We start from the raw sequence: 112,547 nt of genomic DNA on the forward strand, positions 1-112,547 counted from the left end.
TCGTAAGTAACGACTACACAAATCACTTTACGCGTTTTCTTCGGCGCGTAAAGTGAGTACCTCATAACCATTAGCAGTTACAGCGATTGTATGCTCCCATTGTGCCGATAGTTTTTTGTCGCGCGTTACTACCGTCCAGCCATCAGGCTTGGTTTTTATCTTTGCCGCACCTTGATTGACCATAGGCTCAATAGTAAAAGTCATACCCTCTTTGAGTTCTACACCCGTATTACGCTTACCATAATGTAGTACTTGTGGTTCTTCATGCATTTGCTCGCCAATACCATGTCCGCAATACTCTTTTACCACACTGTAGCCATTGCTGTGAGCAAAGTTTGCAATGGCGTTGCCTATGTCACCTAAGCGTACTCCAGGCTTGACCATTTTGATGCCTTGCCACATAGCTTGGTAGGTTTTATCAACCAAGCGTTTCGCCAGTGGTGATACATCACCAATCATGTACATTTTGCTGGAGTCAGCAATATAGCCATTTTTCTCCAATGTGATATCAATATTAACTATATCACCAGATTTTAAAATACGTTTAGTATCAGGGAAACCGTGGCAAACAACTTCGTTAACCGAGCTATTTAATACGTAAGGGTAATCGTATTGTCCTTTACTTGCAGGACGTGATGCGAGCTGTTCAATATACCCAAACCACCTCAAGATACGAGTTTCAGTTGGAATTAAAAGCGATTTAGGCAAGGCATTGATTGCAAGTAATAGTGGTTCTATTGTTAAAATCAATAACGCAGTATAAATCGCTTTTAAACCAACCTTTGGGCGTTTCACAGGAACTTACTCTCATCGTTGTTACTTCTTAAAAGGGATGGCCATTCTTGCAAAGTAACGCCTTGATATTAAGTCCCTGTGAAACGCTGAATTCTGCATCTTGAGGTGGTTTGGGTATTTAGCGCTCAACTAAATCATTAATTTGCATTGTGGTAACACCGACTTTCACATGTTCATCTAAATAGGCAAACACTTGTGCAAGTAGATGGCCAGATTCACGCATTAAAGCAATTTGCTCAGGTGTTTTGATTACTATGTCACTCATGGTCAGGTTGTCCTGCATTGACATCAGCTTGCGCCAGTTGCTGCTTTAAAATTTCAGCGTAAGTCATCGTAGGGTTAAGCTCAGCAAGCATACCTATCTTTATCCAGTACTCAGATTGCGAATTGATTGAGCGCACCATAGTGCCACTGGCCTTACGAATTTCTTCGTGCAATTCGTCGCTAATTTTTACAATACCCATGAATCTACCAATATACGAAATGTATACGTATCGTATATTATTTGAAATGTGTTTCAAGCATAATTTTTTTACAGGTATTAAAAAAGCAGCGAATGCTGCCTTTTATAGTGAGTTGATGCGCTAATTATGCATCATCTTTATTTGCTAATTGCTGTTCTAACAGCGCAACCTTCTCTTCAAGTTCAGTCAGCTTTTCACGCGTACGAATGAGTACTTTGCTCTGAATATCAAATTCTTCACGGCTAACAAAGTCCATTTCAGATAGCTTACTTTGAATAGCTTGCTTGGTTTTTGCTTCAAATGTATCCGCGAGGTTTTTAACACCCTGTGGCATGTTGCTAGAGATTTGCTTGGCGATTTCTTCAATTTTTGCTGGGTTGATCATATCTATCCCTCGGTGTCGCGTAAAATGATAATAGCTATAATATTACCTTATTGGCTAGGCGTATTGTAGTGATTACGTTAAAATTGCCCGTCTTTAATGCAATCTCTTTGGTCGTTATGAAACTCAATCCTAAACAAGATGAAGCGGTAAAATATATTAGTGGTCCGTGTTTGGTGCTAGCAGGAGCAGGCTCAGGTAAAACACGAGTTATTACTAATAAAATCGCTTACTTAGTGCAAAAGTGTGAGTATCAAGCACGCAATATTGCCGCAGTTACCTTTACTAATAAAGCAGCCAAAGAGATGCGTGAACGAGTCATGCAAACGCTCGGTAAGCAAGAGTCAAAAGGGTTATGGGTATCTACGTTTCATACACTCGGCCTTGAAATCATTAAAAAAGAATTAAAAACATTAGGTTTTAAACCTGGTTTTTCACTGTTTGACGATCAAGATACGAATCAGCTATTAGGTGATTTGACAGAAGATGAGCTGAAAAAAGATAAAGACTTACTTAATTTATTGAAAATGCAAATTGGCAGCTGGAAGAATGAGCTCATCCTACCTGAGCAAGCAATTCGCGAGGCCAAAGAGCCACAAAAGGCCTTATTCGCTCAATTGTATGCTCGTTACCAAACACAGTTACGCGCTTATAATGCACTGGATTTTGATGATCTGATCATGATCCCAACTTTGTTATTAACCACTAATGCCACGTCTCGTGAACGGTGGCAGCAACGTTTTCGTTATTTGCTGGTGGATGAATACCAAGATACCAACACCAGCCAATACCAGTTAGTAAAGCTATTAGTGGGTGAACGCGCGCGCTTTACGGTGGTAGGAGATGACGACCAATCGATATATTCATGGCGTGGTGCTCGTCCACAAAACCTTGTACTACTGAGTAAAGACTTTCCAGGCCTGAGGCTTATTAAGCTTGAACAAAACTATCGCAGCGCGGGGCGAATCCTTAAAGCCGCTAATATTTTAATAGCCAATAACCCTCATGAGTTTGATAAAAAACTATTCAGTGAGCTTGGCTATGGTGAGCCACTTAAAGTGATTGGTTGTCGTGATGAAGAACATGAGTCTGAGCGGGTTGTGGCGGAAATTATTTCTCATAAGTTTATGAAACGCACTAGCTATAAAGATTATGCGATTTTGTATCGGGGTAATCATCAGGCTCGTGGGTTTGAAAAATCATTAATGAGTAACCGTATTCCGTATAAAATTAGCGGTGGTATGTCGTTTTTCTCACGCTCTGAAATTAAAGACATCATGGCGTACCTGCGTTTATTAGTGAACCAAGATGACGATAATGCATTTTTACGTATTGTTAATACACCGCGCCGAGAAATAGGCACGGTTACTCTTGAAAAGCTTGGCACATTAGCGAATGAAAAGCATGCGAGTTTATTTGCCACCTGTTTTGATAACGATCTTAGCTATCGCTTAAAAGGGCGCGGCTTAAACTCGTTAGCAGGGTTTGCGCGTTGGGTGGTTGAGTTGTCTGATAATGCTGTACGGGGTGATACACTCGAAGCGGTAAAAGATTTGATCAGGCAAATTAATTACGAAGCCTATTTATACGAGTCATCGCCAAGTGCCAAAGCAGCTGAAATGCGGATGAAAAATGTCTCTGAGTTATACCGCTGGATCACTGACATGTTGACAGGGGATGCTGATAACCCGCCTATGACACTCGCTGAGGTTGTCAGTAAATTAACATTACGCGACATGCTTGAGCGCAACGAAGAGGAAGATGAAAGTGATGCAGTGCAACTGTTGACACTGCATGCCTCAAAAGGCCTCGAATACCCGTACGTATTTATGGTAGGGATGGAAGAAGGCCTGCTGCCGCATCAAGTGAGTATTGATGAAGAAAATGTTGATGAAGAACGACGTTTAGCTTACGTAGGTATCACGCGTGCACAACAAGAGCTCACCATGACCTATGCGAAAATACGCCGGCAATTTGGCGAAACATCACAAACTGAGTTAAGTCGTTTTGTTCAAGAGTTGCCACAAGATGATTTGGCGTTTGAAAACAAAAAGGCACCCAATACCCAAGCCGAGCGAATGGAAAAAGGCCAAGCCCGAGTTGCTAACTTACGGGCAATGCTAAAAAAACCAAACTAATCAGTTTAACTGTTGTTCCGCGTCATCATCTGGCGTTAAAGTATTTTCAGCTGGTATTGTCATTGCGTGCTGTTTACCAACAAAAAGCGAAAGGCCGTGGGTGTCTAACAGAGCCCTAAAGTTTAAAATAGAGGGGCCTTTTGCGATGACTTTTATCTGTTTAATTTTAGTAATCGCTAATACGCCTTGTAACTGCAAATCATAGCTTTGTTGTTGCAGTACACGTTTGCTAAATGTTGAGCTGAGTAGCACATAGTTAAAATCAATCTCGGTGAGTAAGTTTAATTCACAGCGATCTTTAGCGAAGTCATTTAAACCAATCGCAAAGCCAAGTTTACTTAATTGTTTGAGGTTATTGATTTGCACTGCAGATGCATACCGAATCTCTTGTTCATTAAATAACAAGCACAATTGCTTTTTGTTTGTTTGGTTATTGAGTGTTAAACACAGTGACTGAAATTCGACTTTTTCTAGTAATAAGGCCGAGCAAGGCACTAATACAAGATTTAGTTTAGCTGCGCTTGCTTGTTGGCAAACTTGGTTTAAAAGCTGTAATTCAACCTCTAGTTGCTGTGCTTTATCCGCTGTAAACTTTTTCAATATATCAAAGCTTGTACTGCCAAGAACTGGGTGTTCACCAAATGCTTCAATCAGCACTTCGGGCTGGAATTTCTCATCCAATGTGATTATCTCTGAGCTGCGAAAATGCATAGGTAGAGTATCTAAATGATGATTAGCCTCAAATTCATGTGGATTGGAGCCCGCATTAAGTAGTGGATGAAAAAACTCAAACCGACTTCTGCCTGCATTTTTGGCATAGTACATTGCGGCATCCGCATCTCTGATAATTTCATCAGTGTGCTTATAGCCAACTTTAGAGTATGTAATGCCTACGCTGGCACCACTTTGTACACATATTCCCTTCATGCAAAACGGCTTTTTCATTAATTTAATAATGCGTTTTGCAACATCTTCAGCTTGTTGACGTTCAGTTAAGTGGGTCAACAAAATAACAAACTCATCGCCACCTAAGCGCGCCAATAAATCATGCTCACGAATACATTGCGAGAAAGACTCAGCGACACCAATTAAAAATTGATCGCCAGCTTGGTGACCTAATTGATCATTGATATCTTTGAATTTGTCTAAATCAATAAATAGCACTGCAAATTGTTGTTCGGGGAAACGTTGATTGTGCTGTAATGTTTTTTCTAACTGGGTTAAAAACAAGCTTCTATTAGGTAAACCCGTTAATGAGTCATGATGAGCGTCATGATATAGCTGTTGCTCTATTTTCTTTCGCTCTTCAATTTGCATTTGTAAATGCATATTGGTTTGGCGAATTTCTTTTGTTTTTTCTGCTACACGATGCTCAAGATTTTGATTACTTTGCTTAAGCGCTTGATGTGCTAAATGTGCTTGTAATACCGTGGCTATTTGGTGAGAAACAAACGTAATTAGCTCAAAATCATCTTGATTAAAAATATGCTTATTTTGGTAAGCTTGACAAACAATCAAGCCAATTACGCCCTGGGATGTTTTTAGTGGAGCACCCAACCAACTTGTTGCGGTTTTCTTAGCGGGTACTTTTTCAGGTCGCTCAATAACACCTTGCGCAATGAGTTTTTCAGAGCGTTTAGTATCTAGAAGTTGAGTTTGCTCAGTGCTTAGCACTAATTCACTGTAGCCTTTAGCAAAGGGACGTGGCTTGGTATTACTACTAAACTCATCTATGCAATACGGAAATGTTAGCCAAGCAGACTCTTTGTCATACAGTGCAATGTATAAGTTATCAGCGTATGTTATTGATTTTATTATCTCGTGGACTTGCTGATAGACTTCTTCAATTTGTTTACTTTGCGTTGCCAGTTCAGATATTTTAAATAAAATATGCTGACGCTCGAGGGTCTTTTTGTGCTGCTCTACTTCTAAATTAAGTGCTTCATTACTTTGTGTTAATGCGCGAGTTCTTATCTTAACTTCTGATTCTAGTAGTTCACGTTTCTTAACACGTTCGATAGCAGTCGAGAGGTACATCGACATAACCTCAAGCAACTCAATCTGCTGATCTGAATAATTTTGTTTTTTATCATAGCTTTGCGCAACTAATACGCCAATGATTTGCTTGTTACGATAAACAGGTACGCCCACCCAATGCTCAGCGGGTGTGCCTAGCACTTTAAACGCGCCCTCGTCAGCAGCCGCTTGCATTTCCTCACCGCGGAAATAGGTTGTTTTCCCCTGTTTGAATACGTAGCCTGTAACACCTTGACTAAAATTGTGATCTTGATTGAGGGGAATGGCAATGCCGTCTTTTTCGTCAGCGAAGTAAGAAAGCTCTAATGTGTTTGTGAATGGATTTAATAAAACAACGTAGAAACTTTTACTTGGAACATAATCTTGAAGAATATCGTGAATAGCAGGATAAAGTAGCGTCAATTCTGCAACATTGCTCGCCTGCTCTGATAATTGTATCAGTGCATGTTGTAAATGGTGGGACTGCTTATACTTTTTTACTAAGGCGGATAAACGTGCGTTTTTGTGCTCTAGCTTTTTGAGTAAAGCTACTTTATCTTCCACTGATGTTGAACCATCTATTATTGTATAATTATTGTCCTTATATTTTCATTTTTTATGCTTACCGTCAAGTAGATAATAGTATTAGAGAAAAATAATAATTAGCAATCATAAAGTATGTATTTATATTTCATTGCACATAAAAAAAGCTGAATAAATTCAGCTTTTTTTATTTTATTTGGTAATTAAGTATTACTTTTTAGTCATGAATGTGATGGCTGCTTGAATTTCATCATCAGAACAATCCATACATGTGCCTTTTGGTGGCATCGCATTAAAGCCATTTATTGCATGGTCTAATAATGTCTCTGCACCTTTAGCTAGGCGAGGAGCCCAGTCATCAGCAGATTTAGGCGCGCCTAGTGCACCTGTTCCGTGACATGCAAAACACGAGGCTTGATACACCTGTTCGCCAGAGCGAGGGCCTGCTGGTACTTCAGCAGCAGCGGCTTTATCGCCTTCAAAGTATACTGCACCGATTGGTGCGATACGTTTTTTGATCGCATCTTCAGTCATAGAGTTATCATATGCTTGTGCGTTTACGGTGGTTGCTAGCAATAATAATGCTGCTGATAGTTTTTTCATTTTGCCTTGCTCACTTCGATTTGAACGTGATCAATCACGATAGATGACGGAATTTAGAACGATTATAACGCTTAGCTACAATTTATAAAACGCTGTGAGTCGTTTTTATTTTGAAAAATCGACATTTTTTGCTTTAACGCAAAAAATATCGATTTACTGATCATTAATTTGATCGCGGTTTTAGCTGCTTTATTTGGATTAACACATATTTATTACGGCTGTAACGAGCTTTTCGATCCCGGCATCCGCTTCTAAAATAGATTCTGCAAGCATGTATGCGGGTGTGCTTACTAATTTATGCTGCTTATCGACAACAATATCATTAACTGCGCAATTAATATGTTCTGCGCCAAGAGTATTGATTGCGGCGGCTGTATCAGCATCATTACCTATTGTTGCTTTAGCGCCTGCACCGTAAATTAGTGGGATCATAACGGGAGCAATACAGATATAACCAGCAGGTTTTTTAAGTGATGCGAACTGCTGACAAGCAACTTTGATATCAGATTGAAGCTGTGCTTCAGCTCCTTTTACTGCAAAGTCACAGAGGTTTTTTGCAGCGCCAAATCCGCCAGGTAAGATCACTGCATCAAAGTGTTCTGCATTAAGCTCAGTAAGTGGCTTGATATCGCCTCTTGCAATACGCGCAGCTTCAATCAATACGTTTCGATTTTGATCCATTGGCTCGCCGTTTAAATGATTAATAGTATGCATTTGGTCTATATCTGGTGCAAAACACTGATACGCCGCACCGGCTTTTGCGATATGCAGTAGGGTTAGTACTGCTTCATTTATTTCTGCGCCGTCGTACACACCATTGCCTGATAAAATGACTGCTATTTTTTTCATTATAGAGGTTCTCCTTTTGCGAATATTGCTTAGGGTCTGTTGACCTTTGCAAATTTAATCTTGAAAGGTCAACAGACCCGAGTTTAGCATGCAACTAAAATTAATTTTTGTGAAAGTAGCGCCTTCAATCTTATTTAAGCATTGTAAAATCAGGGCATATACTTTTATTGATCTCTTATAAGAGGAAAAAATTATAAAGGATCACTATGATCTTTGATCCATTGTGGTAGAATGCTCGTCCGGTTATTTAGAAGGGTAAAAAATAACCGTGTAAAAGGCTAGATGTAAAAGAGTTAAAATTGCTTTTCCACATTTGCCAAAAAATAATAAAAAAGAACGTCGTATTATCTTTTTATATAAAAACAAACACTTATATCATTTCTAGGTCGTATTAACTACTTTGGAAGAATTTCTTGTGCTTGTTATCTACAAAGTTATCCACAACTTACTCTATCATTAAAAAATTAGTTCACTAATTCACAGTCGTTTTATGTTTTGCCTTATGGCATGCTTATCATAATTCTGTTTATCTTTTATTTAGGATCCAATTACACCATGGCTCAGATCCCAGAAAACCCACTCATTTTAGTTGATGGCTCTTCTTACTTATTTCGTGCTTATCATTCTCCTCCGCACTTAACTAACTCTAAAGGAGAAGCAACAGGTGCAATTTATGGCGTGATCAATATGCTTAAAAGCTTGATCAAACAATATGATCCGTCGCATATGGTGGTTGTTTTTGATGCCAAAGGTAAAACCTTTAGAAATGATATGTACAGTGAATATAAAGCGAATCGACCGCCTATGCCTGACGATTTGCGTACGCAAATTGCACCATTACATAGCATCATTAAAGCAATGGGGTTTCCGCTAATTAGTATCGAAGGTGTTGAAGCGGATGATGTGATTGGTACATTTGCCCGTATCGCAACTGAGCAGAAGCGACATGTGCTTGTCTCTACTGGTGACAAAGATATGGCTCAGCTGGTAAATGAGCACGTTACCTTGATCAACACCATGACAGATAGCATTTCAGACCCTGTTACGGTTGTTGAAAAGTTTGGTGTTGGCCCTGAGTTGATTATCGATTATTTAGCTTTAATGGGAGATAAGGTTGATAATATTCCAGGTGTTGATGGCTGTGGTCCAAAAACAGCGGTTAAATGGTTACAAAAATACGGTTCATTACAGGGCGTATTAGATAATGCGGGTGAGATAAAAGGCAAGATTGGTGAAAAACTGGCAGCGGCAGTTGATCACTTACCGCTAAGTTATGAGCTTGCAACTATAAAATGCGATGTTGAGGTTGAATCAGACTTAAATACATTTAAGCTGCAAGAGCCTAATCGTGATGAACTTATTGCATTATATGGTGAATGTGAATTCCGCCGTTGGTTAGCAGAGCTACTTGATAATCCAAAAGATACCGATACAAACCTAGCAGTACCAAGTGAAGCCAATGAACTGCCTAAAGTGGCAGAAGCTCATTACGAAACGGTTTTAACAGCCGAGCAGTTAGATACATTAGTTAAGCAATTAAATGATGCAGAGCTGTTTGCTTTTGATACTGAAACAACAAGCTTAGACTATATGCAGGCGCAGTTAGTGGGGATGAGCTTTGCAGTTAAAGCAGGTGAAGCGTTCTATTTACCTGTGGCACATGACTATCCTGATGCGCCAGAGCAGCTATCGGTTGAAACCGTAATGGCTAAAATTGGTCCTATTTTAGCCGATGCGAATAAAGCCAAAGTCGGTCAAAACCTCAAATATGATAAGAGTGTGTTAGCGAATGCAGGCTTTGAATTAAACGGGATCAAGTTCGATACGATGCTAGAGTCTTATGTATTTAATAGCGTCGGTACACGCCACGATATGGATTCATTGGCGCTTAAGTATTTAGGGCATAAGAATATCAGTTTTGAAGATATCGCAGGTAAAGGCAAAAAGCAGTTAACGTTCAATCAAATAGAACTTGAAAAAGCAGCGCCTTATGCTGCTGAAGATGCAGATATTACCTTGCGTTTACACCAAGTACTTTGGCCTAAAATTGAAGCAGATGAAAAACTAAAATCAGTTTTTGAAGAAATTGAATTACCCTTAGTAAGCGTTATTTCAGATATTGAACGTACAGGTGTGGCCATTGACAGTAAAATGCTGGCAGCACACAGTCAACGCTTAGGTGAGCGATTAATAGAGCTTGAAAAAGAAGCGTTTGAAATTGCCGGCGAACCATTTAACTTAAGTTCACCGAAACAGCTCCAAGTGTTATTGTTTGAAAAGCTTGAACTGCCTGTAATTAAAAAGACCCCAAAAGGTGCACCGTCAACTGCTGAAGAGGTATTGCAAGAGCTGGCGCATGATTATCCATTACCAAAAGTTATTATTGAGCATCGTGGATTATCTAAACTTAAATCGACTTATACCGATAAATTGCCACTGATGGTTAATGAACAAACCAACCGTGTTCATACTTCTTACCATCAAGCTGTTACAGCAACAGGGCGATTAAGCTCTACCGATCCTAACTTGCAAAATATTCCAATTCGTTCAGAAGAAGGGCGTCGTATCCGTGAAGCCTTTATTGCTGCTGATGGGTATAAAATAGTTGCGGCCGATTACAGCCAAATTGAGCTGCGTATAATGGCGCATTTATCGCAAGATAAGGGGCTTCTAAACGCCTTTGCTAATGGCCTCGATGTACACAGTGCAACTGCTGCAGAAGTATTTGGTGTTGAGCTTGAAGACGTTACCACAGATATGCGTCGTAAAGCTAAAGCGGTCAATTTTGGTTTAATTTATGGCATGTCAGCATTTGGTTTAGCGCGTCAACTTGATGTGCCACGTCATGAAGCGCAGCATTATATTGATAAGTATTTTGAGCGTTTCCCTGGTGTACTTGATTATATGGAATCAACACGCGAGAAAGCTGCTGAGAATGGCTACGTCGAGACTATTTTTGGACGTCGGTTACATTTACCAGAAATCAATGCCCGTAATGGCGCTCGTCGAAAAGGAGCAGAACGCGCAGCTATTAATGCACCAATGCAAGGTACTGCTGCTGACATCATTAAAAAGGCGATGCTCACTGTACACAAGTGGGTCAATGAGCAAGCACCCAATACGGTAAAACTATTGATGCAAGTACACGATGAATTAGTGTTTGAAATTAAAGCGGAGTGTGCAGAGCAATACACCGCTCAAATTTGTCAGTTGATGTCTGATGCCGCTAAATTAGATGTTCCATTGATTGTTGAAGCCGACACCGGCGATAACTGGGAACAAGCGCACTAGTAATTGCGATTAGTGAATGAGCTTATAAAAAGCGCGGCCAATTTGGCCGCGCTTTTTTATGTTTGAGAATACGGCGCTAAAAAGCGTGGTTTTATTGTGTTTTTAGGTGTTGTTAGTGAGTCACCAATAACAGTTGAGTATATGTTCTATCCAGATAAGTAGAACAAATTTCACTCATTTTCAGTGTTATTTAAATGTTAAAATAAAATATATTTTGTAGGTTACGTTATATGTTTATCAATTATGCGATTTGGTCAGTGTATTTAGTTTATTTATGCTAATTGATTTGCTAAAGTCCGCGCCGTCCTCATCCTGTAGGACATCCTGTTGATGATGCACTCGAAAGGGTGCAACTTATTGATAGCTTCTCCCCAGTTTGCTATACCGGCTCTGTATGTATTTACAGAGCCGTTTTTTCTTGTCTTCAACGTGTGTTTCCGCCGCACTATTTATTGCACTAAAGTGTTTAAGTGATACCATTTGACCTCATTTTCATTTTTGAAAGGATAGTGTCGTGGTTAAATCTTTTGCTGTATTAGGCTTTTCATTGGCAAGTATATTTGTGAGCAACACCGCACATGCTGATTGGCAGTTAAACAACGATAAAAGCAAAGTGAGTTTTGTTTCAATCAAGAATAGTAGTATCGCTGAAGTACATTATTTTAATGCTGTATCTGGTTCACTATCTGAGCAAGGCAACTTTAAAGTGAATATCGATCTAGCATCAGTGGAGACAATGATCCCAATTCGCAACCAGCGTATGACTGAATTTGTATTTGAAACCGCCAAATTCCCAAAAGCAATTTTACGTGCGGATTTAAGTAAGCAACTGCCCCAGCTTAAGACTGGCCAGCATACACTGAAAGCAGTTTCAGCTGAGCTTAACTTTCATGGACAACAAAAACAGATCAGCACAGACGTGTTAGTAAATGTCTCTCAAGATGGTGATATAACAGTCTCGTCTTTATCGCCTTTGATTATTAATGCGGCTGATTTTTCTGTTACAGAGGGAATTGCAACACTACAAAAACTAGCAGGGCTGTCTGCGATAGCCAGCGCTGTGCCTATAAGTTATTCACTCACCCTAGAAAAAGCGCAATAATATGTAGTATACCCAAGCCCCTGTAAAACGCTGAATTCGGCCTATTGAGCTGGTTTGGGTATATATGCATTTGTTCAATACAAATGCATATGGTAAAAAATCAATTTTTATTATTGTTAAGGTAATTTATGCAGTCAGTTTCAGATTTAGCAGCATTGTTATCTCAGCCCAGTAAGCCATTTGAACAATGGCATCCCTCATTGTGTGGTTCATTGCCGATTGAAATAGATTGCCATGCAAAGTGGTACTATCAAGGCAGCGAGATAACGCGATTGAACTTGGTAAAGTTGTTTGCGTCTGTCTTATGTAAAGAGCAGGGAGCATTTTATTTAAAAACACCTGCAGAAAAGATTGCGATAACTGTTGCTGATGCACCGTTTATGGTTGTGAGTTGGCGTTATGAACAAACAGAGCAGGGTGACGTATTATGTTGTACTGATAATCTTGAGCGAGTGTGGTTAGTAACCCCTGAGCAGCCTTTAATAATGCAAGACTATCAAGGTAATGAAGTACCGTATTTACAATTGCCGAATGGGTGTAGTGCACGAGTAACGCGAAGTGTTTTTTATCAATGGGCAGAAGAAATAGCACAAGCGGATGAGCAAGGCTATTTCATTCAATCCGCATCGCAGCGCTTTTACTTGGCTAATTAAGCCTCTGAGTCGGGTGTATCATTACTCGGTGGAACTGCAACAACAGGTCCTAGGTACCATTCATCTAGCTTTTTAGCCAACTCAGGTAAGCCCGTACCTTTCAAAGATGAAAATGCATGGACTGTAATATCACCTTCAAGATTGCTTAATTCACGGCGTACTTGAAGAACTTGTGCTTTACGAGCACCTTGCTTGAGCTTATCTGCTTTGGTTAGAAGCGCTAATACCGGAATATCACTACCAATAGCCCAGTTAATTAAATCTAAATCGAGATCTTTTAGTGGGTGGCGGATATCCATGAGTACCACAATACCTTTTAAACTTTGGCGTTTTTGTAAATACTCACCTAATGACTTTTGCCATTTTTTTTTCATTTCAATGGGTACTTTGGCAAATCCATAGCCAGGTAAATCAATGAGCCGCATGTCATCAACATCTGCTAATTCAAAGGTATTAATTAGTTGCGTGCGACCAGGTGTTTTACTAGTACGTGCTAGCTTTTGATCGGTTAGTGCGTTTAATGCACTTGATTTACCAGCATTGGAACGACCCGCGAAAGCAACTTCAATTCCCGTATCAGCAGGTAATTTAGTGATATCTGGAGCGCTGGTAACGAACGACGCAGTGTTGTATTTGATACGAGATTTAAGCACAGGCTTTCCTAAGTACAGTGAAAAAGAATAAAAAGTAAACTAAGTTTACTCAGGGCGCGTATTTTATACTATTACCAACACATTAAAAAGCGGATTTAAGGCAACAAAAGTGTCTCAAATAAAGCAAAAGCATGTGAATAAAGCTTAATCTAGGTCAAAACCCTATAATTTATAAGTTTAATATGAGTAGAAAACGTGCCAGAGAATTTATTATCGTGTAGAATATATAAATCGCAACATCCATATTGTAGATGATACAGGGTCGGAAACAGAGAATTCACCATGAAAAAAATAGCACTATCTTTAACTATATTGCTTGGTGCGTTGTCAGCAAGCAACGCAACAGCATTTGATGGCGATGTAAACGCAGGTAAAGAAAAATCAGCAACGTGTGCGGCTTGTCACGGCCCAGACGGTAATGCGCCGGTTAATATCTACCCTAAGATTGCAGGTCAACACGCAGATTACATTTATAAACAATTAGTCGAGTTCAAATCAGGTATGACGTCTGGCGGTAAAGAGGGTCGTATGGATCCTGTTATGAGCGCTATGGCAATGCCTCTTAGTGATCAAGACATGAAAGATATAGCGGTTTACTTTTCTTCACTGAATATGTCTGAAGGGTCAACACCTAAAGATGTAGTTGAAGTAGGCGCAATGCTATATAAAGCAGGTGATGCTGAGCGTGGCATTCCGTCATGTGCTTCATGTCATGGCCCACGAGGTAATGGCTCTTCACTGGCTAAGTTTCCTAAGATCTCGTTTCAGCACCCAGGTTACATAAAATCGCAGCTTGAAAAGTTTCGTGATGGCAGTCGTAACAATGACCTAAACGGTATGATGCAAGATATAGCTAAAAAGCTAACTGACAAAGATATTGAAGTACTTTCTCAGTACCTAGGTGGACTACACTAAAGTAGTATAGACTGGTTTTTTAACTAGTACTAAACTACATATTAGCGAAAAAGCAGCTCACGCTGCTTTTTTTGTATCTAAAATTCATCGTTTTTCCCCCGTCACTTTGTAAGACATTGACCATAGTCATGTGTGAGTAAAGTCTTATTTTTATTTTCAAATTTTTCGTAAGTTATTGTAAATTATTACCTTGGTAATGTTTCAACTTGTTTCTTGTAAGAAAAAATATATAAATTAGTTGTAACAAAATTATTAATGCGTAAATTATCCCCTGTCGCAACGAACAATAAAAACAAAATGGATTTAGCTATAAGGAAAGTAGTTAGCGTCAATATTGAGGATTTACATCGATTGATGTACTCAAAGGAAATACTAAAAAAGTGTCATTGAAGACCGAGAATAATAAAAAATCATGGAAGTTTGATAATAACAATAAAATGGAATGCTACAGGGAAGGTAATAACAATAACAAAATGGAACAGCAATAATAAAAATAATAAAGACTAAAAAGTCGAAGGGAGAAGTGTCCAGAATTATGGCGCTCAGATTAGTAGGCGGTAGAGATGTTTTCTCTACCGCCTTTTTATTTGTCCTGTTACAATAGCGAGCGAAAAAGTGCGCTAGTAGTCGAGTAACCCAACCTCATTCAGCACTGACCGAATTCTTCTGGCAAGGCCAGCACTGCAACGCCATAGTGTGTGTTGTTCAAAACCTCTTAAGTGAGACGATCAAGATATGAGTAGAAAGAAAAAATCACGTAAAATTCCATCAAACGGACCGGTTCGTTTGAGTCAAGACAAGCTAAAGGAAATACGTGCTTTGAAAGAGCAGCGCGTTAAAAAGCACAAAGGTGCAAAACCGGGCTCTCGTAACGCCGTAGATGCGCTCGATCAGGAAACAAAAAGTAGCAATCCTCAGAATAAAGACAAGCGTGTGGGCAGTAAAAAGCCTGTACCTTTAGTTGCTAAAGCGCCTGAGCCAGTAGTTGAATTGAAACGCAACCTAAAGCCTCAGGTTGAGCTTGTCAAAGTCACTGAGCCAGAGTTATCACCAGCGCAAGAGCTTGAAGCATTAGAGAATGATGAGCGCTTGTTAAAGCTTGTTGAGCGCCATGAGCAAGGTGAAATGCTAACAGGTAAAGATGCTAAATACTTTAATAGCCGAATAGATCGTCATCAAGTGTTATGCGAAATTCTGGGCATTGAAGATGAGCCAGAAGACGACTTTGAAGATGAAGAATATGAAGATCAAGGCAATAGTGATTTTGATCAATACTTGTCAAACGATCTAGCTAATGAGTGGCTAGATGATGAGGATGATAAATAATGAATATGATGGTCTTAGCTCTGTGTGTGGGCGCTGTGATCATCGCAGGGCTAGCGTTTTACGCAGGGCAACTACTCTATAAGCTCAAAGCGCAAAACGAGCAAATAGCGAAGGAGCAAGCTAAGCAACAACAACAGCTTGCTAAATCGCGTATGGAGCGTAATGCAAAGCTTGCTGATAGTATTCACCTAATTGCCCGTGCTATGGAGCAAGAGCAATGTGAGTTCTCTGAGGGCAGTTTACGCATATGGGTGTTAATGTCGCAGTACAGTTTTGCACAAGAGAGTGATTTAACACTTCGCTATCCGGGTATTTTTGCAATGTATGAAGTGGTGAAAGAAATGCCAACTCACGATGCACGTAAAAAGTATTCAAAAAAAGAAATTTTCAAACAAGATACGGCCCGTTGGCGTGCAGAAGAAACGCATGCAGCTCAAATTAAAGCGGACTGTAAAAAGATCATCGAGGAGTTTAAAGCGGCTCCTGGTAGTGAGAACGTGGTTTTTAACTAAGCGACTCTATCAATGAATGCATTAAAAAAGCAGACCTAGGTCTGCTTTTTTATTATTCTCTAAATGACCCGAGAAAACCGGGTGGCACTTATTTGTTGTTGTAAGTGCGCATCAAAACACATACAAATAATACGAATAAATAAGTTGCCCCGTGCGGTAACGGTAATGCGATGATTCTCTATAGTAACCAAGCCATCCTCTTGTAATGGCTTTAATGCTTGTAACGAATCCTCAAAGTAAGTATCAAATGCTAATTGATATTTTGCAGCGATATGTTGCATATCAAGTTCAAAATGACAGATCAGTTGCTTGATAACATCTGCGCGGATCACGTCATCACTGCTCAATTTCATTCCTTTTATGACAGCACAACCCGCTTGGTTTTCTAAGGCACTATAGTAATGCTTTAATTCTTTTTGGTTTTGTAAAATAGAGGTACCAATTTGTGAAATTGATGACACACCTAAACCTAATAAGTCACAATTTCCATGGGTTGTATAACCTTGAAAATTACGATGCAAATGTTGATTATTTTGTGCAACAGCAAGCTCATTGTCAGCTTTTGCGAAGTGATCCATACCGATAAATTGATAACCAGCCTCTGTCATTTGCTCAAGCGTATTTTTAAACATGGTAAGTTTGCCATGAGCGCTTGGTAAATCTGCGTCTTTTATTTTTCGTTGTGCAGCAAAACGATCAGGCAAGTGAGCATAATTGAACACGGACACTCTATCAGGGCTCAGTTCAATGAGCTGCTCTATTGTCTCTTTAAAACTTGCAGGTGTTTGCAGTGGCAAGCCATAAATCATATCAGCATTAATCGATGAAAAACCTAATTCACGCGCTTGGCTTATAAGACCTTTCACGTCTTCAGCGCTTTGCGGGCGATTAACCGCCAGCTGTACTGCATCATTAAAGTCTTGTATGCCAAATGATACGCGGTTAAAGCCTAGACTGCGCAAGTGAATAAGCATGCCGTCAGCAAGCGAGCGGGGGTCTATTTCAATCCCTCGTTCAGCATCGTCAGTAAAATTGAAATGCTGGTTTAATAAGGTCGTTAAACGAGTCATTTGCTCGGCGGTTAAAAATGTAGGGGTGCCGCCGCCTAAATGAAGTTGCTCAACGTGATAATGATTAAAAAGTGGTGCTTGCGCGATGATTTCTTTTTCTAAGTAATCTAGGTAAAGGTCGGCTTTCGATTGATGGCGTGTAATCACCTTGTTGCAGCCACAGTAATAACAAAGCTGACTGCAAAACGGAATATGTATATATAAAGACAAGCTATTGCTAGATGAAGACGCTATAGCATCAATAAGGTCATTTTGCTGATAACCTTCATTAAAGGATAAAGCTGTCGGGTAAGAGGTATACCTTGGCCCTGATACATTGTATTTATTTATTAAGCTTTGGTCCCACTTGGGTAAATTTATCATCACGCGCACCTTTATATTCAGTTTGCGTCATTATAAAAAATTGCAGTGAAGCGTTATTGATCTACAACAAAAAAGAGTGCACCAGGCACTCTTTTTTGTATGTCTAAATCAGTTTTAAAGTTTAAACTGATTGACCGTATTATTGAGAGAGCTGGCAAGGTCATTGAGATCACGTGCTTCGTCGGCAAGCTCCAAAGCGTGATCTGCGGTACTGTTCACTAAATTATTAATAGCCGATAAGCTACTATTAATATCTTCAGCGACTACTGTTTGCTGCTCAGTAGAAGTTGCTATTTGATGACTTTGATCTTGTACTTTGGTCACAGAGTCTGCAATGTTTTTCAGAGCATCAAGTACTTCTTGCGTTTGCTCAACAGAGCCTTGAGCGCGCTCTTGGCCTTGTTGCATCATGGTGGATGCTTGCTGAGCAATTTGTTGCAGGCGCGTGATCATATTGCGAATATCATCTGTTGACTCTTGAGTACGGCTGGCGAGCGAGCGAACCTCATCTGCAACAACCGCAAAGCCACGACCTTGTTCACCAGCACGCGCGGCCTCTATTGCGGCGTTCAGTGCCAGCAAGTTGGTTTGTTCTGCAATCGAGTTAATAACGTCTACAACGGCACCTATATTGCCACTTTCTTGCTCTAATCCTGCAACCACTTTTGATGCCTCACCAATGTGATCAGCTAATGCAGTCATCACACTTTGGGCGTTTTGCGAGCGAGAGGCGCCGTCAGCGGTAATATGTTGTACTTCTTCTGCGGCACTATTGGTGTGCTGAGCATTACGCGAAATTTCCATCACGGTGGTAGCCATTTCTGTAACCGCAGCACTGACACTATCAACTTGTTGCTTTTCTTGCTGGATTTCGTCGTTAGTTTTTGTAGAAACTGACTTTAACTGAGCAGCCGCATTCGTCAATTGTTCAGCCTGTGCGGCAGTATCTAACATCATGGCGCGAAGCTTATCGATGAAAGTATTCATGTGAAGAGCTAATTGGCCCACTTCATCTTTACTATCAATAGTGATTTTTTGGGTTAAATCACCATCTCCTGAGGCGATATCACGCATGATGTTAGTGAGTGTTTTAATTGGTTTTGAGATCATATGGGTGGCCCAAACGATCATGGCGATAATAATTATAAGAATAATTATCACAGAGGTGGTTGTGGTGGTGACGGCTTGATTAACGGGTTCATCAATCATTGAGCGCGGCACTAAAATACCAACGTACCAGTTTAGGTAAGGTTCTTCTAATTGTAGGCGGTCGTAAACAACAAAGTATTCTTGTCCTTGCAGGGTAACGCTCGCATCTCCACGTGTGTTGTTTTTCATTGCAAGGTTAAGCTCGCTAAAGCCGCTGGTATTACTGAATTGCTTTTCTAATTGTTCTAAGCCTTCTTTACCATTAGGGCCTTCGTCGGTCACAGATAATTTATGGTTAGTGCGGTTTGAAAGGTGCACTACTTTTTGATCGCCATCGAGTAAAAAGCCATAGCCTTGCCCATTAAAGCGAATATCTTCAACCATTTTATTGATTTTATTAAGCTGCAAATCAACACCACCAAAACCAACTAATTCGTTTTGCTGGTTATATACAGGTTGTTGAACCACCGCAGACGCATTACCTGTAGTTAAATCAACAGATATTGGGCCAACATAAAGTCGATTGAGTTTGAGTGCATCTTGCCACCATCCACGCTTATATGCATAGTATGGTTGACCATTGTAGTGCGTAGTGCGTTCGTGTTCTTTGAAGTATTCACCGGTTTTCGCAGAAGCAAAAAATGCTGACAAAACGTTCTCGTCACTGCTGCTGATCCGCACAAAATCTTGGTCAACTTCATCATAACCAGGCGCGTTATCAAGAGGTTGATCGCGTTTATCCCACGCATCAAACCAATTAACGAGATGTGGATTATTAATAAACGTACTGACTAGTTTACCGTACTTAGCAAAGTAGCCTTGCATGGATAGTTGTTCACTTTGCAAGTAGCTATGAGCTTCACGTTCAATGCCTTGTCGAGAGAGTGAGGCGATATGATTAACAAAATAGGCTGAAGCAATAAGCAGTAATACACTAATTGTGCCCCCAATTAGGAATAATATTTTCTTTTGCAGTGATAGGTTTTTAAGCATGATGCACACATTCTTATTATTTAGTAAAGTAAGCAGTAAGTATGTATCTAATCATATCTTTGTCTTATTCGCCATATTCTGAGGTAAGACAAATATGTCGAATATTACAAAAATGTAAGGATTTAGTTATTTTATGGGTGAAAATAAACAGCGATTAGTTGTATTAGGCGCCGGTTGGTTAGGTCAAGCTTTATGTTTCGATAGGCTTGAGCATGATTGGTTAGTGCAAGGAACACATAGAAGTACTGACCATGATCATGATTTTTTACGTCAGTTGGAATTTAAAGAGAATCACCTTCATCATCAACTCGATTTAGAAAATGCGTGGTGGGTTTGTGCCATTCCCCCACGTAGTCGAAAAAAAGACAGCGACTATCAAGCAACACTTACACAGTGCTTATCGCTTGCAAAAAACATGAATATGCGAGGATTTGTCTTGTGTTCATCCACAGGTATTTATAATCAAGAAGCCCGAGTATACGATGAGAGTAGTGCTATTACTGGCTCAAGTGAGCGCCAGCAAAAGCTAATCGATGCTGAGCAAAGTGTGTTAAATACCGGTGGTAAAGTTTTACGTTTAGCTGGCCTAGTTGGCCCAAACCGTGACCCCGGCCAGTTCGTAGCAGGCAAGGAGCTGAATAGTTCTAGTCAGCAAGTGGTAAACATGGTGCACCAGCAGGATGTGATTAACGCGATTGTTTCAGTGTTTGAACATTGGCAGGAGGCCGACCCAATTTATAATGTGGTTAACCCATCGCATCCAAGCAAGGTTGATTACTACCAACAAAAATGTACGCAAAATGGGACACAACCTCCTACGTTTTCAAGTCATGAAAAAGCCGAGCGAATTATTGATGGCTCGGCTATAGAGTCACTTGGGTTTACGTATCAATACGATATTTAAACCCTGTGTTTATTATTTAGAATGATGTCAGTACATTTTTAGGCAATAAGCTACAAAGCTCGCCTTGCGCTAGCAAAGTGTTTGCCGCTTCGATATCTGGACCAAAGTAACGGTCCTTATCGTAGTAGCTCACTTTTTCGCGTAAGGTTGCTTTTACTTGCTCTACTTTAGCAGATGCTTTAAGTGGCGCTCTAAAATCCAAGCCCTGCGCAGAAGCCAACCACTCAACAGCGAGTACGCCTTGTGTATTGTCTGCCATTTCACCCAACCGGCGAGCAGCAAACGTCGCCATTGATACATGATCTTCTTGGTTTGCAGAGGTCGGTAAGCTATCTACCGATGCCGGGTGCGCGAGTGATTTGTTTTCTGACGCGAGTGCAGCTGCCGTAACTTGGGCAATCATAAAGCCTGAGTTAACGCCGCCATTTTCAACTAAAAACGGGGGCAGTTTCGATAGGTTTGAATCGATCAATAAGGCAATACGACGTTCAGCGAGTGCGCCAATTTCAGCAATAGCTAAGGCTAAGTTATCTGCTGCCATTGCAACGGGCTCTGCATGGAAGTTACCACCAGAAATAATATCGCCTACATCAGCAAATACGAGCGGGTTATCAGTCACACCATTTGATTCACACAATAATACTTCAGCGGCTTGGCGAATTTGTGTTAAACAAGCGCCTAAAACTTGAGGTTGGCAGCGTAAGCAGTAAGGGTCTTGTACTTTTTCACAATCAATGTGCGCTTCACTAATTTCAGAATGTTCGTCCAACATGTTACGAAAAATAGCCGCAGAATCAATTTGTCCACGTTGACCGCGCACTTCATGAATACGTGCATCAAAAGGAGAGCGACTACCCATAGCGGCTTCGATACTCATAGAACCAATGGCGCAACTTTGTGCATACAGATTCTCAGTACGGAATAAACCTTGTAAAGCAAAAGCGGTAGATGCTTGTGTGCCGTTTAATAATGCTAGGCCTTCTTTTGCTGCTAGAGTAAGTGGTGCTAACCCTGCAATTTCAAGTCCTTCAGTGGCTTTTATAAGTTTGCCTTGGTGGCGCATTTCGCCTTCACCTAATAAAGGTAAGCACATATGTGATAATGGAGCTAAATCACCCGATGCACCCACAGAGCCTTTTTTAGGCACGCAAGGGTAGACTTCTGCAGCAAGTAATTGCATAAAAAACTCAATCACTTTTAAGCGAATACCTGAAAAGCCACGTGATAACGAATTGATTTTTAAAACCATCATTAAACGTACCGTGCTGTCATCCATATACTCACCAATACCAGCGGCATGAGACAGTACAATTGAGCGCTGTAATAACTCAAGCTCATGTTCAGCTATTTTGGTGTTAGCTAATAAACCAAACCCGGTGTTAATACCGTATACAGTTCGGTTTTCATCAATCACATCTTGTACTGTTTGCGCGCTGGCAGCAATTTTTATCTCGCTGTCAGCAGCCAATGTTAGTGCAACGGGCGATTGGTTTATTTTACGCAATGTCGCTAAATCAAGCTGGCCGGGTGTGAGAGTGTATTCAAACATGATTATTCCTTATTAAGCATTGGCAAGTCTAAACCTTGCTCGTTGGCACAATTAATTGCAATGTCGTAACCTGCATCCGCATGGCGCATCACGCCTGTGGCAGGGTCGTTCCATAAAACGCGGCCTACACGTGCGGCGGCTTCGTCTGTGCCGTCTGCAACAATAACAACGCCTGAGTGTTGGCTAAAGCCCATACCTACGCCACCACCATGATGCAGTGATACCCAAGTAGCACCACCAGCTGTGTTCAGAAGTGCGTTTAGTAATGGCCAATCGGATACAGCATCAGAGCCATCTTTCATCGCTTCCGTTTCACGGTTAGGGCTAGCAACTGAACCTGAATCTAAATGATCACGACCAATAACCACTGGCGCTTTAAGCTCACCATTTTTCACCATTTCATTAAACGCAAGCGCTAAGCGAGCGCGGTCTTTTAAGCCAACCCAGCAAATTCGTGCTGGTAACCCTTGAAATTGAATACGCTCACGGGCCATATCAAGCCAGTTATGTAAGTGTTTGTCATCAGGGATAAGCTCTTTAACTTTAGCATCTGTTTTATATATGTCTTCTGGATCACCAGAAAGTGCAACCCAACGGAACGGGCCAATACCTTCACAGAATAATGGGCGAATGTAAGCAGGTACAAAACCTGGGAAGTCAAAGGCATTCGCTACCCCTTCTTCTAATGCCATTTGACGAATGTTATTACCATAGTCAGTTGTTGCAGCGCCGGCTTTTTGTAATGCCAGCATCGCTTTAACTTGCACAGCCATTGACTGCTTCGCAGCTTTTACAACAGCTTGTGGGTTTTGTTCGCGCATTGCTGCGGCGTGTTCCATGCTCCAATCTTGCGGTAAATAACCATTAAGAGGATCGTGAGCTGACGTTTGATCTGTAACAACATCCGGGGTGATATTGCGTTTAACAAGTTCACTAAATACATCTGCAGCATTGCCAAGTAAGCCCACAGATAAGGCTTCGCCTTTTGCACAGGCTTCATTAATAAGGGTTAATGCGTGATCTAGGTCAGTGGCTTTTACATCAACATAGCGGGTGTTAATTCTAAAGTCGATGCGGCTTTCATCACATTCAACCACTAGCGCACTAAAGCCCGCCATAGTTGCAGCAAGAGGTTGTGCGCCACCCATTCCGCCTAAACCGCCAGTTAATACCCATTTGCCTTTTGCTTCACCGTTAAAGTGTTGTTTAGCCATCGCGACAAAGGTCTCATACGTGCCTTGCACTATGCCTTGCGAACCGATGTAAATCCAAGAGCCCGCTGTCATTTGTCCGTACATCATCAGGCCAAGTTTATCGAGCTCATTAAAGTGATCCCAATTTGCCCAGTGGGGCACAAGGTTAGAGTTGGCAATTAATACACGAGGTGCGTTGCTGTGTGTTTTAAACACGCCAACAGGTTTACCTGATTGCACTAACAGGGTTTCGTCGTCCTCAAGTCGGTCTAATGTTTCGATGATCTTATCAAAGCATGGCCAATCGCGCGCAGCACGGCCAATACCACCATATACAACAAGTGCATGAGGGTGTTCAGCAACCTCAGGATCGAGGTTGTTCATTAGCATACGTTTAGCCGCTTCGGTGAGCCAGCTTTTAGCACTGATTTTATCACCATGCGGGGCGCGGATAATACGCGATTCGTCAAGTCTATTATTCATAATATGCTCCTGTTGTATATACAAGCTATTTGATTTCAAAAAATACGCAGTTAAGCGCATTTCATTGATATTTAGATTATTTTTTAAATGTTAAGTGCCCACCAAGACGGTATTTACTGCCTGGAGATACGAGACGAGCAAAGCTAACTATGCCATGCGATGACCAAGTACGGCGTATAACCTGTAAGCAAGGCTCTTCATGATATAAATTTAACCACTGACACATTTCACTGGTAGGCATAATGGCCTCAACGGTATGACGTGCCTCAGTCAGTGGTGCAACACTTGATAGGTATTCGTGTGGCGTCAAGTGAGTAAAATCTTGTTGTAAATAGCTGCTTGCCAGTGAAGGGTTTACAAAACGTTCTTCAACTTGTAACGGTTGATCGTTCTCGTTGTGCACTAATACACTGCGATAAACAACGCTATCGGCTTCAACACCCAGTGCAATTGCAATAGGTGCTAGCGCGTTGATAGACTCAAGTACCAACACGGTACAGCTATAATTACCATTACGTGCCTTCACTTCGTCAGCAATATTTTTAATTTCAAGCAATGACGATTGCGACTTAAAGCTGGCAACAAAGGTTCCAAGCCCTTGGCTTCGGGTGAGAATACCTGCCTCAGTCAATTCACTTAAAGCACGTCGTGCAGTCATTCTGCTAACACTGAACTGCTCTGCTAACTCATTTTCAGACGGCACGCGTTGGTTTTCAAGCCATGCGCCAGAGCGAATATTATCAACAATGAATTGCTTTATTTGTGCGAATTTTGGCGTCGTCATTAGTTTAAAAACACTACTTGTGAATTGCTTGTTAAATATAAGATGACACAATTACCTTGTATATACAAGATGGCTTGTTAAACTATAAAAAACATTATTAAGGGTGCTCACATGAATTCAATTGCAGATACGTCATCTCATGAATGGGATTTATTAATCACAGACGCCAATGTTGCTACGATGGATGGCGACATTGATGATACTTATGGTGCAATTGAAAATGCCGCCTTAGCGATTAAAGATGGTCATATCGCTTGGCTTGGAAAGCAAACTGACTTACCCACGTTTGATGCTTTTGCAACACCGACGATATCGGCCAAAGGCCAATGGCTTACACCAGGATTAATAGATTGTCATACACACTTGGTATTTGCAGGCTCGCGGGCAGAAGAATTCGAGCAACGATTACAAGGTGTGAGCTACGAGCAAATCGCAGCTCAAGGTGGCGGGATTGCGAGTACCGTAAAAGCGACTCGTGAGGCTGACCACGAAGCGTTATTCGTGCTGGCAAAAGACAGATTAAATGCACTTTACGCAGAGGGTGTGACAACCGTTGAAATTAAATCTGGTTACGGACTTGATTGCGAGAATGAAGTAAAAATCCTTGAAGTTGCTCGGTTACTTGGCGAAAACCACCCAGTTGATATCAAAACAACATTTCTTGGCGCGCATGCATTACCGCTCGAATATAAAGGTAAAAGTGATGAATACATAGAGCTTGTTTGCAACGAGATGTTGGAACAAGTTGTTGCAGCAAATTTAGCTGATGCAGTCGATGTATTTTGTGAAAACGTGGGCTTTAGCAATGATCAGACTCGTCGTGTATTTGAAGCCGCGAGCAAACACAACCTACCTGTAAAATGTCATGCGGAACAACTATCAAACCAACAAGGTGCTGAGCTGGTGGCAGAATTTAAAGGCTTATCAGCGGATCATATCGAATATTTAGACGAAGCGGGAGTAAAAGCAATGGCAGCAGCTGGCACTGTGGCTGTACTTTTACCTGGAGCGTTCTATTTTTTACGTGAAACAAAACAACCCCCCATTGCTTTATTGCAACAGCACAATGTGCCAATTGCATTATCAACAGACTTTAACCCGGGAACATCGCCATTGTGTTCTTTGCAATTAATGATGAATATGGGGTGTACATTGTTTCGCTTAACACCGGCGCAAACCTTGGCGGGAGTCACTCGCAATGCGGCTACAGCACTGGGTTTAAAAGACCGTGGAATACTTAAAGTGGGTATGCGAGCCGACATTGCTCATTGGCAAATATCTCACCCAGCACAATTAAGTTATCAATTGGGCGTAAATAAACTGTTAAATCTGTGGATATTAGGTAGACTTAATTAGACCTACCCTATGTTGTATTTACTTAATGTCTTTACTCGTACTATTTACAAATACTGGATTTGAATCGGTAGCAGGGAGTGCTTTATTTACAAATACACAAGTACCCGTTTTTTTAAGCGGGGCTGTTCTTATGTCGATGGTGTGTGCTTTATGCGTTGCTAAACAAGCCACTCTGCGACTAAGTTATATTATTAATGCTTTTATTGCGCTAGCATTATTAAGCTTCCATCCTCCCTACATAGAATTACTCTTAGTGTTAGCGACCGTTACCCATGTATGGCTCGTATCAAAGCAAAATAACTGGACTATGCTCAGTATTAGTTTTGCCGCCGCACTTTGTTTTTTGATCTTGTACGCTGCTAATGGGTTAGTTGCCTTGCCAATACATTGGCTCGTTGTTGCAACATTAATCCTTGCCAGCTCAGGGTATTTTATTGATGAAGAGCCTGCGGATGACATTGAGCCAAATGCCGTAGTAAATGAACATGCGCTAACACTATCACCCCTCGCTAGCTTTCCTAATCGTGCGCAATTACAAGCTTACTTTTATCATTGGCGAGAAGAGGCCCCTCACATGGGCGCACTTGTCATTATTCGATTAGAAGGATTTGCAGAGGTTAATCAGCATATTGGGCGGGATTTTGGTGATTTACTGCTGGCGCAATCGGCAAATAGAATTAAAGAGCTTTTAATGCTCGATGAAGTTGTCAGTCTAGGTAGCTCTGAAAAGCTAGCGCACCTAGGCGGTTTAAACTTTGCATTTATTTGCAGCTTAGATAACCAAAATCATCTGCATGAGCAATTAATCGACCGAATACTCGGCGCAACACTCAAGCCTTTTAATGTGGCTAACTGTACGATTGAAGTTAAGGCGCGGGCCAGTTTTGTAAAGTGCGACACGGATGAAGTCAGCTTTGATAGTTTAATATCGCATGCTTACTTAGCACTCGATAGCCAGCCAAATAAGCAAATAGTCGCGTATCAACAGCACATGATGGTAGAGCGATTAGAGCAACAAGCGCGACTTAAAGAACTGGCTAGTATTGATTTTTCAAGTGAATTGGAGCTTTATTTTCAACCTATTATACGTAGCGCAGATGAGAATATTGAATTTTTAGAATTACTACTACGTTGGCAGCATCCCAAGCAAGGTATTTTGTCAGCCAATCGGTTTATTGATGATATTCGCATTGCGGGATTAGCTTACCCGTTAGCTGAGTTTGTTATTGAAAGGGCGGCTGAGCTCATAATGGCGCTGCGCATGGAAGGGATAAAAATGCCATTGAGCATTAATGTATTTGGCTCTGAAATGCTAAATGAAGAGTTTATATCCTTTATTGATCAGGTCTTTAATGAACATAAACTATTGCCTGGAGACTTAATTATAGAATGCCCACTAGAGGTGTTTTTAAACTTAGATGCACAAGGTAAGGCAATGGTTGCACGGTTAAGTAGTCAAGGTGTAAAAATGTGCGTAGATGGCCTTGGCGATAGCCCTGTATGGCTAGCTAAACTGCCAAATTTGGCTGTAGAATATGTAAAAGTGGCGCCTTCGTTAACGGCAGACTTTAGTCAACAAGGGCACATACGAAGCTTAGTAAGCGGTATGGTTGAAATGCACAATCAACAAAATAGTAAAGTTATCTGTGAGGGCGTTGAAACACAAGAGCAATTAAACTTTGCCAATAGTCTTAACGTATTTGCGGCTCAGGGTTATTATTTCAGCCACCCATTAAGCAGTGTCGGTATGATCACGTGGTTGAAACAATGGCAAATAGAGCATTCATAAAAAGTGCTCAAGCAAAAGAGATTAACTCTCTTTTGCTTGTAAGTAGGCGTTAACCAGCGCCGTTATTATTTGAGCTGCGTCATTTAAACCTGCTTTTAAACCGCTAGGGTGCTGGTTTGGGGCTGCTTCACATAAATGCAAGTAACAGCTATTAGGCCTACTTGCCCCTAGATGTACAAAATGTTCAGCATCACTCACACTAAAACCGCAGTTGGTATAAGCACTAACTGGCATAAGTGAAATACTGTCCAAATCCACTTCAATGCCAAGCGGGTGATCGCAAAGCGTATCAAGTGCCTGTTGGCAGGCTTCTGCTAACGACTTTTCGCGTCTAACTTGTAAGGATTGATAACTATCATAATGAAAGTTTGCCTCGGCTAGTGCATCCAGAATCGCTTGGTTATTCTTTAGTTCATGCAAGCCGATAACATGGTAATTGTGCAGGTGTTTTTCATTATACGCATAGCGAAATCCATTACCTGAATGGCGCCCTTCACAGTCACGAAAGTCGGCGTGGGGGTCAAAATTAATTGCGTTAATAGGCTTATTTTTATGCTTACTTAAAGCGCGAATAATTCCTAAACAGTTATTATGGCCGCCACCAATAATAATAGGCTCAAGGCCTGCATTAAATATTAAGCTTAAAACATGCTCTACACGACTGTCTATTTGTTCGCAGTAGTCGCGCAATTGACCTAGTTGCTCAGGTATTTTGTTGTCTAAATGCGCAGCAGCTTTGCAAAGGTCTTCAACTGCTACTTCGCCAAGTAATAAGACTTTTTCGTTGGCTAAAAATTGATTGTCAGGCTGATTTAGAAAACGTTTTATGAATGCATGCCAGGCATCAGTTGCTCCCTCATTACCTAAATTTGCACGTGGGCCTATATCTTCGCAAACACCCACAAGTACATATTTAATACCAAATTGGGCGGCATCTTGCAGTGCTTGTAAAGGATTAACTTGGGTGTCTAAAAGAGCAATAGATTGCCAGGCTTTTTTTTCATTCAAGCGACTGCTACACCAAGGTTTAACAGTCGCTTCGTCGTAGATATGTAAATAGTCAGTCATTTATTATTCTACGACTTCCAGCTCAAGCTCTTCTGCAGATAATACAATACCTGTGCTATCGGCATAGACAAAATCATCATCAAAGAATGAAACGCCAGCAAAATTAACACCAATGCCGTCTTCTCCAGCTCCCTGGCTATCAGCTGCTACAGGAATTGACGCAATGGCTTGAATACCTAAATCAATTTCTTCAAGTTCGTCAACATGGCGAACTGCGCCATAAACAATAATACCTTGCCAGTTGTTCTGAACAGCCAATTCCGCTAATTCAATATCAATTAGTGCGCGGCGTGTTGAGCCACCGCCATCAATAAGTAAAACGCAATCATCACCGTCTTCGCTCAGGATTTCCCTGATCAATTCATTATTTTCAAAACATTTAACGGTTTTGATTCGGCCGCAAAAACTGTGACGTCCACCAAAATTGATAAACATAGGTTCGAGCACATCAACCACATCGGCGAAGTGGTCACATAAATCAGAGGTGCTGTAATCCATTTTTCTATCCTTCTAAAAGATATAAGAGCGAGTTCTCAGTATACCTCTCTTAAATGCAATAACAACGACTTAATGGTAGTTAATTGGCCTATTTTTAAGCAGCAATTGTGCTAAATCAGGAAAAGCAATATTAGTGTCTTAAAAGCGTCACCCAATTGTTATTTTGAGCGCCTATGCTAAAAATATTGTATAAAAAAGGGTCACACCATGAGTCAGTACAACATATTTAAAAAAATGGCACAGTTGGATGAACACTTATTTCTAAAGCTATTTAATGGTAACTCACCAACATGGCTAAAAAACTCTGCTTTGGGGTTATCAAAAAGTGGCGATGGAGGCTTATATGTAGTGTTAGCTCTGGCATGTGGTTGGTTTGGGCAGGCGCAGCAGCTACAAATGTTGTCGATTACTTTGTTGCTGGGCTTTGTGATTGAAAGGCCTATTTACTTTGTAGCGAAAAAAAGTTTTGCGCGAATTCGCCCTTGTGATTGTTTAGTCAAAGGTGCTTATATAATTCCAAGTGATAAATTTAGTTTGCCCTCTGGTCATAGCGCAGGTGCATTTTTAGTTGCCATTATACTTACGCATTATTTTCCTGACTTAATTGGTTTATGGTTCGCTTGGGCAAGTGGTGTTGCTGCTTCTCGCGTTGTTTTGGGTGTCCATTTTCCTGCTGATGTTGTGCTTGGGGCCTTAATGGGAGCAAGTTGTGGTTTAACGGCTATTTTGTTGGTGGGTTACCTATGAGAATACTGTATGGCATTCAAGGGACTGGTAATGGGCATATCACCCGCGCGCGCGTGATGGCGAATGCATTTTCTGAAATGGGAATTGACGTTGATTATGTTTTTTCAGGTCGCGCAGAACAAGACTATTTTGACATGGAAGAGTTTTCAGATTACCGGCGCTTTCATGGTTTATCTTTTTCGACACAAAACGGCAAAATTAAAAGCTATGACACAGTAAAAAATGCCAAATTATGTAAGCTGGTGCATGACATAAAGCAGCTCGATGTATCTGGTTATGATTTTGTTTTTAATGACTTTGAACCTGTTTCAGCTTGGGCTGCCAAGCGACAAGGCGTGCCTGTTATTGGCATGAGCCACCAAGCAGCTTTTTTATCACCTAAGGTACCTATGACTGGTAATGCTTTGCTGCATCGGTCTTTAATTCGTTATTATGCACCTGCAAATATATATTTAGGCGTCCATTGGCAGCCGTTTGCAGATAATATTATACCTCCTTTTATTGCCAGTCATTGGCATAATAACCCAGTGAGTATAGATAATAAGGTGTTGGTCTATTTACCCTTTGAAGAGCTTGCAAGCGTTATAGACTACTTAAAAGACTTTCCTGATAAAGAATTTTATTGCTACCACCCCAGCGCACAAAATAGTTCTCAAGGGCATATACATTTGCGTAAGCCATCACGCAGTGGCTTTTTAAATGATTTAGCTAACACCAGCGGAGTTATTGCAAATGCTGGGTTTGAGCTATCAAGTGAAGCCCTTAAATTGGGTAAAAAATTGTTGCTAAAACCGTTAGCTGGGCAATTTGAGCAAGATGCAAATGCACATACATTATTAGCAATGAATGCTGCGCATGTTATGCGTTACTTAAACCCCTGTGCGTTAGATGAGTGGATTGTGAGCAAAGCGCATAAGCGGATTAACTTTCCCAGTGACCCTAAGCCATTAGTTAATTGGTTGGTAGATAAACAATGGGAAAATACAGAAAAACTACATCAAAGCTTATGGAAATCAGTGTGCTAAATTGTAATCGGACACATTTTTTTGTAGTGAATAGTGATAAATTCGTGGGATAATCTACACTATAGGTTAAACACTTTACTAGAAAATCTAGTGACCCTAACTAAAAGGCTGCAGTAGATGACAATTCTCCAAAACTTGACGATAAAGCGTCGGCTACAAATTAATGCGCTCGTTGTTGGTTTAGCAATGATAGTTATGTTATTTATCATCATTTATGAAGCAAGAGTCATGCTGAAATTAAATGAAACTATTCAGTATGCGGAGGAGCTAGATATTCATGAATTATCAATGCGCAAATACGAAAAAGACTTCTTATTTTATAAAGATGAATCTAAATTAGCGTTGTTTGATAAAGAGTATCAGCAGCTTCAAGTTAAGCTAGACAAACTAAAGGTATTATCAAACGAGTTAGGGATAGCGACTGCGGATGTGAATCAATTTGGAGTGCTAGCTCAAAAATACTACGATGATTTTCAGGTCGTAGTTGAATTTCAAAGAGCAATTGGTTTGCACCCAAAAGATGCGCTGTATGGTGAGCTACGAAGTGCAGTACACCAGATAGAAACTCTGTTAAATGAGCAAGATAACTATCAATTACTTACCTTAATGTTACAACTTCGCCGCGCTGAAAAAGACTTTATGCTGCGTTTGGATATAAAGTATTTATCGCGCTTTGAAGGTATAGCGAATGACCTTGAGCAGCAAATTAAAAGCTCAAGTATTAATAGTAGTACTCGTAATGAATTAGTATCGTTGTTAAGTAGTTATGAAAGCAAATTTACAGCATTGGTGGATGCACAAAAGTCACTCGGTCTAGATCTTGACTCTGGCGCGCTCGGTAAAATGAGAGTAAGTGTAAAGAAAAGCGACGAAGTTGTATCTAGAATAACCAGTGCAACAAAGCAACAAGTTACTGATACCGCCGATAGAGTGCAAATGTTGGCAATTGCTATTTTTAGTATTGCAGGGCTAATTGTTATGCTATTGGTGTACTTTACTAGCCGTTCAATTATCCAGCCTATTGAGCGCGTGTATCACACAATAAATGATATCAGGCGTAACAACGACCTAAGCTTATTTATTGAAGAAACAGGTAAAGACGAAATAACTACAATGACCGTAGACTTTAATAGCTTAATTGGTGATTTTAAAAAGCTAATTTATGAAGTAAATACGGCGTTGACCACACTGAATATTGCCACAGGCAACTTATCAGAAACAACCGCTGCAACTAGTTCTGGTATGCAAGAGCAACTGCATGAAGCTGATATGGTAGCAACGGCTGCAACAGAGATGCAGGCAACGATTCAAGATATTTCACACAACACAGAAGCCGCAGCTAAAAAAGCTGAATCAACCAATCTGAATGCGCAGAAAGGTCGTTCAGAAGTAGAATCAACAGTTAATCATATTAACCAGTTATCTAATTCATTAGGTGATGCGTCTGCAGTTGTATCTCAGCTAGAAAAAGACGGTGAAACCATTGGGTCGGTTCTTGACGTAATACGTGGTATTGCCGAGCAGACAAACTTACTTGCCCTTAACGCAGCCATAGAGGCAGCTCGCGCAGGCGAACAAGGTCGAGGCTTTGCGGTGGTTGCAGATGAAGTGCGTTCACTTGCCCAACGTACGCAAGAATCCACGAAAGAAATTGAAAGTATTATTTCAACGCTACAAGGTCGTACGCAAGAAGTGGTAAGCATAATGCAACGCTGCCGTACACAAGGTGGTGAGAGCGCTGAACAAGCCACTAGAGCGGGTGAATTACTGGGCTCAATTACCGAAGATGTACAAACAATTATGGATATGAGTACCCATATTGCAGCAGCCATTGACGAGCAAAGCCAAGTGGCGTCAGAAGTGAATAAAAATGTAGTACGTATTCGTGATATTGCAGAAGATGCGTCGACTCATGCCACAACGAACGCACAAACCAGTGAAGAAGTATCAGAGCAAGCGAAAGTACTGCATCAAGCGATAGATAAGTTTAAGGTTTAGCCGTCAGCCGTCAGCCGTCAGCTTTAAAGTTATAAGCCATAAGTTTTAAGCAGCCCTGAGTTGCTTGAAACTTATGGCTTTTTTGTTTGTACTCTTTTCTATTTTTAAGTTAAAGGTTACTCTCAGTTTTATTCCTCGACGATAAACCAGTTAATTGGAGCCTCATTGCTAAAGTGTAATCAGTGTGCGGTTAAAAAAGACTTCAAAGTACATTTTTGGATGTCAAAAATAGACATGATTGGGTTTATCTTTCTTAGCATTTGTTTAGCTATACCCATTGGAATTGTGGCTTTCTTAGCCGAGGAATCGCAAAGTTTTGCTCGTTTTATTGCTTTTACAGTTCTCATGTTTGCAGCGATTAAAAAACACGAAAAAGTAGTTGTACTTTTAATCGTTGAGCTTGTCATTGATTGGGCTCTTGAACAGGCTGGAATGTATGAGCTTAGCTTAATGATTGCGACGGCATTTTTGCTTACCTTTATAAAACTTGGTAGCAAAATATATGGTTTCTTTTTTCAATGTGTAAATTATAAATTTGATTTAGACCTCTTTTGCCCAAAGTGTAATAAAACGTATAAAAAAGTTAGGCTGCCAGTTATCAGTTAGTCATCAAGCAAATACTGTCACTAACGGCAGGAGTCAAAAATATGGTTAAAGTTAAAAAAATATTTCTTATAATGCTTTTGGCATGTTTAGTAATGAATGCATATGCGCAAAATGAGCAATTTGAGGTTCAAGCCATAACTTGGATTAAGCTATTTGAAAATAAAGATAGTTTGCTAACGAATAAAATAAGCCTAACGGCATTTTATGTAGGTGATGGATTTTACCAAGACCAAATTACAGCAAACATTGTTGCATCCGAATATTTAGTATTCCCATTCTTGGGTGAGTATTCTGAGGGCTTTATAAAACATTGTTTGTATAAGGACTTAAAGGTGGTAGGTTTTATTTCCGCTGATAAAAATAGTCGTGCGCCGAGAATAAGAAAAGTCAGTAAGTTAAGTACAATATCAAATCCTGAGTATAATTGTTTAGAGCAGATATCAAACTTTGTAAATTGAAATACACCACCTTTTAATTAAATTAAACGTGCTCGTTTTTACCAATCTATGAATAACACACTTACAAATTTTTGCAAAAAGTAGGGTGTAAGAAGTTAATAGCAAAACAGGTGTTTTCGAATCGGCCTAAAATGACAGGGAGTAATTATTAATTGCTCTGGGGGTAAGTTTTCTTTGTTACTTAGCTCGCACCTTCTCGACTAGTTTCGCTGGCTAGTATGAATTATGTCGTTCGGCCTAAGGCATAACTAATTAAAGCTCGCAGCTAAATCAAGGCACAAACTTTATTGGTACGCTATCTTTACTCGCTTGATGCTCTGTGACACGTTGTTGATAGGTTTGCCATAACTCATCATGGTTAGCTTGTAGGTGCGAGAAGTAGCTCCAACTGAATAAGCCGCTGTTGTGGTTGTCGTCGAAAATGAGCTTAATAGCATAGTGGCCAACAGGCTCTATTTTACTAATGCCAACCTGTGATTTACCCAGTACTAGCTTCATTGGCTCATTGCCATGGCCTTGTACTTCGGCAGAAGGGGAGTGAACACGTAAAAACTCACTGCTGAAAGTGCATGTTGAGTCGTCATCAAAATAAACATCAAGGGTTTTGCTAACGGTATGATGGTGTACCTTGATCACTTGTTTCATTGTTATACCTTTGTGATTAACCTAGAACCTAGAACCTAGAACCTAGAACCTAGAACCTAGAACCTAGAACCTAGAATCTAGAACCTAGAACCTAGGCCCTAGATCCTAGTTTGAAAATTAAAGAATAAAGCGGCTTAGGTCTTCATCTTCAACTAATGCGCCTAAATGTTTTTCAACATAAGCGGCGTCAATCACAAGATTTGAACCTGCTTGCTCAGAAGCATCAAATGAAATTTCTTCCATTAGTTTTTCCATCACAGTATGTAAGCGACGAGCACCGATATTTTCGGTCTTTTCGTTTACCTGCCACGCTGCTTTTGCAATACGTTCAATAGCATCATCGGCAAACTCTATATTCACTTTCTCAGTTTTAAGAAGTTCGCGTTGCTGCTCGGTAAGCGATGCATGAGGCTCGGTAAGAATGCGTTTGAAGTCATCAGCTGTGAGTGCTTCTAACTCAACACGAATTGGTAAGCGACCTTGAAGCTCTGGGATCATGTCAGATGGTTTTGACATTTGGAATGCACCAGAGGCAATAAATAGCATGTGATCGGTTTTAACCATGCCATGTTTAGTGTTAACAGTTGAACCTTCAATCAATGGTAGTAAGTCGCGTTGTACGCCTTCACGGCTTACGTCTGGACCTGATGATTCACCACGCTTACAGATTTTGTCTATCTCATCGATAAACACAATACCGTTTTGCTCAACCGCAAAGATAGCTTGTTCTTTAAGCTCTTCAGGGTTTACTAATTTAGCAGCTTCTTCTTCGGCTAATAGTTTAAACGCTTCTTTGATTTTCAGCTTACGTTTCGCTTTTTTATCAGATGACATGTTTTGGAACATGCTTTGCAGCTGGTTGGTCATTTCTTCCATGCCCGGTGGCGACATGATCTCAACATTAGGTTGCGCTTGAGCAACATCAATATCAATTTCTTTGTCGTCTAGCTGACCTTCGCGAAGCTTTTTACGAAACGTTTGGCGTGTAGATGAGTTGTCATCACGCTGAGCTTCACCGTATGAGTCTTTCGCTGGTGGCAATAGGGCGTCTAAAATGCGCTCTTCTGCGGCTTCTTCAGCGCGGTGCTTAAACTTTTTAGTTTGCTGTTCACGCGTCATTTTAATCGACACATCGACTAAGTCACGAATGATGGTTTCAACTTCTTTACCGACATAACCTACTTCGGTGAATTTAGTGGCTTCAACTTTGATAAATGGCGCGTTAGCAAGTTTTGCTAAACGGCGCGCAATTTCAGTTTTACCCACACCGGTAGGCCCAATCATTAAGATATTTTTCGGGGTGACTTCAGCACGTAAGTCGTCGTTTAATTGCATACGGCGCCAGCGATTACGAAGCGCAATAGAGACGGCTTTTTTGGCTTTAGCTTGACCAATAATATGTTGGTCAAGTTCATGAACGATTTCTCTTGGAGTCATAGCAGACATAGCGATTCCTATTACAATTCTTCGATAGTTTGGAAGTTATTAGTGAATACGCAAATGTCGCCTGCAATAGTGAGGCTTTTTTCTACGATATCACGGGCGCTTAGGTCGGTGTTTTCAAGTAATGCAGTTGCGGCTGATTGCGCAAAGTTACCACCGCTGCCAATAGCGATTAGGTCATTTTCAGGCTGTACGACATCGCCATTACCTGTAATGATTAAAGAAGCTGTTTCGTCTGCAACTGCAAGCAAGGCTTCGAGTTTACGAAGGGCACGATCGCTACGCCAGTCTTTTGCCATTTCAACGGCAGCCTTGGTGAGGTTACCTTGGTGCATTTCTAGTTTGCTTTCAAAACGTTCGAATAGGGTAAAGGCATCAGCAGTACCGCCGGCAAAACCAGCGATTACTTTGCCATTATAAAGGCGTCGAACTTTGCGGGCATTGCCCTTCATTACGGTGTTACCAAGTGAAACTTGGCCATCGCCACCAATGACGACTTTATCGTCGCGACGTACACTTACAATAGTAGTCATGTTATTCCTCATCATCGAGTCACAGGGGCGACTCGTAAAAAACGATTGATGAGGAGTTAATATGGGTTAATGGATTAAAATCAAGTCCAAAGCCAAATTCCACAGCCCATTATTTTGCTGCGCTTAAGTTTGTTTTTGTCGCTTTCGGCTAAACGCTTTGTTTTATAAGGACCTAAGCGTACTTTATACCAAATGCCATTGGTGCCTGTGGTTTCACGTACTTCGGCAATGAGTCCTGCAAAGGCTATTTTTGCTTTGAGTGTTTCGGCTTGAGCACGGGTTCTAAATGATCCGCACTGCATAACGTAGGGGCCTTTTTGTTCAAGCTCTTTTACTTCAACTTGTACTTCATGCTCTTTTATTTCTTTAATAAATTCAGGCGGTCGCGGTTTGGCAGGTTCAACCTTTTCAATCTTTTTAGTGGGGTTTGCTTGTTGTTCAACAAGTTTAGGATCGGCATTGGTTTTTACATACCAAAGTCCAAAACAAAACCCGCCTACTAAAACCAGAGTCACAAGGACTAATAAAATCGGAAAAGGCTTTTTCGGTGTTGGTTGTTTTTTACTGTTGCGGTTACCCGGCTTTTTATTAATAAAATCGTGTTGTGCCATGTGTGTTTAAAGCTCTAACCTTAAATCATATCGATTGGGTCGACATCTAAACTCCAGCGCACTTTCTGTGCTAATTTACTGGTGCTTAAATAATCTATCATTTGCGCGAGATATTGATGTAATTGTTGACGATCAAGCGCTTGAATATGTAATTGAAAACGGTATTTTCCTGCTATCTTTTCAAGTGGTGCAGGAATTGGACCCAGCAATTGTATACCACTTACACCTTGCACTGGAACTAAATCAGTTAAAAAATCCACCACCTGTTTTACGTTATGCCCTTGCGCCCTTACAATCGCCATATTAGTGATTGGGGGAAGCTCTGCATCTTCACGCTCTTGCAAAGCAAAGCGGGCAAAGTCTTGGTAACCGTTGTTGACCAAGTCTTGCAATAGTGGATGCTCAGGAAAGTGCGTTTGTAATAAAACATGGCCGGGCTCTCCGCTTCGTCCAGCGCGCCCCGCCACTTGTGTAACCAGTTGAGCTAAATGCTCAGTAGCACGAAAATCACAGGAATAAAGGCCGCTGTCTACATCCAAAATAAGCACTAAGCTAACATCGGGAAAGTGGTGACCTTTAGCCAGCATTTGAGTGCCTACTAAAATCCGGGCGCCACCTTGATTGATATCATCTAAGGCTTTTTCCAAGCTGCCTTTACGGCGCGTCGAATCTCTGTCAATACGGCTAATGGGGGTATCGGCAAATTCGCTCGTTAAAAATTCTTCTATTTGCTCAGTGCCTTTACCATTTGGAAATATTTGTGTGCTGCCGCAGTCAGGGCATTGATGTGGTACACGCTCTTGCTCACCGCAGTGATGGCAAATCATTTGCCCTATGGCTTTATGAAACGTCGCGCTGGTACTGCAACGCGAGCATTCACTAAGCCAGCCACATTCATGGCAAATTAGCGTAGGTGAAAAACCACGGCGGTTTAAAAACACCATTACTTGCTTACCACGATTTAAATGCTGGCGCATTGTAGCAAGGCTTGCATGGGCAATACCGGCTTGATCAGGCTGGCCTTTCATATCTAACAGCTGAAATTTATTATCTGTACTGGTTTGCGCGCGCTGCGTTAGGCTTAACAGTTGGTACTTACCATTAATCGCTTTGTGCAGGGTTTCTAGTGCGGGTGTAGCCGAGCCTAATACCAAAGGGATTTTATGTTGAAAAGCACGATATGCTGCTAGGTCTCTGGCATGATAGCGCAAGGTATCTTGTTGTTTGAATGAACTATCATGCTCTTCATCAACAATGATCATACCGAGTTTCAAAAAGGGTAAAAATATACTTGAACGAGTTCCTATAACAATAGCGCAGCTGGCTTTTTCGCAAAAGCGCCACGTTTGTAAGCGTTCGTTATCAGTTAGGGCTGAATGCCAAAGCATGATTGGGGTATCAACAAAGCGGCGACGAAAGCGGTTTACGGTTTGTGGTGTTAAGCCAATTTCAGGTACTAATACCAGTGCTTGCTCGCCCCGTTTTAATACTTCTTCTAGGCATTGTAAGTACACCTCGGTTTTACCACTGCCGGTGACACCTTCAAGTAAAAAGCTATTAAAACCTGTGCTTTGGTTTATTGAAGTGCAGGCAACAGCTTGCTCTTTGTTTAATACAGGTTTGGTACCGATTTTTGGTGCTTGTTGCTGCCATTGGTTATCGTGTTCAATACTTTGGTTAATCAGCTCTTTGCTGAGCAGACTATCAATGGTTTTTTTATTAAACCCCAAGGCTTTTAATTCGGTGAGTGAGGACTTTCCTGATTCGGCTAATTGTTTTAAAAGTCCTAGTTGGCTTTTTGCCTTTAAAGAGGGAAGTTTGGCACCTTTTTCAGTCAAGGCGACCATGTTGATACTACTCTTATCAGGACATTCGCCTTGGCGTAATGCGCCAGGTAGCGCGATGTGTATTGTTTCGCCTAATGGGTAGCAATAATAGCGAGCAGTAAAGCGCAATAAATCAAGATGTTGAGCAGACAAAATAGGCTCATCATCAATTACCTCTAAGAGTGCTTTAATTTTTTCGGCTGGTACGTCTGTATTATTTTTAAGTGCTAGGACGACAGCGACTTTTTTTTGATTACCAAATGGCACAATAACCCGCGAACCGACCTTCGGTGTGCCCGATAAACCATTAAGTTGTTCCGGTAGGCTGTAATCAAAAGTTCGCTGTAGCGGGACTTTTATAGCAACTTCAACAAAACTCATAGCAACTCAACAACAATCAACAAGATTGCTAATGTACTAAAGTTACGATAAAAAACCTATCAGCAAATAAGCCGATTAAAGTTTTTGCTCATTTTATTAGCAAAAAACGTATTTAAAGCTTGTAGCGAGCGGGGTTGTTGCTTAGAATACGCGTCCAATTATTTTGATTTAAACGACGTATGGTGCCAGACTTCGGGTTTGGAGAGCGATGCGGCCTTAACTAGAGGTTTCTATGAAAGAAGGTATTCACCCTAAGTACGAAGTAATTTCAGCAACGTGTTCATGCGGAAATAAATTCGAAACAAGTTCTACTTTGTGTAAAGACATCCACTTAGACGTATGTTCTGCGTGTCACCCGTTTTACACTGGTAAGCAAAAGATTCTAGACACAGGTGGCCGTGTTGATCGCTTTAACAAGCGTTTCGGTTCACTTAGCAGCAAGTAATTTCTGCTTTTGTGTTGAGAAAAGCACCTTAGGGTGCTTTTTTTGTGCCTGTAAAACAGAGCATTGTATTACGTAAGCTTTATTAAGAATCGCAGCTTAAATTGGGCAAATATTCCATTCTGTACGGCTTTGTTGCCACCCTCAACTGCACCTCGTATTTATTTTAGTTCTTTAAGTATTTCTATTTTTTATAATGATTATAGTTTTAGACCAACAGACAAACTGTTTTTTATTCACTATATTGATTAAATAATACAACGTTTAATAATACCTTTTGTAACTAAAAGAAGCTAAATCATGGTGATTTGTTGTTATCGTCGGGAAATGTTCGTGATAAGCGTCTTCTCATAACCTAGTTAGTGAATGTTGGATATTTATTCAATTTAAGTTAGGTTTTTTGATGCTTTAATGATGTTTTAAAGATGAGTTTTTAGAATTATTTACTAAAAATGCTGACAAAACGCATAAAATCAACTGATATAGCTTATAACAGGATAGACCTGATATTGCTTGAATTTAATTATAATATCGGTATTGTTCTCAATTAAAGATATAGAACTGCTCTCTCACACTTAATTTAACTTACTTGCAGGATAAAATCGCGTTATGTCAGACTTTCGTGAACAAGCACTACATTACCATGCCCATCCCGTTCCAGGAAAAATCAGCATTGAACTTACTAAGCCGGCTGAAACCGCTAAAGATCTCGCTTTAGCATACAGCCCTGGTGTTGCTGAACCTGTTCGTGAAATTGCAGCGGATCCCGCTAATGCTTATAAGTATACAGGTAAAGGCAACATGGTTGCGGTTATCACAAATGGCACAGCCATTTTAGGACTTGGCAACCTGGGCCCTTTGGCTTCAAAACCGGTTATGGAAGGAAAAGCGTTGTTGTTTAAACGCTTTGCTGGCTTGGATTCAATTGATATTGAAGTTAAGCATCGCACGACTGAAGACTTTATTAACACCGTAGCGAATATTGCTGATACGTTTGGTGGCATCAATCTCGAAGATATTAAAGCACCTGAGTGTTTTGAGATTGAAAAAGCGTTGATTGAGCGTTGCAGCATCCCAGTATTTCATGACGACCAGCACGGTACTGCGATTGTAACTGCTGCAGGGATGATCAATGCTTTAGAAGTTCAAGGAAAAAACATTGAAGATGCGATTATTGTTTGTTTAGGTGCAGGCGCGGCTGCCGTTGCATGTATGGAATTGCTAATTAAATGTGGTGCGCTTCGTGAGCACATTTATATGCTTGATCGCAAGGGCGTAATTCACACGCGTCGTGATGATCTTAATGAATATAAACAATTGTTTGCGAACAATACTGATAAGCGTACTTTGCAAGACGTTATTGCTGACGCTGACGTATTTGTGGGTGTGTCAGGGCCGAACTTGTTAGCGCCTGAAGACTTAAAGTTAATGGCTGACAAGCCCGTTATTTTTGCTTGCTCTAACCCAGATCCTGAAATTAATCCTGCATTAGCTCACGGTGCACGAAGCGATCTTATTATGGCGACAGGTCGTTCTGATTACCCTAACCAAGTTAATAATGTTTTATGTTTCCCATTTATTTTCCGCGGTGCGCTTGATGTTCGTGCAAGCCAAATCAATGATGAAATGAAAATTGCTGCGGTAGATGCTATTCGCAGCATTGCAAAAGAGCCAGTTCCTGCAGAGGTGTTAACTGCTGCCGGTGTTGATAAGTTAGAATTTGGCCCTGAGTATATTATTCCAAAACCAATGGATCCGCGTTTATTACCGCGTATTGCTAAAGCGGTAGCGCAAGCGGCGATTGATTCAGGTGTGGCGCAAATCGATATGCCTGAAAACTACATGGCTTAGGTTAAAACGATCTGACAATAAAAAACCTCAGTAACGCAAGTTGCTGAGGTTTTTTTGTATCCAATTCCTGAAGGCAGGAATGTAGCTTAATCTTCGTTAAGAACAGGTACTTCAAGCCCCATCTCAAGCATGATTTTCTTCACTTCTTCAGGTACTTTTTCAGGGTTGTCTTTACGCAAGTCATCGTCATTAGGTAACGGCTGACCAGTGAACGCATGTAAAAATGCTTCACAAAGTAATTCACTGTTAGTTGCGTGTCTTAAATTATTAATTTGACGACGCGTGCGCTCATCGGTTAAAACTTTAAGCACATTGAGTGGAATAGATACGGTGATCTTTTTCACTTGTTCTGATTTTTTACCGTGTTCTGCATATGGGTGAATATATTCACCATTCCATTTAGCCATAAGAAGTATCGTTGCCTCAGGTTATTAATTGTTTGCATCGCCGAGTTGCTTTGCAAAGATGCGGGAAATTCTATCGTTTTAAAAAAGATAGTCAAACACTTGTTATTTAGCCATCTAGCTCGCTAAATTTCTTTACTTCTATAAATGTAAGGTCTGTACCATAAATTCTTTGACTTATGGGAGTTGATCATCTAACCTTTTAGACGTCTAAACATCCATTTAATTGTAGGTGACGTTATGAGTCAAAAAAATAAAGCAACTATCGCGGTACGAAAAGGCATCGACGCTGATAAACATCATGGTGCAGTTGTGCCTCCTCTACATCTATCAACGACCTATTCATTTGCTGATTTTGATACAAAACGTCAATACGATTATGGCCGCAGCGGCAATCCAAACCGCGATATTTTAGCGGAAACGCTGGCTGAGCTTGAAGGTGGTGCTAAGGGAATTATTACAGCTACGGGTATGTCGGCAGTACATTTAGCGACTCAGTTACTTAATAGTGATGATACTTTGGTTATTCCTCATGACTGTTATGGCGGCAGCTACCGTTTATTTACTTCGCTTGAGAAGCGTGGCTTATTAAAATTGGTGGTATTAGATTTAACCAAAGCTGAGAACCATCAGAAGATACTTGAAATTAAACCTAAATTAATTTGGATAGAAACACCCAGCAATCCAATTTTACGCCTAACCGATATTAAAGCGATTACGGCGATTGCTAAACAGTGCGGTGCACTTGTTGGTGCCGATAACACCTTTTTATCACCTGCTTTGCAAAACCCGATTGAGTTTGGTGTCGATATTGTGGTGCATTCGACGACTAAATACATAAATGGTCATTCAGATGTTGTGGGCGGTGCTGTCATTGCAGCTAATCAAGAGTTAGGTGATGAATTGGCATGGTGGGCGAATAATATTGGTATCACCGGCGCGCCGTTTGATAGCTATTTAACCTTACGTGGTTTACGTACGTTAAATGTACGTTTGCGTCAGCACCAAGAAAATGCATTTGTTATAGCGCAGTATTTAGAAGACTCACCCTATGTAAGCCAAGTTTATTATCCTGGCCTTGAATCGCACCCGCAACATGAATTAGCAAAACAGCAACAACGCGGTTTTGGTGGTATGGTAAGTTTTGATATTAAGGGTGATGTAAATGACGCTGCAGCATTTTTAACAAGCCTAGAAGAATTTAGCTTAGCAGAGTCATTAGGTGGCGTTGAAAGTTTAATTTGCCACCCAGCGACGATGACTCATGCAGGTATGGATGCTACAGCCCGTCTTGAAGCTGGAGTCGGCGATACCTTGATTCGTATTTCGGTAGGGATTGAAGATGTTAAAGATTTAGTGGCTGATTTAGAGCGTGTGTTTAATAAAGTAAAGCCGGGTCAGGGTGAGCAAGTTGTAGCTCAACAAGCTGCGCAAAAACAACAGCAAGATGAACAATCAAGCTCATTTAAATTAACGCCTGCACATACGGCATTGTGGTAAGAATAATGGTTAATATCGTACATAAATTTGGTGGCTCGAGCTTAAGTTCGCCCGAGCGTTATCAAGCAGTCGCTAATATTATTTTAGCTAATAGTGAAGTGGGTGATTGCGTTGTTGTTTCTGCTGCAGGCAAAACGACTAATACTTTGGTTAAATTGTGGCAAAGTTACCAGCAGGGCGATCTTCAAGCTGTTAGCGACATTTTATTATTGTTAGATAATCACCAGCGAACCTTGATTGAGCAGCTACTAACGGCGCAACTAAAACAGCAGGCACTTAGTTCATTACAGCAAGAGTTGGCAATATTGGCTGAACAAGCAAAGCAGCAAACTTTAGCGGAGTCAGCTTTACTTGCTCATGGTGAAGTGTGGTCGGCGAGATTACTTGCAAGTTACTTACACCAATTAGGCTTAGCCGCAAAGGATATTGATGCGCGTCAACTATTTACTTTAAACGATGGACAGCTACTGCATCAAAAGAACCAACAAGCCTGTATCGATTTGATAAGCAAGCAGCATGTTAATGTGGTAACTGGCTTTATTGCCAGTGACTGCCAAGGTGAAACCATTACTTTAGGGCGTAATGGCAGTGATTACAGTGCCACACTATTAGGTAGCTATTGTCATGCGCAGCAAGTGTCTATTTGGACCGATACGCAAGGCGTATTTAGCACGGATCCCCGTAAAGTAAATAAAGCACTTAAGTATTCGAAAGTGTGCCGTGGTCAAGCAAATTTATTAGCACGTTTAGGCAACCCAGTTTTACATGCCAAAACATTATCACCGTTAAAAAATACAGATATAAAGCTGGTTGTACGCAGCAGTTTTGATACTGAAGCCAGTGCCACAGAAATAGTGAAAGAAGGCTATAGTAAAGCTAAGCGTTTTATTACCACACTAGAGAACATTGATTTACTGCGAGTAGATCAACTTAATGCTGGTGAGGTTGGGCAGCTGAGTCAGTTAATTCAACACAGTCTGCATCACTTTGTTAAGCAAGGGGATACTTATTTATTAGTGCCAGGTGATGCGACTCACCAAGTTGTAAGTCAATTACAGGGTCGTGCTAATATTATTGAGTCAAACTTACATGGTTGCGCCATTGTCGCGCCAAGTAACGATATAGCTCATTTATCTCTACAGGCTTCCTCTTTGCTTAGTGAGCAAAGTCTAGCGCCACGCTTTAGTCACCAAGATACTGATTATGCTTTGTTATTGACCGATCAAGCAATTGATAGTGATGTATTAACCTTGTTACACGACAAGTTAATCAATAAAGGCCAAGAGCTTGCGGTGATCATTGCTGGCTTAGGTAATGTTGGCGAAGTGTTTATCGAGCAGCTATCGCAACAGTTAAATCGATTAGAGCAGCATTTCAGTGTGAAGTTAGTGGGTCTATTACGCTCTCAACAAATGCTATTTAGCCCAAGTGGCATTAGCTTGGAGCAGTGGCAAACACAATGGGATAACGAAGCAATTGATTATCAGCAAGGCGATTTATTAACCCATATCGGTGAACTTGATTACGAACATAAAGTGGTGATTGATATTACCGCCAGTGAGTCGTTTAGTTTACTTTATCCTGATTTCGTCAACTTAGATTGTCATTTGATCAGTGCTAATAAATACGCAGGGACTGCTAATAATGATTGGTATCAAGCACTACGCCATAATTTAGCCGAACGTAATTTATTATGGCGCTATAACACCTCTGTTGGTGCGGGTTTACCGGTTAACTTTGCTTTAGCCGATTTACAAAATAGCGGCGACAAAATCACGCGTATTGAAGGGGTGTTCTCTGGTACGTTATCGTGGTTGTGTAGTAGCTATGATGGCAGCGTGCCATTTTCAGATTTAGTATTGCAAGCGCAACAAATGGGCTTTACAGAGCCTGATCCGCGTGAAGATTTATCTGGCCGTGATATGCAGCGCAAGTTACTTATTTTAGCGCGTGAGTTAGGTTTAACGTTAGAGCTTGACGATATTGACTTAACAGCACTGATGCCAGAGCAATTAGCACAAGGTGATTGGCAGTCGTTTTTAGATAACAAACAACAGCTAGATAACTTTATTGCTGATAAAGCCAAGCAAGCGAGCGAGCAGGGTAAAGTGTTGCGCTACACGGGTGCTTTGTCACTTGCAGATAGTAAAGTGACAGCGCAAGTCGGACTGGCATTTGCCACTCAAGGTGATGCGTTAGCTAATTTAACACCGGGCGATAATATCTTTGTCATAAACAGTCAATGGTATAGTGATAATGCATTGGTAATACAAGGCCCTGGTGCAGGTAAAGAAGTTACCGCAGCAGGTGTGCATTCTGATTTATATTGGCTAATACAAAATTTAAAATAAAAAGCATGCAATAAAAAAGCGCCAATTGTGGCGCTTCTTTTACGTAGCAGCGATTTTATATCGCGTTTTTTTTAACCAGAGATTTTATATCGCGATTTAAAACAGCTCTTCTTCTGTTTTAGTTTCTTCTTCAAATACATTTTCAACGTGCTGCATAACATACTTTGTTGGTGCAGAGCCCTTTTCGAAATACTCAAATCGACTAGTGTAGTCATTTTTTTGGCTCAGTAAGCCTGTTGCCAAATCTATTCGAATCGAGACCAATCCCTCAGGCGGTTCAATCGGCGCTTCAGGCTGGTCTTTAAGTGCTACACGCATAAAGTCGACCCAAGCAGGTTGAGCTGTTTTAGCACCTGACTCAGCCCCTGATATCTGCGATTTATCGAGGTTACTATTGTAGGTAGAGCGACCTAATGGATTGCCAGGGTTATCAAAACCGACCCACACAGTGGTCATAACATTACTATTAAAACCGCTAAACCAAGTATCAACAGAGTCATTAGTTGTGCCTGTTTTACCTGATAAGTCACGGCGCTTTAATGCTTGAGCGCGCCAACCTGTGCCGCTCCACCCCGTTTTATGTGTCCAGCTTCCACCGCCCCAAATTGCGCTGTGCATTGCGTCTGAAATTAAGAATGCGTTTTGCTTTGAAATGATACGAGGAGCACATGGGGTTGCAGTATTTACGTCTGATGATGTTTCATCGACCATACTATTGAGTGCTAACGAATCTGTTTGATTAGGCAAATCAATCGGATCACATGCAAGCTGTGGTTGCGCTTTGAAAAGTACGTTACCGGCTGAATCTTGAATCTCACTGATAAAATACGGTGTGACTAGGTGGCCGCCGTTGGCAAATGTACTCATCCCTCGTGCTAATTCAAGCGGCGTGATTGCTGCACTTCCTAAGGCGAGCGATTCACTACGATTGATATCATCATCTTGGAAGCCAAATTTCAGTAGGTGATCAGCCGTGCGATGCAGTCCTACCCCACGCAATAAACGAACAGAAATAACGTTCTTTGATTGTGCAAGAGCACGCCGTATACGAATAGGGCCATTATATACTGCGGGACTATTTTTAGGTCGCCAAGCTACCCCTAAGCTTTTGTCCCATTGATTTATTGGTGCATCGTTGAGGATCGAGGCTAATGTATAGCCATTTTCCAAAGCCGCAGAATAGATAAATGGCTTAATGTTTGAACCAACTTGGCGCTTAGCTTGCACTGCTCGGTTATACTGGCTTTGCTCAAAACTATAACCACCTACAATCGCTTTAATGCGACCGTCATTTGGGTCAAGAGATACAAGCGCACTGGCGGCTTCAGGAAGTTGACTTAGAATATAGCTGGCATCATCGTTTTTACGTAACCAAATTTGATCGCCAGGAGTTAAGATATCTGAGGCGGTTTTAGGTGCATAACTTTGACGATAACGAGTTATAAATTTACGTGCCCACTTTAAATTATCCCATGTAAGTGTGGCATGCTCGCCATTTTTGAGTAATACCTCTGCGGTTTTCTCATTGACTGCCAATACGGCAGCAGCTAGCAGAGGCCCTATCTCATTAAGTGGCTTTAATTTTTCAAGGATTTCATTACGACTTAGAGGGGATTGAGTTTCATTATCCCAAAGCTGCATGTCAGCACCGCGATAGCCGTGACGCATGTCATACGCATGTAAATTATCAACAAGCGCTTTTTGTGCCGCTGCCTGTACGTCAGACTCTACACTAGTAAATACTTTAAAGCCGGTGTTGTAAGCACGTTCGTAGCCATAACGAGCGACCATTTCTGCACGCACCATCTCAGAAATGTAAGGGGCGTATAAATCTATTTCAGCACCATGAAAGCGAGCTGTAATTGGTTGGCTAGTTGTTTCGTTAAATGTTTCTTGCGTGATAAAACCTTCATCAAGCATACGGCCTAATACAACATTTCGACGGGCTTTTGCACGCTCAGGATTGCGAATAGGGTTTAATGCAGATGGGGCCTTAGGCAAACCTGCAATCATTGCCATTTGGGCTAAGTTTAATTCATTAAGTGATTTACCATAATAAACTTGTGCGGCTGCACCAATGCCAAAAGCGCGATTACCCAGTTCAATTTTATTTAAATAAAGCGCGAGTATTTCATCTTTGGTGAGTAAGTTTTCTATGTGCAACGCAATAAAGATTTCTTTTACTTTGCGAATATACGCTTTTTCCCGTGTTAAAAAAAAGTTTCTCGCTAGCTGCATGGTAATAGTGCTGGCACCTTGTTTCTTTTCTCCAGTAGAAATTAAAACAATTGCAGAGCGAACAATACCAATAGGGTCTATCCCTATATGCTCATAGAATCGGGAATCTTCAGTTGCTAAAAGAGCATCTATGAGCGGTTGAGGAATTTCATCTATACTTGCTGGTATACGGCGCTTTTCGCCAAATTGATTGATAAGTAATCCGTCGCGGGAAAAGACCTGCATAGGAGTTTGTAACTGCACGTCTTTTAAAACTTGCACGCTAGGGATATCAGATTTAACATAGTAATAAAGGCTTACTAAAGTAATTAGCCCCAAAAAGATGCAAATGATAATAAATTGTAAAGTTCGCTTGAATAAAATCACTTATATTTTCCCTAAATGGACTCCCAATTAGAATCGTAGGCTGATAGTATATATTGATTAAAAAATGAATAATATTTTTTCATATAAAAATTATAACTTGTTTATTCTTAAAACAAAGGCCAAGTTGCTCACATGTTAAGCCAATTACTCAATAAATCATCATCGATGATGATAGGGATAGATATCGGTTCGCATGCTATTAAAGCTGTGTTACTGAATGAAACGGAAACTGGCTATCGCCTTGAGGCCTTAGCAATTGAGCCTATGCCTAAAGGGACAATGTCAGAGCGAAATATTCAAGACATTGAAGCTATTGGCAATATTATCACTAAATTGAAACGTAAATTACCTAAATCAGCAAAATCTGCTGCGGTTGCTGTCTCTGGCCAAACAGTAATAACCAAAGTGATATTTATGGATGTGACGCTTTCAGATGCAGAGCTTGAGTCACAAATTGAAATTGAAGCTGATAGCCTTATTCCTTACCCACTTGATGAAGTAAGTCTAGACTTTGAAAAGCTAGGTACGAATGAAGCTGATCCGACAAAAATGAATGTACTGCTTTCAGCAGCGCGCACAGAAAGTGTTGAAGCGCGAGTCGGGGCGCTAGAAAGCGCGGGCTTAACGGCGAAAGTAGTTGATGTAGAAAGCTATGCCCTTAGCCGTGCTATGGATGTGTACTATCAGCAACTTCCTAGTGATGCATTTAATAAGTGTGTTGCCATGATAGACATTGGTGCAGTGCTCATGCTGGTTAGTGTTGTCCTTGGTGGTGAAACCATTTATACCCGAGATCAGGTGTTCGGTGGGGATCAATACACAAATAGCATTGTGTCATACTATAATAAAGGTTTTGATGAAGCTGAGATTGGCAAAACAACAGGAGATTTACCGCCAAATTATACCTTTGAAGTATTAGCGCCTTTCCAAACGTCTTTATTACAGCAGGTTCGTCGCGCGGTACAAATGTTTTTAACCACAAGCGGTAAAGAGCACATCGACTATATAGTACTTACTGGCGGGACGGCAATGATTGATGGTTTAGACAGGCTGCTAGTTGAAGAGCTTGGTATTCATACTATAGTTGCTCAGCCATTTGAAAATATGGATGTTTCACCAAGGGTTGATCGAAATGTGATGCAGCGTCATCGTACTCAATTTGCGATCGCAACCGGATTGGCATTAAGGAGCTTTTCATCATGCCACATATAAATCTCCTTCCATGGCGTGAACAACAACGTAAACAATCACAAAATAAGTTTGCGACTATTTTATTTTTAGTGGTGCTAGTTAGTTTTTTGAGCATGTACATGCTAAGCGCTTATTATGGCGGTTTACGTGACGGTCAGAATATAAAAAATAATTTTTTAAACGCTGAAATTGCCCAACTGGATATGAAAATTCGAGAAATACGTGAGCTTGATAGAAAAAAAGAGAGCTTGCAGCAGCGCATGAGGCTAATTGAAGATTTACAAAGTAGCCGTAACTTAGGCACGCAGATAATGGACGAAGTTGCTAAAATTGTGCCCGGTGGTGTTTATTTAACGAAGTTAGAACGTCGTGGAAGTGTGATTCAGGTTATTGGACGAAGTGAGTCAAATAACCGACTATCGAGCATGCTTAGACAAGTTCAAAACTCATACCTATTAGAAAAACCAAGCATGCAAGGTATTGTCGCAGGAGAAAGTTCATCACGTTTACTTAGCGACTTTAACATGGAGTTCTATGTTAAACCCTTTGATAAAATAGGCGAAAACAAATAATGAACCTAGATATTAAAGCGTTAACAGAGATCGATTGGAACGAGATAGAACTTGAGAATATAGGTGATTGGCCTGTTGCCGTTAAGGTTATATGTGGCGCCTTTGTTGCTGCACTCGTATTGTTTTTTAGTTACAGCCTTTTAGTCTCAGATGAAATTGATAGCTATCATAATGCAGTCGCGAAAGAGGTTGAATTACGTAATACATATCGTACTAAATATGCGATTGCCAGTAACCTAGATATCTATCGCAACCAAATGACTGATATGGAAGATAAGTTTTCTCAACTTTTACGTCGCTTACCGACTTCTAATGAAACACCAGGCTTATTAGATGATTTAACGTATGTGGGAACCACGAGTGGCTTAACATTTTTAAAAATTGGTTGGCTGCCAGAGATCGAAAAAGAATTTTATACTGAGTTACCGATAAAGATCGAAGTAGTGGGCAGCTATCACGAATTTGGAGACTTTGTAGGCAAGGTGGCTCAGTTACCGCGAATTGTGAGTTTGCATGATTTTTCGATAACAAGTACCAATGCAGGCAAACTAACATTTAGTGTGGTTGCAAAGACATACAGATATGAAGGTGATACTAAGAAAGGGGCTAAAAAATGAAAAAAATAGCCCTAACTCTACTATTTACGGTTGCCTTAACTGGGTGCAACGATGATACTGCAGAGCAGCAAGAGTTTATCGATCAGGTAAAAGCCAGCACAACACCAAAAGTTGAAGAAATACCGCAATTAACGCAATTTGAGCACTTTGAGTACAATGCTGGTCAATTACGTAGTCCGTTTGTTGCACCACAGCCTGAAATTATTCAAAATAACTTAGTGCAAATTAAAAATTGTCTCCATCCTGATCCTGACAGGACACGTGAACCTTTAGAGAAATACCCGCTTGATAATTTAGCGATGAAAGGTACTTTAGGGTCTCAGGGCGACATGTGGGCGCTCATTAAAGCGGCGGATGAGACTTTACACCGTGTCACCGTTGGCTATCATCTAGGCTTATATCATGGTGAAGTAAAAGATGTTCAAAACGATTATATTGAATTGTTAGAGTTAATACCCGATGGGTCTGGTTGTTGGAAAGAGCGCCTAACTAAGCTTGAAATGTTAGAGGCGACTACTGATGACGCAAGTTAAAAATAATAAAGGTAAAATTAAAATGCGTAAGGGAGTATCTTGGCGTAATAGGGTTCATCAAGCGTTGCTTGTCGCTGTTACACTGCTAGTCACACACTCTGCTTTTGCAGAACCATTGCTTTATGATATTCGTTATAACCCGCTGCTCGAAGGAGAAACGGAGTTACAACTAGTATTTGATGAGGAAATAACACAACAACCTAATATTCAAGTTTTTAATAGTCCTGCACGTATAGAAATGCGATTTACTGACACTAGTGTAGAAAAAGAGCTAGAAGAAGTGGTCATTAACCAAGCGGGTATTGAAAAGGTTTCAAGCCAAGCTAAGGATGGCATGTTAACTGTTACCGTGCATATGGATAGCTTGAAAATTTACCAAACGAAAGTTAAAAATAACCTCGTGTCTTTGCATGTGTCAGATAACATGCTTAAAAGTGATAGCAGTGAGGATGAAAATGGTTCAACGCAGAATGTTAGTAATTATATTAACACTATTCAATCACTAGACTTTAGACGAGGTGAAAAAGGTGAAGCGCGCGTATTAGTTTTTTTACAAGATACGCAGGCTGCAGTTGATGTTCACGAGAGTGGCGGTAAGATCATTGCAGAATTTCATCACACGGATATTCTAGATGAGTTACTTTATGAACTTGATGTGCTTGATTTTGGCACCGTTGTAAGTTCAATCGAAACGTTCAAAGAAGATAATAAAAGTCGTGTTGTTATCGAACCAAATACAGCGTTTAAATATACGTTTCAGCAAATCGAGAATGTATTTTCATTGACTGTGGAAAAAGATGCGTCACAGCGCTCATTTTTAGATGGTGGTAAAGAGTATCTTGGCCGACCAATGACACTTAACTTCCAAGATATTTCTGTTAGAGCCGTGTTACAAATTATCGCAGGCTATAATGATTTTAATCTGGTGACGAGTGACTCAGTTACGGGCAATATTACCTTACGCCTAAATGGTGTGCCATGGGATCAAGCACTTGATGTTGTGCTGCGTGTTAAAGGGCTTGATAAGCGAATGGATGGCTCAATCTTAATGGTTGCACCGTCAGAAGAGTTGGCAGCAAGAGAAGCTAAAGATTTAAAAGCCAAGCAGCAAGTTGAAGACTTAGAGCCATTATATAGCGAGTATATTCGTTTGAATTATGCCAAGGCTGAAAACTTTGCTGACTTACTAAAAACAGATACCAATAGTATTATTACGCCAAGAGGCAGTGTTTCAGTTGATCAACGTACAAACACTTTGCTTATCAAAGACACGGTCAAAAGTATTGAGAGTGTTCGCCGAATGGTCGAAACACTTGATATACCAGTTAGACAAGTGGTTATAGAGTCGCGTATGGTTACAGTGCGTGATAACGTAAAAGAAGATTTGGGTGTACGTTGGGGATTCAGTGACCAACAAGGAACTGATGGTGTTTCAGGTACGCTGCAAGGTGCAAACACGATCTCTAATGGTACTATTCCGAGTATTTCTGATCGATTAAACGTTAACTTACCTGTAACAGGTGCGGCTGGTAGTATCGGTATGCATGTGGCTAAGTTGGCAAATGGTACACTGCTTGATTTAGAATTGACTGCATTAGAAGAGGAAAATCGTGGTGAAATCATCGCAAGTCCACGTATTACCACAGCTAATCAGCAAAAAGCACGTATCGAACAAGGTACAGAAATTCCTTACGTAGAATCGGCGTCTAGTGGTGCAACAACGGTTACATTCAAGAAGGCAGTACTAAGTCTTGAGGTAACGCCACATATAACGCCTGACAATAAAGTAATCTTGGATTTAGTTATTACGCAAGATACGCGAGGTGATACCGTGCAAACGCCAACTGGTTCAGCTGTTTCAATTGATACACAAGAGATTCAAACTCAAGTGTTGGTTGAGAATGGTCAAACAGTGGTACTTGGTGGTATATTCCAGCAGCAAATTATAAACTCGGTGAAAAAAGTACCTTTACTTGGTGATATTCCATACTTAGGAACGCTATTTAAAAGTACGAGTGAGTTTAATGAAAAGAAAGAATTGTTAATTTTCGTTACCCCAAAAATTCAAATAGACTAAAACAAGTCGAGTTTCTTTAACATAACGAGCAATTTTTGACTTTAATTGCTCGTTAATTGTCTTTTTGTTCTATTTGACTTGAAATACCCAATCAATTACTGAGATAATCCCCTCCTTAATTTTGGGGCCAGGTCGTTAGGCGGGGTTTTATTTCAAATTTTAGAGTTCGTTTGTACTAAAAGATATGGCTGAAAAACGTAATATATTTCTAGTTGGCCCTATGGGGGCTGGCAAAAGCACAATTGGTCGCCACATTGCTGATCAATTACATCTTGAATTTGTCGATTCTGATCAAGAAATCGAACGCCGTACTGGTGCTGATATAGCATGGGTGTTTGATCTTGAGGGTGAAGAAGGCTTTCGACTTCGTGAAGAAGGCGTCATTGGCGACCTAACTGAAATGCAAGGTATTGTACTTGCAACCGGTGGTGGTTCAGTGATGAGCAAAGAAGTTCGAAACAAGCTTTCAGCTCGAGGTATCGTTGTATACCTAGAGACACCAATCGAAAAGCAAGTTGCACGTACGCAGCGCGACAAGCGTCGCCCATTACTGCAAACAGAAGAGGCACCTCGTGACGTATTAGAGCGTCTAGCTGAAGAACGCGAGCCGCTATATAAAGAAGTTGCTGATTTTACTGTACGCACTGATGAGCAAAGCGCTAAGGTTGTTGCTAATCAAATCATTGAGAAATTAGATTTTTAAAAACCAATAATAAAGGATACTGGCGATGCTTGAATTAACTGTTAATTTAGACGAGCGTAGTTATCCTATATATATTGGCAAATCTGCACTTCATAACACAGACAGGTTACGTCATCACTTAGGTGATTGTTGTCCTATCTTCATCACTAATGACACCATTGCACCTTTGTATTTAAATGATGCAATGGCGTTATTAGCTGATTTAAATCCACTTCACTTTGTCATCCCTGACGGCGAACAGTTTAAATCACTAGCGTGGTTTGAAAAAATATCAGCGTTTTTGCTGGAAAATAATTGTGGTCGAGATACCTGCTTAATTGCCCTTGGCGGTGGTGTGGTCGGTGATCTAACAGGTTTTGTTGCAGCTTGTTATCAACGGGGTATTCCTTTTATCCAAGTACCAACAACTTTGTTATCGCAAGTTGACTCGTCAGTTGGTGGCAAAACGGCTGTTAACCATCCTTTAGGAAAAAATATGATTGGGGCATTTTATCAGCCTCAAGCTGTATTTATTGATACGCAGTCGCTTCATACGTTACCTGAGCGAGAGTTCGCTGCTGGTATGGCTGAAGTGATTAAGTATGGTCTTATCTACGATACAGAGCTATTTAGCTTCTTAGAAGATAACATTCCCCAATTACAGGCTCTTGACGAAGAAACACTTCAACATGTTATTTCACGCTGCTGTGAAATCAAGGCATTGATTGTTGCACAAGATGAAAAAGAAGTTGGGTTACGCGCGTTACTAAATTTAGGGCATACCTTCGCCCATGCTATAGAAGCACAAATGGGGTATGGAAAATGGCTACATGGTGAAGCTGTTGCAGCAGGCATGGTATTAGCGGCTAAGTTAGCGCACACTCGTGGTGACTTGACTGTGACAGAGGTTGCAAGAGTAACGTCTTTAATTACAGCGTATAATTTACCAAGTGAAATACCTGCTGATATGACTAGCGAGCATTTTTTGCATCACATGCGCAAAGATAAAAAGAATAAAAAAGGGACTATTCGTTTTATTCTGCCCACCGAGTTTGGCCAATGTGCACTCGTTGATAATGTCTCAGATCAACAGGTTCGTGATTTAATAGGGCGCTAATGCAGTCACAAATCTTACCAAGCCGATCGGCCTTGGTTGATCGTATTGCCATGCAATTTGAGTATGGACAAAACTTAATTACACTCCTTGGGCCTTCAGGGCTCGGCAAAAGTTACCTATTAGAAACATTTATTACTGATAAATACAGCGACTTTAATAAAGCGTTTGTACAAGTCAGTGCACGTATGACTGACGCTCAGTTTATGAGTGAATTATTAGAACAAAGCTTTCGTTCCCCGTTGATAGATCACACTTTATCGTTGAGTGATAATTTCTATCAGCTAGCAAAAAGTCAAAACTGCGGACCTTGTTTATGGGTGCTAGATGGTGGCCGTCATATATCTGATGAAATGGCAGCAGATTTAGCGGTATTAGCTGAAAAAAGCCCAACTACGTTATACATTTTGATCGCGTCCCAATCTGTCGGGCAGTTTAGGAATGCCGTTGAAATCCACCTAGAAGCATTGTCGATTGCTGAAAGCAAGCAATTAATGGGTTGGTACTTTAAAGATTTACCTTTAGATGAAGATCCTATTTTTCAGACGTTTTTAAAAGAGTCTCATGGCAATCCAAGTATTTTATTAGCATGGCAGCCAGAAGAGCACAGTGCTGAGGTCAAAGTCGCCGATAAAGTGTCATGGCGATTACACTTAATCACTTTAATGCTGATTATTATGTTACTTATCATAGGTTTTCTGTATAAATCAGACATGACTAAATGGTGGCAAGATGTGTATCAGCAAGAAACTGTTGAGTCGGTTCCAACAGCCATAGCGATTGATGACTTCAAACAGCAAACAGTCACCGAGGAGCCCCTCGAGACTCCTCCTCAGCAGCAAATAGTGCAAGAAAACACTGATGAGCTTGCGGTGCCCCGAGCACTCAAGCAGGCTAATAAGCAAGAGAATCAAAATAATGTGGCCGCTATTCTCGGTAGTCTTGCTACAGAGCCTAAAGCGCTCGAAGATGGTGACACAGTACAAAAGCAGTTAGATGATGAACCCAAGCAAAAGGCGACAACAGAGAGTGTAACAGCAGAGGCTGAACAGTCATTACCTGTTGATAATGCATGGTTCATTGAGCAAAGTGATAATAATGTGGTTATCCAATTGTTGGCAGTAACTAAACAAGCAATTGCTGAGCAATTTGTTACAGAGCAGCAGTTGGGGGATTTTGCGAAAGTATATCAAACACGCAGAAATAATAAGTTATGGTGGGTCGTTACTTATGGTAATTACAAAAGCTTAAATGCAGCACGGGAAGTAACACCAACCTTACCTAAGGCGGTGCTTAACAATCAGCCATTTTATAAAAAAATCAGTAAAATAAAACAAGAAATCGCGTTACTAGATCAGTAAAAGCACACTGATTAGTGTAAAATCGCGGCCATATCAGTTTGAAGTAAAGAGCCAATGCAAACAAAGACCAGAGCTTTCCTGAAATGGGCCGGCGGAAAATACAGCTTAGTTGAAGATATTAGCGCACGTTTAGATGTTGCGAGTAAGCATGCTGACACCTTAGTTGAACCGTTTGTGGGCGCTGGCTCAGTATTTTTAAATACGCATTTTAAACATTATATTCTAAATGATATCAATGCTGATCTTATAAACCTTTACAATGAGCTTAAAAATTCACCTGATGAATTTATCAGTGATGCCAAAAAACTGTTTGTAGATATAAATAACCATCCCGATGCTTATTACGATTACCGCGTACAGTTTAATCAAAGTAATGATATTTATGAGCGTGCGATATTGTTTCTATACATGAATCGGCATGGTTATAATGGTCTATGTCGATATAATTTGAAGGGCATTTTTAATGTGCCGTTTGGTAAGTATAAGCGCCCCTATTTCCCTGAAAAAGAGATGCACTTTTTTGCTAATAAAGCACAGCAAGCAACGTTTACCTGCTTAGGCTATGATGATGTATTTAAACTTGTCCCAGATAATGCGGTAATATACTGCGATCCGCCGTACGTACCCTTAAGTAAAACAGCTTCATTTACCTCCTATGCAAAAGGGGGATTTAACTTAGATGACCAAGCTAATTTAGCAAACCTTGCAGAACAAGCCGCTTTTGAAAACAATACGCCAGTGCTTATTTCTAACCACGATACAGTGTGGACGCGTAAAATATACAGTCAAGCTTCACTGGACAAGATTCAGGTTAAACGGACTATCAGTCCAAAGGGTGGGTCGCGTAATAAAGTAGATGAGTTGATGGCTATGTATTTAAAACCCAAGCGACAACAGCGTAGATAGTTGCAATAAAAATCAAAAAAAGTGTAATAGCGATAACAATAATCGACGAAATTGAGTGTTGCTTGAAATCTGATTGGCGTTTACCTTCAGACTGAACACCAAAAAAAGCAGCAACTACACTCTGTAGTGCGCTTAACAGCCGAAGCATGTGTTTAATGCCTAAAATCGCGGGCTAAGTGAGCGAGCTTTTTGTGGTTCATCAGCGCGGGTGAGCAGCTCTAGAAGATCCAAGTAGTGAAACTGTGCACTGCGGCTATCACCTGTAATCCAAGATACCCAACTTGATTCTTGTTCTGCATTCATACAATGAACTGCATTTTTTACAAGGTGCTCTGAGCTGCATTGACAGTCATTGGCTGCAATAACGGTTTCATCACTGTTAGATAAAAAGCTTAAGGTACTGATAGTTAAAACAGTCGCAGTTAAGATCCCGATTTTAAAAGCTTGCATTTTACTAATCCATTATGGTGTTACTAACCCAAGCATACATAATAATTGTTTAAATAACAAACTTAATTTACCCTTAATAAAAATAAAAACTAGCATTATTATAAGGTTAAAGTAAAAAACCTGTTTATAAAAAGTTGCTTATAAAGCGACCTTTGCACAAATGGGGATAGAGTAAATGCTTTATTCTCCTTAAGCCTAGATAAATAGTTAAGTATTAATGGGATATTATTTTGCCGTACTAGGGTTATTTGTTACATTAACCGCCACTTATGCGCATTCTGAAACACATTAAGGATTACCAATGTTAGAAACAATGCAAAAATACCTTATTGCACCTTCTATTTTATCTGCTGACTTTGCACGTTTAGGTGACGATGTTGATAACGTTATTAATGCGGGCGCAGATATAGTCCACTTTGATGTGATGGATAATCATTATGTGCCAAACCTAACAATTGGGCCCATGGTGTGTAAAGCGCTAAGAGATTACGGCGTAACAGCGCCGATTGACGTGCATTTAATGGTCAAGCCAGTTGATAGTTTAATTCCTCAGTTTGCAGAGGCTGGCGCATCAATTATTACTTTTCACCCAGAGGCCAGTGAGCACATAGATCGTACCTTACAATTGATCAAAGATCATGGTTGCCAAGCAGGGCTGGTATTCAACCCAGCTACAAGCTTGAGTTACTTAGAGCACGTTATTGATAAGCTCGACGTGATTTTACTTATGTCAGTGAATCCAGGCTTTGGTGGACAGAGCTTTATTCCTCATACTTTAGAGAAACTGCGTCAGGCTCGTAAGATTATCGATGATTCTGGACGTTCAATTCGACTAGAAGTAGATGGCGGTATAAAAATTGATAATATAGCGGCGGCTGCTCAAGCAGGCGCAGATATGTTTGTTGCAGGGTCTGCCATTTTTAATCAGCCTGACTATAAAACTGTGATTGACCAAATGCGAGAGCAATTACAAGGTGTTAAATAATGAAGTACGAGGCGGCTTTATTTGATTTAGACGGCACTTTAGTCGACAGCGTATATGATTTATACATAGCCATGAATTTGACGTTATCGGAGCTTGCTTACCCCATTGTTAGCCAGCGTTTAGTCGAAAGCTGGGTTGGTAATGGCATTGAAATGCTGGTTAAACGCGGTTTAAGTGGTGATATGCAAGTGAGTGAGCTGTTAGATGAACAATTCGTGAGCAAAGCTATCGAGCTTTTTTATGGGCATTATGCGCAGCAAGTTGGTGAGTACAGTGTACTATATCAACATGTTGAAACAGGTCTTGCAGCTTTACGTAATACGCCAAAGGCATTAGTGACTAATAAGGCGCGTCGATTTACTCAAAAACTGCTTGATAAACTCGCCTTATCTGAACACTTTGATGTGATTGTATGTGGCGATGATATGGCTAAAAAGCCATCTGCGGAGCCGCTTTTGTTTGCGTGTAAGCAATTAAATGTGCCAGTAAGCCAAGCTATAATGATTGGTGATTCAAAAAGCGATATTTTAGCGGCGCAAGCTGCAAACATTGATGTAATTGCACTGAGTTATGGCTATAACCAAGGTGAAAACCTGAGTGATTACAATCCACAGTACCTCTGTGATACATTCTTAGATATAATACCTGTTCTTACCCAGCGGTAAGTTCGTTTTTAATTTACGTGTTTTTAACCCAGTATTTTTTATTTTAGTAATATAAAGGAACATCATGAGTAAACCAGTAGTGTTAAGTGGCATTCAGCCAACCGGTGGTATGACAATAGGCAACTATGTTGGCGCTATCAACCAGTGGCTTAAGCTACAGGAAGACCACGAAAGTTACTTTATGTTGGTTGATTTACACGCTATTACAATTCGCCAAGAACCTGAAGTATTACGTTCACGAGTATTAGACGGCGTAGCTTTGTATGCTGCTTGCGGTATCGACCCAGAAAAAGCAGCTTTATTTGTTCAATCTCAAGTACCTGAGCACGCTCAACTAGCATGGGTTTTAAATTGCTACGCCCAAATGGGTGAGTTAAACCGCATGACACAATTTAAAGACAAGTCTTCTAAGCATGCCAATAATGTAAACGTGGGTCTATTTTCGTATCCAGTATTACAAGCGGCTGATATTTTATTGTATCAAGCAGATCAAGTACCCGTTGGTGAAGATCAAAAACAGCATCTTGAGCTAACTAGAGACATCGCTAATCGTTTTAATAATTTATATGGCGATGTATTTAAAGTACCTCAACCGTATATCCCAGAGCTGGGGGCACGCGTGATGAGCTTGCAAGATCCGCTGAAGAAAATGTCTAAGTCTGATGACAATCCAAATGGTTATATCATGTTACTCGATGAACCAAAAAAGATTGAGAAAAAGCTGAAGAAAGCAGTAACAGATTCAGATGAGCAAGCGCGTATCTATTTTGATCGTACTGAAAAACCAGGTGTATCAAATTTATTAACGCTAATGTCAGTTGCTACTAAGCGTTCAGTTGAAGAGCTGGTGCCAGAGTACGAAGATAAAATGTATGGTCATCTGAAAAAAGATACGGCAGATGCGGTTGTAAGTATGATTGAGCCAATTCAAGCGCGCTTTAAAGAGATTCGCGAAGATCAAACTTTGCTTAACAACATCATGAAAACCGGCGCAGAAAAAGCCAGTGTTCGTGCTGAGAAGACGCTTAAATCTGTTTACGATGCACTTGGATTTATTCCGCGCGGATAAATTTGTGTAAATAAAAAATGCCGCTTTTTAGCGGCATTTTTTATAGAGCACATATTAGCATCATTGAACCGAACATAAGCAGTAACGATACAGCAAGCTTGTCGGTTTTATCCATCACTCAGCCCCTTTTACAGTTGTATCGATTGCGTTATCAACATTAACTAAAGAAACGCGGTAACCTTTGCTCTCAAGCAGTGTCAATAAGCTATCTTTACCTGCAAGGTGTGCGACTCCAACAAGTACAAGTTCACTCTTATCGTTGTTGAACATGGCTTCTACTTTTGGTAACCAGTCATTGTTTCTATCAGCAATAAGCTGTTTGTAGCTATTAGGATCATTTTGCTGCATATCTTCAAGCGCCACTTTGTTTAGCATATCGGTATCACCTTGTCGCCATGCTGTTAAAAGCTCCTCAAACATATCACCATAGTTATGAAGTTCTGATAAGTGACGTTTAATAAAGTCATTCTCGTTGCCTTGACCCATTGTTTTAAACAACTCTAACTGAAATTCCATAGTCTCTAAGTAATTTTTTGTTTTATTATCCTCTGTGGCTTTTTTTGTAAAGTAAGCATCAACTCCTTCTCCCATTAAGTTTTGTTTTTGTAGTTCCATCGACATCAAAACGATACTCACCATCGCAGGGCGAAAACCATCTAACTTGGCGAGGTTAGCGCCAAATTCGTTAAGCTTATTTTCAAGTGAGACTTTAACTTGGGGTTTTAGTTTCTGGCTTAATGTTTCGTTATTTGTATATGATAGTGCGCCTAGCATTTGCATTTGTGCATTAGCATCTGCCGGGTCTGGTAATGGCGCTTCTAAAATGATCGTATCTGCTTTTTCATAAGCATGATTAAACTCAGCAGGAAGTGGCATTTCTGCTTTAGGTAAAATATGTACAGTCCCACCAATGAATAATGAGTCATTCCCTTTACTTACTTGCCATACAGAACTTTGAGCATGAGCTGTATTTGCTACCAAGCTACAACTAAGTAAAACGCTGGCAGATACTAATTTTTTTGTAAAATTTTTCATGATGATTCCTTAATCTAATTTTAAAATTTATTGTTTTTAGTTAGATAAAACATTGCTGAAATAAGCAGTAATTGACGATGTTACTTTTGAAAGTTTTTTATCTATCTGCGAGTTTATTTTGTTCAAAGAAGAGTCAAGCTCAGCTGATATTTTTCTATCTATTGAGGAAAGTAATGTTTGCGTATCAGCATTACTTTTTAACAAATCAGCCGTATCTGCTTTATTAGTTTTATTTAGCTTTTTAATAATTGGTTTTGTCGTTTCTATATGCTCACCAACCATGCACTGCTCAAAGTTCACTTCTGCAGTGTTGTTTTTTGTATCAGCTGCGATAACTGAAGTCGTCGTAAAAGCAGTTGCTAGTAGTAGAACTGGTAGTGCTTTTTTCATTGTGCTTTTCATAATTAAACCTTTTATATTTTTAATTGCAGCTAATTTAGAATCACAAATGATTGTTACTAAGCTGCTCGTTGATGACGGTTTAAAGAATATCGCTGAATTTATTAAGAGTCGCTTATCTAGTTATGAGCAATTAATAGATAAGGTTTTGTGATTAGTAATTTGTTTAAATTTAATGGGTTATCTTTAAACCTTATATTGCCAATATAAGGTTTAAAATGCTTTTTATACAAAATAATCTGTAGATGTGGTACGGTTTACAAAAATAAAAATACGTAAAGACTATGAATTATCAAATCGGACCTTGGCAATTTATTAGTAATCGCTGTGTGATTACTTCAAATGACTTAGAAAGGGAATTAGATCCACTTTTAGTTAAGTTATTACTGCATTTTATAGGTAAGCCTCAGCAAATCGTTTCCCGTCAAACGCTAGTTGAGAGTGTGTGGCAGCAAAGCTTTGTTGATGATAATGCGATTAACCGAGCCATTTCAGAGTTAAGAAAGCAGCTTGCCCACCCAACTGAAAAAGCACCTCTTTTAAAAACACATTACCGAAAAGGTTATAGTTTAACGGTAATGCCAAAGAACTTAGCGCAAACTAGTGAGATAGAGCAACTAGCAAGTTCGCTTCCTGATACAACGATTATGAATACCGTAAATGAAAATTTTGCTAATACAATTATTTCAAAACCGGTTAAAAATAAGACTATTAAAAAGTTCTGGGTTTATTCAATATTAGTTATCGTATGCCTTTGCTTGTTAGTGTGGTTTGGGTTGTTTTTTATTAACACTCCTTCTGCAGGAAATATTAAACAGATCACGGTTAATAAGGTCGCAAGTACCTGGAATATAGGCAGTGAAGTTCACCCTGAGATATCCTCAGATAAACAATATTTAGCTTATACCAATGTTGAGGCGGAAGGGGATTTTAATCGTGCATTCGTTAAGCGTCTTTCAGATCAACGAGAAGTTGAGCTTACGTACCCAGGGTTTCAAGTATCTGTTTTATCATGGCAGTTAAACCAGCATGCAGTGCTATTACAAGCGACAAACTTAAAACAGCAACAGTGCGAAATGGTACTAGTTGATTTAAGCCAGTTTCCCATTATTGGAGACGTTCAACGTATAAAAAAATGTGACTTAAGGTACACAGGATATGCGCAAGTAGACCAAAGGCGCGAGCATATTTATTATACTGAGTATAAAAATGAACAAGATGGCTCAGGTTTATATAAATTTGATTTAGAGTTACAGAAGGAGTCCATTGTTATTCCGCCACCAGGTGTAATGTATGGTGTAATGATGCCTCGTTTGTCTCATTCTGGTAATAAAATAGCGTATATATTAAGTCAAAAAGGTCAGCCTTTTTCTGTATTTAGTTACGACTTCACTACACGTGAGACTAAACGATTATTTAAAGCGAAGAAAAGAGCCGTTAGTTTTGCTTTTGACTGGCTGTCAAACGACCAAGGTGTAATCGTGTTTGAAGATTCTGATCTTTCAAGCATAGTGTTTGATAAAAATAATATTGTTAAACGGACATTAACGATTACTCCTGCAATTTCACCTTATTACATTGCGGTTCAATCTGCTAATAGTCTGTTTTATTCAGCCAATAAAACACAAGCATACTCATTAATTAAAGCGACCAATCTTTTTAGCGATAACCCTGAATATGAGCCACTTTATAAAAGTGATGAAGATGACTACTACATTGTTGAGGTCATCAATACAGCGGGGCCAGCCCATGTGTTTGTATCTGAGCGCTCTGGTAGTAGCCAATTATGGATTGCTCAAAATGGACTGACCAAACAACTGAGTTTATTTAAATATGATGGCCCATCAACTGACTATAAATTAGGAGGATTAAAAGTATCCCCTAATAAACAGCGTATATTATTAGTAATAAATAAACGCTACGCTTTTTTTGACGTAAATACGCAAAAACTCTATCCGTTAGATGAATTTAACGGGCGTAAAATAGTCAGTTATATTTGGTCAAAAAATAATGAAAGCATTCTTTATGTTGAGCAGATTGACTCAAAAAATACTCTCGCTGAGCTTAATTTACTAACTCGTGACACTCGTGTAATTCAGGATGTGAAGGCTAATAAACTTATTTCAAACAGTGAAGGCAGCGCTTATGCGGTCAGCCACAATCAGTTAATTCGCCTGGCAGATAAGCAAAGCTGGGAGTTACCCACAAATGCTCGAAAAGCGAATGTGTATGGAATTAGTAAAGATTATTTCTATTATTCTGACTCTATTTCTCGAATCGCTAGACTAAATTTACATGATAAAACTGTGCAAAATACACATGTGGATTTTCGACATATTGCTTTTGAAGTGAATGAAAAGAACGAAATTTTATTTACGGGTGCTAAATACAAGGATATGCAAATTATGCAAATCAGTTGGGATGAGTAGGCTATCCCAACTGATTTAGCGCGCTATTTTGTAAAATACGTTGCAAAGAGAGCTGCATTTATTAAAGCTATTGATTAGCTCAATTTGCGTTGCGCTTATTCAACATAGGTTTAAATGCGGGTGATTCACAGGCCTTAACTATAAATTTGTAGCTGTAAGGCATCGTATTGTCAGGTGTTATTTCAACAATCTCATAGTCATTGAGCTCTACCACTTTACTACCTTCGGCTTTTTTACACCTGGAATGAGTATTACCTTCAAAGTTGAAGGCAAACTCAGCGATTAGCCATTTGCTCAATTTAAAATAACCCTTAGCTTCAATTGATGTATTTGCTTCTTTTGTTGGTTTTGAGTCACTCTCTTCTCTGTCTAATTGAGCGATGAATTTAGCATTGATTCCTGAGTTTGTTTTGGGGAGAAGTTTTTGGTTTTTAGTTAATGTCGAAGCTGTTTCAGTGGAACGGTCAGAACCAAGGTTATGAATCTTCTCTATGAGTGCATCAGTACTGATACCTTCAGCTAAAGCAGCTAAATTGATAAATACGAGGATTGTTAAACAAAATCGAACTACTGCGGTTAGCAATGGGGAATAGCTTTGACTGATGAACTTAACTTGCTTAGAACCAAATGGTTTGATTAATAGCAATGCAATGATATAAAAAGGTAAAAGTAATTGTAATAGTAGTAAGGTTATTATCGTAATTAATAGCGCCGAAGGAGGTAAATAAAGTAAAGTGGCAAAGTTGTGAGTATAATTAAAATCTGTAGCGGAAACTAATGTCACTTCATTTACAATACCACTCGCGCTAGCCAGTACGAAGTTAGCGATCGTCGCATAAAAAATAAGAATTAAAGCTTTACCAGCCAAAGAGTGCCAAAGCTTATTAAACTTTGGCCAAAACTCAATGACTAAGGCGGTCATTGTTAACAGCGCACATAGAGACCCAGATTGAAATAAAATTAAGGCTATAAGTGCAGTTAAATAAAGTTTTTGTGCGGTATTAAGCTTAAACCATACTGATTTTATGTGTTTATTTATAGACACATTGTGTGTCTGCACTTGCGCTAAAAGCTTATTTAACCTTTTATTAGTACGCCATTTAGCAATTTTGTAATACCTTAACACCGACTTTCCTTATCATAGTGGTGGGGGCACCCCCCATTTAATTTAGTAGCTGTTTTAAATAATACCCAGTATGTGAACGCTCACACTCAGCGACTTCTTCCGGTGTGCCGGCAATGAGAATCTCACCACCACCCGCGCCGCCTTCAGGGCCTAAATCGACAATCCAGTCAGCGGTCTTAATCACATCAAGATTATGCTCAATCACTACTATGGTATTGCCATGATCACGCAAGCGATGCAGTACAACTAATAACTGTTCTATATCAGCAAAGTGCAAGCCGGTCGTTGGCTCATCAAGAATGTATAAGGTTTTACCGGTATCACGTTTAGAAAGCTCACGGGCAAGTTTAACGCGCTGTGCTTCACCACCAGAGAGCGTTGTAGCGGCTTGACCTAAACGAATATAAGACAGCCCAACATCCATTAATGTTTTTAGTTTACGCGCAATGGCCGGTATTTTGTCAAAGTAGTCGTGCGCATCTTCAACGGTCATCTCAAGTACTTGGTGAATGTTTTTACCTTTATATTGTACTTCTAAGGTTTCACGGTTGTAGCGTTGGCCTTTACATACATCACACGGTACATACACATCTGGTAAAAAGTGCATTTCTACTTTGATAACGCCATCGCCTTGGCAGGCCTCACAGCGACCACCTTTCACGTTAAAGCTGAAACGACCCACTTTGTAACCACGCGAACGCGATTCTTGTGTGCCTGCAAACAATTCACGAATACCCGTAAATATACCGGTATAGGTTGCAGGGTTAGAGCGGGGTGTACGACCGATTGGGCTCTGATCAATATCGATTACTTTATCGAAGTGCTCAAGTCCTTTTATTTCTTTATAAGGCGCGGCTTCTGCCGTTGTTGCACCATTTAACTCGGTATGTGCGAGCTTAAATAATGTGTCGTTGATGAGGGTTGATTTACCAGAACCAGAAACACCAGTGATACACGTCATTAAGCCAAACGGAATGTGTAAATCAACATTTTTAAGGTTGTTACCCGTGGCGCCAAATAGCTCAAGCCATTTATCGTTGGTTGGATGACGTTGAGCAGGAACTTCGATTTTGCGTTTACCCGATAAGAATTGGCCAGTAACCGATTTCTCACTGGCTAAAATATCATCGCGGGTTCCTTCAGCAATAACGTAACCACCATGCACACCGGCACCAGGGCCAATATCGATGATATGATCGGCTGCACGGATCGCATCTTCATCGTGTTCTACTACAATCACTGTATTACCTAAATCGCGTAAATGAATAAGTGTTTGTAAAAGGCGATCATTATCCCGTTGGTGTAAGCCAATAGATGGCTCATCGAGTACATACATAACGCCCACTAAACCAGCGCCAATTTGACTAGCAAGGCGAATACGCTGTGCTTCACCACCGGAGAGTGTATCTGCGCTGCGCTCGAGCGACAGGTAGTTTAATCCAACATTAATTAAAAAAGATAAACGATCACGGATCTCTTTTAAGATTTTCTCTGCTATTTGACCACGCTGACCTGTTAAAGAAAGGTTTTGGAAAAAATCCATGGCTTCACCGATACTCATCGTGGTGATATCAGGTAAATTGGTTTGCCCTATAAAAACGCTGCGCGCTTCTTGACGCAGCCTTGAACCTTTACAGCTTGGACACGCTTGGCTAGTTTGATATTTTGCTAGTTCTTCGCGCACCGAATTTGATTCTGTTTCGCGGTAGCGGCGGTTCATATTATTTAACACGCCTTCAAATTCATGATTACGTGTTATTAAATCCCCTCGGTCATTGCGGTAATTAAACGCAATTTTGGTGCTGCCAGAGCCTTCTAAAATAACTTTTTGATGTTCTTTATTGATATTTTGAAAAGGCACTTCTAAATCAAACTTATAATGCTCAGCAACCGCTTGTAGCATTTGGAAATAGTAGAAACTGCGTTTGTCCCAGCCTTTAATAGCACCACCGGATAAACTTAATTCAGGGTTTTGAATTACTCGATTTGGGTCAAAATACTGTCTTACCCCTAAACCATCACAACTCTGACATGCACCTGCTGGGTTATTAAACGAGAATAATCGAGGTTCAAGTTCGGTCATGGCATAACCACACGTTGGGCATGCAAAATTTGCAGAGAGCAACAATTCTTCGCTATTTGCGTCATCCATTGAAGCGATGATCGCAACACCTGATGAAAGCTCTAATGCAGTTTCGAATGATTCTGCTAAGCGTTGTTGTAAGCCATCTTTCACTTTAAAACGGTCAACAACGACTTCAATGGTGTGTTTTTTGTGTAGTTCTAGAGTAGGAGGATCGGATAAATCACACACTTCACCATCGATACGTGCGCGAATGTAACCCTGGCTAGCTAATTGTTCTAATAATTTAACATGTTCGCCTTTGCGCTCTTTAACTACAGGCGCTAGCAACATGAGTTTGCTGCCTTCTTCAAAGGCTAAAACAGTATCTACCATTTGACTCACTGTTTGTGCAGCAAGCGGTAAATCATGAGTTGGGCAGCGTGGCTCACCTACACGGGCAAACATTAAACGAAGGTAATCGTAGATTTCGGTAATAGTACCTACTGTTGAGCGTGGATTATGTGATGTTGATTTTTGCTCAATCGAGATTGCAGGAGAAAGGCCTTCAATGTGATCAACATCAGGCTTTTCCATTAATGATAAAAATTGTCTAGCGTAAGCAGATAAAGATTCTACATACCGACGTTGCCCTTCTGCATATAACGTATCAAATGCTAAAGACGATTTACCAGAACCGGATAGACCAGTGATAACAATTAACTTATCACGGGGAATGGTTAGGCTGATGTCTTTTAAATTGTGCGTGCGGGCGCCTCGGACTTCAATGTTTTCCATGCTATCTCGTTTCATTACCAAATTTATTTGTTGAGTATCTCATAATACGCGGGAAGATTAATCCTTGATCAATGAAAAATCATCGCTTTGAGGCGATTATTTATTCTTAAGCTTGTGATAGAATCCCCCCTCGAATTCTAATAGACAGCAAGAACACGCGAATCATGACAGCTTCTTCACTCAATTCACGAGAAAAACGTGCCGCAGTTTCCCTAGCGAGCGTGTTTGCTTTTCGTATGCTTGGCCTTTTTATGCTTATGCCAGTATTGGCTATTTATGGCCAGCAGCTTTCAGATTTTTCACCACTATGGATAGGTATAGCTATTGGTGCATACGGACTAACGCAAGCTGTATTACAAATACCTATGGGCTGGTTATCAGACAAAATAGGCCGTAAAAAAGTGATCGTGGGTGGTTTGAGTGTGTTTGCCTTGGGCTCTGTGATCGCAGCAACGGCTGATTCAATGCAAATGGTTACTCTTGGACGTGCCTTACAAGGTATGGGGGCTATTGCCAGTTCTTTATTAGCATTTGCATCTGATTTAAGCCGAGATGAACAACGGCCAAAAGTAATGGCTGTAATTGGCATGAGCATAGGTATGAGCTTTGCGTTTGCTATGTTGTTAGGCCCAATGGTGGCGGCTTCTTGGGGAATTGCAGGCGTATTTTGGCTAACGGCAATATTAGCGGTATTAGGCATATTTATTGTGCTTTTTCTTGTTCCTAAAGCCGTAAGTAAAGCACCCAAAGGAGATACGTTAGCCAGTTTTTCTGACATAAAAAAACTGGTTAAGCATTCACAGCTTGCTCGTTTAGACTTTGGCGTGATGCTCCTGCACTTAACGTTAACAGCTATTTTTGTTGCGCTACCTGGGCAATTAATTGTAAAAGGTTTGGCGGCTGAAGCACATTGGCAAGTCTATATTCCAGTGTTGATTTTAGCATTTTTGCTAATGGCGCCTGTAATGATTATTGCTATTCGTAAAGAAAAAGAAAAACAGGCATTTTTAGGATCTATCATTGTATTGGTATTGAGCATGGTAGCTTTAGCTGCGGGTGTTGATTCAGTTATTGGTATGGCACTATGTATGCTTGCTTACTTCATCGCTTTTAATTTTTTAGAAGCGACAATGCCAGCGCTTGTTTCGCGATTAGCCCCAGCCAATCAAAAAGGTTCTGCCATGGGCGTGTTTTCCTCAGGGCAATTTTTTGGTGCATTTTTAGGTGGTATTTTAGGGGGTTACGTAGCGCAATCAGCAAGCCCGCAAGCAGTGTTTGCCGCAGCCGCACTTGTTGGGTTAATATGGCTTATCCTTGCTTGGCAAATGCAAGTCCCGCCTAGAAGTAAAATGATTAGCTTAATGACAGAATTAAGTTCAGAGCAGCAAGCACAAGCGCTTGCCTCTAAATTGGTTGCTTTACCAGGGGTAATTGAAGCAACGGTTGTATGCGAAGAAAATCGCAGCTACTTAAAGATTAATGATAAAGAATTTGACCTAGACCAAGCCCGTAAAGTGGCTGGTTTGAGCTAACGTAAATAGGAGAAAGGTCCATGGCACGCGGTGTTAATAAAGTAATCTTGGTTGGTAATTTAGGCCAAGATCCAGAAGTACGTTATATGCCTAATGGTAATGGCGTAGCAAACATTACTTTAGCTACTTCAGATAGCTACAAAGATAAAAACACCGGCCAAATGGTCGATAAAACTGAATGGCATCGCGTGGTGTTTTTTGGCAAATTAGCTGAAATCGTGGGTGAATATTGCCGCAAAGGTTCACAAATTTACGTTGAAGGTAAACTTCAAACACGTAAGTGGACCGATCAACAAGGTCAAGAAAAATACACCACAGAGATCGTTGTAGATGGCTTTACTGGTCAAATGCAAATGTTAGGTGCACGTGGTGGTGATCAGCAAGGTGGTGGTTACCAAGGTGGCCAGTCTCAAGGTGGTCAATCACAAGGTGGTTACAACCAGCAGCAAAGCGCACCTCAACAAGGTGGCGGTTATGGTCAGCAACAAAGTGCACCACAACAAGGTGGTGGTTACGGGCAGCAACAAAGTGCGCCACAGCAACAAGCACCAGCAGCGCGCCAGCAACCAGCAGCTGCACCGCAGCAGAATAACCAATATCAATCAGGTGGTGGTTATAACCAGCAACAAAGCAGCAATGCCAATGCACCGCAGCAAGGTGGTTTTGCACCTAAGCCGCAAAACGCACCACAAGGCGGCGCATCAAACCCAATGGAACCACCGATTGACTTTGATGACGATATTCCGTTTTAACCAAAGACAAAAGTAAAAATATAGAAAAGCCCTGTTATTACAGGGTTTTTTTGTCTTTATAGCTATAAAAATGGTTTGATCTAGTAAGAGTTGAAGCTAACTTATCAGTACGTAGGAGTAGCGCAGTTACAATACCTATTTTCGTTTGCTTTATGATAAGCGCCTATTTATGGGGAATAACCACACCACATGGCACTGCCTTGCCTAAATACCAAACAGACTGCTGTAAATTTAACCTTTAAAGGTAAACAGACCCTAATACTGTCGTCATTATCAGTTAGGTAATTATAAATACGTAGGTTTTATAATTTGAGCACCTTGGTTACATTTAAAATAGCCTCCAAGCCTTGTGTTTATGGGGATCTTGAACAACACTTGATCTATTCCTTCATCATTCTGTGCGAACCATGGCAATTAAATTGAAAAATCTACGAGTAAATATGCTCAGTATTTATATTGCTGTTTGCTTAGTGTTTATTTGTGTATTTAACCTCTTATTGGGTGACGTTTTGCATCAGAAGGTGCATGTAGCAGGGGTAAAACTTGCCCAGCAGGTTTATGATTTAAAGCTAGATATGGTTGTAAACAAAGAAGTCATTGGTGCATTAGTAAATGCACATGGTTTTATGCTTGAGCCCGAGGGTAATTCTACGCCGCTCTACTTTTCTGCTTTGATGGGTGAAAAAAGTGACATATTTAATTATAAAAATATTAGTTTGAGGCTTTACCATAGGCCTTATTGGGTTGTTGAAAGCTACATATTTATATTATTTAATTTGGTTATCATTGGTGCAATAATGTGGGGGTATCGCTGGTGGAAGATGCTTTATAAACGTTATGAAAGTAACTTTGCACAAGCAACCAGGGCTTTCTCTCAACGTTTACCAAACAATAGTCGTGTAGGTAGTAACAAAAGTCACGAAGAGGGGGCGAGTAGTGTACCTAAGACAATCAAAGATGATGAAATTGAAAAGTTGTATTACATACAGCAAGGTAATTACCATTTATTCGCACTGTTTTATTGGGGCTACCCTTTTCCAGAGAATATCGACTTAGAAAGCCATTTTAAATTGGTTATTGCTAAAGGGTTTGGTGAACTTCCTAAAGTTTCAGTTAAACTGCTTAAATCAGGTGGGTTGGCGATTACTTTACAGGGTATACCGCAAGCAAAGTTAGACAGCTATACGCATAAGCTGCATCAAGTGATTTATCAGGCTTCATTATCCTACCGTCAAGATTTGTCGCGAAAAAATATTAAATTAGGTGTATGCAATTATAGATTAGGTGCAGATCAATCTGTTGTTTATCAACTTACTAAATCCGCTTTAGAGCAAGCTAAGCAAAGCCCATGGCGGCATACAATGCGGATACCTTTTAGTCATACTCATTTTGAAGTATTAAAAAGTAGCAGCAAAGATTTACCAGAGTACATAGCAAAGAAAAAATTCACTCTATTTTTTCAGCCTCTTTTTGATTTGAATACAGGGGAAATGCTACAACATGAGGCTCTGATAAGAATTAGACATAAATCGTTAGGATTATTATCTGCTAGACAGTTCATTCCTCATTTAAAAACCGATACTTCAATCATGCAGTTGGATATTACGGTTATTGAACATGTGATATCTATCCTAAACAAAGAGCCTTCACAGTTGGTTGTGAGTATTAACTTACATTCACAAAACTGGGTAAACCGACGGTTTTGGAAGCAGTTTGCACAGACTATCAGTACATTTAAAGATGCTCAGAAACTCCAGTTTGAGATTTCAGCTGAGGACTTTAATCAGTTTAAAGCTGAGCTTACACCTGCTTTTGAGCAGATTACCGCGATAAATGCATCAATTGTCATTGATAATATTCTTACCAGTGATGAGTTTGCATCTTTAACGTCGTTTAAGCTACTCAGAGGGTTGAAGCTTGGCTACGAGCTGATGCACAATATTGATAAGCATTTAAAGCAGCAGCGTACTGTTCAAGACATTGTTGCTAAAGGTGAGCAGCTTAATCTTGGTGTTTATGGCGTGGGTGTGGAAACGCAACAAGAACTAAATACGTTAAAAAACCTAGGCGTAAGAGCTGCGCAAGGTTTTTATTTTACGGAACCATTGCAAGAGTTCACTCAAGCAACACTTTACTAAAATTATGTTTATATGAGTTGTCGATATCGTAATCCATCCAATCCTTGGAGGCCGCCAGTGTGGATTGCGACAATTTTACTCCCAGATGCAAAGAAGCCTTGTTCAATTAGCTGCCATAATGCATACATCATTTTCCCTGAGTAAATAGGTTCAAGCGGTAGTAGATGAGCGGTGCGCATTGACTCACAAAACTGCCATAAGTGCTGACTAAACCTTCCGTATCCGCCGTCATGGTAATCACACAGTAGCTGCCAATTAGTTTGGTTGTTTGCTTTTTTGCTCAGTGCTTTTATTTCGTTAATTAAATACTCAGCTTGCTTCAAAACAGCGATACCCATTACATGTGTATTTGGGGAGGCGCCTTCTATCAATCCAGCGAGCGTGCCACCGCTTCCCGTTGGACAAATTATATAATCACTGTGTGGTAATGATTCTGCCAGTTCTTTACAACCTAATAAAGCGGCCTCATTTGTGCCTCCCTCAGGAAGTAAGTAGGCATGTGGAAATCGTGTTTGCAATGCGGTTAAATAATCATGTTTATGGCGTTCGCGGTACTCTAAACGTGTCACTGGGTGTAGTTGCATGCCTGCTTGTTGAGCAAATTGTAAGGTTGGGTTATTTAAATCAAGTTCAGGACCACGAATGATTCCGTGTGTTTTGAAATTAAATTCTTTTCCGGCCGCAGCACAGGCATGGATATGATTTGAGAAGGCCCCTCCAAAAGTCACTAATTCGCTTTTCCCTTGAGTGCGCATACTAATTAAATTGTATTTTAATTTACGCCACTTGTTGCCACTGATCAGCGGGTGCAGAAGATCATCACGCTTTATGTGCAAGGTAAGATTTTGTTTGAGCAATATTGGGCTTGTTATTTGTTGTAGTGGGGACTCGGAAATTGAATACACGGTTTTATCTTTGAATAAAATGATACACAAGGCTAGCAAAATAATTATCTATAAGAAAATGATTCATAACATAAGCATTAAAATGATGATTTTCATTGAATGAAATGGTTATTTACTAGCATGATGGATGGTAATAGTTGTAAACTCAGATAATTTTTGAACAAAGCTTGTGTTTTGCCTTGCAAGTACATAGCATAAGAGTTTAATTATAAAAAATAAATAATGACCAAATAATTGCCGCTTTTTGGGAATGGAATATATGCGAATTGCTCCTTTATCTCTGTTAATTTCAGCAAGTTTGTTTGCATCGTGTGCATTTGCACAAGATACGGCAACCGTTTCTGGAATTGAATCTGAGATCAGTATTAAACAAGCTGAATACGATAACTCTACACAAATACTTGAAAAACACTTAAAAGAAGAAAGTCAGTTACAAAGCCAACTTGATTTATTACGTGCTCGCTCAGCTGAGTTAGACAAAGAGAAAAACCAAGCGCTTGATGCGATGAATGAAATGTATCGTCGTCTGATCGACGATCCTACTATTGATATTAGTACTGCTCAGGCGCGTTACCAGCAAGCCGTTGTTGATCATAAACAAAATAAAGATGACATCGCGATGCAGTTAGCGGCAATTGCATCACATCGTAAAGATATTGAGCAAATTCGTGTAGCTAAACATACTCAGTTAAATACCCTCGAAAGCTTGAAAGAGCAACTAACAACAGCACGTGTTGAACGATTAAGAAATGAGTTTACTCGTGAAGGTACGCTTGAGGTTGATCATACAATTAACTGTAAGCGCACTGAAACGCTGGCTGCCTGTGAACAACGCGGTCAACAAATGGGCTTGCAAAAAGCCACAAAACGCTTCATTGATCAAATTTTTGCCAACCTGACGGAAGAACGTCTAGTTGAACCTAAACGCAATATGGCTGGCGCTCAAGTACAAATTATTAGTAGTCATGTTGTAAATAGCGCATTTAGTGGTCAAGGTAATTATAACGTTAACCTGAGCGTGACTATGCGTGGCGATGTAAACAGTAGCCGTTTATGCAACTTATTGAGTGTTGATAACCGTTATTGCTCAGAGTACGGTACTCCACTAAGCACAGCTTACCAAGCAAGCTACGGAACAGGGTTTTACGATAGTCAGTTAACATTCAGTGATACTCAGGATAATACCGTTTCTGTATCGCGTATGAGCCAACAGCCTGTTAGAGATTACGCTGTAAAGCCAGCAACGAATGCAAACTCGCTTGTTGTTGATAATACGAAGAACAAAATGGTCGAGCTGACATTACGTTCAAATGTGTACGATGACGAAGTGTTTATTGATGGAGTGAGTTTTGGCTCGACACGTCTATCAACGTCGTTACCACGTGGGCTTCATGATATTGAAGTGCGTAAGCAAGGGTATAAACCTTACCGTGTTAGGATTGATTTACGAAAGGCACACACGATAAACGCCAAGTTAGTAAAAAAGCCTGAGTCGATTGCTGCACCGACCTTCACCAGAGAGCAAAGCAATAAATCGATAAATAGCACGTCGAGCGCTGCTGTTGTTGTGATCCCAGCTGGTACGTTCAAAATGGGCGATATTAACGGTAACGGCTTAGCAAACGAGCGCCCGGTGGTCGAAAAAACGATTGAAAACTCTTTTGCTATGCAAAGCAAAGAAGTGACCGTGGGTGAGTACCAAAAGTTTGTATCGAGCACAGGTTATAAAACCGAGGCTGAACTTAATCGTGGCTGCGCTTATTACCTTAATGGTGAACCTGTATGGGAAGTGAGCTTAAATTGGCGTAATCCAGGTTTTGAGCAAGAAAGTAATTTCCCAGCGGTGTGCTTAACTTACAATGATGCTAAAGCTTACGCTGATTGGTTATCGGGTGAGACTGCCCAACAATATCGTTTACCTAGTGAGATTGAGTGGGAATATGCTGCTCGCTCAGGTACAACAACAGAATACCCTTGGGGTAATGAAATTGGTAAAAACCTAGCTAATTGTGGTTGGTGTGGCAGTGAATGGTCAAACCGCAGCGCAGCGCCTGTAGGTTCGTTTTCGCCCAACGCGTTTGGCTTGTACGATACGGTAGGAAATGTATGGGAATGGACTCATAAATCATCGGGTCAATCAGACGTAACAGTGCGTGGCGGCGCATGGAATTTTGCTCCAAGCCTTGCCAGAGCAGCAACACGTTTGATTTTAGCACCTGATTTTCGTGCAAATTACATTGGTTTTCGTTTAGTACGAGAACGATAAATATTCTTGAAAGGAAGCAATGCTTCCTTTTTGCTAATTTACCTAGCTAATGATGCTTTTGATTGCTGAACAAACTCAGCGTGTTAAAGTGACTAATAGCTAATATAAGAACGTTTTTCAAAGGTCATCCAGCCTCATGTTTAAGAAACTCCGTGGTATTTTTTCAAACGATCTATCGATCGACTTGGGTACAGCCAATACCCTTATTTATGTCAAAGATGAAGGCATAGTCCTCAATGAGCCATCTGTTGTCGCTATTCGTCAAGAGCGTGCTGGTGGCCCTAAAAGTGTTGCTTCGGTGGGTACTGAAGCGAAGCAGATGTTAGGCCGAACGCCTGGCAATATTAAAGCTATTCGTCCTATGAAAGATGGTGTAATCGCCGACTTTTATGTGACTGAAAAAATGCTTCAGCACTTTATCAAGCAAGTACATAACAACAACTTTATGCGTCCAAGCCCGCGTGTTTTAATTTGTGTACCATGTGGTGCAACGCAAGTTGAAAAACGTGCAATTCGCGAATCAGCAATGGGTGCAGGTGCCCGTGAGGTTTATTTAATTGAAGAGCCAATGGCAGCAGCGATTGGCGCAGGCTTGCCTGTATCTGAAGCAACCGGTTCTATGGTTGTGGACATCGGTGGTGGTACCACTGAAGTTGCTATTATCTCATTGAATGGTGTGGTTTATTCATCGTCAGTGCGTATTGGTGGTGATAAATTTGATGAAGCAATCATTAATTATGTGCGTCGTAACTTTGGTAGTTTGATTGGTGAGGCGACCGCTGAAAATATTAAGCACCAAATTGGCTCCGCTTTTAAAACGGATGAGCCAGTTGAGATTGAAGTACGCGGCCGTAATTTGGCTGAAGGTGTGCCTCGTTCGTTCACACTTAACTCTCATGAGATTTTAGAAGCATTGCAAGAGCCATTAATGGGTATTGTGAGTGCTGTTATGGTGGCGCTTGAGCAGTCACCACCAGAGCTTGCTTCAGACATCTCTGCTAAGGGCATGGTATTAACAGGTGGCGGTGCATTACTAAAAGATTTAGATCGCTTACTAATGGAAGAAACCGGTATTCCTGTAGTTGTTGCTGATGACCCACTTACATGTGTTGCACGTGGTGGTGGTAAAGCGCTAGAAATGATTGATATGCACGGTGGTGACGTATTTAGTTACGACTAATGAAGTTAATGTTTGGACGTACGATTTCATTGCAACTGCGACTTTTTGTCGCAGTGCTTTTGAGTATCGTGTTGATAGTTGGCGATAAGTATACCGAAGGTAGTACAACGGTACGCACCAGTTTAAATACCCTTGTCAGCCCATTAATTTATCTTGCCAACTTACCTTATGAAGTATTTAGTTTTGGTGCTAAAAGCTTACAAACCCGTGAGCAACTATTAAGCGAAAATGAAGCGCTTAAACAAAAGCAGTTGTTACAAAGTGAGCAGTTACAACAATACCAATTTTTAACGAAAGAAAATCAGAAACTAAGAGCGCTACTAGGCTCTTCAGCTAAGCAAGCCAACAGAAAAATTATCGCTCAAATACTATCGGTGCATTCAAACCCGTATAGCCACCAAGTGGTTATTAACCGAGGCGCAATCGATGGTTTAAGTGAAGGTCAGGCGGTAATTGATGAAATGGGGGTTGTTGGCCAATTAACGAAGGTTGGGTCAACAACGTCTCGTGTGTTGTTGATGACGGACACGACTCATGCTACACCGGTGCGTATTTTACGTAATGAAGTGCGCACTGTGGTTGAAGGTATGGGTAAGATAAATCAAGTTAAATTGTCGCATGTTCCACATAGTTTAGATGTTCGCATAGGTGATGTGTTGGTGACATCAGGATTGGGTGGCACATTTCCTGAGGGTTACCCCGTTGCCATTGTTACAGAAATCAACCGTGATGAAGGCAGTCCTTTTGCTCAAGTATACGCTGAGCCTGTAGCTCAACTAGATCGTATCCGTTTATTGGTTGTTTTATGGCGTCAGCAGCAGGAGATTATTAGCAGTGAATAGCCGTCATAGCTTTTTGATCGGAGTGAGTATTTTCTTTGCTTTGATTATGTCGCTAATGCCTCTGCCTTTTTCATTTGAACCGTTTCGCCCAGATTGGGTGTTGTTGGTTTTAATGTATTGGTCATTAGCGGTTCCTCATCGATTAAATATTGGTACTGCCTGGGTTGTTGGTTTATTGATTGATTTAGCGTCGGGTTCGCCGTTGGGTGTCAATTCACTCACCTTTTCTATTTGTATTTTTGTTACAGCTAGTAACTTTCAAAAAATTCGCAATTTTTCCATTTGGCAACAAGCTATTTTAGTGGGTTTATTCTTAATGTTTTACCATCTCATGCAATTTTGGCTAAATCATTTTTTAATGGACGTTTATTTTAACCCGCAGTATTTATGGCCCGTCGTTACAGGCATGCTAAGTTGGCCATGGATTTTCTTATTATTACGCAAGTATCGTCGCCATTTCAGGATTAGATAATGCAAAGTGCAATTTATTTAGCGTCGGCTTCTCCGCGACGCAAAGAGCTGCTAACGCAGCTTGGTTATGAGTTTTCACAATTTAGTGTAGATGCAGATGAAAGCCAATTAGCTGACGAGTCTGCTGTTGACTATGTTGAGCGTTTAGCATGTCTTAAAGCGCAAACAGGTGTTGCGATGGGTTATACTGATCGCCCTGTTCTTGGCAGTGATACAGTTGTCGTTATTGATGGGCAAGCGCTTGGAAAACCAACTGATAAAGCTGATTTCATAACAACGATGCAGCGCCTATCTAATCGAACACACCAGGTGTTAACGGCCATTGCATTTGCCACTCCAAACGATGTTATAAGCCAAGTAATTCAAACCGAAGTCACTTTTAAATCATTAAGTAACGATGAGCTAGAAAGTTATTGGCAAAGTGGCGAGCCAAAGGATAAAGCCGGCGGGTATGGAATTCAGGGGCTAGGAGGACGGTTTGTAACACATATTTCAGGTAGCTATTTTGCCGTAGTGGGCTTACCTTTATATGAGTGCGATAGATTATTAAGTGAATTTTTAAGTAGGTAACATGAGTATAGAATTACTAATTAACGTCACCCCAAGTGAAAGTCGTGTTGCCCTCATCGAGAACGGCGTCCTGCAAGAAATTCAGCTCGAGCGTATAGGTAATTTGGGCATTGTTGGCAATATTTATCTTGGCAAAATAAGTCGTGTACTTCCTGGTATGCAAGCTGCATTTGTAGATATAGGCCTTGAAAAAGCGGCTTTTTTACATGCTTCAGATATTGTTAATAGCGCTTCAATCATTGAAGGTGTGGATGAGCAGCCAGTTAAAAAAGTCCAAGATATTCGCGAATTAGTACGCCAAGGACAATATATTATGGTGCAAGTGGTTAAAGACCCCCTAGGAACAAAAGGTGCACGCTTAACCACCGATATCACCATTCCATCTCGCTATTTAGTCTTTATGCCTGATGCAACCCATGTTGGGGTGAGCCAGCGCATTGAAACAGAAGAAGAACGCAGTCGTTTGAAACATATTGTTGCAGACTATTCAGATGAAAATGGCAGCTTTATTGTGCGTACAGCCGCTGAAGGTGCCAGTGAGGCTGAGTTACGCCATGATGCAGCATTTTTAAAAAAGCTGTGGGAAAAAATAGTCACTAAACGCAAAAAAACCAGCAAAGAAAGTATTCTGCACGAAGATTTAACGTTAGCATTTCGTACGCTAAGAGATTACGTTGGCGAAGACATGGAGCGTATTCGGGTTGATTCTAAATTGACATACCATGAGCTTAAAGCATTCACAGAAGAGTTTGTGCCTATTCTTGCGGGCGCGCTTGAATACTACCCTGGTGAGCGACCCATCTTTGACTTGTTTGATGTTGAAAATGAAATTCAAAAAGCCTTACATAGAAAGGTTGAGCTCAAGTCAGGTGGTTATTTAATTATTGACCAAACAGAAGCAATGACGACTGTCGACGTTAACACCGGCGCATTTGTTGGCCACCGTAACCTTGAAGAAACTATTTTTAATACTAATGTTGAAGCAACATCAGCTATTGCGCGTCAGCTTAGGTTACGAAACTTAGGTGGCATAATTATTATCGATTTCATCGATATGATCAGTGAAGAGCATAAGCGCAGAGTGTTACATTCACTTGAATCTGCGCTTGGCAAAGATCGCGCTAAATCAAATATAAATGGCTTATCGGCTCTGGGTTTAGTTGAAATGACTCGTAAGCGAACCCGCGAAAGCTTAGAGCATATACTATGTGATGTATGTCCTGCCTGTTCAGGACGTGGCTCGCAAAAAACAGTTGAAACGGTGTGTTACGAGATCCTACGAGAAATCGTACGTGTAAACCGTGCTTATGCAGCCGATAAATTTATGGTTTATGCTGCTCCAGCGGTAAGTGAAGCCTTGATAAACGATGAATATCATAACCTTGCTGAGCTTGAGTTATTTATTGGTAAGCAAGTGAGTATTCAAACTGAGAGTCTTTACAGTCAAGAGCAGTTCGATGTGGTTATGATGTAATGAAAGCAAAAACGGTTTGTTTTTATTGTATTAGAAAGTTATGGCAAGTATTTGCTGTAACGCTAGTACTGTTGGCCGTTATTGTATCTGTTTTAAAATATACGCTTCCTTATGCGAATGATTATAAAGGTGACTTAGAAGGTTATCTTTATGAAAAGTTTGCAGTTAACTTATCTATCGGTGCTATTTCAGCAAGTTGGCAGGGCAAAGGTCCTGCCATCGTAATGGAAGAGATATCTTTTGAGGATAACACCACTTCACCCATAGCGCTGACAATAGCGAAAGCCAGCCTAGAGCTTAACCTGTGGGAAAGCATTAAAACGCAGCAATTAAAGTCTAATTATTTTGTGATCAATGGCTTTCATGCCAATGTAAATCTCCCTTCGCTGCTTGATTCAGGTGAAGGCGAGGTAGCGTTTGAGCAAAAGGAACTCATTGAGGGCTTGTTTTTAGGTGATACGGGCCATTTTGCTGTAGAAAACAGTAGTCTCAACTTTTTGATGGGCGATGGTAAAGAACGTCGTTTAATTTTAGAAAATATAGTGTGGCAAAACAAACCGAAGCAACATAGTGGTAGCGGTACCTTAGCACTACCAGGTATTTCTGTAGGCACCTTTGATGCCCGCATTGCACTGACAGGTAAAACGTTAGAAGCAATGGCTGGCGATATTTACGTCCAAGCAAGTCAGGTTGATATTTCCAAATGGGTTGCGCAATACAGCAATAAAGACAAACATGAATTGAAGTCAAACCTTAATCTAGAATCTTGGATGAGTATTGAAAAAGGCTTAATCACGGATGTTAAAGTTAAATGGTTACCTAGTTTTATAAACTGGCAGCAAGGCAATGAAGCAAAGCCTCATCAGTTAAGCATTAGCGAAGGCGGCTTTCATTTATTTCCGTGGCAACAAGGCTGGCGTTTAAAAAGTACGGGATTAGCTGTGAACAGTTTGCAGCATAGTTGGCCTAACGTGAAGTTTGAGGCACAGCTTGGCAAACAAAAGCATTTTTGGTTACAAGAGTTTGACCTCGATTTAGCCACTAAATTAGCTCAGCTAAGTAACTTTTCAGTGTTAGATCCATTAATCACTCGCCAGCCAAGTGGTGTGATAGATAAAGCCTATGCATCCTTTAACTCATCAGCAGATTGGCAGCTTTGGTTTGCAGCAGAGAATATCGGCTGGCTTGCCAATCAGGGAATACCTGGAGCGAATGAACTGCGTATCGAAGGGAACTTAAACCAATCGCGTGGACGGGTTAGTTTATTTGGTGAAAACAATGTGTTGTTAACGCAAGACACATTTTCTCAACCCATTAAATACTCGCAGCTCAATGTGGAAATTGATGCATTGCACACGCCTCAAGGCTGGCAGATAAGCAGTGATAATATATGGCTAGATAATAAAGAGCTTACGCTAGCAGCAGAAATGAAGGTCAGCGTGGGCGAACAGCCTAGACTGGATTTGTACGCAGAGGTTTATGCACCGGATGCAAGTATTGCAGGGCATTACTTTCCATTACCAGTAATGAGTGAAAACCTAGTTAGTTATTTAAATGGAGCAATAAAACAAGGTGAATTAACTCAAGCACAAGTATTGTTTTCAGGACCGTTGTCGGGTTTTCCATTTACAGACAATTCAGGGCAATTTGAAGTGATGGCGCAAGTTGATAATGCGACGTACCAATTTGCGCCGGACTGGCCTGAAGTAACGCAAGCCAGTGCGCAATTACACTTTGAAAATGAGCGGATGGATATCTACACTCAACAAGGTCAGTTAATCAATTTGGCCGTAGATGATGGCGTACATGTAAGTATTGCTGACTTAATGAATGCTGATACCTTATCCGTTAAGATTAAAAAGCGTGCTGATGCACAGTCTTTATTACCTTTTTTCAGCGCGACTCCGCTTAAGCAACCTCTGGCGAATGTATTTTCAGTGATTCAAGGACAAGGCAGTGCAAATGCTGATATAGAATTGACTGTTGATTTAAATGAATTGAATGTTAATGCCAAAGGCGTTGTTTCACTAAAGGGTATGCCAATTTATTTGTCTCAGCCAGGTTTACAATTATCAGGTGTTAATGGGAGGCTGTACTTTAATGATGATCATGTTGCTTTAAAAAGCGCAACGGCAAACTGGCTCGGCATGCCCATTAAATTTGATTTTGATGGCAAAAACATCGGTGAAACCTACCGTGGTGAAATTAATATCGTTGCACAGGTTAATACAGACACTTTAATCGCAGAAGCGCAGGGCTTGTTTCAGGATTACTTAAAGGGTGAAAGCGACCTTGCGATTGATGTCACATTAAACTTTTTACCTTCGGGGTTCAATTACCTCGCTGAGGTAAATTCACAGCTTATAGGGCTGAAAAGTGAATTACCTGCACCCTATACTAAAAATGCTGATCAACCATGGGAACTTAAGGCGCAGGTTCAGGGTGATGATATATCTAATTTGATTACTGCAAATATAAATGATCAGATTTACTTTAATGCTATTTTAGCAAATGCCAGCGCTAAAATGACGAATGCACACCTAATTTTGGGGTCGCAGGACTTAGGGTTGAATAGAGAAGATTTCACTGTTTCTATAAATTTAGAGGAAACCCCATTATTGTCTTGGGTTACGCTGATTGATCAAATTATTACTGTAAGCCAAGTTGAAACACAAAGTGAAGGTGTGCTTCCTCCATTGAAAGAAGTGGTGGGGCAAATAAATCGTTTAACCGTTGCTGATATTGTTTTTAATGATTTTGAAATGCGGTTAAAACCTAAATCAAATGAGCTCAACTTAAGGCTGAATGCAAAAGAGCTACGCTCACAAATTAGTATTCCTATTAATCAAACTAGTCGTCCTATTCAAGTGACCAGTGATTACTTACGGTTAAACTTTCTTTCTAAACCTGATGAAGAGCCTGTGGAACAAGAGAATGCGGCATCAGTTGAAGATTTAGCCTGGTTAAATAATATCCCTGCGATTGAGTTTAACTGTTTAGATTGTAAAGTAGATAGCTATCAACTGGATAATGTAAGTGCGTCCTTATTTGGCGATGGTACACAGTTACTGATCCCTGAGCTTGTCGTTGATAAAGGGGAGCATATTCTGCGTGCTAAAGGGCAGTGGAAAAATGGTCAAACACGCCTTAATGGCAATATGCAAAGTGATGACATAGGTGAACTGTTTGATGAGTTTGATATTACCACCACGGTGAAGGACTCTGATGCTGACATTACTTTTGATTTAGCATGGCAAGGCGCACCATACCAATTTGATATACCCACATTATCGGGTGATTTAGCATGGAACTTAGAAGATGGACACCTTGCCGAAATAAGTGATGGCGGAGCGCGGGTTTTTTCATTGCTGAGCCTAGATTCACTCGTGCGCAAGTTAAAACTTGATTTTAGAGACGTATTCTCCAAAGGCTTCTTTTACAATAGCTTTCAAGGCAGCATGCAATTAGATAAAGGTGTTGCCTATACTCAAGATACCAAAATGGATGGGGTGCCAGCGGATTTGACGATTAAAGGGCACACGAACTTAAACACCATGGAAATCAATTATGACTTGGCTGTTGCGCCGCAAGTAACATCAAGTATCCCGGTCATTGTTGCATGGATGGTAAACCCAGTAACGGGTTTGGCAGCGTTGGCTATTGATAAAGTGATTCACTCTGCGCGTGTAATATCTGAGATCAACTTTAAAGTAACGGGCAGTATGAGCGACCCTGTTGTACAAGAGGTCGATAGAAAAAGTCGGGAGGTTGAGCTTCCTCAAGCGGCTCAAAATCAGCCTGAAGATGGCTCTCAGGTGCGTGAATTAAAGCTCAAAGATGCAGCGGTAACGGCAACACAATGAGTTATACATCGCCTTCATCGGGTCATATCATTGCGCTACAGATGTGTTCCGGCATCAATGCTCAAGAAAACCTTGCTCAGTTAGAGCAGCAGCTGTGTAGCTTACCCAGCACTCGCCCGTTATTAGTGTGTTTGCCCGAAAGTTTTTTAGTGTTTGCCAAGTCGGGTGCAGATACTCTCGCCGTAGCTCAAAAAAGTGATAAATATCAGGCACAATTAAGCCAGCTTTGTTGTAAATATGATATTTGGCTAGCGGCAGGCACACTGCCTATCGCCACTGACAACAATAAATACTATGCTGCGTCACTTCTATTTAATAGTCTAGGCGATGTAGTTGCACGCTACAATAAAATTCACTTATTTGATGTGGATGTAGCAGATGGCACCGGCGCTTATCGCGAATCAAACTTTACGCAAGCAGGTAATGACGTGGTGGTGGTTGATTCCCCTTTTGGTAAAATAGGCCTCACAGTATGCTATGATCTACGCTTTAGTGGCTTATTTAGTGCATTACAACGTGCTGGAGCAGAAGTTATTTTAGTGCCCAGTGCGTTCACTACAGTGACAGGCGCAGCGCATTGGCAACCACTTTTAACAGCGCGAGCGATAGAAACACAAAGTTACGTGATTGCTGCAGCACAAGTAGGTCAACATGAAAATGGTCGAGCGACATATGGCCATAGTTTAATTATTTCTCCTTGGGGCAATATCCTCAGTGAGCTAAAAAATGGTGTTGGGTTTATTGGTTGCCAACCAGACTTATCCCAACTACATGCCATTAGACGAGATATGCCAGTGCAATCTCACCAACGATTTAGAGAGCATTTATTATGAACACGGTTGAACAGCATTTATTACACGACAGCCAGCTAAATCGAGAAGAACTCGAAAAAACGCTTAGCTTTATTCATCAACACAATGTTGATTACGCAGATCTCTACTTTCAATCAAGCCACCATGAATCTTGGGTACTAGAGGATGGTTTGGTAAAAGAAGGCTCTTACAATGTAGAGCGTGGGGTTGGCGTACGCGCGGTGAGCGGTGAAAAAACCGGTTTTTCATACTCAGATGCTATTAATCTTGAAGCGCTTAATAAAGCAGCCACAGCTGCACGAAGTATTGCTGATGCTGGTGAAAACAAAGCCGTTCAAGTGTTTAGTGATACTGCAGCAAAACAACAGTATGCGCCACATCAACCTATTCAAAGCATGAGCGATAACGATAAAGTCAGCTTATTGCGCGAACTTGAAAATTACATCCGCGAATTAGCCCCCGATGCCGAGCAGGTGATTAGCTCTATGTCGGCGGTATACGAAGAAGTATTAATTGCTGCCAGTGATGGCACCTTTGCCACCGATATTCGCCCGCTGATCCGTTTAAACTGTTCTGTATTGCTAGAGAAAAATGGCCGCCGTGAACGTGGTGGTGCTGGTGGCGGTGCGCGTTTAGATTATGGTTACTTTAAAGAGCTAGAAGATGGCAAACCGCGCTGGATGGGCTTTGCAGAAGAGGCAGTGCGTCAAGCTAAGGTAAACTTAGAAGCCATCGATGCGCCAGCTGGCACAATGGAAGTGGTACTTGGCGCAGGTTGGCCCGGTGTTCTACTTCATGAAGCGGTAGGTCATGGACTAGAAGGCGATTTTAATCGCAAAGGTGCATCAGCATTTAGTGGGAAAGTTGGTGAAAAAGTCGCGTCTGAGCTATGTACTGTGGTTGATGATGGCACTATTGCTGATCGCCGTGGTTCATTGAACGTTGATGATGAAGGCACACCAGCTGCTTACAATGTGCTTATTGAAAACGGTATTCTAAAAGGCTATATGCAAGATAAAATGAACGCGCGTTTGATGGGGGTAAACCCAACAGGTAACGCACGTCGTGAGTCATACGCGCATTTACCAATGCCACGTATGACCAACACCTATATGTTAGGTGGAGAGCACAGCCAAGCCGATATTATCAGTTCAGTTAAAAAAGGCGTGTTTGCCCCTAATTTTGGTGGCGGCCAAGTGGATATCACCTCAGGTAAGTTTGTGTTTAGTGCCTCAGAAGCTTACTTAATTGAAAATGGTAAAATTACTCAGCCAATTAAAGGGGCAACATTAATTGGTAATGGCCCTGAGGTTATGCAACAAATCTCTATGGTAGGTAATGATTTAGCGCTTGATAAAGGCATCGGTGTTTGTGGTAAAGACGGTCAAAGTGTACCAGTAGGCGTTGGCCAGCCAAGCCTGAAAATTGATCAGTTAACGGTAGGTGGCACGGCTTAATTTTTATAACTGCCAAACGTTATAAATAAAACCTTGGAAGTGCAAACTCTCAAGGTTTTATTTTGTTGGCTGTTTATTGTTAAATTTGCTGCTGAAAAAAATCCATAAATGCGGCAACTTGTCGTGGCTGAAATTGCCTTGATGGGTAAAGAAACTGTAAGCCAACTTGCTGTTTATCTTTATTACTAAAACCGAGAATATAGTCATCAAGTAGCGTCACTAAATTACCCTTAGTCAGATCATCATTAATATCTACCATTGATTTTAGAGCAATACCTGCACCGTTAATTGCCCACTGTCTGATCACTGCACCATCACTGCTACTCATAGCTACAGGTACGCGAATTACCTCGTCTTTAAAATGCCAATCATGCATCGATTGACCAAGTCTCTCCATTACTAAGCAGCGATGATTTAATAAATCGCTTGGTTGTAAAGGTTGGCCATGTATTTTTAAATATTCAGCTGAAGCACATAACACACGTTTATTGGATTTGATCATTCGGCTAATCAAATTACTATCGGGTAAGTTTCCAAAGCGAATAGCAATATCAATGCCTTCTTCAACTAGATTAACTAAGCCATCGGTTAAATGTAGGTGTGGTTTTACTTGTGGATTCAGTGCTACAAATTTAGCTATTGCAGGGGCAACAAACTGTTTACCAAAGTCAGAGGGTGCGGTTACTTTGAGACTACCCGAAAGAGTGTTTTTACTAAGCTGAATACTTTGCTCTGCGGCATCAATTTCAGCAATCACTCTTAAACAGCCTTGAAAAAAGTGCTCTCCAGCCTCGGTTAATTTAATACTTCGAGTATTACGTATTAAGAGTCGGGTTTGATAGTGATTTTCAAGCTGGTTGATACGTGCCGTCATACTCGCAGGCGATAAACCAATTTTTCGCCCAGCTGCAGCAAGCCCGCCAGAGCGCACCACATGAACAAAAAGCTGCATATCATCAATCTTAGCCATCGTTCCTCACTCTTTATAATTCAGTATTAATGAATAGTGTTTTTGATATTAACTCAATTATCAAATTTAAGTAAATAGTTAAACTGGTTGTACTCATTATCAACAGAGAAAGTTTATGCGTTTAGATCATGTATTAATTTCTAGTTGTGATTACCAGGCGATGCGACAGTTCTTTATAAATTCAGTTGGGCTAGTTGAAGGGTATCGTCCGCCTTTCCCTTTCGAGGGGGCATGGTTATACGGCAGTGATAATGTTGCTTTGATTCATTTGGTTAATGCCACGGGTAATAAAGCGCAACAGGGTTACTTATCAGCATTAAACAGCAAAACCCAAGGCCGAGGAGTGGTAGATCACATTGCGATTCGTAGCATAGGTTATCAAGGATTGAAAAGTCGCTTAGCGCAAACAGGTATAAGCTACTTTGAGCGAACCGTGCCAGAGCTATTAGAGCAGCAAGTCTTTATACCTGGACCAGAAGAGATAAAGGTCGAAATGCTATTTAGTAGTGATGAAATTTTATTTAAATCCAGATAAACATTATTTATAAGAGAGTTAGTTATGTCTATTGAATCCTTATTTGAAGTTAAAACCCTCGGTGGCATGGTCACTCAAAATAGAATTGTGATGGCACCTATGACCCGTTCGCGAACTGCGCAACCGGGCGATATTCCTACTGAACTGATGGCCACTTATTATGCGCAGCGTGCTACTGCAGGACTGATTATTTCTGAAGCAACTCAAATTTCTGCTCAGGGCAAAGGTTACTCATTTACGCCAGGTATTTACACGCAAGAACAAATCGAAGGTTGGAAGCAAGTAACACAAGCTGTGCATAAAGAAGGCGGTAAAATATTTTTACAACTTTGGCACGTTGGTAGAATGTCGCACTCTTCATTTCATCATGATGGAACGCCAGTTGCCCCATCTGCACTAGCCCCAGATGCACAAGTTTGGGTGGTAGGCGATGATGGAGAAGGACGGATGCTTGACTGCCCAACCCCTCGAGCACTAAGTGTTAAAGAAATTAAAGAAATAGTAAATGATTATAAGCAAGCGGCAATTAACGCGATTGAGGCTGGTTTCGATGGCGTTGAAATACATGGAGGTAACGGGTATTTAATTGATCAGTTTTTAAGACGTTCAGCGAATAAGCGCACAGATGAATATGGCGGTAGCCAAGAAAACCGTATTCGTTTTGCCTGTGAAATTATTGGCGCAATTAGTAATGCCATTGGAGCTCATAAAGTGGGTATTAGATTAGCGCCTTTTATCACTCAGCGTGGTATGGGTGATAGTGAAGCAATTGACACTATTTTATTGGCAGCAAAGCAATTTGAGCAAATTGGTATTGCGTATATTCATCTTGCCGAAGCGGACTGGGACGATGCGCCCAGTGTAACACCTGAGTTTAGAACCGCACTTCGTCAGTATTTTAGTGGCGCGATTATTGTTGCCGGTAATTATACCGAGCATTCAGGTGCGCAGCTTATTGAACAAGGTCTTGCCGATTACATTGCATTCGGTCGTCGTTTTATTGCCAACCCAGACTTACCGTATCGTATTCAAGAGCAACTGCCACTAAACACGATTACCGATGGGAGTACATTGTTTGGCGGTACAGCCAAAGGTTATACCGATTATCCAGCGTATCAAAAGTAACTTTTTTAACTGAAAATATAAGGGCTAAAAATGGTTAATTTTTCAAACTCAGTCGTTACTTTACTGATCAGCGGGCTGTTTAGTAGTGCCAGTTTTGCGGCTGAATTTAGTTTATCGAGCCCTGATTTACAGCCAGAGCAGGCAATAAAGAGTGAGCAATATTGGAATAGCTTTGGTTGTCAGGGGAGTAATGTTAGGCCACAACTTAAATGGCAAAATGCGCCTAAGAAAGCCAAAAGCTTTGCCGTGACAGTGTATGACAATGACGCACCAACTGGCAGTGGTTTTTGGCACTGGGTAGTACATGATATTCCTCTTACTAGTAACTCACTATCTTCAACGACTTTGCCCAAAGGAGCCATTGAAGGTAATACAGATATGGGGAAGCCCGGATACCTTGGGCCATGTCCACCAGAAGGACGCAAGCATAGCTACAACTATAAAGTGTATGCATTGGATGTAGAAAAATTAGCTGTTCCACAAGGGGCAACAAGTGCACTTACAGGATTTTTCTTACACCAGCATTCTTTGCAAACAGCCGAGATCACAGTAACGGCAGGACCGCGTTAATTAGTTAAGGAGATAAAAATGAAGGCTTTACCTTTACTCACTCTTTTAATGGCACTGTGCAGCAGTAAGTTGTTAAATGCGGCCCCATTATCTGATAAATCAGGTTATTGGCCCGATGATGCACAACTAGTGATTTCTATTTCAATGCAATTTGAAGCAACAGCACAAGATAGCTCTGATGCAGGGCCTTTTCCTCAAATAGAGCAGGGTTATCACGATACGATTTCGCCTACTTGGTATCAGTATGGGATGAATGAAGGGATCCCGCGATTACTTGATCTATGGGATAAACATAATATTAAAGTTACTTCTCATATGGTGGGCAGGGCTGTGGAATTAAATCCAGCACTTGCTAAAGAAGTGGTTTCACGAGGGCATGAAGCATCAGGTCACGGCCAAACATGGACACCACAATATTCGATGAGTGTTGAACAAGAGCGCGCTTCATATATTAAAAGTGCAGATATTATCGAAAAAGTGACAGGAATGCGGCCAGTTGGCTTCAATGCATTTTGGATGAGACACTCAGAAAATACACTTACGCTTTTGCAAGAGCTGGGGTTTATTTATCATATTGATGATCTATCGCGTGATGAGCCTTCTTTTACACCAGTAAATAATAAGCCTTTTGTGGTTGTACCTTATACTTTTCGTAATAACGACATTGTGCGCTATTCAGGAAGCACAGCTATGACGGCCCAAGCCTACTTACAAGAGTTAAAAGATGAGTTTGACGTGTTATACACTGAAGGAAAACACAGAAGACGAATGATGTCGATAAGTGCTCATGACCGTATTGCAGGAACGCCTGCACGAGTAAAAGCGCTTGATGATTTTATCCAGTATGCAAAACAGCATACTGGTGTTAAGTTCATGCGAAAAGATAATATAGCCCGTTGGATAATGAAACAAAATAATGTGCCTACTAATCCAGCACGTACATTTTAATAGAGGAGCCTGATATGTGGTCATTCATTAAACGTTATAAATATGTGGTTGTTTGTTTGTTTGTTTTTGAGTCTATTGTGCGCTATTAGTTTCTATTTACAAGGTGGTCACATTGATGAGAATGGCATGTTAGTGGAAGCGTTTTTCTTAATACCATTATCTTGGCTTTTTCTTGTACTTTCTGTAATTGTATTTTTAATCATGAAGTTACAAGGAAGAAAGTGATAATTAAAAGGTAAAACATCTAGGGCGTGTTGACCTTTCGTGATTAATTTTGCAGCAGTATGTTTGGTATTTAGGCAAGGCAGCGCCTATGCAGTGTGGTTGTTCCCCATAAATAGGCGATAACGCAGTATAAATGCCAAACATGCGCTGCCCAAAGGGTTCTTCCTAGGGGCGATTGACTCTTTGTTACCTACATGGATGTAGGTAAGGGGCGCTAGCAGGACGCGGTAGCTTTGCTCGGTTTTTACTTAGCCCGCTAGGTTACAAACCTCGCGCCGCGATTAAATCGCCCCTAGATTGAACAAATTTCAATCCACAAAGGTCAACACGCCCTAGTTACACTTATATTGTTCACTTTATTTAAAAAGTGCTACAAAGTAGGTACTTGAATAACCCCTGATACTTTAGGAAGTGAAATGTCTCATCGTTTTTTATGTTTGTTGCTTTTGATATTGTTATCAGGGTGTACTTCTTTATCTCAACAAGAGTGCGCAGAAGCTAATTGGCAGCAGTTAGGTTATAGCCATGGCCAACAAGGCTATACATATGAGCGAGGCAAAGAAATCATATCCACTTGTCGTGAATTTGGTATTACCGCGCAGTTAAATGAGTATCAGGCAAGTTACCAGCAAGGCCTTGCTGTGTATTGTGAACCTGAAAATGGCTTTACTCTGGGTATCCGTGGCGAATCATATAATGGTGTGTGTAATAACACACAGTTTAGAAAAGCGTGGCAAGAGGGTAATGATCGTTATCAGCTTGAGGAAAGAAAAGCTGAAATAGAGCAACGACTTAATGAAATAGATTGGCGGCTTAATACCATTAGGGATGAATTAAGTGCCGAAACGGTTGGCAGTAATAAACGTAAAGACCTGCACCGGGAACGAGAAATGTTAGATGATGAGCGTGATGATTTAATAAGAGAAAGATCACTATTACCATTACTTAACAAGCTTCCCTCATTCCATGTTGAATATGAACTATAATTTACTAGAAATTACCTTATTGGAGTTGTTATGAAATTTTTATCTGTGTTAACTGTGTTTTTACTCCTAGCAGGGTGTGCATCACAAGAGGTAAAAGACGGCTATGAAAACGGGGTTTATGCAGAGCATGAGTGCCTAGGTGGTGAAGTAGAAACAGACTACAACTATACCATTTTTAGCACCGACAAAGATGAGGCAAACAAAAGTACTGTACAAACACATTGTCAGCCAGTAAAAACTGAAACTGAGTTTGAGCGAGATCTCCGAACCGGGGGCTAGCATCAAAAGCTTAGCTCACTTTGTTTTAATCAAGTTAGCTAAGCCATACCCATAAAGTGACCTATTTTTGCTATATGGAAGAATTACTGCTTTGTTGTTTCGCAGCCTCACTGTACCAAAGCTGCATAAAGTACTCGGTTAATTTATGCTCTATTTCTAGTGCTTTTTCCGTTGGGCAAAATAGTGTAAAACTCGCCTTAAATTCACCTAATTCTGTGGTGCTAAAGTGTATTTCTGGTTCCGGGCCTGAAATTTTAGCGTCTAGCTTTCGCTCAATGATTGAGTTGTAACGCCCTGCCACATCTTCAAATTCCTCACAGTACTCCTTTGCTTTGTGAGTTAAAGTAGAGTAAATAGGGTACGGGTTAAAGCTTTCCTTACGCACAATATTAAAGTGATGTGTAGTAAAGCGCTTTACAAAATTCAAATTTTTAATCGGGCTAGTGATCAGCTTATTGTTCGGAATAAAAATGGTCTTACGCGAAAACTGATAGGTGTGCATGTCAATTTCATGCATAGTGGTTTTGATCCAATCGGTTTCAGCAATTTCACCATAATACTCACCAACCTGCACCCAATCGCCAACCCGAAAAGGGCGAGTCGTCACTAAGTAAAAAAAGCCAATTACGCACTGAATAAACTCTCTTGTTGCCAGCACAATGGCAACGGCAAATGCGGCAATTGATAGCGCAAAATTTTGAATTTCTGTTGACCACACGAACAATAATAGCAACACCATTACTAAGTTTATAAAGTGTTTAATATTATGCGAGATATAGCGAATATCTTTCTCTTTCTTTTCGGCTCTGTGGCGCGCTAGCTTTGCAACAATAATCTTGAGGCTATACGCGATGGCAATTATTACCAATGAAGCGAAAACAGGGTGGAGCAGCAAATCTGTATTCATAAATTCCTAATTGATGGGACGTTAATAAGTATATCACTTGGCTATACTAGCTAAGTTTTGATGTTTCCACCACGAAGAAAATATTAACCTATGAGTGTGCGGTTTCTATGTTCTATCAACTAAGTAGCACCCAGAAACCAGCAGCTATCATGAATATGTTTTCGGTGAGTGAAATAAATCCCAGAGGTACATTACTATCACCACCAACACACGCGCACTTGAGTTCTCGCTTGTCTATATACACGGCTTTAAATACAGATACCGCACCTATCAGACCAATAAATAACGCAAAGGGTGCAACTACATAAGCGGGCAATTCAGTTACCATGCCAACTGCCACATAAGCTTCTATAAACGGATAAACATAAGCATAAGGCACAACCCGCATGGCGAGTAAATCATAGGTAATAAATGAGTTTGAAAAGCGATATAAATCTTGCAGCTTTTGAATGGCTAAAACTGCCATCGATAGTGCAATAAACAGCATTAAGTTTTGCATCGACAATAAAGTATCGCCACTGGCATAGCTCAATCCACAGCTAAGTAACAGAGTGACTGCAAATATAGCTAATACTGGGGTGTAACTTGTGCCTTGTTGCCCAGCTTTGGGCAGATTGAAAAAGTCGCGCAACTCATCGTAGCCACCAATACGTTTATCATCAATAAAGGTCTGCGGGGTGGTTTTTACATCGTACTGCTGTTTGAATGCATCGGTTTGTGTGCGGTTAGTCAGGTGGCGATCATCAACATCGTAGCCATTACGCGCTAACAAATCTTTTGATTTTAAACCGAACGGGCAAATATGCTCATCGGTAACCATGCGATATAAAATTGCAGACTTAGACACAGTGCCTCCTTGTAAAATGTAAAGCCGACTACGTAATCATTACCGAATTACGCAGTAAACATAAACAAAATGTGCATGTTGTTCAGTGCTTCTAAGTGAATACAAGGTTTGTGCCAGCTAATAATTATGATTTGCTCATGCTTAAAACAGCATCGATGACTGATCTTACCCTGCTAAATAACTATGGGTTTAAAAAACCTTGCAACAGAGCTGCAAGGTTTCGTGGTTATCTTAATATAGCGACTGTTTAGGTCTGCATAAAATACGGCAATGTTAGTTACCAGGCATAGGGATATAGCCTGGTAGCTGCTCAATTCTCTTCATCCACGCTTTAATATGCGGGTATTTATCTACTTCAATATCTCCTTCATGGGCGATGGATATATAAGGATAAATTGCACAGTCGGCGATAGTCGGGCGATTCGCTGCTAACCAATGGTTATTCATAAGGTGAGCATCGATTAATGTAAGTATTTTATTTGATTGCAGCACGCATTGAGTATGATCATAATCAGCTGCAAACTTTTTAATTAACCTAGCTTTATTCGGCCCATGTTGTATTTCATTAGCCGCGACAGACAACCATTGCATAACGTCTGCTTGTAAATGTGCTTCACTAGGCCACCATGCTTCACCACCATATTTATTGGCTAGATAGACTAATATCGCTTGCCCATCTCTTAACACTATATTGCCATCTTCAAGTATTGGGATTTCTCCCCAAGGGTTTAATTTCATTAATTTACTTTGCTTATGCTCGCCTTGCATAAAGTTAACAGGAATAATATTTAATGGTGTATGGATCAGTGAGGCAAATAACCTTACTTTGTAACAGTTGCCTGATAACTCTAAATCATATAATTTCATTTTTTGTCTCCTCTGATAATAATTGATTGAACTCAAGAACGTTCCCATCAGGATCACGGATAAATAAAGCGATTCTTCTCGGGCCGAGTTTTTTTGGTCCCTCAGTGATTGTGATCCCTTCTTTAGATAGCCAAGCTTGAAATTCATTGATGTTATTAATAATGAATGCAGGATGCGTGATCCCAGGTTTTTTTATCGGCTCATCAAGGAGTGTGTTCTTTTGCCCTGTTATTTTTGCACCATTAAAAATAAGATTTATGCGAATACCGCCCGCTGTAACCATCTCATTCGCTTCGCCTTCTGCAATGCGATAGGTTTCTTTGAATCCAAGACGTTCATAAAAGTGGACTGATTTTTGTCTATTGCTGACTCGAATACCAACATGATCATAGGCAAGAGCAGCTTGAGGGTTCACAGGAGATAAAGTGTGCATAGAGTATGTTTCCTATCTTTATTTGATAGCTGCACTATGACATTTTGTTATTTAAAAGATAATACGGTAAATTTGATAAGGATATTTTCAATCAATGAGATAATCAATGGACAAGTTACAAGCAATGTCTATGTTAATTAAGGTTGTGGAAGTTGGTAGTTTTCTGCGGCAAGTAAAGCGCTAAATGTTCCTTTGCCAACCCTAAGTCGAAAAATATCGGAACTTGAGAACCAGCTCGGTGTGCGCCTGTTGCATAGAACAACGAGAAAGCTATCGTTAACGGACTTTGGGGCAAATTATATTCGTGCTTGCAAAGCAATTATCGAGCAAGTTGAAGAAGCCGAACAAGGGGTAAAAGGCGAATATTCAGAGCCTAAAGGGGAGTTGGTCATCACCGCACCAGTGATGTTTGGAAGATTATATGTATTGCCAATTGTTACTGAGTTTTTGTCCTTATATTCAAACATAAATGTGCAGTTAATTTTGTCGGATGGAAATATTAATTTGTTTGATAATGATGTTGATATGGCTGTTAGAATTGGTACGTTACCAGATAGCTCAATGATAGCCACTCAAGTAGGCGAAATTCGGGTGGTAACCTGTGCAAGCCCATCGATTTTAGCTGCCCACAAAACGTTAAAAACACCAGCAGACTTAATTCACTACCCGTGTATATCACTAAATACAGCAATGACAACTCCACCTTGGAGTTACCTTGTTCCGGATTCTAAAATTGCTTTTAATGTAAATATATCATCGCGATTAACGATTACGGATAGTAAATCAGCTGTTACAGCTGCTATAAATTCAGTAGGGGTGACCCAGCAACTACATTACCAAGTTAAAGATGCGCTAGAGCAAGGTGCGCTTGAGGTCATATTAGCTGAATTTGAACCCGCGAAAGTTCCTGTGCATTTACTGCATAAATCTCGAAAATATATGCCACAAAAAATGAAAAGCTTTCTAGATTTCGCATCACCAAGATTAAAAAATAAAATTGATGACTTAGCTTTGTAGGTATTGATAGTAAGTAAAGTCACCAGCCAAAACGAAAAAAACCTTGCAGCGTTAACTGCAAGGTTTATCTTTTTGAGCCTTGAGCGCTTTAACTAGCGCATAGTAACAAACTCTTCAGACCCAGTAGGGTGCAGGGCAACCGTTGAATCAAAATCAGCTTTGGTTGCGCCCATCTTCATAGCAACGGCAAAGCCTTGAATCATTTCATCAACGGTAAAGCCAATACCGTGTAGACCAACCACTTTTTCATCAGGGCCTGCGCAAACTAGCATCATATTACAGGCTTGGCGATGCTGGGTAACGGCGGTGTACATCGCGGCAAAGCTCGACTTATACACTTTTACGTTTTCTGCGCCGTATTGCGAAATGGCTTCTTGTTCAGTTACACCTATAGTGCCAATTGGCGGGTGGCTAAATACCACGGTAGGAACTAGGTTATAATCCATCTTCAAATCATCAGGGAGTTCTTTGTTAAATAAACGCTCTGATAAAGTGCGGCCTGCCTTGATTGCAACGGGTGTCAGCTCTATACCGTTTTCGATAATATCACCTACCGCATATACGTTCTCTGCTGTGGTGTTTTGGTATTCATCAACCTTTACATAGCCACTTTCGTTCACTTCAACACCCGCTGCGGCAAGGTTAATTTTATCGGTTGTTGGCGTGCGGCCAATAGCCCAAATAACTTCGTCAACGTTTTGGCTGTAGCCATTCTCAAAGTGGATAGTTAAGCTACCATCGCTTTCTTTAACAACTTCTTTTGGTGAACATTCGGTATGCAGCGTAGGGCCTTCTTTAGCCATAATATCAACAAGTGTGTCGATGATATATGGGTCGAATGAACGCAGTGGTTTGTTTTTACGCACGAATAAATGAGTTTCTGTGCCAAGGCTGTGTAATACACCTGCAATCTCAACGGCAATATAACCGGCGCCAACAACAGCAACGCGTTTAGGCTGCTCATTGAGCTCAAAAAAGCCGTTAGAGTCAATACCGTGCTCTGCACCCGGTATATTAGGAATAGTAGGGCGACCACCTACTGCAACAAGAATATGATCAGCGGTGTAAAGCTCGCCGTTTACTTCAACTGTTTTATTATCTACAAATTTAGCGAAACCGTTAATAACGGTTACACCATTACTTGCAAGGTACTTATTATAACCTTGGTGAATACGACCAATATAGGCTTCGCGACTTTCAACTAGTTTAGCCCAGTTGAAGCTTTTTAGTTCTACATCAAAGCCGTAATCTGGGGCATATGCATTAATCGCTTCGGCAATTTGTGCACCGTGCCACATTACTTTTTTAGGCACGCAACCCACGTTTACACAGGTACCACCCATGTGTTGTGCTTCAATTAGTGCGACCTTTGCGCCACGCATAGCTGCGCGGTTAGCCGAGCCAATTCCGCCGCTACCGCCACCAATTGCAATGTAATCAAAATGCTGAGCCATTTTTAGTCCTCAAGTTTATATAAAACGTATTTAATCCGATAATAACACATGGAAGACCCGTTAAAAGCCCCTTGTATTTCAAGCGTTGTGCCCCAACTTAAAAATCATATTCGAAACGATTTGAGAGCTAAAATGAGCGATTTACAAAATAACCCACTAGTAGGCCTTGAAGGCTTGCCACCGTTTTCAAAAATTAAGCCTGAACATGTTGTTCCTGCACTCAAAGCCGGTATTGATGAATGTCGCTCAAAGATAGATGAAGTGTTGGCGAAGAAGTCGTTCACTTGGCAGGACCTCGTTTTACCACTTGAAGAAGTAGACGATAAACTTTCACGCATGTTTTCTCCTGTTTCACACATGAACTCAGTGGTGAATTCAGATGAGCTACGTGAAGCGTATGAACAATGCTTACCTATTATCTCAGAGTATTCAACGTTTGTTGGTCAGCATCAGGGTTTATACGATGCTTATAATACGCTGTATAACAGCGATGAATTTAAAACCTTGAGCACCGCTCAGCAAAAATCAATTACTAATGCATTGCGTGATTTTGAACTTTCGGGCATTGCCCTTGAGCCCGCGCAACAAAAACGCTATGGCGAAATTAGCGCGCGTTTATCTGAACTTGCAGCTAAGTTTGGTAATAACGTGATGGATGCAACGCTTGCGTGGCAAAAGCATATAACAGATGAAACACAGCTTGCAGGTTTACCCGAGTCAGCATTAGCACTGGCAGCTGATACCGCAAAAAGCAAAGATTTAGATGGTTGGTTATTCACGTTAGATTTTCCATCGTATTTACCAGTAATGACTTACGCAGATAGCCGCGAATTACGTGAAGAAACGTACACTGCATTTGTTACTCGCGCATCAGACAAAGGGCCCAATGCGGGTGAATTTGATAATTCAGCAATTATGAGTGAAGAACTTGCGCTGCGCCATGAACTTGCTCAATTACTGGGTTTTGAAAGTTATGCCGAAAAATCATTGGCGACTAAAATGGCTGAAACACCAGAGCAAGTTTTTTCATTTTTAGAAGACTTAGCTGCAAAATCAAAACCACAAGCAGAGCAAGAGTTAGCAGAGTTACAAGCCTACGCTAAAGAGAAACACGGTATTGATGAGCTTGCTGCATGGGACTATGGTTACTACGGTGAGAAGCTAAAGCAAGAAAAGTACGCGATATCAGATGAAGTATTGCGCCCTTACTTTCCAGCAAATAAAGTCTTGAGTGGCTTATTTGAAACTGTAAACCGCCTATTTGGTATTACGGTAAAAGAAGTCGCTGATGTAGATACTTATCACAAAGATGTGCGCTTTTTTGAAATTTACGACAGCAGCAATACTCTACGTGGGCGTTTTTACCTGGATTTATACGCACGCGATCATAAGCGTGGTGGCGCGTGGATGGATGATTGCATGGGTCGAAAGGTGCGTGCTAATGGTGAGTTGCAAACACCTGTTGCTTACTTAGTATGTAACTTTAATAAAGCGGTTGGCGATAAACCTGCATTATTCACTCACAACGAAGTGACTACTTTATTTCATGAGTTTGGCCATGGTATCCACCATATGCTTACTCAAGTTGAAGCGGCGCCAGTTGCGGGTATTAACGGCGTTGCTTGGGATGCTGTGGAGCTACCGAGTCAATTTTTAGAAAACTGGTGCTATGAAGAAGAGGCACTTAACTTTATTTCAGGCCATTATGAAACAGGCGAACCATTGCCTAAAGAGCTGCTTGATAAACTGTTAGCCGCTAAAAATTACAATTCAGGCATGCAAATGCTGCGTCAAATTGAATTCTCATTGTTCGACTTTAGAATCCACAATGATTATAAAGCGGGTGAAGAGTGCCAAATTCAAGCGCGCTTAGACGAAGTGCGTAGCCATACCTCAGTTGTTAAACCGCCAGAATTTAACCGCTTCCAACATGGTTTTAGTCATATCTTTGCTGGTGGCTATAGCGCTGGTTACTACTCGTATAAATGGGCTGAAGTACTCTCAGCTGATGCCTTCTCACGGTTTGAAGAAGAAGGTATTTTTAATGCTACAACAGGACAGTTATTCCTAGAGAATATTTTGGAAAAAGGAGGCAGCGAAGAGCCAATGGAATTATTTAAAGCGTTCCGTGGTCGCGAGCCAAATGTCGATGCACTTTTACGTCATAGTGGTATTGCCTCGTAAGCACAATAAAATATTAAAAAGCGCCGAACTGGCGCTTTTTTTGTTTTAAAGCAGAAAAAACAAATAAATTATCGCAAAATCAGTGCTCCGTACTATGCTTTTTAAGTGAGTGACAATAATGGAGCAAGGTATGTCAAAACTGGTTTTAGCAATTGATGATGATAAATACGTACACCGTGTTATAGAAGAGTCTTTAGCGGGGTTTTGTAAAATCATACATGCTAAAAATGGTGAGGAAGGACTTAGACAAGCAAAAAAGTATAATCCCGATATTATATTACTTGATGTGGAAATGCCTGGTAAAACAGGTTACGAAGTTTGTAGAGAGCTCAAATCACTCGAACAAACAAAAGACACACCAATTATGTTTTTGTCTGGCAGAAGCGCACTGCCAGAGCGCGTAAAAGGCTACAACTCTGGGGCAGCTGATTATATTGTTAAGCCATTCAATGCAGAAGAACTCATTGCGCGGATCCGTGTGTTGTATGAGTATCGACAGCACTCTATTAAATTAAAAAGTGATATTGAACGGGCGCAAATTACTGCTGAAATTGCGATGACCGATTCAGGTGATATGGGTCGCATAATGCGTTACGTCGGTCAGACTTATCACGCCCATGATGTAGATACTCTATCGAACTACTTTTTTGATTTTTTTAAACCGTTAAATTTAGATGTGGTTGCGGCATTTTGGTATGAAGAAGTGGGGGTATTTCATAGCGCTGAAGGTGCGGTGTGTCCACTTGAGCAAGAGCTATTAGAAAAGCATCGCCATGCTAATCGTTTTGTAGATTTTAGCAGCCGCACGATTGTTAACTACCCCAAAGTGTCGATTTTGATTAAAAACATGCCGCTGGATGATGTTGCTTTATATGGCCGGTTCAAAGATTTATTTCCTCATATTTTAGAGGTTACTAACGCTAAAATCCAAGATATGGAAGTCAATGAAAAAGCTTTATCCCAAGCGCATACAATTGGCAATGCCTTTAGTGAGCTTTCATCGCAAATGTACAAAAATAGCGATGCGCGCGATATGGCAACGGCAAAGTTTGCAACACAATTAGATGAACTACGTGAAACCATTGAGCAACACCCAGCATTGGCAGATAATCAAACACTACATTCACAAATAGAGCAGCTAGTAAAAACACAGCTGGCTTTCGGCGTACTTAACGAAGACCTTACATATATTAAGTATCAACTAAATCACATTATTGAATCACGTAATGAGTTAATTTTAAGCTTAAGCAAAATAGCAGAGCCTGAGCACACCGATGACATTACCTCACAAACAGATATTGAGCTATTTTAGTGCTATAGATAGTGGCAGTTGATATACTTCGCATGCTATTCATGGTCGGAGTTTATTTTGGTTATACAGTGTTCTTTTAAAGAAATGCGCACATATCTTAACGAGTTAGAGCAGCGCTTTGGACTGGAAAGTTGGGCCGCCCAACAAACTGGGTTTGCGTTGCGTTATGACGAGAAAGGGTTGAGCTTATATAAAACTGATGAACCAAAGCTTGGGGCTATATCCGTCGATTTTGTTACTGGGGCGGCCGCTCATCGACGTAAATTTGGGGGTGGTAAAGGGCAATCAATCGCAAAGGCGGTGGGCTTAAACAAAGGGGCAACCCCTGTCGTTTTAGATGCTACTGCAGGTTTAGGTCGAGATGGATTTGTTTTAGCCTCTTTGGGTTGTAAAGTGATTTTGCACGAACGCCATCCTGTTGTGGCTGCGTTACTCTATGATGGTTTGCAGCGAGCTTATGATGACATTGAAATAGGTCCTTGGATGCAGCAAAGCATGAGCTTGGTATTTGGTTCAAGCCATACTTTACTTGCACAATGTGAGAGCGTTCCAGATGTTGTGTATCTTGACCCTATGTTTCCTCATCGTGAAAAATCAGCGCTAGTAAAAAAAGAGATGCGTGTATTTCAAGATCTTGTAGGGGCCGATACCGATGCGGATAACTTATTAGATTTTGCTTACCCTCTAGCGAGTAAACGGGTTGTGGTAAAACGCCCTGATTATGCGCCATTTCTAAATGACAAAGCACCCAGTATGCAAATCAAAACCAAGAAGAATCGCTTTGATGTTTATGTTAAAGCGGCCATGGTCTAATCGTTTTATAGAATTAATGTGGCTTATTCGTTCATTGTCGCTGAAACCATACTTTGACATAGATTGAGCGGTGAAAATAAGTCACTGTAACGAGACACTACACTGAGAGAATCATACTTTCTGCGCTTTTCTGTACTGACTTGGCGTTAAGTCATTAAATTTTTTGAACGCTTTGTAAAAAGAAGAGCGCGAGTTAAACCCGGTCGCCATCGCGATATCAAGTACCGATTGATTGGTATTTGTAAGCATGTGGTTGGCACTCTCTATTCTTGCATCATTGATAAAATCAAAAAATGTTGTACCCAAATGCTGTGATAATGTTTGTGATATATATTGCGAGGGCTCTTTTGCTATTGCAGAGAGTTTTGCCAGCGTTAACTCAGGATCAAGGTGTGCCTTATCATCATTTATAGCACGGGTTAGTTTTTCTGAAATCACTGATAAGTTATGGTTAGTTAATGCTGAGCGTTCGTATGCTTTTGTTGGTTGCTGCTGGCTTTCAACGTCTGTTGGTGGTGGGTTGTCTTCAAAGCCTGGGCGTTGTTGTAACCCATTTGCACACATTACCCAGACAATGGTAACAAGCACTACCAATGCGCCGTTCTCAGACACGCCGATAAACTGTAACCGATTATCAAGCAGCAATACTGCTAGCGCATATACCCAGGAAAAGGCGATAAGTAAGGAAACACCACTAAACCAGCTTAGGCTCTTCCCTTGATCATTTGAAAATACATTCTTCAACTTATTTCTGTATTTGACCGTTCGCTTTAGCATCATGACAACGTAGCACCAGCTGAGCACGCACCAAAATATCACCGTGGCAAAAAATGCACCGGAAAGTAGATGAATATAAGTGTCGTCATGGCTCTGCTCTGAGAAAAACATGGCGTTAAAGGATGGTTTTGGTAAAAGAAAAAGAGCCCCACCCAGAGCGCCTGCGAATAGCAGCGGGAAAAGATGCTTCCACATAGCTGGCGTCCACTGCCATTGATGCTCTGCTATCAATGCTTCGTGATAAAACCACAGACTGGGCAATAATAAGAAGAACAACAAAGGCAACACACTGATGTACAGCTGAGTAAGCCAAGGCAAAAAAGCAAAAATAATAGGGCCAGTAGAAAGCAGCCCTAAACATAACAGTATCAGCATCAACGGTTTTTTTGATGGTGAAGGCGTTTGCATCGGCATTAATATCAGCGTAAAACTTGCGACCGCCATTGCCATTGTTGATAAGAAAATTTCAGTCATTCAATCAATTCCTATTTTTTATTGCTCAACGTCGCCGTATTTTGTCTTCGCCACATTGCGCGAATACTCAACTCACTTCATCACTAATTGTTGTAATGCATTCGGACAGTATTATAAGCGCGTTAGCAGCAAAAAATGTCCGAGTTATGTAGGAAAGACGATTGAAGACACTATACTCGTTAGTATGGACGCATTAATTACACAGTTTAATATTAAGGAACCGTTTTTCATGAATCACAACATAAGTGATCAAAATACCTCGAACCATATACACATGCGGTGGGGCGCGAGCGCTTTTTTTGCCATGCCGATGTGCTACATCGTTATGTTTTTAATCTATGGCGTTGCGCTTTCAATTCCTCAAACTGCGTCTGTAAGTGATAAAATTGCGTATATTGAATCACAACAATCCTTATTTAGTCTCGCGAATATTTTTGGTTATCTAGTATTCGGAGGTTTCTTATTTATTGCAGTACAGGCAACGCATGCACGTCTCAACGTATTATCATCTCATCTTCTAAACGCCGCAAGCGCATTTGGCTTTATTTGGGTCGTGTTTATGTTCGGCTCAGGTATGGTTGCACTCGTTGGTATGAACACGATGGTTGCGTTGTTTGCCAAAGGGAGCTCACATGCGGATACCTTGTTTTATATTTATACCACAGTGGTTAATGGTTTAGGCGGGGGAATTGAGTTGGTCGGTGGTATATGGGTATTGCTTATTAGTATTCATGGCCTAAAAACAGCACAATTAGCAAAAGGGTTACATTTATTAGGGCTTGTTGTTGGAGCTTTCGGTGTGCTTACGCTGTTTCAGTCAGTGCCAGAGTTGAAAGATGCATTCGGCTTAAGCCAGATAGTATGGTTTGTCTGGATGGGGTGTGCCTTATTAAAAAGCAGTGCTGAGAGAACGCAGTGAAGCGATTCCCAGGTTAAAGTGTGCTACCGACTGTTGCGTTGCAGCAACAGTACAGCAAAAATAACCTTTATATTATGGAAAGACTATAAAAATGGCTGCTCTAATACTCTGTAAATTCAACGCAGTTAGCGTTGAAAGTAGCCGCTGGAGATAGATTTATTATCCAGAGTTCAGGTTACTTAAACTCACTAACGATAGCTATTTACCAATGACAGCCTTAAGTTGGTAAGTCCAAACACATACATGTACAAACGTGATGCCAGAGTATAGTTTCATTTTATGTCGCTGTGTGACTTTACATTGTTCGTAAGCTATTTGTTAATTGCAAACTAAGTTTATCATGCTTTTAGTTTAGCTATTTTTGTCATGTGAGAATTTCATGTTAGGTTTTCATTAAACTGTCATAAATAATTAATAATCTACGTGCGTGATTAACCCAAAGGGGAAACTTATGCGCGTATCTTCATTTACCCGCCTCTTAGCCGTGTTACTTGCCTCTGCAAGTATACTTTTATCGGCTACATTATTTTGGGCTAGCCAAACCCTGATAAAGCTTGAACAACAAGATCAATCTTATAGCCAATTAAAGAATAAAATTCTGCTCGATCTGGAAGGGGTAATTGAAGACTATCTGGCTAAAGGCGATAGTGTGTACCTTACAAAAGCGTCTGAGCTGATCAGTGATGTTCAAGAGAATGATCTTAACGTATTACCCAGCCACTTAGAGAAACAGCTAGCAGCTTTGCTTACTCAGCTTGACCAAGATATTAATGGTAAATACCGGGCATTAGGCAAATTATCGGGCAATGAGACGGCTCTTTTAGATAACGCTTTGCGCCAAATGGCAGGTTCAGCTTCTTCATTGATTAATTATGCCAATAAAGCAAATCAAGCGGGGACTCATAGCGAGGAATATTATGTGCTTGCTAGTGACTACTATAGCGAAGTTGCATCGCTTTCATTATTTACTTATCAATTAATTATTAGCTTTGATCAAGACACTAAAGATAGCTTGCTTCAAAGCGTAGCCAATTTAAATCGCATAGCACAGCAGATTAATAACCTAGATAACTTGGGTGTGATGAGTGAGGTTGATGAAGATGAGCTGTTTTTTGGTGTAGAAGCTGAAGATTTAGCAGAGGAAATAAAAGCAGAAATAAGCAGCTGGCCAAACAGATACCCGCGAGATTTATCAAGTACATTAGAGCAAACTGAGCAGCGCCAAGCTGGCATTGAGTCATTACGTGAACAAACTGCTTTGCTTTCAGAGACGGTTATTAACGCCGAGAAACAATTAAAAGTTGAACAGGCTACATTAAAAAAACATATATTTTTGGTTTGTTCAATCGCTATAAGCATGCTGGTGATTTTAGCAATCGGCGTTTATATTGTTCAGCGCAAACAGATTCTTGCGCCATTAAGGCAGTTGCGTGATGGTTTTGCATTTTTAATTGAGTCAAACGAGCTTAAAAATATTGAGAGTAAAAACTCAGAAACTGAAGTGGGTGAAATCGCTACTTACTTTAACCAATTAATTGAGCGCCAGCGACTAGAAGCACAAGAGCGAGCGCAAATGCTTAAGGTCATTAATGATTTTATGCAGGAGATGAGTGATAACCTAAATACAATTAGTCAGCAAACCCATGGTAGCCATCAACAAGTAGAGCAAAATCAAGCATTGCTGCATGACATACAGCACATTGGTGAGCAAGTTAACGACATTAATAGTCAAGTTGCTGATAACGCTAAGCAAACCTTTTCAGCGATGGAGCAAAGCTTGGGGTTTGCACAAAGCATGTTAGGCGCGAGCTCAAATACGCAAACGCGTGTTGAAGGCGGTCTTAAGAGCTTACAAGAGTTACTTAGTGGTGTGCAGGATGTTGGCCAAGTGATAGAAGTGATACGTACAATTGCAGAGCAGACTAATCTACTGGCTTTGAATGCGGCGATTGAGTCTGCACGAGCCGGAGAACATGGGCGGGGGTTTGCGGTTGTGGCAGATGAGGTGCGTAAATTGGCACGTCAAACTCAAGGTTCGTTGAGCGATATTAACGAACAACTTAATTTACTCAGTGAAAACTCCGGTATGGTGTCTACTCAAATTTCAGCATTGGCGGATGATGCACAATCACAAACAAACAACGCACAAGAACTTAAACGTAACTCTGAAGGTGTGGCTAATAATGCTCAAGATGCCAACAAGGTTGCGTTTGAGGCAATGGAGCTTGCAAAGCAGCAAAATAGGTTGCTCGAAAACTTTAGTCAGTCTATGCAAGACATGAAGGGACAGGTGAGTGAATCAAGTCACTTGGTTGAAGAAATACATGATCGATTACAGCAACAAATGAAAAATATTAAAGATAATTTAGGTTTGTAATAGATAATTGAAGTAGGCCTATACAGTATGTTTAAGCCTACTCGCGATGATAAGTAATATAAACGTGTTTGGCGCTGATTACATCATGCTATCTTTTAGGTATTGAAATAACTCTTTATAGCCACGTGCTGGTTTTTCAGCTTTGACTTCTTTCGCTGCATTGCGCACTAACTGGCGCATTTTTTGGCGTTCAAGTGATGGGTATTCTTCAATCGTTTGATTGATTAAATCATCACCTTGCTCGATCAAATCGCTGCGTAATTGCTCGATTTTTTTGATCATGACTTCCGCTTGGTTATTTTTGTTCAGCATAATGTCGATGATTGCTTTTATTTCATCGATGTTTTCAACTGTACGTAACGTTTTTGCGATGTAATTTAAGTGGCGGCGATATGCATCACTCTTGTTACTAATTTTGTCTGCCACCACCATGGCCGCTTTTAAATCGTCATTAAGAGGCAAGCGCTCGCGCTGTTTTTTCCCCATTTTGGCAATATCAGAGCCTAGTTGATGAAACTCTTGCGCATCTCGCTTAAGCTCACTTTTGGATACGTAAATAATTTCTTCTTCAATTTCAGCAGGGTTGCCTTTTTTCTTCGCCATGAGGTGCTCATATAATGTCGTTAACTGACTTCATTATACGCGATTCTTTTAATGATTAATATTAGCTGATGCAATGCACTGGGTGTGTTAGCATTTAACTATATTGTAAGTGATACACGCTCAGGACCAATAACATGAAAAGCCAACAGCAAGATCCTATTTATACTCAAATTTCTCAAGTAAAAGATGCCGTAGCAGAAGTGTTAGAGCACGCAAAAAAACTCGGTGCTACCGGTGCTGAAGCGGCTATGTCTAGTACGTCAGGGTTATCTGTAAGTACGCGCATGGGTGAAGTTGAAACGATCGAATTTAACCAAGATGGCGGTTTAGGAATTAGTGTGTATGTGGGTAATCATAAAGGGTCTGCTTCAACGGCTGATTTAAACCCTAAAACGTTACGGACTGTTGTTGAAAAAGCCATAGATATTGCAAAGTTTACGTCAGATGATCCACACAATGGTGTGGCAGATAAAGCGCTATTAGAGTTTGCACCGTTAGATCTTGATTTATATCACCCGTGGGACGTTAGCCCGGAGCAGGGCATTGAGCTTTGCCATAGTGCGGAGCAAGCTGCGCTCAATGCCGATGAGCGCATTGTTAATTCAGACGGTGCAAGTTTTTCGTCTCACCAAGGATTGCGGGTTTATGGCAATAGCCATGGCTTAATAGCAGGCTACCCACGCACGCGCCACAGCATAAGCACCATGGTTATTGGTAAAGATGGTGAGCAAATGCAACGCGATTCAGCTTATACGGTTTCTCGAGAGCAAAACGGTTTAAAAGATGCCGCCGCTGTTGGACTTGAAGCCGCAAGCGAAACATTAGCTAAATTAAACAGCCAAAAGTTAGGTACCATGAAGGTGCCTGTGATTTTCAGAGCTGACATTGCTAATTCTTTATTTGGCCACTTGGTGTCAGCCATTGGTGGCGGTGCTTTATACCGCAAATCAAGCTTTTTAATGGATAGCCTTGGCACACAAGTATTTAGTGATTGTGTAAATATCTCAGAGCGCCCACATCTGTTAAAAGGCTTAGCGTCTACGCCTTTTGACAGCGAAGGTGTAAAAACCATTGACCGTGAAATTATTCAGGGTGGTGAATTACAAACTTATTTATTAGCCAGCTATGCAGCTCGCAAGATGAACATGACACCGACAGGGCATGCTGGTGGCATTCATAACTGGCTAGTTGAAAAAACTCACCAGGATTTAACTGAGTTACTCAAAACGATGGGCACAGGCTTATTGGTCACTGAATTAATGGGTCAAGGTGTTAACACAGTCACAGGTGATTACTCTCGCGGTGCCGCTGGTTTTTGGGTTGAAAATGGTGAAATACAATACCCTGTTAGCGAAATTACCATTGCCGGAAAATTGCAGGATATGTTTAAAGCAATTGTAGGTTTAGGTGGTGATATAGAACGCCGTGGCGGGATTCAAACAGGTTCAGTACTGATAGAAGAAATGCAAGTAGCGGGAAGCTGATTGAAGCTTATAAGTGATTAATTCACACAGAGGTTAAGAGGCGTTGCGCTTAAGAGGTTAAAGGTATTAGGTAAGTGACAATAATCAAGGTGCAATTAACCTGTGCCTTTTTTCTTCTCATTTACCCTCACTGTCTGCTCTTTGCGCAAAATATTTTAGTTATTTATCCTAGGTGTTAGGGAAGTGACTAGGTACTAGAGCCCTAAAATCTAGTGCCTCTATTCTGATATCTTTTACTTATAAAATTTATTGTAAAAAACACTTTACCTCAACTTAGCTTTAGGTTTTAAGCTGGCTTTAACTACTTAAATAAAGGAGCTATATTATGTATTTAGAGCATGTGAATTTAGTTGTTGATGACGTTGAGGCAATGCTGCACTTTTACCAAGCGGCGTTTCCGCATTGGTATATTAGGAGTAAAGGACAAGGCACTTGGCATGGTAAACCACGACAATGGTTACACTTTGGTGATGATTATCATTATTTAGCTTTGAGTGACAATGGTGAACATAAGAACCGAGATTTAACTGGTCATCAAGTAGGGTTGGCGCATTTTGCTTACGTTACCAATAATATTGCCGCTGTAATTGCGCGTTTAGAGCAGGCAGGTTATAGCATAGACAAGCCTGGCGCAGAAAACCCATATCGTAAAAACGTATACTTTATTGATCCAGCCGGATTTGAAGTGGAGTTTGTTGAGTACATTAGTGATATACCAGCGCAACGAAATAATGATAAATGAGCTAATAGTAGGTATTATGTTTAACTAGGGCGTGTTGACCTTTGTGGATTGAAATTTGTTCAATCTAGGGGCGATTTAATCGCGGCGCGAGGTTTGTAACCTAGCGGGCTAAGTAAAAACCGAGCAAAGCTACCGCGTCCTGCTAGCGCCCCTTACCTACATCCATGTAGGTAACAAAGAGTCAATCGCCCCTAGGAAGAACCCTTTGGGCAGCGCATGTTTGGCATTTATACTGCGTTATCGCCTATTTATGGGGAACAACCACACTGCATAGGCGCTGCCTTGCCTAAATACCAAACATACTGCTGAAAAATTAATCACGAAAGGTCAACACGCCCTAACACCTACTTATTATTTGAGTGTTTAGAGACTTAATATTTATTCATATCATTCCAGCTTGCTTTTAAGCTATTAGCAAAGGATACAAATTTTTCTTTAATTGTGCGTTTAACTTTTATTTCTACTGAGCCAAGAATGACTTTACCTTCAATGGTAATTGTTGGGCCATGTAGTTTATTAAGAGATACTGATTTGTTTTCTACGCTGCCTACAACACTAAACATTTTTGATACTACATTCACGTGCTCCGGTACGTAAATTTCGTCACTCCCTAATAGACAGTTAACATGCAATGTAATGTGTTGATGTTGAAATATGGCATCCGTGAAGTCCAATTCTATAGATCCTAATAAATTGGTTAAGTGAATCTCTTTAGGAACCACCCACTGACCACTGCGTTCATTTGAACCCATAATGCTCTTCAGGTGCAGTTTATCATTCTGACTTTGGTTACTATAGTTTGGCGTAAACTGTGCGCGTTTTTCACTTTGATACTGTGTATCTGTTGTTAACTCAAGATCGCTTACTAATTCTATCAAAACAGCGTTATCTGTTGCTTCCATTGCTTGATCTAGACGACGCTCAAAGGCTTCTGCAGAGATAACTCCGTGGCTATAGTTATAGATTAATTGGTCAATAACTTGTTCACGCACTTGCTCAATAGGACGATCTTCAACTTTAACTGGCATGGTAGTTCCCTTCTTACACGTTCAAATAGGTAATTAACTATATTAAGCAAAGCTTAGGCCAAAAAATAAGGTTAATAAAATCATAATCTTATATTTTTAGATGTGTTTTCTATTTGGTAATATTAACGACAGATTAATGAAAATTGCGACTAAATGGTTAAATCTACACAGGTCAGAACAAATTACCGAGCTGCATGTAATTTATTACCATGTATAAAAACAAGGTAAATACGTTTTAGCTTAAGCTGCTGATTTATATAACTTAAAAAGTTGGCTTGATGTTCGCATTAACTAAACTGTCTTTAATCAAAAGGAGAAAGATTATGAAAACATTTAACAAATCTATGATTGCAGCGTTAGTTCTTGGTACTACAGCAATGGGTGCACAAGCAAGCAGCTGGGAAAATGAAAGTAAAGATGCTTGGATTGATGGTAAGGCAGAAACGGTTTTATTAATGAATACAAACCTTAACAACTTTGACATCAACACAGACGTGAAAAACGGCAAAGTTATTTTAACAGGTAAAGTAGACAGCGACCTAGATAAGGAGCTTGCTGAAGAGCTTGTGCTGAGCCTTGATGGTGTTAGCGATGTCGACAACGAACTATCTGTTGTGAAAAATCCAGATATGCATAGAAAAGATATGAAGTCTGATATGAATGACACAGAAAGTGATTTAACAGATGCCAAGATAAGCACTGTAATTACTACGCGTTATTTATTTAACTCAGAAGTAGGCGGCACAGATATTGACGTTGATACAGATAACGGCGTTGTAACCTTAAAGGGTACTGTTGAGTCTGAAGCTGAAAAGCAACTTGCAATCAATATTGCAAAAAATGCTGAAGACGTTCATAACGTAGTTGATGAGCTAAAAATTATCGCTGAATAATTTTTTAGCAAGCGAATGCCCAGCTGTGCTGGGCTTTCTAATGCAGTTTTCAAGGAGTGATAATAATGGACATAATTCGCATTATTTTATCGGTGCTGATACCACCACTTGGCGTATTTCTTCAAGTTGGATTGGGTGCGCATTTTTGGATTAATATTTTGTTAACATTACTAGGTTATATTCCTGGCTTAATTCATGCGATATACATTATTGCAAGACGCTAAATATAACGTCAGTTAATTTACTTTATCAAGGAGGAATAATGGAACAAACACAAGGAATAACTCGAACGAATAACACTGAAGCCCCTACAATGTTATGGTCGTTAAAACAGTGGAAGCAATTGATGGACAGTTCGCAAGAATCGAATTAATCACGATGGATGTGAGCAAGGATTGAAATTACTCACGATGGATGTGAGCAAGGATTGAGATTACTCACGATGGATGTGAGCAAGGATTGAGATTACTCACGATGGCTGAGATAACTGGGAGAGTTTAGACATGGTGGAGGATATAAAGGTGTGAGAACACGCAATATGTTGGATATAAATGTTATGATATCTGCGTGTTGTTGGAG

Annotated in this window: 98 protein-coding genes and 2 pseudogenes (1 of these 100 cut by a window edge); 62 read left to right on the top strand and 38 right to left on the bottom strand. The window is 40.6% G+C overall.

Features of this window, described 5'->3' with window-relative positions:
• Positions 1 to 10, top strand: the end of a protein-coding gene (can, locus tag C7Y70_RS11700) for a carbonate dehydratase (protein WP_099295402.1). It extends 647 nt beyond the left edge of the window; the window shows 10 of its 657 coding nt (coding positions 648–657); its start codon lies off the left edge, out of view; its stop codon occupies positions 8 to 10.
• A 17-nt stretch (positions 11 to 27) separates the two neighbouring features.
• Here the strand turns inward: can and map are convergent, their stop codons facing one another.
• From map to C7Y70_RS11725, 4 genes and pseudogenes are all read right to left on the bottom strand, one after another.
• Positions 28 to 795, bottom strand: coding sequence for a type I methionyl aminopeptidase (gene map, locus C7Y70_RS11705; protein WP_245321493.1), 768 nt, complete (start codon positions 793 to 795; stop codon positions 28 to 30).
• 124 nt (positions 796 to 919) lie between these two features.
• A pseudogene (locus tag C7Y70_RS11715) lies at positions 920 to 1,060 on the bottom strand (type I methionyl aminopeptidase); the annotation flags it as partial.
• Positions 1,053 to 1,259 carry a ParD-like family protein gene (locus tag C7Y70_RS11720; RefSeq protein ID WP_099295401.1) on the bottom strand — a complete coding sequence of 69 codons (207 nt, stop codon included), beginning with the start codon at positions 1,257 to 1,259 and terminating at the stop codon, positions 1,053 to 1,055. The gene C7Y70_RS11720 and the pseudogene C7Y70_RS11715, both read right to left, overlap by 8 nt.
• Before the next feature lie 124 nt (positions 1,260 to 1,383).
• Positions 1,384 to 1,644, bottom strand: a complete 261-nt coding sequence (locus C7Y70_RS11725) for an accessory factor UbiK family protein (protein ID WP_099295400.1) — start codon at positions 1,642 to 1,644, stop codon at positions 1,384 to 1,386.
• A 116-nt stretch (positions 1,645 to 1,760) separates the two neighbouring features.
• Between C7Y70_RS11725 and rep the strand changes: the two genes are divergently transcribed.
• A complete protein-coding gene (gene rep, locus C7Y70_RS11730) occupies positions 1,761 to 3,779 on the top strand; it encodes a DNA helicase Rep (protein ID WP_099295489.1) in 2,019 nt (672 codons plus the stop codon).
• Here rep and C7Y70_RS11735 read toward each other — a convergent pair whose 3' ends face one another.
• From C7Y70_RS11735 to elbB, 3 genes are all read right to left on the bottom strand, one after another.
• A complete protein-coding gene (locus C7Y70_RS11735; RefSeq protein ID WP_135475047.1) occupies positions 3,780 to 6,359 on the bottom strand; it encodes a diguanylate cyclase in 2,580 nt (859 codons plus the stop codon).
• A gap of 189 nt (positions 6,360 to 6,548) precedes the next feature.
• Positions 6,549 to 6,941, bottom strand: coding sequence for a cytochrome c5 family protein (locus C7Y70_RS11740; RefSeq protein WP_099295398.1), 393 nt, complete (start codon positions 6,939 to 6,941; stop codon positions 6,549 to 6,551).
• A gap of 198 nt (positions 6,942 to 7,139) precedes the next feature.
• Positions 7,140 to 7,790 carry an isoprenoid biosynthesis glyoxalase ElbB gene (gene elbB, locus C7Y70_RS11745; protein ID WP_135475048.1) on the bottom strand — a complete coding sequence of 217 codons (651 nt, stop codon included), beginning with the start codon at positions 7,788 to 7,790 and terminating at the stop codon, positions 7,140 to 7,142.
• 555 nt (positions 7,791 to 8,345) lie between these two features.
• Here elbB and polA point away from each other — a divergent pair.
• The 3 genes from polA to C7Y70_RS11760 all read left to right on the top strand — a co-directional run bounded on the left by polA (position 8,346) and on the right by C7Y70_RS11760 (position 12,836).
• Positions 8,346 to 11,081, top strand: coding sequence for a DNA polymerase I (gene polA / locus C7Y70_RS11750; RefSeq protein WP_135475049.1), 2,736 nt, complete (start codon positions 8,346 to 8,348; stop codon positions 11,079 to 11,081).
• Between the two features lie 514 nt (positions 11,082 to 11,595).
• The gene (locus C7Y70_RS11755; protein WP_135475050.1) at positions 11,596 to 12,183 is read left to right on the top strand and encodes a YceI family protein; all 588 of its coding nucleotides are present in this window, start codon (positions 11,596 to 11,598) and stop codon (positions 12,181 to 12,183) included.
• A gap of 128 nt (positions 12,184 to 12,311) precedes the next feature.
• Positions 12,312 to 12,836, top strand: coding sequence for a DUF1285 domain-containing protein (locus C7Y70_RS11760; RefSeq protein ID WP_135475051.1), 525 nt, complete (start codon positions 12,312 to 12,314; stop codon positions 12,834 to 12,836).
• On the opposite strand, the gene yihA is transcribed toward C7Y70_RS11760, so the two are convergent.
• Positions 12,833 to 13,489, bottom strand: coding sequence for a ribosome biogenesis GTP-binding protein YihA/YsxC (gene yihA / locus C7Y70_RS11765; RefSeq protein ID WP_099295393.1), 657 nt, complete (start codon positions 13,487 to 13,489; stop codon positions 12,833 to 12,835). The genes C7Y70_RS11760 and yihA overlap by 4 nt on opposite strands.
• 282 nt (positions 13,490 to 13,771) lie before the next feature.
• Between yihA and C7Y70_RS11770 the strand changes: the two genes are divergently transcribed.
• The 3 genes from C7Y70_RS11770 to C7Y70_RS11780 all read left to right on the top strand — a co-directional run bounded on the left by C7Y70_RS11770 (position 13,772) and on the right by C7Y70_RS11780 (position 16,242).
• On the top strand, positions 13,772 to 14,404 hold the full coding sequence (locus C7Y70_RS11770) for a c-type cytochrome (protein ID WP_099295392.1): 633 nt from the start codon (positions 13,772 to 13,774) through the stop codon (positions 14,402 to 14,404).
• 735 nt (positions 14,405 to 15,139) lie between these two features.
• Positions 15,140 to 15,730 (top strand): Der GTPase-activating protein YihI, encoded by a 591-nt coding sequence (gene yihI / locus C7Y70_RS11775; protein WP_135475052.1) that lies wholly within the window; start codon positions 15,140 to 15,142, stop codon positions 15,728 to 15,730.
• Positions 15,727 to 16,242, top strand: a complete 516-nt coding sequence (locus tag C7Y70_RS11780; RefSeq protein WP_099295390.1) for a DUF2489 domain-containing protein — start codon at positions 15,727 to 15,729, stop codon at positions 16,240 to 16,242. The genes yihI and C7Y70_RS11780 overlap by 4 nt, the downstream gene beginning before the upstream one ends.
• Before the next feature lie 59 nt (positions 16,243 to 16,301).
• On the opposite strand, the gene hemN is transcribed toward C7Y70_RS11780, so the two are convergent.
• Both hemN and C7Y70_RS11790 read right to left on the bottom strand, forming a co-directional pair.
• A complete protein-coding gene (gene hemN, locus C7Y70_RS11785; RefSeq protein ID WP_135475053.1) occupies positions 16,302 to 17,675 on the bottom strand; it encodes an oxygen-independent coproporphyrinogen III oxidase in 1,374 nt (457 codons plus the stop codon).
• 114 nt (positions 17,676 to 17,789) lie between these two features.
• Positions 17,790 to 19,817, bottom strand: a complete 2,028-nt coding sequence (locus C7Y70_RS11790; RefSeq protein WP_099295388.1) for a methyl-accepting chemotaxis protein — start codon at positions 19,815 to 19,817, stop codon at positions 17,790 to 17,792.
• A gap of 133 nt (positions 19,818 to 19,950) precedes the next feature.
• Between C7Y70_RS11790 and C7Y70_RS11795 the strand changes: the two genes are divergently transcribed.
• Complete coding sequence (locus tag C7Y70_RS11795) at positions 19,951 to 20,721, top strand: NADP-binding protein (protein ID WP_135475054.1); 771 nt, start codon at positions 19,951 to 19,953, stop codon at positions 20,719 to 20,721.
• 16 nt (positions 20,722 to 20,737) lie between these two features.
• Here the strand turns inward: C7Y70_RS11795 and hutH are convergent, their stop codons facing one another.
• From hutH to hutC, 3 genes are all read right to left on the bottom strand, one after another.
• A complete protein-coding gene (gene hutH, locus C7Y70_RS11800; protein WP_135475055.1) occupies positions 20,738 to 22,270 on the bottom strand; it encodes a histidine ammonia-lyase in 1,533 nt (510 codons plus the stop codon).
• Between the two features lie 2 nt (positions 22,271 to 22,272).
• Positions 22,273 to 23,946, bottom strand: a complete 1,674-nt coding sequence (hutU, locus tag C7Y70_RS11805; RefSeq protein WP_135475056.1) for a urocanate hydratase — start codon at positions 23,944 to 23,946, stop codon at positions 22,273 to 22,275.
• Positions 23,947 to 24,022: 76 nt separating this feature from the next.
• On the bottom strand, positions 24,023 to 24,730 hold the full coding sequence (gene hutC / locus C7Y70_RS11810; protein WP_099295384.1) for a histidine utilization repressor: 708 nt from the start codon (positions 24,728 to 24,730) through the stop codon (positions 24,023 to 24,025).
• 111 nt (positions 24,731 to 24,841) lie between these two features.
• Here hutC and hutI point away from each other — a divergent pair, with 111 nt between their 5' ends.
• Both hutI and C7Y70_RS11820 read left to right on the top strand, forming a co-directional pair.
• The gene (hutI, locus tag C7Y70_RS11815) at positions 24,842 to 26,086 is read left to right on the top strand and encodes an imidazolonepropionase (RefSeq protein WP_135475057.1); all 1,245 of its coding nucleotides are present in this window, start codon (positions 24,842 to 24,844) and stop codon (positions 26,084 to 26,086) included.
• A gap of 130 nt (positions 26,087 to 26,216) precedes the next feature.
• Complete coding sequence (locus tag C7Y70_RS11820) at positions 26,217 to 27,875, top strand: GGDEF domain-containing phosphodiesterase (protein WP_135475111.1); 1,659 nt, start codon at positions 26,217 to 26,219, stop codon at positions 27,873 to 27,875.
• A 21-nt stretch (positions 27,876 to 27,896) separates the two neighbouring features.
• Here C7Y70_RS11820 and C7Y70_RS11825 read toward each other — a convergent pair whose 3' ends face one another.
• Positions 27,897 to 28,943, bottom strand: a complete 1,047-nt coding sequence (locus tag C7Y70_RS11825; protein ID WP_135475058.1) for a formimidoylglutamase — start codon at positions 28,941 to 28,943, stop codon at positions 27,897 to 27,899.
• A gap of 3 nt (positions 28,944 to 28,946) precedes the next feature.
• Positions 28,947 to 29,441 (bottom strand): ribonuclease E activity regulator RraA, encoded by a 495-nt coding sequence (rraA, locus tag C7Y70_RS11830; RefSeq protein WP_135475059.1) that lies wholly within the window; start codon positions 29,439 to 29,441, stop codon positions 28,947 to 28,949.
• 207 nt (positions 29,442 to 29,648) lie between these two features.
• Here rraA and C7Y70_RS11835 point away from each other — a divergent pair, with 207 nt between their 5' ends.
• From C7Y70_RS11835 to C7Y70_RS11855, 5 genes are all read left to right on the top strand, one after another.
• Positions 29,649 to 30,188 carry a phosphatase PAP2 family protein gene (locus tag C7Y70_RS11835; RefSeq protein ID WP_135475060.1) on the top strand — a complete coding sequence of 180 codons (540 nt, stop codon included), beginning with the start codon at positions 29,649 to 29,651 and terminating at the stop codon, positions 30,186 to 30,188.
• Entirely contained in the window at positions 30,185 to 31,213 is a 1,029-nt protein-coding gene (locus C7Y70_RS11840; RefSeq protein WP_099295378.1) for an MJ1255/VC2487 family glycosyltransferase, read from the top strand. Before C7Y70_RS11835 ends, C7Y70_RS11840 begins: the two co-directional genes overlap by 4 nt.
• Positions 31,214 to 31,330: 117 nt before the next feature.
• Positions 31,331 to 33,211, top strand: coding sequence for a HAMP domain-containing methyl-accepting chemotaxis protein (locus tag C7Y70_RS11845; RefSeq protein WP_135475061.1), 1,881 nt, complete (start codon positions 31,331 to 31,333; stop codon positions 33,209 to 33,211).
• A gap of 219 nt (positions 33,212 to 33,430) precedes the next feature.
• A complete protein-coding gene (locus C7Y70_RS11850; protein WP_245321495.1) occupies positions 33,431 to 33,817 on the top strand; it encodes a hypothetical protein in 387 nt (128 codons plus the stop codon).
• A gap of 41 nt (positions 33,818 to 33,858) precedes the next feature.
• The gene (locus C7Y70_RS11855) at positions 33,859 to 34,275 is read left to right on the top strand and encodes a hypothetical protein (RefSeq protein ID WP_135475062.1); all 417 of its coding nucleotides are present in this window, start codon (positions 33,859 to 33,861) and stop codon (positions 34,273 to 34,275) included.
• Between the two features lie 270 nt (positions 34,276 to 34,545).
• Here the strand turns inward: C7Y70_RS11855 and C7Y70_RS11860 are convergent, their stop codons facing one another.
• The 5 genes from C7Y70_RS11860 to priA all read right to left on the bottom strand — a co-directional run bounded on the left by C7Y70_RS11860 (position 34,546) and on the right by priA (position 39,714).
• Entirely contained in the window at positions 34,546 to 34,920 is a 375-nt protein-coding gene (locus C7Y70_RS11860; protein WP_135475063.1) for a gamma-butyrobetaine hydroxylase-like domain-containing protein, read from the bottom strand.
• A gap of 117 nt (positions 34,921 to 35,037) precedes the next feature.
• A complete protein-coding gene (gene hslU, locus C7Y70_RS11865) occupies positions 35,038 to 36,366 on the bottom strand; it encodes an HslU--HslV peptidase ATPase subunit (RefSeq protein WP_135475064.1) in 1,329 nt (442 codons plus the stop codon).
• 11 nt (positions 36,367 to 36,377) lie between these two features.
• Complete coding sequence (gene hslV, locus C7Y70_RS11870; protein ID WP_099295373.1) at positions 36,378 to 36,896, bottom strand: ATP-dependent protease subunit HslV; 519 nt, start codon at positions 36,894 to 36,896, stop codon at positions 36,378 to 36,380.
• A gap of 80 nt (positions 36,897 to 36,976) precedes the next feature.
• Positions 36,977 to 37,507 carry an SPOR domain-containing protein gene (locus tag C7Y70_RS11875; protein ID WP_135475065.1) on the bottom strand — a complete coding sequence of 177 codons (531 nt, stop codon included), beginning with the start codon at positions 37,505 to 37,507 and terminating at the stop codon, positions 36,977 to 36,979.
• Positions 37,508 to 37,527: 20 nt separating this feature from the next.
• On the bottom strand, positions 37,528 to 39,714 hold the full coding sequence (priA, locus tag C7Y70_RS11880; RefSeq protein ID WP_135475066.1) for a primosomal protein N': 2,187 nt from the start codon (positions 39,712 to 39,714) through the stop codon (positions 37,528 to 37,530).
• A gap of 232 nt (positions 39,715 to 39,946) precedes the next feature.
• Between priA and rpmE the strand changes: the two genes are divergently transcribed.
• Positions 39,947 to 40,159: a 50S ribosomal protein L31 gene (gene rpmE / locus C7Y70_RS11885; RefSeq protein WP_087532649.1), complete on the top strand. Its 213-nt coding sequence runs from the start codon at positions 39,947 to 39,949 to the stop codon at positions 40,157 to 40,159.
• A 606-nt stretch (positions 40,160 to 40,765) separates the two neighbouring features.
• The gene (locus C7Y70_RS11890; protein WP_099295370.1) at positions 40,766 to 42,007 is read left to right on the top strand and encodes a malic enzyme-like NAD(P)-binding protein; all 1,242 of its coding nucleotides are present in this window, start codon (positions 40,766 to 40,768) and stop codon (positions 42,005 to 42,007) included.
• Positions 42,008 to 42,093: 86 nt separating this feature from the next.
• On the opposite strand, the gene metJ is transcribed toward C7Y70_RS11890, so the two are convergent.
• Positions 42,094 to 42,414: a met regulon transcriptional regulator MetJ gene (gene metJ, locus C7Y70_RS11895; RefSeq protein ID WP_099295369.1), complete on the bottom strand. Its 321-nt coding sequence runs from the start codon at positions 42,412 to 42,414 to the stop codon at positions 42,094 to 42,096.
• A 237-nt stretch (positions 42,415 to 42,651) separates the two neighbouring features.
• On the opposite strand from metJ, the gene metB reads away from it, so the two are divergent.
• Together metB and metL are read left to right on the top strand one after the other, a co-directional pair.
• A complete protein-coding gene (gene metB / locus C7Y70_RS11900; protein ID WP_099295368.1) occupies positions 42,652 to 43,911 on the top strand; it encodes a cystathionine gamma-synthase in 1,260 nt (419 codons plus the stop codon).
• Between the two features lie 5 nt (positions 43,912 to 43,916).
• Positions 43,917 to 46,262 carry a bifunctional aspartate kinase/homoserine dehydrogenase II gene (gene metL / locus C7Y70_RS11905; RefSeq protein ID WP_099295367.1) on the top strand — a complete coding sequence of 782 codons (2,346 nt, stop codon included), beginning with the start codon at positions 43,917 to 43,919 and terminating at the stop codon, positions 46,260 to 46,262.
• Positions 46,263 to 46,358: 96 nt separating this feature from the next.
• Here metL and C7Y70_RS11910 read toward each other — a convergent pair whose 3' ends face one another.
• Entirely contained in the window at positions 46,359 to 48,866 is a 2,508-nt protein-coding gene (locus tag C7Y70_RS11910; protein WP_135475067.1) for a PBP1A family penicillin-binding protein, read from the bottom strand.
• 132 nt (positions 48,867 to 48,998) lie between these two features.
• Between C7Y70_RS11910 and C7Y70_RS11915 the strand changes: the two genes are divergently transcribed.
• The 9 genes from C7Y70_RS11915 (at position 48,999) to C7Y70_RS11955 (ending at position 57,919) form a co-directional block, all read left to right on the top strand.
• Positions 48,999 to 50,078 carry a pilus assembly protein PilM gene (locus C7Y70_RS11915; protein ID WP_099295365.1) on the top strand — a complete coding sequence of 360 codons (1,080 nt, stop codon included), beginning with the start codon at positions 48,999 to 49,001 and terminating at the stop codon, positions 50,076 to 50,078.
• Positions 50,066 to 50,629: a PilN domain-containing protein gene (locus C7Y70_RS11920; RefSeq protein ID WP_099295364.1), complete on the top strand. Its 564-nt coding sequence runs from the start codon at positions 50,066 to 50,068 to the stop codon at positions 50,627 to 50,629. The genes C7Y70_RS11915 and C7Y70_RS11920 overlap by 13 nt, the downstream gene beginning before the upstream one ends.
• Positions 50,629 to 51,246 (top strand): type 4a pilus biogenesis protein PilO, encoded by a 618-nt coding sequence (locus tag C7Y70_RS11925; RefSeq protein WP_135475068.1) that lies wholly within the window; start codon positions 50,629 to 50,631, stop codon positions 51,244 to 51,246. Before C7Y70_RS11920 ends, C7Y70_RS11925 begins: the two co-directional genes overlap by 1 nt.
• Positions 51,243 to 51,779: a pilus assembly protein PilP gene (locus C7Y70_RS11930; RefSeq protein WP_135475069.1), complete on the top strand. Its 537-nt coding sequence runs from the start codon at positions 51,243 to 51,245 to the stop codon at positions 51,777 to 51,779. The genes C7Y70_RS11925 and C7Y70_RS11930 overlap by 4 nt, the downstream gene beginning before the upstream one ends.
• Positions 51,766 to 53,856, top strand: coding sequence for a type IV pilus secretin PilQ family protein (locus tag C7Y70_RS11935; protein WP_135475070.1), 2,091 nt, complete (start codon positions 51,766 to 51,768; stop codon positions 53,854 to 53,856). Before C7Y70_RS11930 ends, C7Y70_RS11935 begins: the two co-directional genes overlap by 14 nt.
• A gap of 184 nt (positions 53,857 to 54,040) precedes the next feature.
• Positions 54,041 to 54,559: a shikimate kinase AroK gene (aroK, locus tag C7Y70_RS11940; protein WP_054204874.1), complete on the top strand. Its 519-nt coding sequence runs from the start codon at positions 54,041 to 54,043 to the stop codon at positions 54,557 to 54,559.
• A 25-nt stretch (positions 54,560 to 54,584) separates the two neighbouring features.
• A complete protein-coding gene (aroB, locus tag C7Y70_RS11945; RefSeq protein WP_135475071.1) occupies positions 54,585 to 55,655 on the top strand; it encodes a 3-dehydroquinate synthase in 1,071 nt (356 codons plus the stop codon).
• Complete coding sequence (locus tag C7Y70_RS11950; RefSeq protein ID WP_135475072.1) at positions 55,655 to 57,013, top strand: AAA family ATPase; 1,359 nt, start codon at positions 55,655 to 55,657, stop codon at positions 57,011 to 57,013. The genes aroB and C7Y70_RS11950 overlap by 1 nt, the downstream gene beginning before the upstream one ends.
• Before the next feature lie 54 nt (positions 57,014 to 57,067).
• Positions 57,068 to 57,919: a Dam family site-specific DNA-(adenine-N6)-methyltransferase gene (locus tag C7Y70_RS11955; RefSeq protein ID WP_135475073.1), complete on the top strand. Its 852-nt coding sequence runs from the start codon at positions 57,068 to 57,070 to the stop codon at positions 57,917 to 57,919.
• Here the strand turns inward: C7Y70_RS11955 and C7Y70_RS11960 are convergent.
• Together C7Y70_RS11960 and C7Y70_RS11965 are read right to left on the bottom strand one after the other, a co-directional pair.
• Positions 57,882 to 58,067, bottom strand: a complete 186-nt coding sequence (locus C7Y70_RS11960; protein ID WP_135475074.1) for a DUF2970 domain-containing protein — start codon at positions 58,065 to 58,067, stop codon at positions 57,882 to 57,884. The genes C7Y70_RS11955 and C7Y70_RS11960 overlap by 38 nt on opposite strands.
• Before the next feature lie 11 nt (positions 58,068 to 58,078).
• Positions 58,079 to 58,369, bottom strand: a complete 291-nt coding sequence (locus C7Y70_RS11965; RefSeq protein ID WP_135475075.1) for a hypothetical protein — start codon at positions 58,367 to 58,369, stop codon at positions 58,079 to 58,081.
• A gap of 301 nt (positions 58,370 to 58,670) precedes the next feature.
• Here C7Y70_RS11965 and rpe point away from each other — a divergent pair, with 301 nt between their 5' ends.
• The 3 genes from rpe (at position 58,671) to trpS (ending at position 61,088) form a co-directional block, all read left to right on the top strand.
• Positions 58,671 to 59,354 (top strand): ribulose-phosphate 3-epimerase, encoded by a 684-nt coding sequence (gene rpe / locus C7Y70_RS11970; protein ID WP_135475076.1) that lies wholly within the window; start codon positions 58,671 to 58,673, stop codon positions 59,352 to 59,354.
• Positions 59,354 to 60,019, top strand: coding sequence for a phosphoglycolate phosphatase (locus C7Y70_RS11975; protein WP_099295354.1), 666 nt, complete (start codon positions 59,354 to 59,356; stop codon positions 60,017 to 60,019). Before rpe ends, C7Y70_RS11975 begins: the two co-directional genes overlap by 1 nt.
• A 64-nt stretch (positions 60,020 to 60,083) precedes the next feature.
• Positions 60,084 to 61,088 (top strand): tryptophan--tRNA ligase, encoded by a 1,005-nt coding sequence (trpS, locus tag C7Y70_RS11980; RefSeq protein ID WP_099295353.1) that lies wholly within the window; start codon positions 60,084 to 60,086, stop codon positions 61,086 to 61,088.
• Between the two features lie 114 nt (positions 61,089 to 61,202).
• On the opposite strand, the gene C7Y70_RS11985 is transcribed toward trpS, so the two are convergent.
• Both C7Y70_RS11985 and C7Y70_RS11990 read right to left on the bottom strand, forming a co-directional pair.
• The gene (locus tag C7Y70_RS11985; RefSeq protein ID WP_135475077.1) at positions 61,203 to 62,123 is read right to left on the bottom strand and encodes a TraB/GumN family protein; all 921 of its coding nucleotides are present in this window, start codon (positions 62,121 to 62,123) and stop codon (positions 61,203 to 61,205) included.
• Positions 62,124 to 62,159: 36 nt separating this feature from the next.
• On the bottom strand, positions 62,160 to 62,513 hold the full coding sequence (locus C7Y70_RS11990; protein WP_245321497.1) for a hypothetical protein: 354 nt from the start codon (positions 62,511 to 62,513) through the stop codon (positions 62,160 to 62,162).
• Positions 62,514 to 62,806: 293 nt separating this feature from the next.
• Here C7Y70_RS11990 and C7Y70_RS11995 point away from each other — a divergent pair, with 293 nt between their 5' ends.
• Positions 62,807 to 64,951 (top strand): winged helix family transcriptional regulator, encoded by a 2,145-nt coding sequence (locus C7Y70_RS11995; protein WP_135475079.1) that lies wholly within the window; start codon positions 62,807 to 62,809, stop codon positions 64,949 to 64,951.
• Between the two features lie 79 nt (positions 64,952 to 65,030).
• On the opposite strand, the gene C7Y70_RS12000 is transcribed toward C7Y70_RS11995, so the two are convergent.
• Together C7Y70_RS12000 and uvrA are read right to left on the bottom strand one after the other, a co-directional pair.
• Positions 65,031 to 66,077, bottom strand: a complete 1,047-nt coding sequence (locus C7Y70_RS12000; protein ID WP_135475080.1) for a hypothetical protein — start codon at positions 66,075 to 66,077, stop codon at positions 65,031 to 65,033.
• A gap of 37 nt (positions 66,078 to 66,114) precedes the next feature.
• Positions 66,115 to 68,937 (bottom strand): excinuclease ABC subunit UvrA, encoded by a 2,823-nt coding sequence (gene uvrA / locus C7Y70_RS12005; RefSeq protein ID WP_135475081.1) that lies wholly within the window; start codon positions 68,935 to 68,937, stop codon positions 66,115 to 66,117.
• 164 nt (positions 68,938 to 69,101) lie between these two features.
• Here uvrA and C7Y70_RS12010 point away from each other — a divergent pair, with 164 nt between their 5' ends.
• The 3 genes from C7Y70_RS12010 to C7Y70_RS12020 all read left to right on the top strand — a co-directional run bounded on the left by C7Y70_RS12010 (position 69,102) and on the right by C7Y70_RS12020 (position 73,359).
• Positions 69,102 to 70,469 (top strand): MFS transporter, encoded by a 1,368-nt coding sequence (locus tag C7Y70_RS12010; RefSeq protein WP_135475082.1) that lies wholly within the window; start codon positions 69,102 to 69,104, stop codon positions 70,467 to 70,469.
• A gap of 20 nt (positions 70,470 to 70,489) precedes the next feature.
• A complete protein-coding gene (gene ssb, locus C7Y70_RS12015; RefSeq protein WP_135475083.1) occupies positions 70,490 to 71,221 on the top strand; it encodes a single-stranded DNA-binding protein in 732 nt (243 codons plus the stop codon).
• 419 nt (positions 71,222 to 71,640) lie between these two features.
• On the top strand, positions 71,641 to 73,359 hold the full coding sequence (locus tag C7Y70_RS12020) for an EAL domain-containing protein (RefSeq protein ID WP_167850813.1): 1,719 nt from the start codon (positions 71,641 to 71,643) through the stop codon (positions 73,357 to 73,359).
• 8 nt (positions 73,360 to 73,367) lie between these two features.
• Here C7Y70_RS12020 and C7Y70_RS12025 read toward each other — a convergent pair whose 3' ends face one another.
• Positions 73,368 to 74,264 carry a pyridoxal-phosphate dependent enzyme gene (locus C7Y70_RS12025; RefSeq protein WP_135475085.1) on the bottom strand — a complete coding sequence of 299 codons (897 nt, stop codon included), beginning with the start codon at positions 74,262 to 74,264 and terminating at the stop codon, positions 73,368 to 73,370.
• A 259-nt stretch (positions 74,265 to 74,523) separates the two neighbouring features.
• Between C7Y70_RS12025 and C7Y70_RS12030 the strand changes: the two genes are divergently transcribed.
• From C7Y70_RS12030 to tldD, 9 genes are all read left to right on the top strand, one after another.
• Positions 74,524 to 76,530 (top strand): SUMF1/EgtB/PvdO family nonheme iron enzyme, encoded by a 2,007-nt coding sequence (locus C7Y70_RS12030; RefSeq protein WP_099295343.1) that lies wholly within the window; start codon positions 74,524 to 74,526, stop codon positions 76,528 to 76,530.
• A gap of 136 nt (positions 76,531 to 76,666) precedes the next feature.
• The gene (locus C7Y70_RS12035; RefSeq protein WP_058560919.1) at positions 76,667 to 77,710 is read left to right on the top strand and encodes a rod shape-determining protein; all 1,044 of its coding nucleotides are present in this window, start codon (positions 76,667 to 76,669) and stop codon (positions 77,708 to 77,710) included.
• Positions 77,710 to 78,552: a rod shape-determining protein MreC gene (mreC, locus tag C7Y70_RS12040; RefSeq protein WP_180270406.1), complete on the top strand. Its 843-nt coding sequence runs from the start codon at positions 77,710 to 77,712 to the stop codon at positions 78,550 to 78,552. The genes C7Y70_RS12035 and mreC overlap by 1 nt, the downstream gene beginning before the upstream one ends.
• Positions 78,545 to 79,024 (top strand): rod shape-determining protein MreD, encoded by a 480-nt coding sequence (gene mreD, locus C7Y70_RS12045; protein ID WP_099295342.1) that lies wholly within the window; start codon positions 78,545 to 78,547, stop codon positions 79,022 to 79,024. The genes mreC and mreD overlap by 8 nt, the downstream gene beginning before the upstream one ends.
• Positions 79,024 to 79,593 (top strand): nucleoside triphosphate pyrophosphatase, encoded by a 570-nt coding sequence (locus C7Y70_RS12050; RefSeq protein ID WP_135475086.1) that lies wholly within the window; start codon positions 79,024 to 79,026, stop codon positions 79,591 to 79,593. Before mreD ends, C7Y70_RS12050 begins: the two co-directional genes overlap by 1 nt.
• Position 79,594: 1 nt before the next feature.
• Positions 79,595 to 81,067, top strand: a complete 1,473-nt coding sequence (gene rng, locus C7Y70_RS12055; protein ID WP_099295340.1) for a ribonuclease G — start codon at positions 79,595 to 79,597, stop codon at positions 81,065 to 81,067.
• Complete coding sequence (locus tag C7Y70_RS12060) at positions 81,067 to 84,930, top strand: YhdP family protein (RefSeq protein WP_135475087.1); 3,864 nt, start codon at positions 81,067 to 81,069, stop codon at positions 84,928 to 84,930. Before rng ends, C7Y70_RS12060 begins: the two co-directional genes overlap by 1 nt.
• Positions 84,927 to 85,763, top strand: a complete 837-nt coding sequence (locus C7Y70_RS12065) for a carbon-nitrogen hydrolase family protein (RefSeq protein WP_135475088.1) — start codon at positions 84,927 to 84,929, stop codon at positions 85,761 to 85,763. The genes C7Y70_RS12060 and C7Y70_RS12065 overlap by 4 nt, the downstream gene beginning before the upstream one ends.
• Positions 85,760 to 87,199, top strand: a complete 1,440-nt coding sequence (tldD, locus tag C7Y70_RS12070; RefSeq protein ID WP_135475089.1) for a metalloprotease TldD — start codon at positions 85,760 to 85,762, stop codon at positions 87,197 to 87,199. The genes C7Y70_RS12065 and tldD overlap by 4 nt, the downstream gene beginning before the upstream one ends.
• Before the next feature lie 79 nt (positions 87,200 to 87,278).
• Here the strand turns inward: tldD and C7Y70_RS12075 are convergent, their stop codons facing one another.
• Positions 87,279 to 88,169 carry a LysR family transcriptional regulator gene (locus C7Y70_RS12075; protein ID WP_135475090.1) on the bottom strand — a complete coding sequence of 297 codons (891 nt, stop codon included), beginning with the start codon at positions 88,167 to 88,169 and terminating at the stop codon, positions 87,279 to 87,281.
• A 115-nt stretch (positions 88,170 to 88,284) separates the two neighbouring features.
• On the opposite strand from C7Y70_RS12075, the gene C7Y70_RS12080 reads away from it, so the two are divergent.
• From C7Y70_RS12080 to C7Y70_RS12115, 6 genes are all read left to right on the top strand, one after another.
• The gene (locus C7Y70_RS12080; protein ID WP_135475091.1) at positions 88,285 to 88,704 is read left to right on the top strand and encodes a lactoylglutathione lyase; all 420 of its coding nucleotides are present in this window, start codon (positions 88,285 to 88,287) and stop codon (positions 88,702 to 88,704) included.
• Between the two features lie 24 nt (positions 88,705 to 88,728).
• A complete protein-coding gene (locus C7Y70_RS12085; protein ID WP_135475092.1) occupies positions 88,729 to 89,829 on the top strand; it encodes an alkene reductase in 1,101 nt (366 codons plus the stop codon).
• A gap of 30 nt (positions 89,830 to 89,859) precedes the next feature.
• Positions 89,860 to 90,399, top strand: a complete 540-nt coding sequence (locus C7Y70_RS12090; RefSeq protein ID WP_135475093.1) for a YbhB/YbcL family Raf kinase inhibitor-like protein — start codon at positions 89,860 to 89,862, stop codon at positions 90,397 to 90,399.
• Between the two features lie 48 nt (positions 90,400 to 90,447).
• Entirely contained in the window at positions 90,448 to 91,347 is a 900-nt protein-coding gene (locus tag C7Y70_RS12095) for a polysaccharide deacetylase family protein (protein ID WP_348631089.1), read from the top strand.
• A 641-nt stretch (positions 91,348 to 91,988) separates the two neighbouring features.
• Positions 91,989 to 92,558: a DUF2799 domain-containing protein gene (locus C7Y70_RS12110; RefSeq protein ID WP_135475096.1), complete on the top strand. Its 570-nt coding sequence runs from the start codon at positions 91,989 to 91,991 to the stop codon at positions 92,556 to 92,558.
• Positions 92,559 to 92,588: 30 nt separating this feature from the next.
• Positions 92,589 to 92,837, top strand: coding sequence for a hypothetical protein (locus C7Y70_RS12115; RefSeq protein WP_099295334.1), 249 nt, complete (start codon positions 92,589 to 92,591; stop codon positions 92,835 to 92,837).
• Between the two features lie 70 nt (positions 92,838 to 92,907).
• Here the strand turns inward: C7Y70_RS12115 and C7Y70_RS12120 are convergent, their stop codons facing one another.
• From C7Y70_RS12120 to C7Y70_RS12135, 4 genes are all read right to left on the bottom strand, one after another.
• Positions 92,908 to 93,744, bottom strand: coding sequence for a mechanosensitive ion channel family protein (locus C7Y70_RS12120; RefSeq protein WP_135475097.1), 837 nt, complete (start codon positions 93,742 to 93,744; stop codon positions 92,908 to 92,910).
• A gap of 115 nt (positions 93,745 to 93,859) precedes the next feature.
• Complete coding sequence (locus C7Y70_RS12125; protein ID WP_135475098.1) at positions 93,860 to 94,591, bottom strand: MauE/DoxX family redox-associated membrane protein; 732 nt, start codon at positions 94,589 to 94,591, stop codon at positions 93,860 to 93,862.
• A gap of 273 nt (positions 94,592 to 94,864) precedes the next feature.
• Positions 94,865 to 95,458 carry a glutathione S-transferase gene (locus tag C7Y70_RS12130; protein WP_135475099.1) on the bottom strand — a complete coding sequence of 198 codons (594 nt, stop codon included), beginning with the start codon at positions 95,456 to 95,458 and terminating at the stop codon, positions 94,865 to 94,867.
• Positions 95,445 to 95,891, bottom strand: a complete 447-nt coding sequence (locus tag C7Y70_RS12135; protein ID WP_135475100.1) for a VOC family protein — start codon at positions 95,889 to 95,891, stop codon at positions 95,445 to 95,447. The genes C7Y70_RS12130 and C7Y70_RS12135 overlap by 14 nt, the downstream gene beginning before the upstream one ends.
• A 171-nt stretch (positions 95,892 to 96,062) precedes the next feature.
• Between C7Y70_RS12135 and C7Y70_RS20755 the strand changes: the two are divergent.
• Both C7Y70_RS20755 and C7Y70_RS12140 read left to right on the top strand, forming a co-directional pair.
• A pseudogene (locus C7Y70_RS20755) lies at positions 96,063 to 96,170 on the top strand (LysR family transcriptional regulator); the annotation flags it as partial.
• Between the two features lie 42 nt (positions 96,171 to 96,212).
• Entirely contained in the window at positions 96,213 to 96,908 is a 696-nt protein-coding gene (locus C7Y70_RS12140) for a LysR substrate-binding domain-containing protein (protein ID WP_280953832.1), read from the top strand.
• 92 nt (positions 96,909 to 97,000) lie between these two features.
• Here the strand turns inward: C7Y70_RS12140 and gorA are convergent, their stop codons facing one another.
• The gene (gene gorA, locus C7Y70_RS12145) at positions 97,001 to 98,362 is read right to left on the bottom strand and encodes a glutathione-disulfide reductase (protein WP_135475101.1); all 1,362 of its coding nucleotides are present in this window, start codon (positions 98,360 to 98,362) and stop codon (positions 97,001 to 97,003) included.
• 132 nt (positions 98,363 to 98,494) lie between these two features.
• Here gorA and prlC point away from each other — a divergent pair, with 132 nt between their 5' ends.
• The 3 genes from prlC (at position 98,495) to C7Y70_RS12160 (ending at position 102,671) form a co-directional block, all read left to right on the top strand.
• Positions 98,495 to 100,546: an oligopeptidase A gene (gene prlC, locus C7Y70_RS12150; RefSeq protein ID WP_135475102.1), complete on the top strand. Its 2,052-nt coding sequence runs from the start codon at positions 98,495 to 98,497 to the stop codon at positions 100,544 to 100,546.
• A 130-nt stretch (positions 100,547 to 100,676) separates the two neighbouring features.
• Positions 100,677 to 101,858, top strand: coding sequence for a response regulator (locus C7Y70_RS12155; RefSeq protein ID WP_135475103.1), 1,182 nt, complete (start codon positions 100,677 to 100,679; stop codon positions 101,856 to 101,858).
• A gap of 57 nt (positions 101,859 to 101,915) precedes the next feature.
• Positions 101,916 to 102,671, top strand: coding sequence for a class I SAM-dependent methyltransferase (locus C7Y70_RS12160; protein ID WP_099295327.1), 756 nt, complete (start codon positions 101,916 to 101,918; stop codon positions 102,669 to 102,671).
• Between the two features lie 111 nt (positions 102,672 to 102,782).
• Here the strand turns inward: C7Y70_RS12160 and C7Y70_RS12165 are convergent, their stop codons facing one another.
• Positions 102,783 to 103,922 carry an AraC family transcriptional regulator gene (locus C7Y70_RS12165; RefSeq protein ID WP_135475104.1) on the bottom strand — a complete coding sequence of 380 codons (1,140 nt, stop codon included), beginning with the start codon at positions 103,920 to 103,922 and terminating at the stop codon, positions 102,783 to 102,785.
• Positions 103,923 to 104,151: 229 nt separating this feature from the next.
• Here C7Y70_RS12165 and C7Y70_RS12170 point away from each other — a divergent pair, with 229 nt between their 5' ends.
• Both C7Y70_RS12170 and C7Y70_RS12175 read left to right on the top strand, forming a co-directional pair.
• Positions 104,152 to 104,841: a hypothetical protein gene (locus C7Y70_RS12170; RefSeq protein ID WP_135475105.1), complete on the top strand. Its 690-nt coding sequence runs from the start codon at positions 104,152 to 104,154 to the stop codon at positions 104,839 to 104,841.
• 451 nt (positions 104,842 to 105,292) lie between these two features.
• Complete coding sequence (locus C7Y70_RS12175; RefSeq protein WP_135475106.1) at positions 105,293 to 107,218, top strand: methyl-accepting chemotaxis protein; 1,926 nt, start codon at positions 105,293 to 105,295, stop codon at positions 107,216 to 107,218.
• A gap of 78 nt (positions 107,219 to 107,296) precedes the next feature.
• Here the strand turns inward: C7Y70_RS12175 and yjgA are convergent, their stop codons facing one another.
• A complete protein-coding gene (yjgA, locus tag C7Y70_RS12180; RefSeq protein WP_058560936.1) occupies positions 107,297 to 107,821 on the bottom strand; it encodes a ribosome biogenesis factor YjgA in 525 nt (174 codons plus the stop codon).
• A 134-nt stretch (positions 107,822 to 107,955) separates the two neighbouring features.
• Between yjgA and pmbA the strand changes: the two genes are divergently transcribed.
• On the top strand, positions 107,956 to 109,305 hold the full coding sequence (gene pmbA / locus C7Y70_RS12185) for a metalloprotease PmbA (RefSeq protein WP_135475107.1): 1,350 nt from the start codon (positions 107,956 to 107,958) through the stop codon (positions 109,303 to 109,305).
• Between the two features lie 325 nt (positions 109,306 to 109,630).
• Complete coding sequence (locus C7Y70_RS12190; RefSeq protein WP_135475108.1) at positions 109,631 to 110,047, top strand: VOC family protein; 417 nt, start codon at positions 109,631 to 109,633, stop codon at positions 110,045 to 110,047.
• 371 nt (positions 110,048 to 110,418) lie between these two features.
• Here the strand turns inward: C7Y70_RS12190 and C7Y70_RS12200 are convergent, their stop codons facing one another.
• A complete protein-coding gene (locus C7Y70_RS12200) occupies positions 110,419 to 111,075 on the bottom strand; it encodes a LiaF domain-containing protein (protein WP_099295319.1) in 657 nt (218 codons plus the stop codon).
• A gap of 323 nt (positions 111,076 to 111,398) precedes the next feature.
• Here C7Y70_RS12200 and C7Y70_RS12205 point away from each other — a divergent pair, with 323 nt between their 5' ends.
• Together C7Y70_RS12205 and C7Y70_RS12210 are read left to right on the top strand one after the other, a co-directional pair.
• Complete coding sequence (locus tag C7Y70_RS12205; protein WP_135475109.1) at positions 111,399 to 111,968, top strand: BON domain-containing protein; 570 nt, start codon at positions 111,399 to 111,401, stop codon at positions 111,966 to 111,968.
• A gap of 65 nt (positions 111,969 to 112,033) precedes the next feature.
• Positions 112,034 to 112,192: a YqaE/Pmp3 family membrane protein gene (locus C7Y70_RS12210; protein WP_099295317.1), complete on the top strand. Its 159-nt coding sequence runs from the start codon at positions 112,034 to 112,036 to the stop codon at positions 112,190 to 112,192.
• Positions 112,193 to 112,547: the final 355 nt, after the last annotated feature.

This window comes from Pseudoalteromonas sp. KS88, assembly GCF_004766475.1.
Taxonomy (GTDB): Bacteria; Pseudomonadota; Gammaproteobacteria; order Enterobacterales; family Alteromonadaceae; genus Pseudoalteromonas.

Excerpts from the sequence above, each read along its gene's own strand:
- C7Y70_RS12175 (WP_135475106.1), top strand. The coding sequence starts at position 105,293 with ATGCGCGTATCTTCATTTACCCGCCTCTTAGCCGTGTTACTTGCCTCT.
- C7Y70_RS11990 (WP_245321497.1), bottom strand. The coding sequence starts at position 62,513 with ATGAAAAAAGCACTACCAGTTCTACTACTAGCAACTGCTTTTACGACG.
- C7Y70_RS11835 (WP_135475060.1), top strand. The coding sequence starts at position 29,649 with ATGAGTCAGTACAACATATTTAAAAAAATGGCACAGTTGGATGAACAC.
- rep (WP_099295489.1), top strand. The coding sequence starts at position 1,761 with ATGAAACTCAATCCTAAACAAGATGAAGCGGTAAAATATATTAGTGGT.
- C7Y70_RS12050 (WP_135475086.1), top strand. The coding sequence starts at position 79,024 with ATGCAAAGTGCAATTTATTTAGCGTCGGCTTCTCCGCGACGCAAAGAG.
- metL (WP_099295367.1), top strand. The coding sequence starts at position 43,917 with ATGGTTAATATCGTACATAAATTTGGTGGCTCGAGCTTAAGTTCGCCC.
- C7Y70_RS11720 (WP_099295401.1), bottom strand. The coding sequence starts at position 1,259 with ATGGGTATTGTAAAAATTAGCGACGAATTGCACGAAGAAATTCGTAAG.
- C7Y70_RS11915 (WP_099295365.1), top strand. The coding sequence starts at position 48,999 with ATGTTAAGCCAATTACTCAATAAATCATCATCGATGATGATAGGGATA.
- prlC (WP_135475102.1), top strand. The coding sequence starts at position 98,495 with ATGAGCGATTTACAAAATAACCCACTAGTAGGCCTTGAAGGCTTGCCA.
- C7Y70_RS12065 (WP_135475088.1), top strand. The coding sequence starts at position 84,927 with ATGAGTTATACATCGCCTTCATCGGGTCATATCATTGCGCTACAGATG.
- C7Y70_RS11950 (WP_135475072.1), top strand. The coding sequence starts at position 55,655 with ATGCAGTCACAAATCTTACCAAGCCGATCGGCCTTGGTTGATCGTATT.
- priA (WP_135475066.1), bottom strand. The coding sequence starts at position 39,714 with ATGAGTTTTGTTGAAGTTGCTATAAAAGTCCCGCTACAGCGAACTTTT.
- yihI (WP_135475052.1), top strand. The coding sequence starts at position 15,140 with ATGAGTAGAAAGAAAAAATCACGTAAAATTCCATCAAACGGACCGGTT.
- C7Y70_RS12085 (WP_135475092.1), top strand. The coding sequence starts at position 88,729 with ATGTCTATTGAATCCTTATTTGAAGTTAAAACCCTCGGTGGCATGGTC.
- C7Y70_RS11825 (WP_135475058.1), bottom strand. The coding sequence starts at position 28,943 with ATGACTGACTATTTACATATCTACGACGAAGCGACTGTTAAACCTTGG.
- C7Y70_RS11875 (WP_135475065.1), bottom strand. The coding sequence starts at position 37,507 with ATGGCACAACACGATTTTATTAATAAAAAGCCGGGTAACCGCAACAGT.
- C7Y70_RS11840 (WP_099295378.1), top strand. The coding sequence starts at position 30,185 with ATGAGAATACTGTATGGCATTCAAGGGACTGGTAATGGGCATATCACC.
- C7Y70_RS12155 (WP_135475103.1), top strand. The coding sequence starts at position 100,677 with ATGTCAAAACTGGTTTTAGCAATTGATGATGATAAATACGTACACCGT.
- polA (WP_135475049.1), top strand. The coding sequence starts at position 8,346 with ATGGCTCAGATCCCAGAAAACCCACTCATTTTAGTTGATGGCTCTTCT.
- C7Y70_RS11860 (WP_135475063.1), bottom strand. The coding sequence starts at position 34,920 with ATGAAACAAGTGATCAAGGTACACCATCATACCGTTAGCAAAACCCTT.
- C7Y70_RS12165 (WP_135475104.1), bottom strand. The coding sequence starts at position 103,922 with ATGACTGAAATTTTCTTATCAACAATGGCAATGGCGGTCGCAAGTTTT.
- uvrA (WP_135475081.1), bottom strand. The coding sequence starts at position 68,937 with ATGGAAAACATTGAAGTCCGAGGCGCCCGCACGCACAATTTAAAAGAC.
- rraA (WP_135475059.1), bottom strand. The coding sequence starts at position 29,441 with ATGGATTACAGCACCTCTGATTTATGTGACCACTTCGCCGATGTGGTT.
- C7Y70_RS12035 (WP_058560919.1), top strand. The coding sequence starts at position 76,667 with ATGTTTAAGAAACTCCGTGGTATTTTTTCAAACGATCTATCGATCGAC.
- hutU (WP_135475056.1), bottom strand. The coding sequence starts at position 23,946 with ATGAATAATAGACTTGACGAATCGCGTATTATCCGCGCCCCGCATGGT.
- rng (WP_099295340.1), top strand. The coding sequence starts at position 79,595 with ATGAGTATAGAATTACTAATTAACGTCACCCCAAGTGAAAGTCGTGTT.
- yjgA (WP_058560936.1), bottom strand. The coding sequence starts at position 107,821 with ATGGCGAAGAAAAAAGGCAACCCTGCTGAAATTGAAGAAGAAATTATT.
- rpmE (WP_087532649.1), top strand. The coding sequence starts at position 39,947 with ATGAAAGAAGGTATTCACCCTAAGTACGAAGTAATTTCAGCAACGTGT.
- C7Y70_RS11985 (WP_135475077.1), bottom strand. The coding sequence starts at position 62,123 with ATGAAAAATTTTACAAAAAAATTAGTATCTGCCAGCGTTTTACTTAGT.
- C7Y70_RS12080 (WP_135475091.1), top strand. The coding sequence starts at position 88,285 with ATGCGTTTAGATCATGTATTAATTTCTAGTTGTGATTACCAGGCGATG.
- ssb (WP_135475083.1), top strand. The coding sequence starts at position 70,490 with ATGGCACGCGGTGTTAATAAAGTAATCTTGGTTGGTAATTTAGGCCAA.
- C7Y70_RS11965 (WP_135475075.1), bottom strand. The coding sequence starts at position 58,369 with ATGCAAGCTTTTAAAATCGGGATCTTAACTGCGACTGTTTTAACTATC.
- C7Y70_RS11995 (WP_135475079.1), top strand. The coding sequence starts at position 62,807 with ATGAATTATCAAATCGGACCTTGGCAATTTATTAGTAATCGCTGTGTG.
- C7Y70_RS12200 (WP_099295319.1), bottom strand. The coding sequence starts at position 111,075 with ATGCCAGTTAAAGTTGAAGATCGTCCTATTGAGCAAGTGCGTGAACAA.
- C7Y70_RS11955 (WP_135475073.1), top strand. The coding sequence starts at position 57,068 with ATGCAAACAAAGACCAGAGCTTTCCTGAAATGGGCCGGCGGAAAATAC.
- hutC (WP_099295384.1), bottom strand. The coding sequence starts at position 24,730 with ATGACGACGCCAAAATTCGCACAAATAAAGCAATTCATTGTTGATAAT.
- C7Y70_RS12030 (WP_099295343.1), top strand. The coding sequence starts at position 74,524 with ATGCGAATTGCTCCTTTATCTCTGTTAATTTCAGCAAGTTTGTTTGCA.
- C7Y70_RS12110 (WP_135475096.1), top strand. The coding sequence starts at position 91,989 with ATGTCTCATCGTTTTTTATGTTTGTTGCTTTTGATATTGTTATCAGGG.
- metB (WP_099295368.1), top strand. The coding sequence starts at position 42,652 with ATGAGTCAAAAAAATAAAGCAACTATCGCGGTACGAAAAGGCATCGAC.
- C7Y70_RS11850 (WP_245321495.1), top strand. The coding sequence starts at position 33,431 with ATGTCAAAAATAGACATGATTGGGTTTATCTTTCTTAGCATTTGTTTA.
- C7Y70_RS12170 (WP_135475105.1), top strand. The coding sequence starts at position 104,152 with ATGAATCACAACATAAGTGATCAAAATACCTCGAACCATATACACATG.
- gorA (WP_135475101.1), bottom strand. The coding sequence starts at position 98,362 with ATGGCTCAGCATTTTGATTACATTGCAATTGGTGGCGGTAGCGGCGGA.
- C7Y70_RS11925 (WP_135475068.1), top strand. The coding sequence starts at position 50,629 with ATGAACCTAGATATTAAAGCGTTAACAGAGATCGATTGGAACGAGATA.
- hemN (WP_135475053.1), bottom strand. The coding sequence starts at position 17,675 with ATGATAAATTTACCCAAGTGGGACCAAAGCTTAATAAATAAATACAAT.
- C7Y70_RS11920 (WP_099295364.1), top strand. The coding sequence starts at position 50,066 with ATGCCACATATAAATCTCCTTCCATGGCGTGAACAACAACGTAAACAA.
- C7Y70_RS11760 (WP_135475051.1), top strand. The coding sequence starts at position 12,312 with ATGCAGTCAGTTTCAGATTTAGCAGCATTGTTATCTCAGCCCAGTAAG.
- hutI (WP_135475057.1), top strand. The coding sequence starts at position 24,842 with ATGAATTCAATTGCAGATACGTCATCTCATGAATGGGATTTATTAATC.
- C7Y70_RS12090 (WP_135475093.1), top strand. The coding sequence starts at position 89,860 with ATGGTTAATTTTTCAAACTCAGTCGTTACTTTACTGATCAGCGGGCTG.
- C7Y70_RS12120 (WP_135475097.1), bottom strand. The coding sequence starts at position 93,744 with ATGAATACAGATTTGCTGCTCCACCCTGTTTTCGCTTCATTGGTAATA.
- hutH (WP_135475055.1), bottom strand. The coding sequence starts at position 22,270 with ATGTTTGAATACACTCTCACACCCGGCCAGCTTGATTTAGCGACATTG.
- C7Y70_RS11790 (WP_099295388.1), bottom strand. The coding sequence starts at position 19,817 with ATGCTTAAAAACCTATCACTGCAAAAGAAAATATTATTCCTAATTGGG.
- C7Y70_RS12075 (WP_135475090.1), bottom strand. The coding sequence starts at position 88,169 with ATGGCTAAGATTGATGATATGCAGCTTTTTGTTCATGTGGTGCGCTCT.
- metJ (WP_099295369.1), bottom strand. The coding sequence starts at position 42,414 with ATGGCTAAATGGAATGGTGAATATATTCACCCATATGCAGAACACGGT.
- C7Y70_RS11770 (WP_099295392.1), top strand. The coding sequence starts at position 13,772 with ATGAAAAAAATAGCACTATCTTTAACTATATTGCTTGGTGCGTTGTCA.
- hslU (WP_135475064.1), bottom strand. The coding sequence starts at position 36,366 with ATGTCTGCTATGACTCCAAGAGAAATCGTTCATGAACTTGACCAACAT.
- C7Y70_RS11960 (WP_135475074.1), bottom strand. The coding sequence starts at position 58,067 with ATGCTTCGGCTGTTAAGCGCACTACAGAGTGTAGTTGCTGCTTTTTTT.
- aroK (WP_054204874.1), top strand. The coding sequence starts at position 54,041 with ATGGCTGAAAAACGTAATATATTTCTAGTTGGCCCTATGGGGGCTGGC.
- C7Y70_RS12010 (WP_135475082.1), top strand. The coding sequence starts at position 69,102 with ATGACAGCTTCTTCACTCAATTCACGAGAAAAACGTGCCGCAGTTTCC.
- C7Y70_RS12115 (WP_099295334.1), top strand. The coding sequence starts at position 92,589 with ATGAAATTTTTATCTGTGTTAACTGTGTTTTTACTCCTAGCAGGGTGT.
- C7Y70_RS11930 (WP_135475069.1), top strand. The coding sequence starts at position 51,243 with ATGAAAAAAATAGCCCTAACTCTACTATTTACGGTTGCCTTAACTGGG.
- C7Y70_RS12210 (WP_099295317.1), top strand. The coding sequence starts at position 112,034 with ATGGACATAATTCGCATTATTTTATCGGTGCTGATACCACCACTTGGC.
- C7Y70_RS11890 (WP_099295370.1), top strand. The coding sequence starts at position 40,766 with ATGTCAGACTTTCGTGAACAAGCACTACATTACCATGCCCATCCCGTT.
- C7Y70_RS11740 (WP_099295398.1), bottom strand. The coding sequence starts at position 6,941 with ATGAAAAAACTATCAGCAGCATTATTATTGCTAGCAACCACCGTAAAC.
- hslV (WP_099295373.1), bottom strand. The coding sequence starts at position 36,896 with ATGACTACTATTGTAAGTGTACGTCGCGACGATAAAGTCGTCATTGGT.
- C7Y70_RS11845 (WP_135475061.1), top strand. The coding sequence starts at position 31,331 with ATGACAATTCTCCAAAACTTGACGATAAAGCGTCGGCTACAAATTAAT.
- C7Y70_RS12190 (WP_135475108.1), top strand. The coding sequence starts at position 109,631 with ATGTATTTAGAGCATGTGAATTTAGTTGTTGATGACGTTGAGGCAATG.
- mreC (WP_180270406.1), top strand. The coding sequence starts at position 77,710 with ATGAAGTTAATGTTTGGACGTACGATTTCATTGCAACTGCGACTTTTT.
- C7Y70_RS11935 (WP_135475070.1), top strand. The coding sequence starts at position 51,766 with ATGACGCAAGTTAAAAATAATAAAGGTAAAATTAAAATGCGTAAGGGA.
- elbB (WP_135475048.1), bottom strand. The coding sequence starts at position 7,790 with ATGAAAAAAATAGCAGTCATTTTATCAGGCAATGGTGTGTACGACGGC.
- C7Y70_RS12130 (WP_135475099.1), bottom strand. The coding sequence starts at position 95,458 with ATGAAATTATATGATTTAGAGTTATCAGGCAACTGTTACAAAGTAAGG.
- C7Y70_RS11795 (WP_135475054.1), top strand. The coding sequence starts at position 19,951 with ATGGGTGAAAATAAACAGCGATTAGTTGTATTAGGCGCCGGTTGGTTA.
- pmbA (WP_135475107.1), top strand. The coding sequence starts at position 107,956 with ATGAAAAGCCAACAGCAAGATCCTATTTATACTCAAATTTCTCAAGTA.
- C7Y70_RS12060 (WP_135475087.1), top strand. The coding sequence starts at position 81,067 with ATGAAAGCAAAAACGGTTTGTTTTTATTGTATTAGAAAGTTATGGCAA.
- C7Y70_RS12135 (WP_135475100.1), bottom strand. The coding sequence starts at position 95,891 with ATGCACACTTTATCTCCTGTGAACCCTCAAGCTGCTCTTGCCTATGAT.
- tldD (WP_135475089.1), top strand. The coding sequence starts at position 85,760 with ATGAACACGGTTGAACAGCATTTATTACACGACAGCCAGCTAAATCGA.
- trpS (WP_099295353.1), top strand. The coding sequence starts at position 60,084 with ATGAGTAAACCAGTAGTGTTAAGTGGCATTCAGCCAACCGGTGGTATG.
- aroB (WP_135475071.1), top strand. The coding sequence starts at position 54,585 with ATGCTTGAATTAACTGTTAATTTAGACGAGCGTAGTTATCCTATATAT.
- rpe (WP_135475076.1), top strand. The coding sequence starts at position 58,671 with ATGTTAGAAACAATGCAAAAATACCTTATTGCACCTTCTATTTTATCT.
- C7Y70_RS12205 (WP_135475109.1), top strand. The coding sequence starts at position 111,399 with ATGAAAACATTTAACAAATCTATGATTGCAGCGTTAGTTCTTGGTACT.
- C7Y70_RS12095 (WP_348631089.1), top strand. The coding sequence starts at position 90,448 with ATGGCACTGTGCAGCAGTAAGTTGTTAAATGCGGCCCCATTATCTGAT.
- C7Y70_RS11855 (WP_135475062.1), top strand. The coding sequence starts at position 33,859 with ATGGTTAAAGTTAAAAAAATATTTCTTATAATGCTTTTGGCATGTTTA.
- C7Y70_RS11975 (WP_099295354.1), top strand. The coding sequence starts at position 59,354 with ATGAAGTACGAGGCGGCTTTATTTGATTTAGACGGCACTTTAGTCGAC.
- C7Y70_RS11725 (WP_099295400.1), bottom strand. The coding sequence starts at position 1,644 with ATGATCAACCCAGCAAAAATTGAAGAAATCGCCAAGCAAATCTCTAGC.
- C7Y70_RS11820 (WP_135475111.1), top strand. The coding sequence starts at position 26,217 with ATGTCGATGGTGTGTGCTTTATGCGTTGCTAAACAAGCCACTCTGCGA.